General features: G+C 63.5%; 113 protein-coding genes and 1 tRNA gene (1 of these 114 running past the window's edge). 68 read left to right on the top strand and 46 right to left on the bottom strand.

Annotation, left to right across the window (positions count from 1 at the left end; translation table 11 throughout):
• Positions 1-900 (top strand): tyrosine-type recombinase/integrase, encoded by a 900-nt coding sequence (locus AC1L34_RS09370; protein ID WP_480034699.1) that lies wholly within the window; start codon positions 1-3, stop codon positions 898-900.
• Here the strand turns inward: AC1L34_RS09370 and AC1L34_RS09365 are convergent.
• From AC1L34_RS09365 to AC1L34_RS09355, 3 genes are all read right to left on the bottom strand, one after another.
• Positions 886-1,380: a hypothetical protein gene (locus AC1L34_RS09365; protein WP_480034698.1), complete on the bottom strand. Its 495-nt coding sequence runs from the start codon at positions 1,378-1,380 to the stop codon at positions 886-888. The two genes, AC1L34_RS09370 and AC1L34_RS09365, sit on opposite strands and share 15 nt — an antisense overlap.
• Positions 1,381-1,898: 518 nt before the next feature.
• Positions 1,899-2,384: a hypothetical protein gene (locus AC1L34_RS09360; RefSeq protein ID WP_480034697.1), complete on the bottom strand. Its 486-nt coding sequence runs from the start codon at positions 2,382-2,384 to the stop codon at positions 1,899-1,901.
• Positions 2,385-2,484: 100 nt separating this feature from the next.
• Positions 2,485-2,558, bottom strand: a tRNA-Leu gene (locus AC1L34_RS09355).
• Positions 2,559-2,713: 155 nt separating this feature from the next.
• On the opposite strand from AC1L34_RS09355, the gene AC1L34_RS09350 reads away from it, so the two are divergent.
• Both AC1L34_RS09350 and AC1L34_RS09345 read left to right on the top strand, forming a co-directional pair.
• Positions 2,714-3,568, top strand: a complete 855-nt coding sequence (locus AC1L34_RS09350; RefSeq protein ID WP_480034696.1) for a 3-hydroxyacyl-CoA dehydrogenase — start codon at positions 2,714-2,716, stop codon at positions 3,566-3,568.
• A gap of 81 nt (positions 3,569-3,649) precedes the next feature.
• On the top strand, positions 3,650-4,357 hold the full coding sequence (locus AC1L34_RS09345) for a DsbA family oxidoreductase (protein ID WP_424294500.1): 708 nt from the start codon (positions 3,650-3,652) through the stop codon (positions 4,355-4,357).
• A 69-nt stretch (positions 4,358-4,426) separates the two neighbouring features.
• Here the strand turns inward: AC1L34_RS09345 and AC1L34_RS09340 are convergent, their stop codons facing one another.
• On the bottom strand, positions 4,427-5,551 hold the full coding sequence (locus AC1L34_RS09340; RefSeq protein WP_424294501.1) for an Rv3169 family protein: 1,125 nt from the start codon (positions 5,549-5,551) through the stop codon (positions 4,427-4,429).
• Positions 5,551-6,669 (bottom strand): phosphotransferase family protein, encoded by a 1,119-nt coding sequence (locus AC1L34_RS09335; RefSeq protein ID WP_424294502.1) that lies wholly within the window; start codon positions 6,667-6,669, stop codon positions 5,551-5,553. The genes AC1L34_RS09340 and AC1L34_RS09335 overlap by 1 nt, the downstream gene beginning before the upstream one ends.
• 128 nt (positions 6,670-6,797) lie before the next feature.
• Between AC1L34_RS09335 and AC1L34_RS09330 the strand changes: the two genes are divergently transcribed.
• The 3 genes from AC1L34_RS09330 (at position 6,798) to AC1L34_RS09320 (ending at position 10,617) form a co-directional block, all read left to right on the top strand.
• Positions 6,798-9,026, top strand: coding sequence for an MMPL family transporter (locus AC1L34_RS09330; RefSeq protein WP_424322635.1), 2,229 nt, complete (start codon positions 6,798-6,800; stop codon positions 9,024-9,026).
• Positions 9,027-9,035: 9 nt separating this feature from the next.
• Entirely contained in the window at positions 9,036-9,659 is a 624-nt protein-coding gene (locus AC1L34_RS09325) for a TetR/AcrR family transcriptional regulator (protein ID WP_424294504.1), read from the top strand.
• 88 nt (positions 9,660-9,747) lie between these two features.
• Entirely contained in the window at positions 9,748-10,617 is an 870-nt protein-coding gene (locus AC1L34_RS09320; RefSeq protein WP_424322636.1) for a Bax inhibitor-1/YccA family protein, read from the top strand.
• Between the two features lie 277 nt (positions 10,618-10,894).
• Here the strand turns inward: AC1L34_RS09320 and AC1L34_RS09315 are convergent, their stop codons facing one another.
• On the bottom strand, positions 10,895-12,115 hold the full coding sequence (locus AC1L34_RS09315) for an acetyl-CoA C-acetyltransferase (RefSeq protein WP_424294484.1): 1,221 nt from the start codon (positions 12,113-12,115) through the stop codon (positions 10,895-10,897).
• Positions 12,116-12,214: 99 nt separating this feature from the next.
• Between AC1L34_RS09315 and AC1L34_RS09310 the strand changes: the two genes are divergently transcribed.
• Together AC1L34_RS09310 and AC1L34_RS09305 are read left to right on the top strand one after the other, a co-directional pair.
• Positions 12,215-13,630, top strand: coding sequence for a cystathionine beta-synthase (locus AC1L34_RS09310; RefSeq protein WP_424323049.1), 1,416 nt, complete (start codon positions 12,215-12,217; stop codon positions 13,628-13,630).
• The gene (locus AC1L34_RS09305) at positions 13,630-14,772 is read left to right on the top strand and encodes a cystathionine gamma-synthase (RefSeq protein WP_424323048.1); all 1,143 of its coding nucleotides are present in this window, start codon (positions 13,630-13,632) and stop codon (positions 14,770-14,772) included. The genes AC1L34_RS09310 and AC1L34_RS09305 overlap by 1 nt, the downstream gene beginning before the upstream one ends.
• Before the next feature lie 13 nt (positions 14,773-14,785).
• Here AC1L34_RS09305 and AC1L34_RS09300 read toward each other — a convergent pair whose 3' ends face one another.
• Positions 14,786-14,908, bottom strand: coding sequence for a hypothetical protein (locus AC1L34_RS09300; protein WP_424296995.1), 123 nt, complete (start codon positions 14,906-14,908; stop codon positions 14,786-14,788).
• A 153-nt stretch (positions 14,909-15,061) separates the two neighbouring features.
• The gene (locus tag AC1L34_RS09295; protein WP_424325938.1) at positions 15,062-15,559 is read right to left on the bottom strand and encodes an SRPBCC family protein; all 498 of its coding nucleotides are present in this window, start codon (positions 15,557-15,559) and stop codon (positions 15,062-15,064) included.
• A 251-nt stretch (positions 15,560-15,810) separates the two neighbouring features.
• Between AC1L34_RS09295 and AC1L34_RS09290 the strand changes: the two genes are divergently transcribed.
• From AC1L34_RS09290 to AC1L34_RS09280, 3 genes are all read left to right on the top strand, one after another.
• Positions 15,811-16,101 carry a hypothetical protein gene (locus AC1L34_RS09290; protein WP_424296998.1) on the top strand — a complete coding sequence of 97 codons (291 nt, stop codon included), beginning with the start codon at positions 15,811-15,813 and terminating at the stop codon, positions 16,099-16,101.
• Positions 16,082-16,738 (top strand): DUF3558 family protein, encoded by a 657-nt coding sequence (locus AC1L34_RS09285; RefSeq protein ID WP_424297000.1) that lies wholly within the window; start codon positions 16,082-16,084, stop codon positions 16,736-16,738. The genes AC1L34_RS09290 and AC1L34_RS09285 overlap by 20 nt, the downstream gene beginning before the upstream one ends.
• Positions 16,739-16,924: 186 nt before the next feature.
• Positions 16,925-17,308, top strand: coding sequence for a helix-turn-helix domain-containing protein (locus tag AC1L34_RS09280; RefSeq protein ID WP_424325666.1), 384 nt, complete (start codon positions 16,925-16,927; stop codon positions 17,306-17,308).
• A gap of 63 nt (positions 17,309-17,371) precedes the next feature.
• Here AC1L34_RS09280 and greA read toward each other — a convergent pair whose 3' ends face one another.
• The 3 genes from greA to AC1L34_RS09265 form a co-directional block, all read right to left on the bottom strand.
• The gene (gene greA, locus AC1L34_RS09275) at positions 17,372-17,860 is read right to left on the bottom strand and encodes a transcription elongation factor GreA (protein WP_424296329.1); all 489 of its coding nucleotides are present in this window, start codon (positions 17,858-17,860) and stop codon (positions 17,372-17,374) included.
• A gap of 98 nt (positions 17,861-17,958) precedes the next feature.
• Positions 17,959-18,705, bottom strand: a complete 747-nt coding sequence (locus AC1L34_RS09270; protein WP_424323458.1) for a queuosine precursor transporter — start codon at positions 18,703-18,705, stop codon at positions 17,959-17,961.
• The gene (locus AC1L34_RS09265) at positions 18,702-19,160 is read right to left on the bottom strand and encodes a DUF4307 domain-containing protein (RefSeq protein WP_424296331.1); all 459 of its coding nucleotides are present in this window, start codon (positions 19,158-19,160) and stop codon (positions 18,702-18,704) included. The genes AC1L34_RS09270 and AC1L34_RS09265 overlap by 4 nt, the downstream gene beginning before the upstream one ends.
• A 78-nt stretch (positions 19,161-19,238) precedes the next feature.
• On the opposite strand from AC1L34_RS09265, the gene mca reads away from it, so the two are divergent.
• The 5 genes from mca (at position 19,239) to AC1L34_RS09240 (ending at position 25,586) form a co-directional block, all read left to right on the top strand.
• Positions 19,239-20,087, top strand: coding sequence for a mycothiol conjugate amidase Mca (gene mca, locus AC1L34_RS09260; protein ID WP_424296338.1), 849 nt, complete (start codon positions 19,239-19,241; stop codon positions 20,085-20,087).
• Entirely contained in the window at positions 20,088-20,417 is a 330-nt protein-coding gene (locus AC1L34_RS09255; RefSeq protein ID WP_424296333.1) for a hypothetical protein, read from the top strand.
• A 35-nt stretch (positions 20,418-20,452) separates the two neighbouring features.
• The gene (locus AC1L34_RS09250) at positions 20,453-22,444 is read left to right on the top strand and encodes a thioredoxin domain-containing protein (RefSeq protein WP_424325667.1); all 1,992 of its coding nucleotides are present in this window, start codon (positions 20,453-20,455) and stop codon (positions 22,442-22,444) included.
• Positions 22,445-22,628: 184 nt separating this feature from the next.
• Positions 22,629-24,101 carry an HNH endonuclease signature motif containing protein gene (locus AC1L34_RS09245; protein ID WP_480034695.1) on the top strand — a complete coding sequence of 491 codons (1,473 nt, stop codon included), beginning with the start codon at positions 22,629-22,631 and terminating at the stop codon, positions 24,099-24,101.
• Positions 24,102-24,497: 396 nt separating this feature from the next.
• Positions 24,498-25,586 (top strand): 3-deoxy-7-phosphoheptulonate synthase, encoded by a 1,089-nt coding sequence (locus AC1L34_RS09240; RefSeq protein ID WP_424293643.1) that lies wholly within the window; start codon positions 24,498-24,500, stop codon positions 25,584-25,586.
• A gap of 61 nt (positions 25,587-25,647) precedes the next feature.
• On the opposite strand, the gene AC1L34_RS09235 is transcribed toward AC1L34_RS09240, so the two are convergent.
• Genes AC1L34_RS09235 through trhA form a run of 3 tightly spaced genes read right to left on the bottom strand, consistent with a single transcriptional unit; the run spans position 25,648 to position 28,372 of the window.
• Entirely contained in the window at positions 25,648-27,117 is a 1,470-nt protein-coding gene (locus tag AC1L34_RS09235; RefSeq protein ID WP_424295633.1) for a PepSY-associated TM helix domain-containing protein, read from the bottom strand.
• Between the two features lie 30 nt (positions 27,118-27,147).
• Positions 27,148-27,648: a hypothetical protein gene (locus AC1L34_RS09230; RefSeq protein ID WP_424323848.1), complete on the bottom strand. Its 501-nt coding sequence runs from the start codon at positions 27,646-27,648 to the stop codon at positions 27,148-27,150.
• Positions 27,649-27,685: 37 nt separating this feature from the next.
• The gene (gene trhA / locus AC1L34_RS09225) at positions 27,686-28,372 is read right to left on the bottom strand and encodes a PAQR family membrane homeostasis protein TrhA (protein ID WP_424295637.1); all 687 of its coding nucleotides are present in this window, start codon (positions 28,370-28,372) and stop codon (positions 27,686-27,688) included.
• 127 nt (positions 28,373-28,499) lie between these two features.
• Here trhA and AC1L34_RS09220 point away from each other — a divergent pair, with 127 nt between their 5' ends.
• From AC1L34_RS09220 to AC1L34_RS09210, 3 genes are read left to right on the top strand one after another with little or no spacing between them, the layout of a single operon-like run.
• Entirely contained in the window at positions 28,500-29,282 is a 783-nt protein-coding gene (locus tag AC1L34_RS09220) for an isoprenyl transferase (protein WP_424295639.1), read from the top strand.
• 16 nt (positions 29,283-29,298) lie between these two features.
• On the top strand, positions 29,299-30,039 hold the full coding sequence (locus AC1L34_RS09215; RefSeq protein ID WP_424295640.1) for an SDR family oxidoreductase: 741 nt from the start codon (positions 29,299-29,301) through the stop codon (positions 30,037-30,039).
• A 13-nt stretch (positions 30,040-30,052) separates the two neighbouring features.
• Positions 30,053-30,541, top strand: coding sequence for a YbaK/EbsC family protein (locus tag AC1L34_RS09210; protein WP_424295642.1), 489 nt, complete (start codon positions 30,053-30,055; stop codon positions 30,539-30,541).
• A 36-nt stretch (positions 30,542-30,577) separates the two neighbouring features.
• On the opposite strand, the gene coaA is transcribed toward AC1L34_RS09210, so the two are convergent.
• The gene (coaA, locus tag AC1L34_RS09205; protein ID WP_424295644.1) at positions 30,578-31,519 is read right to left on the bottom strand and encodes a type I pantothenate kinase; all 942 of its coding nucleotides are present in this window, start codon (positions 31,517-31,519) and stop codon (positions 30,578-30,580) included.
• A gap of 54 nt (positions 31,520-31,573) precedes the next feature.
• Between coaA and AC1L34_RS09200 the strand changes: the two genes are divergently transcribed.
• From AC1L34_RS09200 to AC1L34_RS09185, 4 genes are all read left to right on the top strand, one after another.
• On the top strand, positions 31,574-32,803 hold the full coding sequence (locus AC1L34_RS09200; RefSeq protein WP_424295646.1) for a DUF885 domain-containing protein: 1,230 nt from the start codon (positions 31,574-31,576) through the stop codon (positions 32,801-32,803).
• A gap of 11 nt (positions 32,804-32,814) precedes the next feature.
• Entirely contained in the window at positions 32,815-34,107 is a 1,293-nt protein-coding gene (gene glyA, locus AC1L34_RS09195; RefSeq protein WP_424295648.1) for a serine hydroxymethyltransferase, read from the top strand.
• An 80-nt stretch (positions 34,108-34,187) separates the two neighbouring features.
• Positions 34,188-35,054 (top strand): acyl-ACP desaturase, encoded by an 867-nt coding sequence (locus AC1L34_RS09190; protein WP_424295650.1) that lies wholly within the window; start codon positions 34,188-34,190, stop codon positions 35,052-35,054.
• A 361-nt stretch (positions 35,055-35,415) separates the two neighbouring features.
• Complete coding sequence (locus tag AC1L34_RS09185) at positions 35,416-36,717, top strand: PhoH family protein (RefSeq protein WP_424295652.1); 1,302 nt, start codon at positions 35,416-35,418, stop codon at positions 36,715-36,717.
• 78 nt (positions 36,718-36,795) lie between these two features.
• Here the strand turns inward: AC1L34_RS09185 and AC1L34_RS09180 are convergent, their stop codons facing one another.
• Together AC1L34_RS09180 and AC1L34_RS09175 are read right to left on the bottom strand one after the other, a co-directional pair.
• Entirely contained in the window at positions 36,796-37,620 is an 825-nt protein-coding gene (locus AC1L34_RS09180) for an endonuclease domain-containing protein (RefSeq protein WP_424323846.1), read from the bottom strand.
• Between the two features lie 100 nt (positions 37,621-37,720).
• The gene (locus AC1L34_RS09175; RefSeq protein WP_480034694.1) at positions 37,721-38,320 is read right to left on the bottom strand and encodes a class I SAM-dependent methyltransferase; all 600 of its coding nucleotides are present in this window, start codon (positions 38,318-38,320) and stop codon (positions 37,721-37,723) included.
• A gap of 119 nt (positions 38,321-38,439) precedes the next feature.
• On the opposite strand from AC1L34_RS09175, the gene AC1L34_RS09170 reads away from it, so the two are divergent.
• The gene (locus AC1L34_RS09170) at positions 38,440-39,291 is read left to right on the top strand and encodes a L,D-transpeptidase family protein (RefSeq protein ID WP_424295674.1); all 852 of its coding nucleotides are present in this window, start codon (positions 38,440-38,442) and stop codon (positions 39,289-39,291) included.
• Positions 39,292-39,376: 85 nt separating this feature from the next.
• Here the strand turns inward: AC1L34_RS09170 and AC1L34_RS09165 are convergent, their stop codons facing one another.
• From AC1L34_RS09165 to AC1L34_RS09155, 3 genes are all read right to left on the bottom strand, one after another.
• Positions 39,377-40,057: a PIG-L deacetylase family protein gene (locus AC1L34_RS09165; RefSeq protein ID WP_424295657.1), complete on the bottom strand. Its 681-nt coding sequence runs from the start codon at positions 40,055-40,057 to the stop codon at positions 39,377-39,379.
• Positions 40,058-40,170: 113 nt separating this feature from the next.
• Entirely contained in the window at positions 40,171-40,803 is a 633-nt protein-coding gene (locus AC1L34_RS09160; protein ID WP_480034693.1) for a response regulator, read from the bottom strand.
• Positions 40,800-41,984 carry a sensor histidine kinase gene (locus AC1L34_RS09155; protein WP_480034692.1) on the bottom strand — a complete coding sequence of 395 codons (1,185 nt, stop codon included), beginning with the start codon at positions 41,982-41,984 and terminating at the stop codon, positions 40,800-40,802. Before AC1L34_RS09155 ends, AC1L34_RS09160 begins: the two co-directional genes overlap by 4 nt.
• A 136-nt stretch (positions 41,985-42,120) precedes the next feature.
• On the opposite strand from AC1L34_RS09155, the gene AC1L34_RS09150 reads away from it, so the two are divergent.
• Both AC1L34_RS09150 and AC1L34_RS09145 read left to right on the top strand, forming a co-directional pair.
• Positions 42,121-43,104: an ABC transporter permease gene (locus tag AC1L34_RS09150; protein ID WP_424323843.1), complete on the top strand. Its 984-nt coding sequence runs from the start codon at positions 42,121-42,123 to the stop codon at positions 43,102-43,104.
• 29 nt (positions 43,105-43,133) lie between these two features.
• On the top strand, positions 43,134-43,850 hold the full coding sequence (locus AC1L34_RS09145; protein WP_424322547.1) for an ABC transporter ATP-binding protein: 717 nt from the start codon (positions 43,134-43,136) through the stop codon (positions 43,848-43,850).
• Positions 43,851-43,935: 85 nt separating this feature from the next.
• Here AC1L34_RS09145 and glpX read toward each other — a convergent pair whose 3' ends face one another.
• Positions 43,936-44,922, bottom strand: coding sequence for a class II fructose-bisphosphatase (gene glpX, locus AC1L34_RS09140; protein WP_424295667.1), 987 nt, complete (start codon positions 44,920-44,922; stop codon positions 43,936-43,938).
• A gap of 105 nt (positions 44,923-45,027) precedes the next feature.
• Here glpX and AC1L34_RS09135 point away from each other — a divergent pair, with 105 nt between their 5' ends.
• Positions 45,028-45,606: a DUF4245 domain-containing protein gene (locus AC1L34_RS09135; protein WP_424295669.1), complete on the top strand. Its 579-nt coding sequence runs from the start codon at positions 45,028-45,030 to the stop codon at positions 45,604-45,606.
• Positions 45,607-45,615: 9 nt separating this feature from the next.
• Here AC1L34_RS09135 and AC1L34_RS09130 read toward each other — a convergent pair whose 3' ends face one another.
• The 3 genes from AC1L34_RS09130 to AC1L34_RS09120 are packed head-to-tail and all read right to left on the bottom strand — an operon-like array spanning position 45,616 to position 47,821.
• Positions 45,616-45,858 (bottom strand): exodeoxyribonuclease VII small subunit, encoded by a 243-nt coding sequence (locus AC1L34_RS09130; RefSeq protein WP_424295670.1) that lies wholly within the window; start codon positions 45,856-45,858, stop codon positions 45,616-45,618.
• The gene (gene xseA, locus AC1L34_RS09125; RefSeq protein ID WP_480034691.1) at positions 45,855-47,111 is read right to left on the bottom strand and encodes an exodeoxyribonuclease VII large subunit; all 1,257 of its coding nucleotides are present in this window, start codon (positions 47,109-47,111) and stop codon (positions 45,855-45,857) included. The genes AC1L34_RS09130 and xseA overlap by 4 nt, the downstream gene beginning before the upstream one ends.
• Complete coding sequence (locus AC1L34_RS09120) at positions 47,108-47,821, bottom strand: lipid droplet-associated protein (RefSeq protein ID WP_424293687.1); 714 nt, start codon at positions 47,819-47,821, stop codon at positions 47,108-47,110. Before AC1L34_RS09120 ends, xseA begins: the two co-directional genes overlap by 4 nt.
• A gap of 34 nt (positions 47,822-47,855) precedes the next feature.
• Here AC1L34_RS09120 and AC1L34_RS09115 point away from each other — a divergent pair, with 34 nt between their 5' ends.
• Both AC1L34_RS09115 and AC1L34_RS09110 read left to right on the top strand, forming a co-directional pair.
• A complete protein-coding gene (locus AC1L34_RS09115; protein ID WP_424293688.1) occupies positions 47,856-48,809 on the top strand; it encodes a 4-hydroxy-3-methylbut-2-enyl diphosphate reductase in 954 nt (317 codons plus the stop codon).
• Positions 48,810-48,907: 98 nt separating this feature from the next.
• Positions 48,908-49,588 carry a hypothetical protein gene (locus AC1L34_RS09110; protein WP_480034690.1) on the top strand — a complete coding sequence of 227 codons (681 nt, stop codon included), beginning with the start codon at positions 48,908-48,910 and terminating at the stop codon, positions 49,586-49,588.
• A gap of 13 nt (positions 49,589-49,601) precedes the next feature.
• On the opposite strand, the gene mycP is transcribed toward AC1L34_RS09110, so the two are convergent.
• The 3 genes from mycP to AC1L34_RS09095 all read right to left on the bottom strand — a co-directional run bounded on the left by mycP (position 49,602) and on the right by AC1L34_RS09095 (position 53,095).
• Entirely contained in the window at positions 49,602-50,918 is a 1,317-nt protein-coding gene (gene mycP / locus AC1L34_RS09105) for a type VII secretion-associated serine protease mycosin (RefSeq protein WP_480034689.1), read from the bottom strand.
• Complete coding sequence (gene eccD, locus AC1L34_RS09100) at positions 50,915-52,375, bottom strand: type VII secretion integral membrane protein EccD (protein ID WP_480035293.1); 1,461 nt, start codon at positions 52,373-52,375, stop codon at positions 50,915-50,917. Before eccD ends, mycP begins: the two co-directional genes overlap by 4 nt.
• Positions 52,376-52,525: 150 nt before the next feature.
• Positions 52,526-53,095, bottom strand: coding sequence for a TetR/AcrR family transcriptional regulator (locus tag AC1L34_RS09095; protein ID WP_480035292.1), 570 nt, complete (start codon positions 53,093-53,095; stop codon positions 52,526-52,528).
• Positions 53,096-53,322: 227 nt separating this feature from the next.
• On the opposite strand from AC1L34_RS09095, the gene eccCa reads away from it, so the two are divergent.
• Complete coding sequence (gene eccCa / locus AC1L34_RS09090; RefSeq protein WP_480035291.1) at positions 53,323-57,273, top strand: type VII secretion protein EccCa; 3,951 nt, start codon at positions 53,323-53,325, stop codon at positions 57,271-57,273.
• On the top strand, positions 57,270-58,451 hold the full coding sequence (locus tag AC1L34_RS09085; RefSeq protein ID WP_424322540.1) for a type VII secretion-associated protein: 1,182 nt from the start codon (positions 57,270-57,272) through the stop codon (positions 58,449-58,451). The genes eccCa and AC1L34_RS09085 overlap by 4 nt, the downstream gene beginning before the upstream one ends.
• A gap of 61 nt (positions 58,452-58,512) precedes the next feature.
• On the opposite strand, the gene AC1L34_RS09080 is transcribed toward AC1L34_RS09085, so the two are convergent.
• Entirely contained in the window at positions 58,513-59,340 is an 828-nt protein-coding gene (locus AC1L34_RS09080; RefSeq protein WP_480035290.1) for an SDR family NAD(P)-dependent oxidoreductase, read from the bottom strand.
• Positions 59,341-59,360: 20 nt separating this feature from the next.
• On the bottom strand, positions 59,361-59,897 hold the full coding sequence (locus AC1L34_RS09075) for a YceI family protein (RefSeq protein ID WP_424323908.1): 537 nt from the start codon (positions 59,895-59,897) through the stop codon (positions 59,361-59,363).
• 194 nt (positions 59,898-60,091) lie between these two features.
• Here AC1L34_RS09075 and rplM point away from each other — a divergent pair, with 194 nt between their 5' ends.
• From rplM to groES, 16 genes are all read left to right on the top strand, one after another.
• Positions 60,092-60,535: a 50S ribosomal protein L13 gene (gene rplM, locus AC1L34_RS09070; RefSeq protein WP_424293757.1), complete on the top strand. Its 444-nt coding sequence runs from the start codon at positions 60,092-60,094 to the stop codon at positions 60,533-60,535.
• On the top strand, positions 60,532-61,059 hold the full coding sequence (gene rpsI / locus AC1L34_RS09065; protein ID WP_424293758.1) for a 30S ribosomal protein S9: 528 nt from the start codon (positions 60,532-60,534) through the stop codon (positions 61,057-61,059). Before rplM ends, rpsI begins: the two co-directional genes overlap by 4 nt.
• Position 61,060: 1 nt before the next feature.
• Positions 61,061-62,419 carry a phosphoglucosamine mutase gene (gene glmM, locus AC1L34_RS09060; RefSeq protein ID WP_424323909.1) on the top strand — a complete coding sequence of 453 codons (1,359 nt, stop codon included), beginning with the start codon at positions 61,061-61,063 and terminating at the stop codon, positions 62,417-62,419.
• 72 nt (positions 62,420-62,491) lie between these two features.
• Entirely contained in the window at positions 62,492-62,869 is a 378-nt protein-coding gene (locus AC1L34_RS09055) for a hypothetical protein (protein ID WP_480035289.1), read from the top strand.
• Positions 62,866-63,483: a hypothetical protein gene (locus AC1L34_RS09050; RefSeq protein WP_424293761.1), complete on the top strand. Its 618-nt coding sequence runs from the start codon at positions 62,866-62,868 to the stop codon at positions 63,481-63,483. The genes AC1L34_RS09055 and AC1L34_RS09050 overlap by 4 nt, the downstream gene beginning before the upstream one ends.
• Positions 63,480-63,734 carry a hypothetical protein gene (locus tag AC1L34_RS09045; protein ID WP_424293762.1) on the top strand — a complete coding sequence of 85 codons (255 nt, stop codon included), beginning with the start codon at positions 63,480-63,482 and terminating at the stop codon, positions 63,732-63,734. The genes AC1L34_RS09050 and AC1L34_RS09045 overlap by 4 nt, the downstream gene beginning before the upstream one ends.
• Before the next feature lie 112 nt (positions 63,735-63,846).
• On the top strand, positions 63,847-64,704 hold the full coding sequence (locus tag AC1L34_RS09040) for a dienelactone hydrolase family protein (RefSeq protein ID WP_424293772.1): 858 nt from the start codon (positions 63,847-63,849) through the stop codon (positions 64,702-64,704).
• A gap of 18 nt (positions 64,705-64,722) precedes the next feature.
• On the top strand, positions 64,723-66,585 hold the full coding sequence (gene glmS / locus AC1L34_RS09035) for a glutamine--fructose-6-phosphate transaminase (isomerizing) (protein WP_424293763.1): 1,863 nt from the start codon (positions 64,723-64,725) through the stop codon (positions 66,583-66,585).
• 80 nt (positions 66,586-66,665) lie between these two features.
• Positions 66,666-68,108 (top strand): NAD(P)H-hydrate dehydratase, encoded by a 1,443-nt coding sequence (locus AC1L34_RS09030; protein ID WP_424293764.1) that lies wholly within the window; start codon positions 66,666-66,668, stop codon positions 68,106-68,108.
• A 6-nt stretch (positions 68,109-68,114) separates the two neighbouring features.
• Positions 68,115-69,338: an alanine racemase gene (gene alr / locus AC1L34_RS09025; protein ID WP_480035288.1), complete on the top strand. Its 1,224-nt coding sequence runs from the start codon at positions 68,115-68,117 to the stop codon at positions 69,336-69,338.
• Positions 69,331-70,512 carry an alpha/beta fold hydrolase gene (locus AC1L34_RS09020; protein WP_424293766.1) on the top strand — a complete coding sequence of 394 codons (1,182 nt, stop codon included), beginning with the start codon at positions 69,331-69,333 and terminating at the stop codon, positions 70,510-70,512. Before alr ends, AC1L34_RS09020 begins: the two co-directional genes overlap by 8 nt.
• Positions 70,505-70,987 (top strand): tRNA (adenosine(37)-N6)-threonylcarbamoyltransferase complex ATPase subunit type 1 TsaE, encoded by a 483-nt coding sequence (tsaE, locus tag AC1L34_RS09015; RefSeq protein ID WP_424293767.1) that lies wholly within the window; start codon positions 70,505-70,507, stop codon positions 70,985-70,987. The genes AC1L34_RS09020 and tsaE overlap by 8 nt, the downstream gene beginning before the upstream one ends.
• Positions 70,984-71,691 carry a tRNA (adenosine(37)-N6)-threonylcarbamoyltransferase complex dimerization subunit type 1 TsaB gene (tsaB, locus tag AC1L34_RS09010; protein WP_424325556.1) on the top strand — a complete coding sequence of 236 codons (708 nt, stop codon included), beginning with the start codon at positions 70,984-70,986 and terminating at the stop codon, positions 71,689-71,691. The genes tsaE and tsaB overlap by 4 nt, the downstream gene beginning before the upstream one ends.
• Complete coding sequence (rimI, locus tag AC1L34_RS09005) at positions 71,684-72,220, top strand: ribosomal protein S18-alanine N-acetyltransferase (protein WP_424293769.1); 537 nt, start codon at positions 71,684-71,686, stop codon at positions 72,218-72,220. The genes tsaB and rimI overlap by 8 nt, the downstream gene beginning before the upstream one ends.
• On the top strand, positions 72,217-73,245 hold the full coding sequence (gene tsaD, locus AC1L34_RS09000) for a tRNA (adenosine(37)-N6)-threonylcarbamoyltransferase complex transferase subunit TsaD (protein ID WP_424322539.1): 1,029 nt from the start codon (positions 72,217-72,219) through the stop codon (positions 73,243-73,245). Before rimI ends, tsaD begins: the two co-directional genes overlap by 4 nt.
• 169 nt (positions 73,246-73,414) lie before the next feature.
• Entirely contained in the window at positions 73,415-73,705 is a 291-nt protein-coding gene (gene groES, locus AC1L34_RS08995; protein ID WP_424293771.1) for a co-chaperone GroES, read from the top strand.
• Between the two features lie 87 nt (positions 73,706-73,792).
• On the opposite strand, the gene AC1L34_RS08990 is transcribed toward groES, so the two are convergent.
• Entirely contained in the window at positions 73,793-74,089 is a 297-nt protein-coding gene (locus tag AC1L34_RS08990; protein WP_424322538.1) for a WhiB family transcriptional regulator, read from the bottom strand.
• Positions 74,090-74,248: 159 nt separating this feature from the next.
• Here AC1L34_RS08990 and AC1L34_RS08985 point away from each other — a divergent pair, with 159 nt between their 5' ends.
• The 4 genes from AC1L34_RS08985 (at position 74,249) to AC1L34_RS08970 (ending at position 76,816) form a co-directional block, all read left to right on the top strand.
• Positions 74,249-74,425 (top strand): hypothetical protein, encoded by a 177-nt coding sequence (locus tag AC1L34_RS08985; RefSeq protein WP_424325557.1) that lies wholly within the window; start codon positions 74,249-74,251, stop codon positions 74,423-74,425.
• A gap of 119 nt (positions 74,426-74,544) precedes the next feature.
• On the top strand, positions 74,545-75,345 hold the full coding sequence (locus tag AC1L34_RS08980; protein ID WP_424322537.1) for a hypothetical protein: 801 nt from the start codon (positions 74,545-74,547) through the stop codon (positions 75,343-75,345).
• Positions 75,346-75,416: 71 nt separating this feature from the next.
• The gene (locus AC1L34_RS08975; RefSeq protein ID WP_424322536.1) at positions 75,417-75,989 is read left to right on the top strand and encodes a sigma-70 family RNA polymerase sigma factor; all 573 of its coding nucleotides are present in this window, start codon (positions 75,417-75,419) and stop codon (positions 75,987-75,989) included.
• Positions 75,989-76,816, top strand: a complete 828-nt coding sequence (locus AC1L34_RS08970; protein ID WP_424293066.1) for an anti-sigma-D factor RsdA — start codon at positions 75,989-75,991, stop codon at positions 76,814-76,816. The genes AC1L34_RS08975 and AC1L34_RS08970 overlap by 1 nt, the downstream gene beginning before the upstream one ends.
• A gap of 96 nt (positions 76,817-76,912) precedes the next feature.
• Here AC1L34_RS08970 and AC1L34_RS08965 read toward each other — a convergent pair whose 3' ends face one another.
• A complete protein-coding gene (locus AC1L34_RS08965) occupies positions 76,913-77,299 on the bottom strand; it encodes a DUF5319 domain-containing protein (protein ID WP_424293065.1) in 387 nt (128 codons plus the stop codon).
• A 65-nt stretch (positions 77,300-77,364) separates the two neighbouring features.
• Between AC1L34_RS08965 and guaB the strand changes: the two genes are divergently transcribed.
• The 5 genes from guaB (at position 77,365) to AC1L34_RS08940 (ending at position 83,818) form a co-directional block, all read left to right on the top strand.
• On the top strand, positions 77,365-78,876 hold the full coding sequence (guaB, locus tag AC1L34_RS08960) for an IMP dehydrogenase (RefSeq protein WP_424293064.1): 1,512 nt from the start codon (positions 77,365-77,367) through the stop codon (positions 78,874-78,876).
• 61 nt (positions 78,877-78,937) lie between these two features.
• Complete coding sequence (locus AC1L34_RS08955) at positions 78,938-80,104, top strand: GuaB3 family IMP dehydrogenase-related protein (RefSeq protein WP_424293063.1); 1,167 nt, start codon at positions 78,938-78,940, stop codon at positions 80,102-80,104.
• A 111-nt stretch (positions 80,105-80,215) separates the two neighbouring features.
• Positions 80,216-81,436, top strand: coding sequence for a cytochrome P450 (locus AC1L34_RS08950; protein WP_424322535.1), 1,221 nt, complete (start codon positions 80,216-80,218; stop codon positions 81,434-81,436).
• Positions 81,433-82,020, top strand: a complete 588-nt coding sequence (locus tag AC1L34_RS08945; protein ID WP_424293061.1) for a TetR/AcrR family transcriptional regulator — start codon at positions 81,433-81,435, stop codon at positions 82,018-82,020. Before AC1L34_RS08950 ends, AC1L34_RS08945 begins: the two co-directional genes overlap by 4 nt.
• Positions 82,021-82,069: 49 nt before the next feature.
• Positions 82,070-83,818, top strand: a complete 1,749-nt coding sequence (locus AC1L34_RS08940) for a GMC family oxidoreductase N-terminal domain-containing protein (RefSeq protein ID WP_424293060.1) — start codon at positions 82,070-82,072, stop codon at positions 83,816-83,818.
• Between the two features lie 41 nt (positions 83,819-83,859).
• Here AC1L34_RS08940 and cysE read toward each other — a convergent pair whose 3' ends face one another.
• The 7 genes from cysE to AC1L34_RS08905 all read right to left on the bottom strand — a co-directional run bounded on the left by cysE (position 83,860) and on the right by AC1L34_RS08905 (position 90,088).
• The gene (gene cysE / locus AC1L34_RS08935) at positions 83,860-84,438 is read right to left on the bottom strand and encodes a serine O-acetyltransferase (protein WP_424293059.1); all 579 of its coding nucleotides are present in this window, start codon (positions 84,436-84,438) and stop codon (positions 83,860-83,862) included.
• Entirely contained in the window at positions 84,438-85,376 is a 939-nt protein-coding gene (gene cysK / locus AC1L34_RS08930; RefSeq protein WP_424293058.1) for a cysteine synthase A, read from the bottom strand. The genes cysE and cysK overlap by 1 nt, the downstream gene beginning before the upstream one ends.
• A 331-nt stretch (positions 85,377-85,707) precedes the next feature.
• On the bottom strand, positions 85,708-86,304 hold the full coding sequence (locus AC1L34_RS08925) for a CbiQ family ECF transporter T component (RefSeq protein WP_480035287.1): 597 nt from the start codon (positions 86,302-86,304) through the stop codon (positions 85,708-85,710).
• A complete protein-coding gene (locus AC1L34_RS08920) occupies positions 86,301-86,996 on the bottom strand; it encodes an energy-coupling factor ABC transporter ATP-binding protein (RefSeq protein WP_480035286.1) in 696 nt (231 codons plus the stop codon). The genes AC1L34_RS08925 and AC1L34_RS08920 overlap by 4 nt, the downstream gene beginning before the upstream one ends.
• Positions 86,989-87,603, bottom strand: a complete 615-nt coding sequence (locus AC1L34_RS08915) for a biotin transporter BioY (protein ID WP_424293055.1) — start codon at positions 87,601-87,603, stop codon at positions 86,989-86,991. The genes AC1L34_RS08920 and AC1L34_RS08915 overlap by 8 nt, the downstream gene beginning before the upstream one ends.
• Positions 87,604-87,898: 295 nt before the next feature.
• Positions 87,899-89,371, bottom strand: a complete 1,473-nt coding sequence (locus AC1L34_RS08910; RefSeq protein ID WP_480035285.1) for an HNH endonuclease signature motif containing protein — start codon at positions 89,369-89,371, stop codon at positions 87,899-87,901.
• 117 nt (positions 89,372-89,488) lie between these two features.
• Positions 89,489-90,088 carry a hypothetical protein gene (locus AC1L34_RS08905; protein WP_424293331.1) on the bottom strand — a complete coding sequence of 200 codons (600 nt, stop codon included), beginning with the start codon at positions 90,086-90,088 and terminating at the stop codon, positions 89,489-89,491.
• 94 nt (positions 90,089-90,182) lie between these two features.
• Between AC1L34_RS08905 and guaA the strand changes: the two genes are divergently transcribed.
• Positions 90,183-91,769, top strand: a complete 1,587-nt coding sequence (guaA, locus tag AC1L34_RS08900; RefSeq protein WP_424293330.1) for a glutamine-hydrolyzing GMP synthase — start codon at positions 90,183-90,185, stop codon at positions 91,767-91,769.
• Between the two features lie 30 nt (positions 91,770-91,799).
• Entirely contained in the window at positions 91,800-91,970 is a 171-nt protein-coding gene (locus AC1L34_RS08895) for a hypothetical protein (protein WP_424293329.1), read from the top strand.
• Positions 91,971-91,981: 11 nt separating this feature from the next.
• On the opposite strand, the gene AC1L34_RS08890 is transcribed toward AC1L34_RS08895, so the two are convergent.
• Both AC1L34_RS08890 and AC1L34_RS08885 read right to left on the bottom strand, forming a co-directional pair.
• Positions 91,982-92,227, bottom strand: a complete 246-nt coding sequence (locus tag AC1L34_RS08890; RefSeq protein WP_424293328.1) for a hypothetical protein — start codon at positions 92,225-92,227, stop codon at positions 91,982-91,984.
• Positions 92,224-93,519: a PspC domain-containing protein gene (locus AC1L34_RS08885; protein ID WP_480035284.1), complete on the bottom strand. Its 1,296-nt coding sequence runs from the start codon at positions 93,517-93,519 to the stop codon at positions 92,224-92,226. Before AC1L34_RS08885 ends, AC1L34_RS08890 begins: the two co-directional genes overlap by 4 nt.
• Positions 93,520-93,617: 98 nt before the next feature.
• Here AC1L34_RS08885 and AC1L34_RS08880 point away from each other — a divergent pair, with 98 nt between their 5' ends.
• The gene (locus tag AC1L34_RS08880) at positions 93,618-94,862 is read left to right on the top strand and encodes a PspC domain-containing protein (protein WP_424321936.1); all 1,245 of its coding nucleotides are present in this window, start codon (positions 93,618-93,620) and stop codon (positions 94,860-94,862) included.
• Entirely contained in the window at positions 94,859-95,527 is a 669-nt protein-coding gene (locus AC1L34_RS08875) for a response regulator (protein WP_424295008.1), read from the top strand. The genes AC1L34_RS08880 and AC1L34_RS08875 overlap by 4 nt, the downstream gene beginning before the upstream one ends.
• Before the next feature lie 25 nt (positions 95,528-95,552).
• Here the strand turns inward: AC1L34_RS08875 and AC1L34_RS08870 are convergent, their stop codons facing one another.
• Positions 95,553-96,773: a serine/threonine-protein kinase gene (locus tag AC1L34_RS08870; protein WP_424295007.1), complete on the bottom strand. Its 1,221-nt coding sequence runs from the start codon at positions 96,771-96,773 to the stop codon at positions 95,553-95,555.
• A gap of 69 nt (positions 96,774-96,842) precedes the next feature.
• Here AC1L34_RS08870 and AC1L34_RS08865 point away from each other — a divergent pair, with 69 nt between their 5' ends.
• Both AC1L34_RS08865 and AC1L34_RS08860 read left to right on the top strand, forming a co-directional pair.
• Positions 96,843-97,772: a radical SAM family protein gene (locus AC1L34_RS08865; RefSeq protein ID WP_424295006.1), complete on the top strand. Its 930-nt coding sequence runs from the start codon at positions 96,843-96,845 to the stop codon at positions 97,770-97,772.
• A 36-nt stretch (positions 97,773-97,808) separates the two neighbouring features.
• Entirely contained in the window at positions 97,809-98,567 is a 759-nt protein-coding gene (locus AC1L34_RS08860) for an ABC transporter permease (protein WP_424295005.1), read from the top strand.
• Positions 98,568-98,577: 10 nt separating this feature from the next.
• Here AC1L34_RS08860 and AC1L34_RS08855 read toward each other — a convergent pair whose 3' ends face one another.
• Positions 98,578-99,099, bottom strand: a complete 522-nt coding sequence (locus AC1L34_RS08855) for a hypothetical protein (RefSeq protein WP_424321935.1) — start codon at positions 99,097-99,099, stop codon at positions 98,578-98,580.
• Positions 99,100-99,304: 205 nt separating this feature from the next.
• On the opposite strand from AC1L34_RS08855, the gene AC1L34_RS08850 reads away from it, so the two are divergent.
• Both AC1L34_RS08850 and AC1L34_RS08845 read left to right on the top strand, forming a co-directional pair.
• Positions 99,305-100,108, top strand: coding sequence for a hypothetical protein (locus AC1L34_RS08850; protein ID WP_424321934.1), 804 nt, complete (start codon positions 99,305-99,307; stop codon positions 100,106-100,108).
• 67 nt (positions 100,109-100,175) lie between these two features.
• Positions 100,176-101,810 (top strand): DNA polymerase Y family protein, encoded by a 1,635-nt coding sequence (locus AC1L34_RS08845; RefSeq protein WP_424295012.1) that lies wholly within the window; start codon positions 100,176-100,178, stop codon positions 101,808-101,810.
• Positions 101,811-101,817: 7 nt separating this feature from the next.
• Here the strand turns inward: AC1L34_RS08845 and AC1L34_RS08840 are convergent, their stop codons facing one another.
• Positions 101,818-102,930 carry an alanine racemase gene (locus AC1L34_RS08840; RefSeq protein WP_480035283.1) on the bottom strand — a complete coding sequence of 371 codons (1,113 nt, stop codon included), beginning with the start codon at positions 102,928-102,930 and terminating at the stop codon, positions 101,818-101,820.
• Positions 102,931-102,964: 34 nt separating this feature from the next.
• On the bottom strand, positions 102,965-104,893 hold the full coding sequence (locus AC1L34_RS08835; protein ID WP_424294999.1) for an SDR family oxidoreductase: 1,929 nt from the start codon (positions 104,891-104,893) through the stop codon (positions 102,965-102,967).
• A 137-nt stretch (positions 104,894-105,030) separates the two neighbouring features.
• On the opposite strand from AC1L34_RS08835, the gene AC1L34_RS08830 reads away from it, so the two are divergent.
• Positions 105,031-108,294, top strand: a complete 3,264-nt coding sequence (locus tag AC1L34_RS08830; RefSeq protein WP_424321932.1) for an error-prone DNA polymerase — start codon at positions 105,031-105,033, stop codon at positions 108,292-108,294.
• A 79-nt stretch (positions 108,295-108,373) separates the two neighbouring features.
• Entirely contained in the window at positions 108,374-109,126 is a 753-nt protein-coding gene (gene nagB, locus AC1L34_RS08825; protein WP_424294202.1) for a glucosamine-6-phosphate deaminase, read from the top strand.
• Positions 109,127-109,141: 15 nt separating this feature from the next.
• Here nagB and AC1L34_RS08820 read toward each other — a convergent pair whose 3' ends face one another.
• Complete coding sequence (locus AC1L34_RS08820) at positions 109,142-110,293, bottom strand: citrate/2-methylcitrate synthase (protein ID WP_480035282.1); 1,152 nt, start codon at positions 110,291-110,293, stop codon at positions 109,142-109,144.
• A 53-nt stretch (positions 110,294-110,346) separates the two neighbouring features.
• On the opposite strand from AC1L34_RS08820, the gene AC1L34_RS08815 reads away from it, so the two are divergent.
• Entirely contained in the window at positions 110,347-111,429 is a 1,083-nt protein-coding gene (locus tag AC1L34_RS08815; protein ID WP_424321931.1) for a citrate synthase, read from the top strand.
• On the opposite strand, the gene AC1L34_RS08810 is transcribed toward AC1L34_RS08815, so the two are convergent.
• Positions 111,430-111,894, bottom strand: a complete 465-nt coding sequence (locus tag AC1L34_RS08810) for a tRNA (cytidine(34)-2'-O)-methyltransferase (RefSeq protein ID WP_424321930.1) — start codon at positions 111,892-111,894, stop codon at positions 111,430-111,432.
• A gap of 330 nt (positions 111,895-112,224) precedes the next feature.
• Between AC1L34_RS08810 and AC1L34_RS08805 the strand changes: the two genes are divergently transcribed.
• On the top strand, positions 112,225-112,307 hold the 5' end (the start) of the coding sequence (locus AC1L34_RS08805; protein WP_424294198.1) for a hypothetical protein. 91 nt of this gene lie beyond the right edge of the window; only the first 83 of its 174 coding nucleotides appear in the window; its start codon is at positions 112,225-112,227; its stop codon lies beyond the right edge, outside the window.

Raw genomic sequence — 112,307 nt, 5'->3', positions numbered from 1 at the left:
ATGAAGTACGCGATGCAGCAAGGCGCGCTCACGGTGAATCCCTGCGACCGCGTGGACTTTGCCACCGGCAAGGCCAGCCGGACAGTGGAGAAGTTCGAGCATCACCCGCTGAGCGCGCAGCAAGTGGCGCAGGTGTCGGCGGCTATCGCTGGCGAGCTCGGCGATCTGCCCGCGTATCCGGTATACGCGCTGATGGTGGACTTCCTGGCGTACAGCGGCCTCCGCGCTGCCGAGAATGCCGGACTGGAAGTGCGCGACTTGGTCTTCACCACCCGCCCCGGCACCGACTCCAAGCCGACGATTCGATGCTCGGTCAAGGTGGAGCGGACCAAAGAGCGCCGCAACCGTGAGTGGATCACCGGCGCACCCAAGTCGAAGAAGTCGCGCCGTACGGTGCCGCTGCCGTCTTGGCTCGCCGAGCGACTGCACGCCTACCTACGCGACACGCACCCGCACGCGGACGATCCCACCGCGCCGCTGTGGCCTACTCGCCGTAACGGCGGCTACCGGGCGAGAGGGGAGCGCATCGCGCTGACGCTGGACTGGTCGCACCCGATAGCGATGGCGACGTTCTACGACACCATCTTCAAGCCAGCGCTGGAGGTAGTCGGGCTGCCAGTGAGTCGGCCAGCTACAGACGGCCAACTCGCGAGGCAAGGCATCCGTCTGCACGATCTGCGGCATACCTTCGCCACGATGCAGCTCATGTCGGGCGTTCACTTCATGCAGGTATCTAAGTGGCTCGGTCACAGCACTTTTGTGCTGACGCTGGACACCTACGGCGATTGGATTCCGGAGGAAGACGGCGGCGCTCAGAATCAGTTGCCGGAACCGTCAGTCTCGGCCCAACGTGCCGAATCTGCGGTATTGGACAACGTAGTCCAACTATTCGGCCGTTAGGTCGGGGACAAGACCAAGGCGCGGCGTCGCTTGTTCGCATAGATCAACTGCGATTGCGACTGCCTTTTCGGCGACTTCTCTAGACGGCGGCTGCCCCTTGTGTGCGGCGCTATTCCTTGGGACCTTGAGGTCCTTTGTGAATCCAACTGGCTCGACACCGGCCTGGAGTTCCTTCATTAAATTCGATCGACCCTCGAGTGCGCGAGCACGTTTCAGTAGGGCCTCACTCAACTGAGCGTCCTCGGTCGCGAGACGCTGATCAAGCAGTTCGGTGATTGCAAGCTCAGCGGCAGTTCCCGCATCAATCACTGCACGACGGAAGTCTCCGGCGAGCGTAGCTGATCGCGCATCACGGATGAAGAGCCATTCGGCTGGAGGGCGGGCACCTTCGCCAGCTAGGACCATGCAGGCCGCCAACGTGTCCGCGTCTACGGCTGTTGTCTCACGCGACTGGTCCGAGGCGGTTTCAATGATCTGCACTCCATGTCGGGCATTCTCCCGGTCGACCCAGGTCCACACTGGCTCCCGCCTTGTGTCGCCAACTGCGCGTAGCTGGTCTCGGGGGTCTTGCTCACTAAGGATGGCGATCCACGAGGACAACAGGTCCCACCATATATCTAATTCATCCTGGACGGAGAGTCTAAGATTACTAATCGCCGCAGATTTCTGGACTGCGCCGAGCAAACTAAACCCGACACGGAAAACCCTCACAGAGGTCGGTAACTGTGCGCCGTTTAGAACATTCCAATTGATCGCGATTCCCCACCGCAATGCCGGTTCACGTTCGTCGTGCAGCAGGTCCCCTTCTGGTGGGCGCATTGCCATAGGTGGCAATAGGAACACGTCGTGAATGGGGACTGGTAGAGATGGGATATGGATTTCAAGGTTGTCGGATCCCAATTTCGAGGTGAAGATCCTGCCGCAGCAATCGGTGCTCAAATGCAGACCGACTCCGCAAGCGAAGTGACCCAGCAGAGTTGTGGGTGGGTCAAATTCAGTCAACGTGCTCCCGCGAAACTAATAGTAGCGGTCGGTGTCATATGAACCGTAAGCAACTTGTTCCGGTTGCTTTGCGACAACATTTTCACCTCAATTGCTGGTTCGCCGCTGACGGGGTCGGTGATGTGCGCGAAGGTTCGGATCGTGTACTTCTCCCCAGTTCCGTGAGGGTCGTTCATTGTTTCGCCGATCCACTTCCACAAGTCGGCTCCTTTGACCATCACGGACTCCGAACCAGGTATTGGATCACCGGGCTGGATCAATCGCTGTGTTAGTTCGCTCGGCGCGGCCTGGTGGTAGAACAGGCCATCCCCGTCGTCCACTTCGCCGTTGATTGTTATCAGTCGGTCCGGCTCGTTCTCCACGAGGTCTGAAATCACCCCGTGGAGGCCTGTACCAGGTTCGCCAGTGGGAACGATAATGTGGTCTCCGGGCCGCAGGCACCGCACTGGTGTCGGACGGATCGGAAAGAACGGAACTGGCATAGCTGTGATTCTGCCAGCGGGCGCTGACATAACCACGTAGACGCGCCGGGGCAAAGCCGGGGTGGCGGGGCGTCGATGAAGCTCAAAACGCTGCTACCAGTGCCCCCAGTCGGATTCGAACCGACACTTTGCAGATTTTAAGTCTGCTGCCTCTGCCAGTTGGGCTATGGGGGCGCGGTGACAAGCATGCCAGGTCGGGGTTGGTGGGTGATCAATTGGGCCGGGTCGGAGGCGGCCGGGCGAACCGGGCGGAAGTCGTCTGCGAAATGAGTAGGGTCGGAAGTGGTTCGTCTTGGGGGTTCTGGCCAGTAACGATGAGAGGAAATTTCATGTCCGACATCAAGCAGGTTCTCGTCCTGGGGACCGGAGTTCTCGGCTCCCAGATCGCATTCCAAGCCGCTTACACCGGCTTCCACGTTATCGCCTACGACATCAACGACGATGCCGTCGCCGCCGCACAACCGCGGATCGCCGGACTGATGAAGACATATCTCGCCGAAGTCCCGGATGCGACGCAAGCAACGGTCGACGCCGCACAGGCACGACTGTCGCACTCGACCGACCTCGCCGAAGCCGTCGCCGACGCAGACCTGGTGATTGAGGCGATCCCAGAAATCCTCGAGTTGAAACGCGAAACATTCCGAGCCCTCGGCGACGTCGCACCGGCGAAAACGATCTTCGCGACCAACTCGTCGACCCTGCTCCCCAGCGACATTGTCGACGCCACCGGTCGTCCCGACCGATTCCTCGCGATCCACTTCGCCAACCGCATCTGGACGTCGAACACCGCGGAGATCATGGGAACAGTCCTCACGTCACCGGAAGTGTTCGACAGAGTCGTCGAATTCGCGGGGGACATGGGCATGGTCGCGGTGCCCATTCGCAAGGAGAAGGCGGGCTACGTTCTGAACTCGCTGCTGGTGCCGTTCCTCGACGCGGCGCTTGACCTGGCCGCTGGCGGCTACGCGGAACCGAAGGACGTCGACAACACCTGGCGGATCGCCACCGGCGCACCCCTCGGGCCGTTCCAGATCTACGACATCGTCGGCATGAACACGCCATACAACATCATGGTCAACGGTGATGAGAGGGCGCGAGCACACGCGGCCTGGCTCAAAGAGAATTACATCGACCAGGGCAAGCTTGGTATTGCCAGCGGTGAAGGGTTCTACAAGTACTCGTAGATCCGCCACCAGATTGGGAACATCACGGACTCGATCCGTGTTGGTCCTTGACGACTACTTACGCTTTGGAGGCCCATCAACATGCAGGTCGAAATTTGGACCGACGTCAACTGCCCGTTCTGCTATCTCGGGAAGAAGCGGTTCAACGATGCCCTCGAGAAATTTGAGCATGCCGATCAGGTCAGCGTGGTGCACCGCTCATTCGAACTTGATCCCACGGTCCCGACGGGCATTTCCCGCAGCATCTTCGAGCACCAGTCGCGTAAGCGTGGCTGGTCGGAAGTAGAAGTCGACGCCAGCGAACGTCAGCTAGGGGCGGCAGCCAATGAGGCTGGCTTGGAGTACTCGGTGAGCGGCCGCGACGTCGGTAACTCGTTCGACATGCACCGACTTTTGCACTGGGCAGCTGAACTCGGCCGCCAGGAGGACATGCTCGACGCCCTCTACCTCGCCAATTTTGCCGATGCGACGCCGCTGTTCGGCAGCGCCGACCGGCTCGTCGAAGTGGCCGCCGGAGCCGGATTCGACGCCGACGAAGTTCGCGCTGTGCTTGATGACCCGGAACGCTATGCCGCAGCGGTCCGCGCCGACGAACGGCAGGCGCAAGAGTTCGGGGTCAACGGCGTCCCGTTCTACGTCTTCGACCGCAAGTACGCCGTCTCCGGCGCGCAGGCACCCGAAACGTTCACTCAGGCCCTGACTCAAGCATGGGGTGACCGTCCTGCAGCACCGACACTGATCGCCGACGGCGACGCCTGTGGACCAGATGGGTGCGAGGTGCCGCAGTAACACGGCAGAACCACAAGCGATCGCGTTGAGTTTGCTACCGAGAAGGTGGCAAACTCAACGCGATCGTTGCTACTTGACGTCCGTGTACTCGGTGAAACCGTATTGGTCGTGCGGGCCGATCACCGAGAACTCGAACAGACCCTGACCGGATGCAGTGGATCCATCCACGTCAGTCAGTTCGAATGTCGCGAGGTAGTCGGCCGGGCAGAACAACTTCATGGTGGCGTCCAGCTCGGAAACCTTGTGCCGCAACGACTCCACCTTCTCGTCGCCCTGCCACATGCCGTGACGCCAGTCCTGCTCAAGTCCGTAACCGGTGCCAAAGCCAATGAAATTCCCCAACTGTGGTGAGCACTCGACGCGGATCTCGTCGCCGTTCGGCTTCACAAAACGCAGCGTCGCCGAGGCTGGTTCACGACCACCGGGGACAAACGTCACCTCGTGCTCCACGCGCCCCAACCATTCGGCTTCCCGCTCGGGGTCGTTCCAAATGCGGCGAGCATCGCCCATGATGCGCTCGCCGGTCCGCAGTTCCTGCACGATCACGCTGACCGCATAGTCCTCGAACCGCATCACCGAGTAGATCCAAAAGAACGACGTCGCGTCGGTATTCGCCGCACGACGACCGGCTGGCTCCGCCTCGCCAACGGGACGCACACCCCACGACCGGTCGCGGTTGCCCCGCCAGGTATCCGGTTCGACAACGAAGTCGTTGCCGTCGACGGTCAAAGCGCCGGTCCAACGGCCCGTCTGGACAAACCGCATGGTGTCGAACGTGACCCGCTCCAACTGTCGCTGGAAATGGCGTGGCTCCAGCGCGGCGGGACTATCGGCGTCGAAGATCAAGTCGAACGACAGGTCACCGTGACCAGGCTCCAATTGCACGCGGATGCGCTGCAGTCCGTCAAGGATCTCGACGAGGAACGGGCCAACCTGCAGGTCGTTGCGGTTGTCGCCGAGCGCCTTCGATCCGCGTACGACGATGTGCTCATCCCCATGCCGGACCACGGCGAAGCAGTCGGTGACCCCGAGGTTCGGGTACACGCCGAGGCCCACGATTAGCCAGGGATCATCGGGGTTCCCGTGGTGACAGTTGAAGTAATACCGGTCGTAGAAGTTCCGATCGGAGGTGCCGACATGTCGGACTACTTCGGCGACCTGGTGAATCGGATAGTCGTCCATCTCTGACAGCATCACTTCACCTGTCCCCAGTAGGTGCCATTGAGCATGGCTTCGAGCGTTGGTCGGTGCAAGATCATCTCATCCGGATCGGCGGGTTCCTGCGCCTGGCCGAAGTGGATTGCGCGGCACTGAATTCGGAACATGATTACGGCGTGGATGAGTGCCGCGTAAGTGGTGTAGAAATCCAGGTCGGTTGGCCGGTATCCGGTCTGCTGGAGGTATTCGGTGGCGACGTCGTCGCGGCGAAGGAAGTCGGGCAGGCCGTCCATGCCTGCCATGGCGGCGAGGTCCTGGAAGAAGCGATGCAAAAAAATCATCCACGCAATGTCGAGTTCGCGTGGTCCGACCGTTGCCATCTCCCAGTCGAGAACAGCGACGGGAGTGAAGTCTCGGTACATGATGTTGCCGATGCGCGCATCGCCCCATGTGAGGACCGCGTCCTCGGTGGCGGGGAGGTTTTCCTCTGCCCACGCGAAGGCTCGTTCGATCAGTGGTGAACCCGCACGACCTTCGGCGGCCCAATCGTAGAACTCTCGCAGTCGACGCAGGTGCGCGGCGAGGGCCGTTTCGCCTGGTTCGGGATGGCTCACCAGGTCGGCGGGTGCGGGTGCAGCGTGGATTTGGGCGAGCACGCGAACTGAATCGCGCATCATCTGATTGCGCTGCTCGGGGGTAGCTTCAGAGACCCACGAACCGAAGTTGTATGGCATCACGTCCGGCGGTACTTCACCGTTCACGCGGTCCATCACGAAAAATGGTGCGCCCAGGGCCGCGTCGCTCGGCTCGGACCACCACAGTGTGGGCAGGGGGATGTCGCAGTTGGCGCGGACATATTCGATGAGCCGGAACTGACCGTCGAGGTTGTAGCTGGGGAAGACCGGGTCGCTGTCGGCTTGCGGGGCCACGCGCACGACGATGTCGCGCTCCACGCCACCCCATCGGGCCTTCGCGAGAATTGTCTCGCTCGACATCCCGTTCGATTCCGGGATGGTCACTTCGGTCACTGCAGCGTCTTCGCCCTCGTGCTGCTTGATCCACTCACTGAGCCGATCGCGGAGCCACTCGGGATCGCGTCGGGATTCACTCGGGCGCGCTACTTCGGCCTTGCCGGCATCGTCGATGTCCACCATGTGAGCATTGAAACACGTTCTAAAAAGTGTGTGTGGTGAATCACTAGTGGATGGCACGACCTTCCTGTCCTTGAGATATCGTTGTTAACTTAACTGCGGTAAGTGATGTCTAGTCCGGGAGATTCCCCATGCTCACTCGTCTCACCGAGCGCGTTGTTGCCGCGCCAAAGCTGGTGCTGGGACTCGCCGTAGTCCTGCTCGCCCTGTGTGGTCTCTACGGATTGGGGGCCGCGGACAAAATGCTGGCTGGCGGGTACGAAGACCCGGGCGCCGAGTCGTCGCAGGCCCGCGGCATTCTCGATCAGCAGTTCAACCGGGGTGGCCCGAGTCTCGTGGTCAAGATCGACGGCCCAGCGGGGGTGGACATCTCCACCGACCCCAAAGCCAAGCAACTCGGCGAGTCGATCATCGCCGACCTGAGCAAGACCGGCTATGTCCAGGAGCCGATCCTCAACGTCTGGGCCCACCCCGGGCTCGCGGGGGAACTGTTGAGCACCGACCGCACGTCGACGCAGATTCTCGCCGGCCTCGAAGGTGGCGACGAGAAGGCACCCGGCCGTGCCACCGACCTCGCGGATCAACTCACCGGCACGGTCGACGGTTTCCGCGTGCAAGTGGGCGGCCAGGCGCTGATGTACGGGCAGGTCAACAAGCAAACATCCAAAGACCTCGCCAAGGCTGAAGCCATCGCCATCCCCATTAGCTTCTTGCTGCTGATCATGGTGTTCGGTGGGCTGGTCGCGGCCTCGCTTCCGATTGCCGTTGGCATTGCCGCGATCGTCGGAACCCTCGGATTGCTCCGCGTGGTCGCCAGCTTTGCCGACGTCTCGATTTTTGCGCTCAACCTCACCACCGCGATGGGTTTGGCGCTCGCAATCGACTACACCCTGCTCATCGTGACGCGCTATCGCGAAGAGGTTGAACGGACCGTCAAAAATGGTCGGCTCGACCGTCGTGCCGCCATCATCCGCACCATGGACACCGCCGGTCGGACCGTGTTCTTCTCCGGCATCGTCGTCGGCTTGTCGCTTGCCTCGCTGGCGATCTTCCCGATGTACTTCCTGCGATCGTTCGCCTATGCCGGCGTCGGCGTGGTGATCGTTGCGGTCGCGGCCGCGCTGATCCTGACGCCCGCGCTACTGATGGTGCTCGGTGATCGGGTCGACGCCCTCGACGTGCGTGCGTGGATTCGGAAGAAGCGAGGCCTGCCTGCACCGGTGCCCGGCCCCGTTGAAAGCACCGGTTGGTACCGAGCGTCCATGTGGGTTCTCAAGCGAGCGGTGCCCGTCGCGATCGTCGTGCCTGCGGTCTTACTGCTGCTCGGCGCACCGTTCCTGGGGATCAAGTTCGGCTTCCCCGACGACCGCGTTCTCCCGGCGAATGCCTCCGCGCACTCGGTGCAGCAGGAAATTCGCGAACAGTATGGGCAAGACTCCGGTGGCACGTCGACGGCCATCGTCTCAGGCACCATCTCCGACGACGCGCTGACCCAATATGCGACTGCCTTGTCGAACGTTGAAAATGTTGGAACGGTCTCAACCCCGGTCGGGGTATTCGCCGATGGCAAGCCCGTCGCGCCGGGTAATCCTGCCGACCGCCACGGCGACATCGCGCTGCTGACAGTATCGAGCAGTGTCGAACCGCTCGGCAACGACGGTCAGGCGCAGGTGCACGCCCTCCGCGACGTACCCGTCCCGACCGGGGCGACGGTCCAACTGACCGGTCTAGCCGCCCTCAACGTCGACGTCGTCAACTCCCTATACAAGTATCTGCCGTGGGTACTCGGGGTAATTGCGATCCTGACCTACGTGCTGTTGTTCCTGTTTACCGGGAGCGTGGTGTTGCCGTTGAAAGCACTGGTCATGAACGTTCTGTCGCTGTCAGCCACCTTTGGCGCAATGGTATGGATTTTTCAAGACGGGCATCTCGGGGGCCTCGGCACTACGTCGACCGGCTACCTGGTGGCCACCATGCCCATCCTGATGTTCTGTATCGCGTTCGGTCTGTCGATGGACTACGAGGTCTTCCTCCTGGGGCGAATACGCGAAGAGTGGAGCAAGTCCGACCGGACGCACGCGGCCAACGACCACGCCGTCGCTGTCGGCCTGGCCCGCACCGGTCGTGTCGTAACGGCGGCCGCGTTGCTGATGAGCATCGTATTCCTGGGCATCGCGGCTTCCGAAGTGTCCTTTATGCGTATGTTCGGTGTGGGGCTCGCGATAGCCGTCCTAATGGATGCATCGTTTATTCGCATGCTGCTAGTGCCAGCCTTCATGCGACTCATGGGAGTGGGAAACTGGTGGGCACCGACACCGTTGCGGAAACTGCACGACCGAATCGGCTTCAAGGAGGAGTGATCTGCGGACATGACTGATCAGGTGGCACCGCGGCCGCGTTCACCGCGCGGAACGGGTGAACAGTTGGCGGAGGAGATCATCCGGGCAACAACGGACCTCCTCATCGAACGTGGAACCGAAGAGGCCGTGTCGATTCGGGCCGTCGCCGGACGCGTCGGAGTGACGCCACCATCGATCTACCTCCATTTCGCGGACAAAGAAGCACTGCTCGACGTGGTGTGCGCGCGGTTTTTTGAAGACTTTGACGATGTGATGATGAAGGCCTCCGACGGCGTCGACGACCTGTTCGACCGGGCCCTCGCGCAGGGGATGGCGTACGTGCAGTTCGCCATCGACAGCGCTGCCATGTACCGGGTGACCTTCGCCCGAATCTCGCCTCCCGGCGAACCGACACTCACCGACCAGGTGCTGCTGTCGTCGGCCTTCGTCCATTTCTCCGACACCGTCGAAGAAATGATGAAGCAAGGACTGATTCCGCAAGGCGACGTTGTGCAAACCGTGCTGAAGTTGTGGGCGACCGCCCACGGTTTGGCCTCCTTGATGATCGCCAAACCAGGACTGCCGTGGGGGTCGGACGGCGAGCTAGCCGAGTCGACCTTGCGGGCTGTATGCGAAGGATTGTCTCGCGAGTAGGTAGGCTCGGGAACACAACACGCTCGACGCACGTTATCTACGTGAAGCAGTCATTTAACTGATGCGCACACTTTTCAAAGGAGCACCGGTGCGAGAAAGCAATAACCCGATCATGCGAGGCGTGGTCCGTGACAACAAGAAGGACGCTGGCGGCTACGCCACCTTCGGTCAGGGACTTGCTGGCGCGGGTCAGGCATCGATGGCTGGCGGCCAGCAGCAATATGTAAACCAGTACACGCAGCCCGGCTACGCGCCGCAGGTCGGTACTCGGCCGCTGACGATCGACGATGTCGTGACCAAGACGGCGATGACGCTTGGCGTCCTCGTTCTCGCGGCTGGTGCCGCGTACTTCGCCATCGCGCAGAATGAGGCGCTCGCCACCCCGCTGATGCTGGTCGGTGCCATCGTTGGCCTGATCCTGGTGCTGGTTGCGAGCTTTGGCCGCAAGCAAGACAACCCGGCAATCGTCCTGACCTACGCGGCGTTTGAAGGGCTCTTCGTTGGGTCCATCTCGTACGTGTTCGGTAACTGGGTGATCACCGGTGATACCTCGGCAGGGGCACTGATCGGGCAGGCCGTTCTCGGTACCTTCGGTGTGTTCTTCGGAATGCTGGTGGTCTACAAGGTTGGCGCGATCCGCGTGACGCCGCGCTTCACTCGCATGCTCATGGCTGGCATGGTTGGCGTGCTGTTCCTGATGGTCGGCAACCTGGTTCTGGGTCTCTTCGGCGTCGAATCGGGTCTCCGCAACGGTGGGCCGATCGCGATCATCTTCTCGCTCGTCTGCATCGCACTTGCCGCGTTCTCATTCCTGCTCGACTTCGACCAGGCCGACGAACTGATCCGCGCAGGTGCACCGTCGAAGGCCGCCTGGGGCGTCGCCCTCGGTCTGACAGTCACCCTCGTGTGGCTGTACGTCGAGATTCTGCGCCTGCTGAGCTACTTCAACAGCGACTAGTCTTTCTCGAACCCAGCTCCATCCGACACCCGGTCGGCACCGCCTCGCGGTCGCCCGCCGGGTGTCGTTTTTCGTGTGGGGCACACCCGCCCGCTGCTGTTCTCGCATGATGCGTCGATTCCCGCACTATGTCAGACATAGTGCGGGAATCGACGCATCATGCGGGAACGGGAAGGCGGGACGCCGACCGCTCGGGGAAGGGCGACACAACAAAAGCGGACGGCCCCGGAAGTGACTTCCGGGGCCGTCCGCTTATTGCTTAGAGCAGGTCTAAACCTTAGAGACGCTCGAGGATCATGGCCATGCCCTGGCCGCCACCGACACACATGGTCTCGATGCCGAACTGACCGTCGTAGGTGTTCAGGTTGTTCATCAGGGTGGTGGTGATGCGGGCACCGGTCATACCGAACGGGTGGCCGAGGGCGATAGCGCCACCGGAGACGTTCAGCTTGTCGTGGTCGATACCCAGCTCAGCGGCCGAACCCAGCACCTGGACAGCGAAGGCTTCGTTGATCTCGAACAGGTCGATGTCGGAGATCGACATGCCAGCCACGCGCAGCACCTTGCGGACAGCTTCGATCGGGCCCAAGCCCATGATCTCCGGCGACAGACCGGTCGCCGCGGTGGCGACGATGCGAGCCAGCGGCTTGAGGCCAAGGGCCTTGGCCTTGGTGTCGCTCATGATGACGAGCGCCGCAGCACCGTCGTTCAGCGGGCAAGCATTACCGGCGGTGATGGTGCCATCGGGACGGAAGACTGGCTTCAGCTGCGACAGCTTCTCGTAGGTGGTGCCGGCGCGGGGGCCGTCGTCGGTGCTGACGGTGGAGCCGTCAGGCAGGGTGACGGGGGTGATCTCGCGGGCGAAGAAGCCTTCGTTGATGGCCTTCTCTGCACGGTTCTGGCTCAGGACGCCCCAGCGGTCCTGATCTTCGCGGGAGATGCCGGTCATGGAGGCGACGTTCTCGGCGGTCTGGCCCATCGGGATGTAAACGTCCGGGATGATGCCGTTTTCGCGGGGATCGATCCACGCGCCTGCGCCACCCTCGGCGGCCTTAGCGCTGCGCTCCATGGCGTCGTCGAAACGCGGGTTCTTGGAATTCGGGGCACCGTCTGCGCCGCCGGAAACGCCGAAGCTCGAGACGCTTTCGACACCGCCAGAAATAAAGACATCGCCTTCACCGGACTTGATGGCATGCATTGCCATACGGGTGGTCTGCAGCGACGAGGAGCAGTAGCGGTTCACGGTCACGCCGGGAACGTGGTCGAGGCCGAGTTCGACGGCGACGACGCGGGCGATGTTGTATGCGCCCTGGCCGCCGGGCTGACCAATGCCGAGGTGGATGTCCTCGATATCGGCGGTGTTCAGTTCGGGCACCTTGGCGAGTGCGGCGGCGACCATCTGACGGGCGAGGTCGTCGGGACGCATGTCCTTCAACGAGCCTTTACCGGCGCGGCCGATCGGGGAACGGGCAGTGGAAACAATGACAGCTTCAGACATGAGATCGAGATTACTCTAGGTGTCCGACATGCCAGCTACCTGACATCGGAAAACCGCCCGATCGGGCGGCATTTCGACGCAGATGGGACGATGGTCAGTATGCGCATCGCCAATCACGTCGTAGACCTGGTCGGAAACACTCCGCTCGTCAAACTCAACAAAGTCGTCAAACCCGGTTCGGGGCTGGTGGCAGCCAAGGTTGAGTACATGAACCCCGGTGGTAGTTCCAAGGACCGCATCGCCACTCGCATGATCGACGCCGCCGAGGCGTCCGGTGAACTGAAGCCTGGCGGAACCATCGTCGAACCGACCTCCGGCAACACCGGTGTCGGACTGGCGCTGGTCGCCCAGCAGCGCGGTTACAAGTGCGTCTTCGTGTGCCCGGACAAGGTCGCTGAAGACAAACGAAACGTGTTGCGCGCCTATGGCGCAGAGGTTGTCGTCTGCCCCACGTCGGTCCCGCCAGAGCATCCGGACAGCTACTACAACGTGTCCGACCGCCTCGCGGCTGAGCGCCCGGGAGGCTGGAAGCCCAACCAGTATTCGAACCAGAACGGACCGCTGAGCCACTACGAGACCACCGGTCCGGAGATTTGGCGCGATACCGACGGTAAGGTCACCCACTTCGTGGCTGGCGTCGGCACGGGCGGCACCATCACCGGCACCGGCCGCTACCTGAAGGAAGTTTCCGAAGGCCGTGTCAAGGTCGTCGGTGTCGACCCCGAAGGCTCCGTGTATTCCGGCGGCTCCGGACGGCCCTACCTCGTCGAGGGCGTTGGTGAAGACTTCTGGCCCGAAGCCTACGATCCGACGGTGCCCGACGAGATCATCGCCGTCTCCGACGCCGACTCGTTCGAGATGACTCGCCGACTGGCTCGCGAAGAAGGTCTCCTGGTCGGCGGCTCGTGCGGCATGGCTGTTGTTGCGGCACTACAGGTGGCCGAACGTGAAGGCCCCGACGCGGTAGTCGTAGTTCTGCTGCCCGACGGCGGTCGCGGCTACATGTCGAAGATTTTCAACGACGACTGGATGAGCAGTTACGGCTTCCTCCGTACCCCGCTCGATGGCGTCGCCTCGCCCGAATCGATCGTCGGTGACGTCTTGCGCGGCAAGGGTGGTTCGCTGCCCGACCTCGTCCACACCCACCCGCAAGAAACCCTGCGCGACGCCATCGAAATTCTCCGCGAATTCGGTGTCTCGCAAATGCCCGTCGTCGGCGCGGAACCGCCCATCACCGCCGGGGAAGTGGCCGGTGCCGTCTCCGAACGGGACCTGCTCAGCGCTGTTTTTGAAGGTCGTGCCAACTTGGCCGATCCGGTCTCCGCGCACATGGGTGAACCGTTCCGTCTCATCGGTGCTGGCGAGCCCGTTTCGACCGCGATGGAAGCTTTGAGCACCGTCGATGCGTTGATGGTGGTGGAAGACGGCAAGCCGATCGGTGTCATCACTCGTCACGATCTGCTCGCATTTGCGAGCACGCACCCCATCGCCGTCCGTGAGCAAGGAGAGAAGTAGTGGCTGAACAGGGATTTTCGACCAAGGCGATCCACGCAGGTTGGGATCCTGACAGTCGTACAGGTGCGGTCAACGTCCCGATTTATGCGAGCTCAACCTTCGCGCAGGACGGCGTCGGTAACATGCGTGACGGGTTCGAGTACGCGCGCACCGGCAACCCGACCAGGCGTGCGCTCGAAGCCAACATCGCGGCGATTGAGGAAGGCCAGTTTGGTCGCGGTTTCGCGTCCGGCATGGCCGCCACCGATGCGCTGCTGCGGGCCATTTTGCGCCCCGGCGATCACATCGTGATCCCGAACGATGCTTACGGGGGCACCTTCCGTCTTATCGACAAGGTGTTCTCCGAATGGGGCATCACATACTCGGTGGCGCCCGTCGTGGACACCGACGCGATTGCGCAGGCAATTACCCCGCAGACCAAGCTGGTGTGGGTCGAAACGCCGACCAACCCGTTGCTCAACGTTGGCGACATCGCGGCGATCGCCGAAGTAGCGCACGCTGCTGGTGCCAAGCTGGTTGTCGACAACACCTTCGCGACCCCGTATCTGCAGCAGCCGCTCACCCAGGGGGCCGACGTGGTTGTTCATTCGACGACGAAGTACCTGGGCGGGCACTCGGATGTTGTTGGTGGAGCGATCATTACCAACGACGAGAAGCTCGACGCCGATATCGCCTTCCTGCAGAACGGTGCCGGCGCTGTTCCCGGCCCATTCGATTCGTACCTGACATTGCGTGGCATCAAGACGCTCGCGGTTCGCATGGAGCGTCACTGCGACAATGCCGAGGCCCTCGTCGAATACCTCAGCTCGCACCCGAAGATCGAGAAAGTCCTGTACCCGGGTCTTGCCGATCACCCGGGGCACGAGGCGGCCGCGAAGCAGATGCGTCGCTTTGGCGGCATGATTTCGGTGCAGTTGGCCGGTGGCCGGGAAGCCGCACTCGATTTCTGCGCCAAGACGAAGGTGTTCACCCTCGCGGAGTCGCTTGGCGGGATCGAATCGCTGATTGAGCACCCCGGTGCCATGACCCACGCTTCCACCGCGGGTTCATTGCTCGAAGTGCCCGACAATCTTGTCCGACTGTCGGTCGGCATCGAAGACGCCGCAGACCTGCTCGAGGACGTACGACAAGCACTCGGCTAGACGCACCACCTGCTCATGCAGCAGCGTCGCTCACGACCTGGCAGTCGTGGGCGACGCTGTTTTTTGCGCGAGTCGTCGGTCCAAGTGATTTGCGGTTGCCGGAGTCGTCGTAGACGTAGGCGACATAGGTGCTCATGGTTTCGCACTGCGAACCGGTAACCCCGGTGCCACGCTGATAAGCAGTTCCGACAAGCCGGTTTGCATTAATGGTTTGCCATACGATCTTGCGCCTTTCTCAACTGCGAGAATGGTTGACGCTGAACAGTATTCGAGGTGGCCGGCCGGATGGTTAAAGCGATGCGAAGTGCTTGATTGTGTCGTTCTTGACGGTGCCGAAAGCACCCGCCGAAATGGGGCCCGACAGGAACGACGGCAGGCTGGCGTCGCTGAGTTCCATCGCGAACTTCCACACCAGTCGTGAACCATGCGCGGCGGGGGACACCTCGGTGTACTCGCCGAACTTCGCGAGCCCGGGAATGTTTGCCTCCACTCCGTGGAACGCGTGACGGTACGTGGAGTTCTCGGCATCTTCGTCCCAAATGAAGAAGAGTTCGTTCATCTTCACGAAGCCAGGTGCCAGGGCAACCGAACGTGTGGTGCCGATGGCGTACGGTTCGGCCGAGGTGTAGGTGACGGACTTGAGCGCACGGCACCAGTCAAGCGTGTTCTGCCGGGTGAACTCTGCCCATGCGGTTTCCGGTGCGACGGGGATGTTCACGTCAATCGCGTACTTCATGGGTGCGGTGTCGAAGTACGACTCGTCGAAGGGCTGCAGTTCGAATGCCATGGGCCCGAAGTGTAGCGGTCACGCCGTGCTCTCACTGTCGCCAGCTTCGAGCGACCTGCGGAAACCAAAAAAGTTTTTACCAATTTCGGACAAAGTGGAACCGATCGGCCTTCCGCTGCGTCTAATTCATAAGCATACGAACAGACTTTCCTGGCGATGGGGAATGCTGTGGCGGAGACCGTCCAGGTTTGGGGGGTGACGGTCTCCGCTCACGGAACGCTCGACGCCAGCGCCGCCCCCGAGAGGACGCCATGAGTGAGCTCAGGTACTTGCGCGAGGTGTGGCTGAAGCGCGCGGAGGTCGCGAAGGAGTGCGCGGGGGAGTTGAGGGGGCTTCGGAATCGGCTCGAAGCGACCGTGACGCGAAACTACTTTGGCGCCGGATGCATTGAAGGCGCGGCAATGTTCATTGGCTTGCAGGCCTTAATCAAAGAAGGAGCTGAGGAACTAGGCGCGGCGCGGGATTCGGCACAGCACCTGTCGGCGACATCGGAACTGGCAGCGACAGCAATCGAGAGCGCAGATGCTGATTCCAGTCGCTAAGAAATTGACCATCGTAATCACGGTGGTGATCGCCGCGACACTGGTTGCTAGCTGTTCAACGGGATCGGCAGCGAATAGGCCGTCATCGCGGCCGTCTGGCCCTGAAACCTCGTCAATAGGAATTAGGCAGCAGGATGATCAAGGGCGTTACCTGCCGTTCCAGACGGTTCATCCTCATCGATGGAATCGTGCGAACGGTGGTACGTCGTATGAGCCTTGCACGGCAATCGGAGATCCTGGACTTTTTGCGATTGGGATCGACGCACGAAGTGTCGAAGATGCTGCGGGTACGGACGGGCAGACTCTTCGTGGTTGTATTTGGACTTACATGACCCAGAGGGAATTCCCCGAATGGCAGCTAACTCAGATCGTTGGAAACTCACCGAACTTGGTGTCCGAGAAGGAATTGAAGTCGTCGAGACTCAACACGTGGCTGCCGGATCGTGTGATTGGCGGGCGCCAGGTCGGGGTCCACTTTCTAAACGGTCTCCAGAGTTGTGACACGTACGTGCAATCGGGTGGGGCGGCGGTCTCTACGATCGCGGCCTACAGCGGCCGCGGTACAGTCCCGCAAACCGAGATCTGCGACCGTGCTCTAGCGTTCACGGCGGCAACGATTTCAAAGATGCCTCTCTGAGGCTGGACACCTACTTTCTGGCGCGGGGATTCTGCGGCGGGGACCGTCGGGTACGGGGCCGACGGTCTCCGCAGTGGAAGTGAGTTAGGTTTTGCAACAACAGATTTCGGGGACTCGGCGCAGTCCAGCCATTTTGCACAATGCTGTGTGCGGACATTCCAGTGTGCAACCGACACATTGGTTGTTGTGCTGCCGAACCAACATGGGTCCCTCGAATGGGACACCTATGCGTTCGCATTCGGGCACCGGTTAGTGACCGTGAGGAAAGCTCGCGGGCTATCGCAGGAGCAGCTCGCCGAACGGTGCGGGTTGCACCGGAATGCGGTGTCGAATCTGGAGCGGGCGGCGAGCAACGGGGCGTCGGGCATCGCGGACCCGCTGATGTCGACCATCTACCGGCTCGCAGAGGCGCTGAGAGTGCCACCGATATACCTGATGCCGGGTGCATCAGATCGGTTGGAGGGGCGGGCCGTCGAACAAGAAACAAACGCGGCGCTCTCAGACGTCGAAGCTGAACTTCTGCAACTCCTCGCGGCTGAAAACGAACACTCCACTAACGGCGACACCTAGCCGACTGCAAGCATGCAAAAGGACCGGAACGCCTTCGCGGTCCGGTCCTATGCATTTGCGCTCTTACGGCTGGTAGGGCTCTGCGCTGACGAGAGTGACTTCCACGGTCGATCCATTGGGAACCGTGTAGGTGCGGGTCTCGCCGACCTTGGCCTCAATCAATGCGCCACCGAGGGGTGAACTCGGGGAGTAGATCTCGATCTCGCCTGAACCCTCTTCGCGGGTAGCGATCAGGAAGGTTTCCTTGTCGGACTCGTCGCCGTCGTAGTAGACGGTGACGACGGAACCCGGCAGGGCCACGCCCGACTGCTTCGGAGCTTCGCCGACCTGCGCCTTGTTCAACAAGTCCTGCAACTGGCGGATACGCGCCTCCTGCTGGCCCTGCTCTTCACGCGCCGCGTGATAGCCGCCGTTTTCTTTGAGGTCGCCTTCTTCGCGGCGCTCGTTGATCTCGGCGGCAATGACCGGCCGATTCGTGATGAGTGAGTCGAGCTCACCCTTCAAGCGCTCAAACGACTCCGGCGTCAACCAAGTCACGTTTGGATCGGTCATCGTGGTCTCCTTTGCTGTCCGCTAAGTGGACTGCTTTAAATGCAGCAACACGGCCCCTTTCGGAGCCGTGCAGCACCCAGCGTACCAGCGCGTGTGGCCTATGGCACTTTTGGGGTGACCTGGCTTACACCCGCGAGGCCTGACCGATAGGTCGGTTCGGCACGCTTCAAGTGACGCACCACCGCGTAAGTGATCGGCATGACGAGGACTTCGACGAGCGTCTTCCAGACAAAACCGATCACCAGATAGTTGATGAAGTCCGACCACGTGCTGATGCCGATGGCTGTCGCGGCGATCGAGCAGAAGACCAGTGTGTCGAAGAACTCGCCAACAACGGTCGACCCGATGAGGCGTGCCCACAGGTGGGATTCGCCAGCGCGTTCCTTCATCTTCACGAGCACATACGAGTTGAGTGTCTCGCCGACCACGTAGCCAGCCAGGCCCGCCAACACGATCCGGGGAACCGTGCCGAGCACCGATTCGAAGCCTGCCTGGCCCTCGTAGAAACTGGCGGCAGGGAGTTCGATTGCAATCCAAAAGCACAGGGACGCAAGAACAATCACAACGAACCCGGACATGATGGTTCGTCGCATTGCGCGGAAGCCGTAGACCTCGCTAATTACGTCCCCGATCACGTAACTGAGGGGGAACAGGAAGAAGGCCCCGTCGGTCACCAATCCGTTGACGTGGAGGGGGCCGAGGTCGAATTGCAGCCAGTCGAACAGGACGACAGCTTTCGTCGCCGCGATATTGCTGATTAGCATCACGCCGACGAAGAGGGCTGTCAGAGCCGGGTAGTACGGGCTCGACAGCTTCGCGAAAACAGCTTTTCCGCTAGCGGTCACGACTTCGAATCGAGGTAAGGCGGAATGCTGAGGCCGCAGCCGAAGACCTCACCAATGACGGGAGGCGCGGACGTGGTCAACTCGGCACGAGCGCCCACCTGGATGTCGGTTCCGGCGGGAATCAGAACCTCGCGGCGACCCACTTCTGAACCGTCCTTGGCGCGTGCGCGCACGATGCAGACGACTGCATCGCCCGGGTTGGCGCGGTTGACGGTGTACTGGACGGCAACACGGTCCGACGACAGCAGTTCGTAGCCGGTGGCCTGTCCAGAAACTTCCGGATCACCAAACTGGTTAAAGCCCAAGACGGCGAGCGCCAGACCTGCGGCAACAACAACGGAAGCCAAGACGACGAACCAGGTGCGTTTACTTCCAGCGGACTGTTCTGCCGGATATGTCGCGCGTGGACCGCTGCGCGGCTTCTGCTGGTCGCCGCCCCCGTCTGATGTAGTCACGCGTCAATACCTACCATGTTGAGTAGAAGCTAGCGAAGGTGAGGAAGCGTGACTGAACGCGCGAACGGGCTGCGATTGATGGCGATACACGCCCATCCAGACGATGAGTCGAGTAAAGCCGCGGCAACCCTGGCTAAATACGCTGATGAGGGGCATGAGGTGATGGTTGCCACGCTCACCGGCGGCGAGCGCGGCGACATCCTGAATCCGGCGATGGACAAGCCGGGCGTGATGGAAAACATTGAGGAAGTTCGACGCGAAGAGATGGCTGCCGCCGCGGCGGCGCTCGGTGTGCAGCACCGTTGGCTCGGCTTCGTCGACTCCGGTTTGCCTGAAGGCGACCCGCTGCCGCCGCTCCCCGAGGGGTGCTTTGCGCTGGTGCCACTCGACGAGGCAACTGAGCCCTTGGTGAAGGCGATCCGCGACTTCCGGCCACACGTCATCATCACGTACGACGAAAACGGCGGCTATCCGCATCCCGATCACATCAAGACGCACGAGGTGTCGATGGCGGCGTGGACCGCTGCTGGCGACCCCGCCGCGTACCCCGAGGCTGGCGAACCCTGGACGCCGTTGAAGATGTACTACACGCACGGATTTATCCGCGACCGCATCTTGTCGTTTTCCGAGGAGTTCGAAAAGGCCGGCCAGGAGAGCCCATTCAAAGAATGGCTCGCCAAGTGGCAGCGCAACCAGGGCGACATGATGGGCCGCGTCACCACGCAGGTGGAATGTGCCGAGTACTTCCCGCAGCGCGACGATGCCCTGCGGGCGCATGCCACTCAGATCGATCCGAATGGATTCTTCTTCGCAGTTCCGCTGGAATGGCAGCAGCGACTGTGGCCGACCGAAGAGTTTGAGTTGGCGCAGACTCGGGTCCAGACCGACCTTCCCGAGAACGACCTCTTTAGCGGAATCGAGCAGTAAATGAATGTCCTGTCCCTGACGTCGGACGCCGTGCAGTTTTTGGCCGAGGAACCCGCGCGCGGACCTGAGTTCGGCAAGGCATCACCGTGGGGCCTGTTGATCATCATCGTCCTGCTGATCGCAGTCTTCTTGCTGATCCGTTCGATGAACAAGCAACTGAAGAAGCTGCCGGAGACCTTCGACGCCGACCAACCCCAAGCCGATCAGGCGTTCGACGAAGGCACTGACCGCGTTGACGGCGCGACAAGGCGCAATCCGAAGACCTCGGACCAATCGCCGAACCCGGCTTCCGACGGGCCGGACGACGGGGGACCAGCCGAACGCGGTTAGATCGCAGCCGCGCGGCTGGGGGGATGATGGAAATCATGAACCGTCTCGCGGAATCCTCAAGCCCGTACCTGCGTCAGCATGCGGCCAACCCGGTGCATTGGCAGGAATGGGGCGACGATGCGTTCGCTGAGGCGCGACGTCGCGATGTTCCGATCCTGCTGAGCGTCGGTTACGCGGCTTGTCACTGGTGTCATGTGATGGCCCACGAGACGTTCGAGGATCCCACCCTCGCGGAGCAGATGAATAGCAACTTCGTCTGCATCAAGGTCGATCGCGAAGAGCGGCCCGACATTGACTCGATTTACATGGCGGCGACGGTCGCGATGACCGGGCAGGGTGGATGGCCGATGACCTGCTTTCTCACCGCCGAGGGTGACCCATTCTATTGCGGGACGTACTACCCGCCGACAGCTCGCGGCGGGATGCCCGGCTTCGACGATGTGATGGATGCGATTACGCGCACATGGGACGAGCGCCGCAGCGAAGTGATGGTCGCGGGATTGAAGATTGCTGATCATCTCCGAGCAAATGCTGAGTCGTTGCCCGAGGGCCCGCAGTTGGACTCGCAACTGCTTGCCGATGCCGTCCGCGCGGTGATTGCCGATGAAGACCCGCGGTCGTCGGGGTTCGGCGGCGCGCCGAAGTTCCCGCCAACAGCGCTGCTCGAAGCCCTACTCCGCGCGAGTGAACTCGCAGACATTGAGGGTGCGGCGGAGGTTGCCACTCGGACCGCGCATGCGATGGCTCGCGGTGGCATCTATGACCAGCTCGCTGGGGGCTTCTCCCGCTACACGGTCGACCCCGACTGGGTGATTCCGCACTTCGAGAAGATGCTGTACGACAACGCGCTCCTGCTGCGCGCCTACGCACACCTCGCTCGGCGCGGCGACGACTTGGCTCTCCGAGTAGCCGACGAGACGGCGGAGTTCCTCAATCAGCAACTGTGGACCGGAGTGGGGTTCGCGTCGTCCCTCGATGCAGATACCGAAGGCGTGGAGGGGCTTACCTACGTGTGGCGACCGGACGAACTGGTTGCCGCACTAGGCGAAGACGATGCTGGGTGGGCGGCGAAACTGTTCACCGTCACGGATGCGGGCACGTTTGAGGCGGGCAACTCGACGCTGCAGTTGCTCGCCGACCCGGACGACGAGTCGCGGTACAAGGCTGTCCGTGCGCGACTGCTCGCCGTCCGCGACGAACGCCCGCAACCTGATCGTGACGACAAAGTGGTGACCGGGTGGAACGGCCTGACCATCACCGCGCTCGCGGAGGGGGGTGCCGCCCTTGGCAAGCCTGAATGGATAGGGCGTGCCGCTCAATGCGCACGGAACATCGTCGATGTGCACCTGGTGGATGGTGAAATCCACCGGTCGTCGCTTGACGGTCGCGTCGCGGTTCCGCTTGGCGGGCTGGAAGACTATGCCGCGCTCGCCACCGGGTTGCTCACACTCCATCAGGTGACGGGCGAGACCGACTGGCGGACAACGGCCCTAGAAATTGTCGAATTGATGATCGCCGATTTCGCCGACCCGGAGGCCGAGGGTGCCTGGTACGACGCCCACGGTCACGGACTTCTGTTGCGTCCACGGGACCCGGCCGACGGCGCAACTCCGGCTGGCGCTTCATTGGCGGCCGAAGCCCTACAACTCGCGTCAATGTTGGCACCCACATACGAGGATGGTGCGCGGTACGGCGAACTCCTCGATGCGACCCTGCGCAGGGCTGGCCTCCTGTTTGCAAAGGCGCCGAGGTCGGCAGGGCATTGGTTGTCGGTTGCCTTGGCTCAGGGGGCCGGACCCGTTCAGGTTGCCATCGCGGAAGCTGCTGGCAGTGCTGGGCACATGGCATCAGCAGTTCGACGAGGTGTGCCAGGCGGCGTAATTGTGGTTGCCGGACAACGTGATTCATTACCGCTCCTAGACGGACGCGGACCAGTCGACGGACTGGACGCTGCCTACATCTGCCGCGGTACGCGGTGTGACCTTCCCATCACGGAACTTGCCGGGGTCCTTGCGGCCATTCCATAGGTTCCGGTCAAGACTTGCTCGCAGCATTTCGGCCGCACCTTCACCTTCGGTGACGAAAATTGTCAGACCCTCGCGATAGTGTTCACACAAATAAACGAACACAGAGTGAAGTGCTTCACTACAACTTCTTTAGCGCAGCTACGTCAGTGCAGCTACTTCACTAACGCCGCGAGGAGGTGGACCGATGGACCTAACCCAGGCAATTGCCGAGATGGCCGATCCGGCCGAACTCGCGGTCGTTATCGACGCGGCGATGACCCAGCTCGCCGGCGCGGTGTTCGCCGGCTCCACCGAGGGGCAGCTCTTGGAGACAGCGGAGGTCCTTGAGCGGGCCAACCGCCGCTTCGACGGCGCGAACTCGGCGCTGCTGGCCGAGATCTCCGACCGTGGTGCCTACCGCAAGGCCGGGTTCCTCTCGGTCCATGCGTTCCTCGCCGGAGGCCTGCGCCTCGGTGATGGAGAGGCGCGGCGGCGCCGGATCGCCACCGAGGGTATCGCCTGCTTGTCGAACTTGCAGGGTGAAACTCTTGCGCCGGCGTTCCCGGCGACGGCCGAGGCGGTGGCCGACGGCGCGATCGGTGCCGAGCATGTGGTCGAGATTGATGCGGTGATGCGGAAAATCCCGGGCGCGGTCGACCCGGTCACTCGGGCCGGGGCTGAGGGACAGTTGGCCGAGGTCGCTCGCGACCTCACCCCGGCCGGGGTCCGCACGGCCGGGCACCGATTGTTGGCTCATTTGGACCCTGACGGGGCGCTCACCGATGAGCGGGACCGCAAACGGCTCCGCCAGTTCGGGCTCGGCGGGCAAGACCAGCGCCTGATGAGCAAGGTCCGGGGCTATCTCACCCCGCAGCTGCGGGCCCGACTCGAAGTCACGCTCGAGTCGTGGGCCAAGCCCGGGATGAACAACCCCGCCGACCCGGCCTCCCCACGCGGGGCGGCTGAGGCCGCTGATCCGGCCACCCTCGCTGCGGCGGCCGAACGCGATGACCGTTCGCTCGGCCAACGCCAGCACGACGCCCTCCTGGCGCTGCTGGAGGCTGAGCAGGCCCTGCGGCCCGGGGCCGGGCGGGCGCTCTCCAGCGAGTTAGTCATCACGGTGACCGACCGGGAGTTGGCCGAACAGGCCGGAGTCGCCCTGACCGCGACCGGCACGCGGGTTCCGGTCGGGGAACTGGTCGAGCTTGCTGCCGATGCGACCCCGCATTTGGCGGTGTTCTCTCAGGCGACGGGTCAGCCGTTGTATTTGGGGCGGGGGTCGCGGTTGGCGAACAAGCCGCAGCGGCTGATGCTGTTTGCCCGCGACCGCGGGTGCACCGCCCACCACTGCAATGCCCCGTTCGCCCGGACCGAGGCGCACCATTTCCCGGATTGGGCCGACGGTGGGCCCACCGATGTGGACCATTTGGGTGCCGCGTGCGGACGCCACAACCGTTCGGTCGGCAAGAACGTCGGCGAGTGGGAAACCCAACTCGTTATTGATGGTCCCGCCCGGGGCCGGGTCGCCTGGCGGCCCCGCACCCCCGGCAGGCGTGCCGCGTGGCGGGTCAACCAAACCCACCACGCCGAACTCCTGCCCATTCAGGGTCCGCACGCCCCACCGGCTCCGGGGGAGTCGAGGGTCGAGGCCCACCTCGAACACTTGCTAGGGGCTTAACCACCCGACCAGCGGAAATCACCGCCGGTCGGGGTTCAGTCATGCTCGGAGTCGTCGCCGGAGGGGCTTCATACTCCGGATGCTGGTGATGCGTGATTGCGATGGCAACCCAGCGCGTTGGCCTTTAGCCAGCCTGCTCCGTTGCGCGAAGCAGTAACAACCTGTGCTAACCTCGGCGACGTGATGCAGGCAGCGAACTATTGGCGTTTTATCAAGGCTCCGGGTGGGGCCGAGATGAAGCGATAACGCACGCGCATCAACCCTCACCGGAGCCTGAGCAGTGACCAATCGGTCGCTGCTCTTGTCGTATCCGGGAACAAATCTCGCCACTCAGGCGTCATCCGGATGCGGACTTAGCCCCGACTTCGCGGATACAGACCCTGAAAGGCTTTCCCCATGACGACCACCGCCGACCTCAGCGCCACCGGACAGAACACATCGACGTCCGATCGTCGGGTAACCGCGTTCTCGCATATTCCCTCGCCAGAAGACCTTCGTAACGAGCTACCGCTAACCCAAGCCCGGGCCGAGCGCGTGCAGCGCGATCGCGATGAGGTTGCTGCGATCCTCGCAGGCCGGGACGATCGCATGATCGTCGTAGTGGGTCCGTGCTCGGTTCACGATCCCGTGGCTGCGCTCGACTACGCCCAGCGTCTAGCTCCGCTGGCTAAGGAATACGAAGACTCGCTGAAGATCGTGATGCGCGTCTACTTCGAGAAGCCCCGCACCACCATCGGCTGGAAGGGCCTCATCAACGATCCGGGAATGGACAACACCTTCGACGTGGAGCGTGGCCTGCGCACGGCACGCTCGCTGCTCCTCGACATCATCGATCTCGGGCTGCCGGTCGGATGCGAGTTCTTGGAGCCCACCAGCCCCCAGTACATTGCCGATACTGTCGCTTGGGGTGCCATCGGCGCGCGCACCACGGAGTCGCAGGTGCATCGCCAACTGGTGTCCGGCCTGTCGATGCCCGTCGGATTCAAGAACGGCACCGACGGCAACATCCAGGTCGCTATCGATGGCGTCCAGGCCGCAGCGGCCGAGCACGTCTTCTTCGGAGTCGACGACCTCGGACGCGGGGCGGTAGTGCACACCGCCGGCAACGACGACTGCCACATCATTCTGCGCGGTGGAACGCCGGGCCCCAACTACGACGCACAGTCGGTCGTTGACTCGGCCGCCAAGCTTGCCTCGGCAGGTCTGTCACCGAAGGTCATGATCGACTGCTCGCACGCCAACTCGGGCAAGGACCACGTGCAGCAGGCAAACGTCGCCGTTGAAATCGCGGAGATGTTCGCCGAGAACCGTCGCGCAGGCAATGGCCCGGTCCTGTCGGGCGTGATGCTCGAGAGCTTCCTCGTTCCCGGCGCACAGTCGTTGGGCGGCGAACTCGTCTACGGCCAGTCGGTCACCGACAAGTGCATGGGATGGGACGCGTCGACGTCAGTTTTGGCAGCGCTTGCGACCGCAGCTCGCAGCTAACAGGAGATAGCGCCGCCGATCGTGACCGCAATTAAGGGGTCACGATCGGCGGCGCTAATTCTTACGCGGGGTTGCGGACAGTACCGATGATCGTGTCGACGATGAGGAACGCCAACAGCGGCCAACCGAGGAGAGGGATAAACCAGCCGACGGCCGCCGCCACGACGAGAACACCCACAGCGACGGGCAACGGAAGCTCACGCAAGGCCCCGCGTGCAGGCGGGGCACCCACCGGGGTTGACGATGTGCGACGTCGCCACCACGAGCGGTAGCCCAACACGATCAGTGAAATCAGCGCGACCATTGCCGCGACCAGGGCCAACTGGTTAATCCAGCCGAACAGGATGCCCATGTGCATGCTGATGCCCCACGCGGAGAGCTTGGCGGCCAGCGGCCAGTCGGCGAAACGACTGATGTCGACGACAGCGTCGCGTGCGGGGTCGACGGCAATCGAACTGGACGACGTCTGCCACGGCACCCGACGCTGTGACACGACATAGGCGGTCTTGCTGTCGGACGGAATCTTGACCTCCACCGCGCCGTCGACACCGTTGGCCTTCGCGATCGCGACTGCTCCATCGATACTGGCGACAGGGCTATCACCGACGGGGCTATCAGCGGGCGCGCCGGACGCAGGCGCAGCACCGTGGTCGGCGTGCTCGCCGGCGGGTGCCGAAGGTGTGTCGCTCAGCGAGGCGTCGACCGACGGCGTCGTCCAACTCAGTGCCGACCGGAGTTCCGAGACATGCTCGCCCGCGTACGTAGACCAAGTGAGCCCAGTCGCGGACAGGAACAACAACACCACCAGCACCCAGGTACCGATGACACCATGTTTGTTGATGGTTGTCGCACGGCCGCGCGAGTTGGGAAGTCCGCGCAGCATGGAACCGGTACCCGTGGCACGTCGTCGCTGACGGACCGTGACGGCCCACAGGATGATTCCACCGAGCGCCACCAGCCACAGCCACGACGCCGCCAACTCCGAATACAGTCGGCCGGGCTCACCCAGGTGCAGGTCTCGGTGTAAATGGTCGATCCACGTGCGCAACGGCAGCGCTGCCGACGAACCGTAACTCACCAATTCGCCGCGCAGTTCGAGCGTGACCGGATCGATGAACACCGCCAGTCGCTCAGAGTCGCCGAGCGCGGGGTCGTCGAACAGGACGCGGGTGGTGTCCCCGGCGTTGGCGGCCGGTTGGACGGCAGTCAACTTGAGGTCGGGGCGAAAGTCTTGCGCCGTGCGGACCTGCTCGGCGATCGATTTGGCTGTTCCCGGGGAATCTGAATGCAACTGGTGGCGATAAACCACCTGTTCGGCAGTGGGTGCGAGCGCATACAGCGCCCCGGTGACCGCTGCGATCAGGAGAAACGGGGCAATCAATACGCCAGCGTAGAAGTGCAGACGCCGAACCAGCCTGACAACGCCGACGCGGGTCGACGGGTCTGGCGGCGTACTTTTTGGGGTCGTCGAAGAGACAGAAGTAGACAAGTTTAGGTGCCTTTCGGTCAAGCAGTAATAGCGCGAGCCCATGGCGGGCACGCGAGTGTCAGAAGTTGGCTGCTAAACCGAAATGGGCGGGCCTCGGCGGCCGATAGCGCCGAGGAAGAGGAGTGCGACTGGAGCAGTCGCCGGAGCAACTGAAACGGGAAAACTCGACGGTGGTGTCTGCGGTCGGAACTGCGGGACTGCCACCCGGAGCGCAAGTGCCGATGCCGCGCGTAGCAGCAGTCCAGCACCGGTCAGGAGTAGAACAGCGGCGATTGTCCCTAGCGTGTGCATCACCGCCATGGGCGTGGAAACCAGGTCGTGGTGATGGCCCGAAGTGAGGACCAGGAGCACGTGGACCAGGGCTTGTCCGGCAATGAGCGCCGGGAGCGCGTGTAGGCGCGGTGCGGCAGTAACGGCGAGTCCCAACGCGGTCGATGCTGCGGCAATCAGCAGTAAGACTGACGTTTCCGGAAGCATGCCCTGGGCGGCCGCGTGTGCAGCGATACCGGTTAATGCTGACGTGGCACCAACGACGCCGCCGCGCATGCGCGGGAGCGGTGTCGGTGGAATCACTCGGTCAGAGTAACCGTGCGGCGTCGAAGAGTCGGAGTTACCCCAGGACAACGAGCCAGACGGCGATGTAGTGCAACAAGGCGGCGATAGCCGTGCAGGCGTGGAAAACCTCGTGATGCCCGAACACTCCCGGCCACGGGTCAGGCCAGCGGAGCCCGAACAGCACTCCGCCCAACGTGTAGAACAGGCCTCCGGCAACGAGCAGCGCCATCACCGCGATGCTGGTGTTCTGAAGCAGCATCGGCGAAACGACGACGATGACCCACCCGAGCAAGATGTAAAGGGCCACGCCCAACCAGCGCGGCGATGTCGGCCAAATAACCTTCAATGCGACGCCCGCGGCGGCTCCCGCCCAGACGATTCCGAGCACCCACCAGCGGGTTGGCGTATCCAATCCCATCACGCAAAACGGGGTGTACGTGCCAGCGATAAAGACGAAGATCATCGAATGATCGGCCCGTTTCATCGCGATACGTGCCCTGGGGGTTCGCCAGTTGATGCGGTGATACACACTGCTGGTTCCGAACAGTGCGCAGATGGTGACGACGTACACCGTCACCGCCGCGACTGCGGCTGCGCTTTGCAGCATCGCGGTGCCAACGATCAGAACAATGCCCACCGAGCCGGCGATGAATGCCGAGTACTTGTGAATCACGCCGCGCAGGGTGGGCTTGAGTTCGACTTCGCCAATGGCTGGGTTCGCGGCAGAAAGGGCCTCGGGCATACAACCTACGGTACCGTAACTACGGCGAGTGATGTACGGCGAAGTTACGCCGCTGCGGTGGCACCATCGTTGTTGGCCTGCCTAGAGTTTCGCGGCCGCAACTACGGCTCAGCGTAGGATTGCACCTGTGAAACTGCTTCCAGATCGGCTTCGCGGCGGCATGCTGCACATCTACGAACGCCGGATCACGCAGCTATTGGATCCCGACCGCATTCCAGGCCATGTCGCGATCATCTGCGACGGCAACCGCCGATGGGCCCGCGAGGCCGGATTCGAAGACGTTAGCCACGGGCATCGGGTCGGTGCCCAGCGCATCGCCGACATGCTCGGCTGGTGCGCCGACCTCGGCATCGGGGCCGTCACGATCTACCTCCTGTCGACGGAAAACCTGTCGCGAGAATCCGACGAACTCGATGCACTGATGGAGATCGTTCCCGACATCGTCGACGAGATCTCCGATGTGGATGCGCAGTGGCGCGTGCGGATTGTGGGCAACCTTGATCCGCTCCCGAATGCCGTCGCCAATCGGTTGCGGGAGGCATCCAAGCGCACCGAGGGTGCCGCCGACATGATCGTCAACGTCGCGGTCGGTTACGGCGGACGGCAAGAAATTGTCGACGGCGTGCAAACACTGCTCCGCGAAGCGCTCGAACGAGGTGCCTCTCGCGAAGAGATGATCGAGGAAGTCACTGTTGAAGGCATCGACTCGCACCTCTACACCAGCGGTACGCCGGATCCCGACCTGGTGATTCGTACGTCTGGTGAGCAGCGACTGAGCGGCTTCCTGCTGTGGCAGTCGGCGTACTCGGAGATCTGGTTCACCGACGCCTACTGGCCCGAGTTCCGACGCGTGGACTTCCTCCGCGCGTTGCGCGATTACACGGCCAGGAATCGTCGTTTCGGCAAATAGGGAAGAAGGCTCAACAATGCGCGTCACGGTGGTGGGAGCGAGCGGACAGTTCGGTTCGCTGGTTTGCGATGGACTGGAAAAGGCTGGCGTCGAAGTGACTCGCGCACATCGGGGGACCGGCGTCGACGCCGTTACCGGTGATGGGCTTGCCGCCGCGTGCGACGGTGCCGACATCATCGTCGACGCCACGAGCACGATGGAACGCAGTGCCGCCAAATCCCGAGCTTTCTTCGGCACTGTCGCACGTCATATCTCGAAGGTGGCGCGCGAATCAGGATCCCAGGTGGTGTACCTGACCATCTACGGTGCCAGTGATCCTGTGGTCAACGAAAAAATGGGTCACTACCAGGGTAAAGCTGAGCAAGAACGGGTTTACGCCGAGCAACTGGGCGACAACGCCACCGCGATCGCTTCGGTGCAGTGGTACTCGCTTGCCGAAGCGTTCATGTCGATGATGCGCGTCGGCCCGTTCGCGGCCGCACCGCACATGGTGGCGCGACCGGCCGCAGTTGAAGACGTCGCGAAGGCGACGGTCGAATTGATTCTGGCACCGGTCAAGCCACAGCGACTCGTGGTAGCCGGGCCGGAGGTGATGGACATGGCCGACGTGGCGAAAGCGATCGCAAAGCACCGCGGTTCCCCAAAGAAGGTGTTTGCGATCACCATCGCAAAGGGTGTGAAAACTGGCGGCTTAGTGCCGCAGCAACCGGACGTCATTACCGCGACGACCCTCGAAGATTGGTTGGCCACTCGATGATCGGTACCAACTGATGGCGGCCGCAACGCCAGCGATCGCCGCGCTCGAAGCTGCCGGGCTGCCCTTTTCCGTGCACAAGTACAAGCACGACCGTCGCCGTGATGACTACGGGGACGAAGCCGTCGCCATCACCGCCTCGACGCTCGGTGTCGAGGCCGCCCAGATCTTCAAGACGTTGGTTATCGATCTCGGCGACGGTGCGCTGGGCGTCGCCGTGATTCCGGTGCCCGAAAAATTGTCGTTGAAGGCGGCGGCAAAAGCGCTCGGTGCGGCGAAAGCTCAGATGGCGCAGGCCGCGGCCGTCACCCGGTCAACGGGCTACGTGCTGGGTGGGGTCTCCCCGCTTGGGCAGCGCAGCAAGCTGCCAACGGTCGTGGATTCGTCTGCGCTGCACTGGGACTCAGTTTTGTGCAGCGGCGGTCGTCGTGGGCTTGAACTGCAATTGGCGCCCGCAGATCTGGTGTCTGGGACCGGCGCAGTGGTCGCCGATGTAACGGCCTAAACCTGCCCCAGAAACCTGTCCGACAAAACCTGCCGTCTACAGCTTGCGGAGTCGCACTCGATTGATGGCGTGATTGCCGTCCTTGCGGAGGACCAGAGTGGCGCGGGGACGTGTCGGCAGAATGTTTTCAATCAGGTTGGGTCGGTTAATCGACGTCCAGATGTCGCGGGCCGCGATCGTCGCCTGCTCATCGGTCAACGACGAATAAAAGTGGAAGTGCGACTCCGGGTTCGCAAACGAACCGGTGCGCATCTGTAGGAAACGCGAGATGTACCACTTCTCAATGTCGGATGTTTTCGCGTCGACGTACACGGAGAAGTCGAACAGGTCCGACACCGTCAGCGTGGGGCCCGTCTGGAGCACGTTGAGGCCCTCGACAATCAAAATGTCGGGCTGTCGGACTGAATGGACCATGCCCGGAACGATGTCGTAGCTGACGTGTGAATACACCGGCGCGGTCACTTCCGGTGTCCCGGACTTCACCTCGGTTACGAAACGAAGAAGTGCGCGGCGGTCGTAAGATTCGGGAAATCCTTTGCGGTGCATGATGCCGCGTTTTTGCAGTTCCGCCGTCGGCAGCAGGAAACCGTCGGTGGTGATCAGATCGACCTTGGGGTGAGTTTCCCAGCGCGACAGCAGCGTTGCGAGCACGCGTGCAGTGGTCGACTTACCAACCGCGACCGAACCGGCAATGCCGATCACGAACGGCACCTGACGATTTCGTTGCCGTTCGCCGAGGAACGTCGATGTGGCCGCGAACAATCGCTGCCTGGCCTCGACCTGCAGGTGGATGAGTCGCGACAGCGGCAGATACACCTCAGCGACCTCATTGAGGTCGATCTGTTCACCGAGACCCACCAGTTGGTCGAGTTCGGTTTCGTTCAGCACCATCGGCATTTTTTGCCGCAGGTCGCGCCACTGCTTGCGGTCGAGCTCGAGATACAGGCCGGGGTCGCGGTCATAGGGAAGACGCGCCATGGAGGCTAAGGCTACAGGGACCGCCACAAGTGGGTCGCCGGTAGCGTCTAACGCATGAGTGATCGTCGTAACATTGCCGATCCGGTAGTCGAATACTTGCGCCTTGGTTTGGCATTCGACCGGATCGAAGAAGGATTTGTTGACGCGTACACCGGTGACCCCGCTTTGCGGGCCGAGGTGGAGAACGCGGCGACACCCGATCCTGCCGAGTTGGCGCGCCGCGCACGGTCCCTTCGCGACGAGCTTCCCGCCGGCCTACCCGCCGACCGTGCCGAGTTCGTCAGCGCGCACCTGCGGGCGCTGGAGTGCTCCGGCCGCAAGTTCGCCGGGGAAGCGATCGGCTTCGTCGACGAGGTGGAAGCCTACTTTGACGTCCGTATTGGGCCCGGCGATGAAGCGGTCTATCGCGATGCGCATGCGGCGATGGCCGACGCGCTCGGGGTGCCCGGAGCGACGGGCGATCAGTTGCGTGGGGCGTACGCCGACTACCGGCGAGCCGACGAGATTCCTGCGGACAAGGTGGCCGCACTTATCAACGAGTTCGCGGGAAGTCTGCGGGAACGTGTCCGGCGGGAGTTCCCGCTGCCAGATGCGGAGGTCGTGGAGTTCGAGATCGTCAGCGATAAGCCGTGGTCGGGTTTCAACTACTATCTGGGCGACTACCGGTCGAAGGTGGCGGTCAACACGGATGTGCCCCAGTACATGTCGTCGTTGCCCGGGCTCATCGCTCACGAGGCTTACCCCGGTCACCACACCGAACATTGCCGTAAGGAACAGCGGCTCGTCGGTTCGGGCCAGCTCGAACACACCATTTTCCTGGTCAACACCCCGCAATGCTTGATGGCTGAAGGGCTCGCCGACCATGCACTAGCCGCCGCGATGGGCACGTCGTGGCAGGAGTGGGCCGCAGAAATTTATGGTGATTTCGGCCTCAGATTCGATGCGGAGCGCGCCCGAGCTATCTCGAACGCCGCGGCAGGCCTGATCCGGGTCCGTCAAGATGCCGCGTTGGCGCTGCACGACCGCGGTGCGGACATCGACGACGTTGCCGCATTCCTGCAGCGCTGGCTGCTTGTCGCCCCCGATCGGGCGCGCCAAATGCTGCGGTTCCTGACCGATCCGCTGTGGCGTGCGTACATCTCCACCTATGTGGAGGGATACGCGCTGCTGGGGCAGTGGCTCGACGAAGCAGGCCCCGTCGGCCCGGCCCGTCTAGCCCGGTTCGGTCGCTTACTTGACGAACCCCTCACCCCGAGCGTGCTTCGCGCCGAACTGACGAATTAGACTTAGGTCTCATGAGCCAGTTTTCCCAGTCCCTTGCCGACCTGGATCCCGATGTCGCCGCCGCGATGAACGGCGAGCTGTCGCGTCAGCGCGACACGCTCGAGATGATTGCGTCGGAGAACTTTGTTCCCCGAGCCGTCCTGCAGGCGCAGGGCAGCGTGCTCACTAACAAGTACGCCGAGGGATACCCCGGCCGCCGGTACTACGGCGGTTGCGAACATGTTGACGTCGTTGAAGACATTGCCCGTGACCGTGCCAAGGCGCTATTTGGTGCCGAGTTCGCCAACGTGCAACCGCACGCTGGCGCTCAGGCCAACGCCGCCGTCCTGCAGGCGCTGATGGAGCCGGGTGAGACGCTCCTCGGTCTCGACCTGGCGCACGGCGGTCACCTCACGCACGGTATGCGCCTGAACTTTTCCGGCAAGCTGTACGAGAACGCTTTCTACGGCGTCAGCAAAGAAGACTTCCGCGTCGACATGGACGAGGTTCGCAAGATTGCCCTCGACACCAAGCCGAAGGTGATCGTCGCCGGCTGGTCGGCGTACCCGCGCACTCTTGATTTCGCGGCCTTCCGCGAGATTGCCGACGAAGTTGGCGCACACCTGTGGGTCGACATGGCGCACTTCGCCGGTCTCGTTGCCGCAGGCCTCCACCCGAGTCCGGTACCGCACGCCGACGTCGTCTCCACCACTGTCCACAAGACCCTCGGCGGTCCGCGTTCGGGTCTGATCCTCGCCAAGAAGGAATGGGCCAAGAAGCTGAACTCGGCGGTTTTCCCCGGTCAGCAGGGTGGGCCGCTGATGCATGTGATCGCAGCCAAGGCGGTCGCATTGAAGATCGCCGCGAGCGAAGAGTTCGCCGAGCGTCAGGCGCGCACGCTTTCCGGTGCCAAGATTCTGGCTGAGCGACTGATGGCCGACGACGTCGCCAAGGCCGGTGTCTCGGTCCTGACCGGTGGCACTGACGTCCACCTGGTGCTTGTCGACCTTCGTAATTCGGAACTCGACGGCCAGCAGGCCGAAGACCTCCTCCACGAGGTTGGCATCACCGTTAACCGCAACGCGGTGCCCTTCGACCCGCGTCCGCCGATGGTCACCTCCGGCCTGCGCATTGGCACGCCGGCCCTGGCTACCCGCGGATTCGGCGACGCCGAGTTCACGGAGGTCGCCGACATCATCGGTACCGCTCTCGCCGCAGGCAAGGGTGCGGATCTGTCGTCGCTACGCGCTCGCGTCAGCAAGCTGGCCCTCGACCTTCCGCTGTACGAAGGCCTCGAAGACTGGGGATTGATGAGCGGCAAGTAGCCCTCACAACGACCTCAACGTCGTGCACGCGGCCCCGATCGGTTACCGGTCGGGGCCGTAACTCGATTAGGGTGTACCACGTGGCGAAATTGAGCAATGAGGACTTAGTCAACGCACTCGAGAAGGCGCTCCCGGAAATCGCGGAAGAGCACGCCGAGGGTGCCGTTTCGTGGAACCCGTCTGAGTGGGTGCCGTGGGACCTCGGTCGCAACTTCGCGTTCCTTGGGGGCGAAGACTACGTGCCGGGTGACTCCAAGTTGTCCGAGACCGCGATCGCTGGCCTGCAGGCGCTGCTCCTCACCAAGGACAACCTGCCGTCGTTCCACCGTGTGCTCGCCATGCACTTCCCGGTGTTCTCCGACTGGCGTCAGCTGGTTGGCGTGTGGACTGCCGAGGACAATCGTCACTCGATCGTCCTGCGCAACTACTTGGTCGTCACGCGTGCAACAGACCCGGTCGAGGCGGAGAACCGTCGCCGCATCCACGTTGTTGCTGGCTGGCGCCAGAACCCCGAGGCCATCGAGAACCTCGGCCCGATGGATGTGCTGGCACTCCTCGCCGTGCACGAGAACCAGAGCGTCATCTTCGCCGACAAGCTGATTGGCTACGCCGAAGATGAGAACCTGAAGCAGATTCTCGCCAAGGTCCGCACCGACGATGCCGTCCAGGCCGCGACATTCCAGGCGTTCCTGATGGCAGGGATGGTGGCCGACCAAGAGGCCACCATCATCGCTGTTGACAAGGCACTCGCCGAGATCGAGCACATCGGTTCCGACATCGCCGATTTCGATGCCGAGATGGACTTCATCTCCGACTTCGAAGACGCCTCGACCGATGCGTCGATCGCACGCAAGCTCGTCGACGAACTGAAGCTCGAGAACGTTCACGGGCTGAGCGGCGAAGCCGAAGAAGCCCGCCAGCGGATTCTGGCACTCGCACAGGGATAGTCTTTCTCCAGAAGCACCGGGCAGTCACTCGTTGAATGCCCGGTGCTTTTGCGTTCGCTTTCCGTGCGAGTTGCCCGCTAGGCGGTGAGCTTTCAGTCATTGAACGTTAACCGACACGAGGCCCTGGCTTCCCCGAGTCGTCGGGTTGCGCGGCGTAGGTTGAGCCGTAACGGGCCGCGGGGAAGCGGTTCGTGCGGGAGGTTCGAATCGTGAAACCCATCAGTGTCACGAGGGAGCCGGCCCTGGCTCTCGCCGTTTGGTTGACCGCCGCAAGTGTGGACAACCGTTAGGCCCGAGCTGACCGGCTACCGAAAGACAACGTGGTTCCGTGCGGGGCCGCACGGGCGCCTAGGAGTCCGACGTGACCGTTCGCACCTACGTCCTCGATACCTCCGTCTTGCTGTCCGATCCTTGGGCTGTGAGTCGTTTCGCTGAACACCAGGTGGTTTTGCCTCTGGTCGTCATCAGCGAACTCGAGGGCAAACGTCACCACAGTGAACTCGGTTGGTTCGCCCGAGAAGCACTGCGGTTGCTCGACGATCTTCGAATCGAGCATCAACGCCTCGACCTGCCAATCCCTATTGGCACGGAGGGCGGCACCCTTCAGGTGGAGCTCAACCACACCGATCCGGCTGTGCTTCCCGCGGGTTTCCGCAACGACACCAACGATTCGCGGATCCTCGCGTGCGCACTCAACCTGCGTGCCGAAGGCCGCGATGTGACGCTGGTATCGAAGGACACGCCGCTCCGGGTCAAAGCCGGGGCGGTCGGTCTCGCGGCCGACGAATACCATGCGCAAGACGTCGTGGTGTCCGGCTGGACCGGGATGGATGAGGTTGACGTCGCAGACACGGCGATCGACGCACTGTTCGCCGACGGGCTCATCGATCTGGATGAGGCCCGCGACCTACCGTGCCACACCGGCCTACGGATGCTGGGCAACGGTCACAGTGCACTCGGTCGCGTCACCGAGACCAAACAGGTGCAACTCGTCCGCGGCGACCGCGAAGCCTTCGGTCTGCGCGGGCGTTCCGCCGAGCAGCGGGTCGCACTTGATCTGCTGCTCGACGAGTCCGTCGGCATCGTTTCGCTCGGTGGCAAGGCGGGTACCGGCAAGTCGGCGCTGGCACTTTGCGCTGGTCTGGAGGCTGTGCTGGAACGTCGGACGCAGCGGAAGGTCGTGGTGTTCCGGCCGCTATACGCGGTGGGTGGCCAGCAACTGGGTTACCTGCCCGGCAGCGAGTCGGACAAGATGGGGCCCTGGGCACAGGCTGTTTTTGACACCCTTGAGGGACTCGTTTCGACCGAGGTTATCGACGAGGTCCTCTCCCGAGGGATGTTGGAGGTATTGCCGCTGACGCACATCCGCGGGCGGTCGTTGCACGACTCATTCGTGATCGTTGACGAAGCGCAGTCGTTGGAACGCAATGTTCTCTTGACGGTGCTCTCCCGACTCGGTTCCGGATCGCGCGTCGTGTTGACCCACGACGTGGCACAGCGCGACAACCTCCGCGTCGGTCGCCACGATGGTGTGGCCGCGGTCATCGAGAAGCTCAAGGGGCACCCACTGTTCGCCCACATCACGTTGAGTCGCAGCGAGCGATCGCCGATCGCGGCGTTGGTGACGGAAATGCTGGAAGAGTTCGCACCGGGCGCGGTGTAGCGCGGAGACTGCGCATAGAAGTTCCCGCTCACGGGAGATGAAGGCAGAAGTGTCTTCATCGACCGTGAGCGGGAACTTTTATGCACGCTGCGAGGGACGACGATGAACCCCGTTGCGGACCGCGTTCAGGATGGTCGCGAAGACGACGTCCCAGTTCTCCATGATGTCGATGTAGGTAAACCGCAGAACGTGATAGCCGAGGCTGAAGAGCCTGGTGTCGCGTTCCCTGTCACTTTGAAAGTGCTGGCGGTCGCCGTGGTACTCCCAGCCGTCGATTTCAATAATCAGATAATTGCCAACTAAGAGATCAACCCGCCCCACATCGCCAATCTGCACTTGGATCTGCACTGGGATTCGTTTGCTTCGCAGCCGCAATCGCGTGATGGACTCGGTGCCGGATTCGGCGCGTCCGTCACAGCGTTCCAGGAGGTTCTGCGTCGATTTGGGGGCATCTCGAAACTGGTAGGCGAGTTGATCGAAGGTCAGCAGTCGCTTATTGAGAATCGAATCGCAGACCACAATGAAGCTTTCATCGTCCAGGCATCGGGCCGCGTGACGGAGTGCGGTCTCGATGTCATCGATGGCACTGTACTCGGGCTCGGGACGGCGAAACTGCCTGCAAAAGGGGCCTTTCCGTGTTCGGACGGCGGTGACATTTCCGCGTACGTGGATGCCAGCACTGGCCGGAACCCAGACCTTGTAATGTCGCAGCGCCGACACACAGCTGAGAACTCCACCGCGCTGAACAGCCGTGACGACCTCGGCGGGCGGGTCGCCGAGGCGATACCAACCCCGCCGCAATTGCGTGGCATGCCCGTCGCGGACCAGTCGCTTCAGCCCGGCCCTTCCGAATTCCTTGGAGAGAAGGTCGTATCGGTACACACCGGATGGAATCGATTGCATGATTCCGATGGTCGGAAACCGCGCCAGCGGGCGCTAGATGCGGCGTCAATCGTGAATTGATTCAGCATCTCTCCACAGATTTACCTGCGCCAATGCTCGACTATTTGTGGCGTAGGACCGAGACGGCGAAGTCGGCGTCGTCGTGCCAGGGCTTGATGTCCCAGGTTGATAGGCGGAGATCGAGCGTGAGGTCGGTTTTGGCCAGAGCAGCGTCGAAGTCGGCGAGTGCAATTTTCGCGACGTGGAAGCCGAGTGTCAGTCTGCCGCCGGGCGCGAGATGCTCCGACAAACGCTGTAGGACGAGTGCTTCGGTTTCCGGGGCAACGAACGCGATGACGTTGCCAGCGCAGACAATCGCGTCGAAGGTTTTTCGGGTGCCGTCCGATTCTCGGAGGTCGAGTTGCGACAGGTCCCCGAGCATCCAGTCGGGGCCCGGGTAGTCGGTTTCTGCGGCCTCGATGAGAATCGGGTCGACGTCCACTCCGGTTACCGTGTGGCCGACCGCGTGGAGGTAGCCGCCGACGCGTCCGGGGCCGCAACCCGCGTCCAAGATTCGCGACTTCCGAGGAACCATCGCATCGATGAATCGGGCTTCTCCGAAGAGATCGTCGCCGTTCGCGGCCATTTCACGAAAGCGCTGAACGTACCAGTTGCTGTGGCCGGGGTCCGTGTCGGTAATCCATCGCGGTTGGGGAGTCATACCTCCAGGGTAGGTGCCTAACGGACGCGTTGCGGAAAGGTGACGATGGTCTCTGACGGTGGCGAGCGGGCGCATTTGGCTGGCACACTGATGTGGTGCTGAAGTTACTGATGAGGCGAATGTTACAAGTGGGGTTCACGCTCACGGCTCTGATTGGCGCGCTTGTTGTGGGTGCCGGTCATGCCACTGCAGCGCCCCAAACGCCGCTCCCGACTGGGGTGGATTCCGTTACGACGCTGATCGAGAACCTGCTCAAGGGCTTGACTCAACCGGGTACCCCCGCCGTGCCCGGCGCGTCCGACACCAGCCAGATGATCATGGTGACCGCACCCGTCGCGTCGTCGACCACGGCAACCCTCACCGCATTCGAAAAGGATGCGGCAGGCAAGTGGTCGCCGGTCATCGGTCCGACCAAGGCATTCCTTGGTGAAAAGGGCATGGGGAAGGCGCAGGACAACGTCTACCGCACGCCGGAGGGCACGTTCCCACTCGATCAAGCTTTCGGTCGTCAGGATGCGCCCGAAGGCACCAAGATGCCGTACTTCAAGACCACCACGCGTGACTGGTGGGACTCCAACGAAAAGTCTCCGACGTACAACACCCACGTACAGTCGGACACGAGCCCCGGTGGCGACAGCGAAAACCTGTACAACACGGGACCGATGTACGACTACGCGGTCAACATCAGCCACAATCCGAGCCGGACGCCCGGCGACGCCTCGGCGATCTTCTTGCACGTCACCGACGGCAATCCGACCATGGGTTGCGTGGCCATTGAGCGCGAGAAGATGATCGAGATCCTCAAGTGGCTCGACCCCGCGAAGAGCCCGAAGATCACGATCGGCGTCAATGTCGATGCGCCGAAGGAAGCGCCAGCGACGCCAGCGTTGCCCGGTGCGGATCTACTCGGTGGGATTCTCGGCAACCTGGCCGGTCTCATCCCGAGCATTCTGGCCCCTCCCACGCCCTGATACCCAGGCACACAAGCCACATTGGTAAACCCGAGGCCGTACGCGATAACGCGTACGGCCTCGGTGTTTGTGGCTTATTAGTCAGCTAGCTCTTGGGGCGCATGAGGGTAAAGCTGGTCGCGTGCGCGGCGTCGAAACCGTCGATCGGCTTGGTGAACGTGGCCACCTGATTGCGGGCCTGCTCAATGACCGGGGTCGTCGGATCGAGCACTTCCAAGTACTTGCTGTGGCAGGCGAGAGATTCGACGGCCGCTTCTACGAACCCGTCAACGTCGACCGCGTGGGTGCCGCCGGGACCATTCCAGTACAGCTGCGACGGTGGGCTGGTCATCTCGTCGTAGGCGTCGAGGAGTGCGGCGGCGAACTCGATGTGGTCGCTCTGGTTGGGGAACCCGGGCGCAAACTCGGCACCACCGTAGGTGCACAGAACGATATCGGGGGATACCCGCTCGATGACCTCGGTGATCTTGGCGCGGAGTTCCGGGGAGTTGCGCACTTGGCTGTCAGGGAACCCCCAGAACTCGACTTCGGTGACGCCAACGACGGCGGCCGACGCGATCTGCTCGGCTTCGCGTGCCGGGCCGGCAACTTCGGCCGGCATGCCCTCGATGCCGACCTCGCCGCTGGTTGCGAGGCCGTAGACAACGCGTTTGCCCTCGGATGTCCAACGGGCGATACCGGCGGACATCCCGTATTCGGGATCGTCCGGGTGGGCAACCAGGACTAGGGCAGTGGACCAATCACTCGGGAAAGTATCAAGGCTCATGCCTGTCACGGTACGCGGACTGCACGGGACGCGGGTCAACCAAACGGGGTAGAACTAACCAGAACGGGGCCGAACCAACCAGAACAGGGCCGAACCAACAGAACAGGGCCGAACTAACCAATTAGTCCGCGCTGCCTTGCCGTCGCAACCACTTTGCTGCGGTTGGTGACTTCGAGTTTGTCGAAGATGTGAACGAGGTGCGATTTCACGGTTGCTTCGGAGATGACGAGGCGACGCGCGATCTCGCGGTTGGTGAGCCCGAGGTCGAGGTGCTCGACGATTTCCAACTCGCGAGGCGTCAAAGCGGTTTGGGAGTTGGTGACACGATTCAACAGGCGTGCGGCGACAGCGGGGCCGAGAACGGTTTCGCCTGCGGCAGCGGATCGGATGGCACCGATCAAGACGTCGGGAGCAGCGTCTTTTAGCAGGTAGCCAACGGCGCCGGCGCTGACGGAGCGGATGATGTCTGCATCGGATTCGTAGGTCGTTAGGATCAAGACCTGCGGTGGATCGGCAAGCTTGCGAATGGTGCTGGTGGCGTAGACGCCGTCGGCGTCGTTTTGCTCCGAGCCGTGCAAGCGCAAATCCATGAGGACGACATCGATCGAGAGTTCGCTGGCGAGTTTGATCGCTTCGGCCGCGGTGCCTGCCTCGGCAATCACGTCCAGGTCGGGTGCGGCGGACAGGACAGCGCGCAGTCCGGCGCGGACGATGGGGTGGTCGTCGACGAGCATTACCCGAATCATGTGGCACTTCCGATCGGTAACTGCGCGTGAACGGTGGTGCCTCCACCGTCGCTAGATTCAATTGACACGCTACCGCCCGCCTCTGACACGCGGTTTTTCATCGCCCGCAGCCCGAAGCCGGACCGGCCGGAACTTGACGGTCGACTGGGGTCGAGCCCAATGCCGTTGTCGACCACGTCCACGTGCACTTCGTCCGGCAGATAGGTGATCGTTACCCGGACCTGGGTAGCGCGAGAATGCTTGACCGCGTTGGTGAGTGCTTCCTGGGCGGCGCGGAGCAGCGCGTTGGCGGTGTCGGGTCCGAGGGCGACGGCGGTGCCGTGGACCTGGACCTCCGCCGGAACCCCGAGCTCAGTTGCCCGCACCGCATGCGCTTCGACAGCCTCGGTGAGCTGGGCGGGTGCCAACGTGGGGGCGTCTAGCCCCAGCAAAAACCGACGGGATTCGGCGAGCGCGGCCTGTGCGGTAGCGAGGGCCGTCTGCACCTGGACCTCACGCTGGTTCTCGGACGTATCGGGACTCGTGGCCGATCTCAGGAGCAAAATGATGCTCGCCAAACTCTGGCCGGTTCCGTCGTGGATTTCTCCGCCCAAGCGCTCTCGCTCGGCGAGCACACCGGCCTGACGTTCCTTCTGCGCGAGGAGTTCTCGCGTCGTGATGAGATCGTCGACCAAGGCATCGCGTTCATCGACCATCTGCGAAATCCGATGATAGATCCCGGTCACGGCGACGGCCGTCGCAATGCCAATCGTCGGGCCGATGATCCCGCCCACCGCCACCGACGGATTGTGGAGCAGCGTGGCACCAATGGACGTCCCCGCGATCACCAATTCAGCGATCACTGATGCGGGTGCGCGCAGGAAGTGCCAGCACAGCATCGCGAGGACAAAGGCGATCCACACGAATGCCGGGCACAGGAAGGCCAACATCACCCACAGGGCGGTGAGGATCGAGACCCAAACGGCGGGGCTAACCCGAAGGTCGCCGCGGGCTTTCGCAATGGCCCCGTAGGCGTACCAACCAGCTACGACCGCCACGCCGACGAAGACGGCGGCCTTGCCTCCGACGGCGATGGGCACAGTGCCCGCCATCGTCTGGGCGAGCCCGACGAGGAGCAGCGCCAGAAATAAAACGTGGCCGCCTCCTTCGGCGTAGCGGTCCGCGTGTCGTTCAAGAGTCATGCCTCCAGTATCACCACAGTTGGCCAGAACCCCGGCCGTCTACACCTTTCGATGGATACGGAGATGGGGTGGTGAGGCGATGTATCAGCGGCCGATTCCAGGAAGGCTAGGTGTATCGACTTCAAGGAGTTTGTTCATGTATTTGGGATTGCGCGAAATTCGCGCTGCGGCAGGACGTTTCGGTCTCATTGTCGGTGTCGTGGCACTGGTGGCATTCATGGTGATCACGCTGTCGGCGCTGACTGCCGGTCTGCGCTCGCAATCAGTTTCCGCCATTGAAGCGCTCCCGGGCTCGGGCCTGGTGGTGCAGCAAGACAGCGGTGGCGCCCCGGCGACCCTGTCCGACAGTGCCATCGAATCCTCGACCGCGTCGGAGATTGACGGCACCCAACTCGGTATCGCTACCTTGCGTGCCGGGCACAATTCGGTGAACGCCACCGTCGCCGCCTTCGGCCGCACCGACGTACATGACGTGACGCTTAATCCTGAGGTCGCCAAGACTCTTGGTGTGCAGGCCGGTGACTTGCTGAAACTCGGCAACGAAGAAATCCGCATCGATTCGATCAGCGATGTCGGCTTATACGCGCATCAGCCTGTCATCGAACTTCCGATGAAGGAATGGCACAACGTGTCCGGTCGCGATGCGGTGAACGCGGTGATCGTCGACAGTAGCGTCAACGTGCCTGCCGGTCTGACGGAGGTTGACCGCGCCGGTTCGCTGAATATCATTCCGGGATTCAAGTCAGAGCATTCGTCGCTGCTCCTCATTCAGGGGCTGCTGCTGGTGATTTCGGCTGTTGTCGTCGCAGGCTTTTTCGCCGTCTGGACCGGACAGCGCATCCCGTCACTCGCAGTAGTGCGGGCCATGGGTGCCGGCCGCTGGTACCTCCTTCGCGATGGACTCGCCCAGGCCACCTTGGTCCTGCTGTCGGGCCTGATCATCGGTGCTGCACTCGGGTTCACCGCAGCCTCCCTGCTGTCGGGCATCGCCCCGATCGCCGTCGACTTGGGTAGCGGTTTCGCGATGCTCGCAGGCATGGGCGTCCTCGGCTTGATCGGTGCTGGCCTCGCTCTGCGGCCGCTGACGACTGTCGACCCACTTGTCGCCCTCAACCGTTAACCCACCCCTACTTGTTGATTGGAACCGCAATGAGCTTGATCGTGAAGAACATCAACCTGACCTACCCCGATGGTGATGGTGCCGTCGTCCACGCCGTCCGCGATGCTTCGCTGCACGTGGAGGCCGGTCGGACCGTAGCGTTGACGGGTCCGTCGGGCTGCGGAAAGTCGAGCCTGCTGGCAGTTGCCGGTGCCCTCATCCGCCCCGACTCGGGCTCCATCAAGATCGCCGGTCAAGAACTGGCTGGGCTGCGCGATGAGGAACTCGCGAAGGTGCGCCGCGAGCGCATCGGCTTGGTCTTCCAGAACGACAATCTCATTCCTGGACTCACCGCCGAAGAACAATTGTTGCTGGCCGTGCATGTGGCTGGGCGACGTCCCTCGCGTCATCGCAAGCAGGCGCACGAACTGCTGTCGGCTGTCGGCTTGGACGGTGCATTCGACCGCAAGCCGGGTCAGCTGTCCGGCGGCATGCGTCAACGGGTCAACATTGCGCGCGCGCTGATCAACGGCCCGGAAGTATTGCTGATTGACGAGCCGACCTCGGCACTGGATTCGACGCGCGGGGCGGCGATTGTCGAACTGCTGATCAATCTCGCCCGTGAACGCAACATCGCGTCTCTGCTGGTGAGCCACGACCTGGAAACGCTCAGCGACGTTGACGGGATCTTGCACATGCTCGATGGGTCGATCGTCGACGAAACGCACTCCGGACATGCCTTTAGTGCGCTGGGTGCGGCCGTCTAACACCCAGAGACACATGAGGCCACGATCCCCGCTCCTTTAGTTAGACAAGGAGCGGGGATCGTGGCATATGCGACGAGAATCGAGACTAGATGTCGAATCGCGCGTATTCGCGGAGCTTCGACGTCTGGTGCACACCTTCGATGGTTCGGATGGTGCCCGACTTGGAGCGCATCACCAGTGAACGGGTGGTCGCGCCGTTGGGACGGTAGGTGACTCCGCGAAGCATGTCGCCGTTGGTGACGCCGGTGGCGCAGAAGAACGAGTTCTCGCCACGGACCAGGATGTCGTTGGTCAGGACTTCGTCGACGTCGAGGCCAGCATCAATCGCCTTCTGTCGCTCAGCCTCGTCCTGCGGCCACAGCTTGCCCTGGATCTCGCCACCCATGCACTTCATGGCGACAGCGGTGATGATGCCCTCGGGAGTGCCACCGACGCCCATCAGCATGTCGACGGTGCTGTACTCGCCAGCAGCGGCGATCGCACCGGCGACGTCACCGTCGGAAATCAGACGAATCTTGGCACCAGCTTCGCGGATCTCGCTGATGAGACCGGCGTGACGGGGACGATCGAGCACGACCACGGTCAGGTCTGCGACGTCGATGCCCTTGGCCGCGGCGACCGAGTTGATGTTCCACTCAACGGACTGCTCGATGTCGATGGCACCCTTCGCCGCCGGGCCCACCGCAATCTTGTTCATGTAGAACACGGCCGACGGGTCGTACATGGTGCCGCGCTCGGAGACGGCGATGACGGCGATCGAGTTGGGACGACCCTCCGCCATCAGCGTGGTGCCGTCGATCGGGTCCACCGCGACGTCGACCTCGGGTCCTTCACCATTGCCGACGACCTCGCCGTTGAACAGCATGGGCGCTTCGTCCTTCTCGCCCTCGCCGATCACGACGGTGCCGCGCATCGAAACGGTCGACAGCAGATCACGCATGGCATCGACTGCCGCACCGTCGCCAGCGTTCTTGTCACCTCGGCCAACCCAGCGTCCGGCGGCGAGCGCAGCCGCCTCGGTGACGCGGACCAGTTCCATGGCCAGGTTGCGATCGGGCGCTTGCTTCGTCATAGGTGAAACCACTTTCGTTGCGAAAAGAAGGTTGGATACCTCGATTATTTCATGGTCGCCGCTCGCGATTAGCTGGGGGCAGCACCAGACTGCGATAATTGCCCCATGGCAGAGAAACCAAGGATCCTCCAGGATGGCCGTGATCTAGTCTGGACGTTGATCCCACTGCTTCTGATCGCGCTCGTTGTCGCCGGAGTCAGCGGTAGTTGCTCGTGGGGCTTTGGTAGTTCTGCGACCAACCAGAACATTCCGGATTTTAATGTTTCCGCAGGTCTGCGGGCGGACGCCGACACCATGCCGTTCCCGATTCGGAATCCGGCAGTCCCGGCCGATTGGAAACCCAACTCCGGTTCGACGCAAGAAGTGGGTGCATCGGTCGCCAGCAACGTCGGCTGGATTACTCCCGACGGCATCTATGTGCAGCTGACTCAATCCGGTGCCACCGAAGAGCAGTTGGTTCGTAAGACGCTCGGCGACACCGCCAACGGCGAAGGCGTGCGACAGATCGCCGACCACCAGTGGGTGATGTACGCGGGTGACGAGAAGCGTCGGACGTGGATCGCCGATATGGGTGACGTCCGCCTGGCTGTGGTGAGCCGCGGCAACGACGCCGACATGGAGACGCTGGCTGCAGCTGTCACGAAGGCACAACCGCTGGCAGTCGAGCGCCCGGCACCGCGGTAGAGCGCGTTACTACTCGTCTTCGGCGTCTTCGGCGTCTTCGGCGTTGAGTGCGGCCTCGATGCGGCCGCGGGCACCTTCGAGGTGTTCGGTGCATCGTTTGGCGAGGAGTTCGCCGCGTTCCCACAGGGCGAGCGATTCGTCGAGGCCCAATCCGCCGCGCTCAAGCTGAGCCACCACGTCGGCTAGCTCGTCGCGGGCCTGCTCGTAGTCGAGTTCGGCGACGGGAATCAGGTCGTCAGCGGGTGACGTCACGGCTGTTCTCCTTCGGTAGTGATGGTGCCTGGCCCGATGATCGCCTGCTTAGATCCGTCGGCAACTCGAATCCGGACATGCGCCCCGGCCGGTAATTCATCGACGGACCGGACTGCGTGCGGGGCAGCGGAGTCGGTTCGCTGCACCACGGCGTAGCCGCGAGCCAAGGTTTGTGCCGGGCCCAGCGTCGAAAGTTGCGCAGCGAGACGCCCGGCGCGGTGCTCTTCCAAACTCAGCAAATGCCTCACGGTCCGGCGAACGTCGCGAATCGCGCCGTCGACGCGGTCTTGTCGGTCGTCGACCATGCGGAGGGGATTGGCCAGGACCGGCCGGGCTCGCAGGCCCTCGATGACGCGTTCCTCGCGGTGGACCCAATTGCGGAGGGCGTGCGCGCTGCGACGGCGCAGCGTAGCGATGCCGTGAAGTTCAGCAACGACGTCGGGGACGGCACGCTTCGCCGCATCGGTGGGGGTGGCGGCACGCACGTCGGCGACAAAATCGAGGAGCGGATTGTCGGGCTCGTGGCCGATCGCGCTGATGACCGGGGTCGTGCACTTTGCCACGGCGCGCAGGAGCGTCTCGTCAGAGAATGGCAGGAGGTCTTCGACGCTGCCGCCACCGCGGGCAATGATGATGACCTGCACGTGCGGGTCGGCGTCCAAGGCAGCGAGGTGCTCGACGATTGCCGGGACAGCCGTTGGTCCCTGGACCGGTGAATCTCGAACGTCGAACTGCACGGCCTCCCAGCGGGCCGAAGCTACCGCGATGACGTCGTGCTGAGCCGCACTGGCTCGACCGCTGATGAGGCCGATGGTGTGGGGCAGGAAGGGCAGGGGCTTTTTGCGGCGGACGTCGAACAGGCCCTCCGCGGCGAGCAAACTCTTGATGCGCTCGATCCGGGCCAAGAGTTCGCCGATCCCGACCGGACGGATGTCGGTGATCCGCAACGACAGCGTTCCGCGACCGGAATAGAAGCTCGGCCGACCGTAAACAACAACCCGCGCCCCCTCGGTCAACGGGACAGGGCTGCGTTCAAGCAAACCCGGATCGCACGTCACCGACAGCGACATGTCGGCGGCCGGATCGCGCAGCGTCAGAAATGCCGTCCGCGTTCCGCGCCGGTGATTGATCTGCGTGAGCTGTCCTTCCACCCACACCTGACCCAGCCGGTGGATCCAGTCAGCGATCTTGAAGCTGAGGGTCCGGACCGGCCACGGGTTGTCGGCAGAATTCGCTGGCGCCGGAGTCGTCACTTGGTGGGTTCGGACTTCTTCTGCTGGCTGGAGATGCGGTTGTCGATCATCGTGACGAACGGGGTCCGGTTGCGATTCTCGGCTTCGAACGCGCGCAGTTCGGTCAGTTCGTCGACGCCGAGGCCGCGAACCTTGGCGCGCAACTGAGCCAGAGTCAGGTTCGGGTAGTCGAGTTCGGCAACGGTCGGAGGCAGCGGCTGCGTCGAGTCCGTGGTGCGGTTCGTCGCACCATTTGTCACCTCGGTCGGCGCGGAACTGTACAAAGCGAAGCGACCCGAGTTGGTCTTGCCGTTTGCGGCTGTGCCGTTGGTCTCAGGTGCCGACGCCGAACCGGTCTCGGCAGGCTTTGCCTTGGCAGCAGTCGGGGAGGGGGTCGACGGGGTCTTCTTGGCTACCGGTTTGTCGACCTCTGGGATAGAGCGCGGGGCGTCCGTAACGAGCGGAGCCGACGCCGAATTGGTGTCGTCATCCTCGTCGAAACGGGCCCATTCTGGCTGCTCCTCCGTCTTATCGAAGTACGGCGCAAGCACCTCGTCACCCTTGATGGCGAGTTCGGCGATGTTCTGCTGCATCCGCATGCCAGCCTGCAGGCCGTGACTGATCGCGGTCATCGGGAAAGTGATGAGGCGGGTCGGGAATTTGCGGGTTTCCTCGATCGTGATGACTACCAAACCGGCGATCACTCGAGCGGGGTACGGAGGACGGCTCATGTAATTACTGTCTCACAGCCGTACCCTGGAGGTCATGGCTGATAGTAAGCGCGTCCTACTCGCGTCGCCCCGTGGATATTGTGCAGGCGTCGACCGGGCCGTGGAAACAGTCGAGCGAACCCTCGACAAGCACGGTGCCCCGGTGTACGTCCGTAAGGAGATTGTGCATAACCGGCACGTGGTCGACACCCTCATCGAACGTGGTGCGATCTTTGTTGATGAAACCGACGAGGTCCCGGAAGGTGCAATCGTCGTGTTTTCGGCGCACGGTGTGTCACCGGAGGTGCACCGGACTGCCGAAGCGCGGCAGTTGAAGACCATCGACGCGACATGCCCACTGGTGACGAAGGTGCACCAGGAGGCCAAGCGTTTCGCCCGCGACGACTTCGATATCATTCTGATTGGCCACGAGGGTCACGAGGAAGTGGAAGGCACCGCCGGTGAAGCGCCCGAGCACATCCAGGTGGTGGACGGTCCCGACGCTGTCGACAACGTTGTGGTTCGGGACCCCGAGCGCGTGATTTGGCTGTCGCAGACCACCCTGTCGGTGGACGAGACGATGGAGACCGTTGGCCGACTCCGCGAGAAGTTCCCGCTGCTCAACGATCCGCCGTCGGACGACATCTGCTACGCCACCCAGAACCGTCAGGTTGCGGTGAAGGCGATGGCCCCCGAGTGCGATCTGGTGATTGTTGTGGGGTCGCAGAACTCGTCGAACTCGCAGCGCCTAGTTGAGGTGGCGCTCCAGAACGGCGCGCAGGCGTCGTACTTGGTCGACTACGCCCGCGACATCGACCTCGCCTGGCTCGACGGCGTGCAGACCGTGGGCGTCACCTCCGGCGCGTCGGTGCCCGAGGTTCTGGTCCGGGGCGTCCTCGACCTGCTCGCCGAGCACGGCTACGAAGATGTCGAGACCGTGACGACCGCACAGGAAACTCTGGTCTTCGCGTTGCCGCGTGAACTGCGCCCGGCACGCAACCCGCGCTAGCGGTATCTTTCGTTTCGGCCGTACTTTGGGCCCCCGCCGTGGGCCCAAAGTACGGACGAATGCTTTGCAGACCTGGTCGTGGGGAAACGCGGGGGCGTATGGAAAAGGCACGGTTGGTGGCGCGCGTTGTCGCGTTACTCATTCTGGTGACGGGGTTTGCCGCGACCGTGGTGGCAGCACAACCGCGCACTGCCGACTACCCGGAGTTTGCTCGAGCTCTGGACAGCGGTTCAGTCGACTCAGTGGTGTTCGACGAATCCGACGGGACGGTTTCCGATACCTGGATTGGTGCCTGGTCGACGGGCCTGTTCCAGTGGCGGCGCGGCCCTATTGTTGCCGACCCCGTGTCGAAGTCCCAAGCGATGCAAAGCCTTCGAAATCGTGGCGTTGAGATCAGCGAAAATAGCGACCAGGTACCGAACAATTGGGCGTTTCGCTCTTCGGCCTGGTTCGGTATGGTTCTGACTTTGGCGTGGCTTGGGACGTTCGTTGCGATGTTGGCTTCGCGCCCGAGGTGGGGAAACCGGTGGGCCTGGTTCTGGATGTTCACCGTCGGTCAGGTTGGGGTCTTGCTCTACCTGCTCATTGAACCCGCGTCACTTTGGAAGAAGTCGGCGGTGTCTCCGTGCGTCGACGCGGCAACCGTTTCGGGTGGTGAGTCGACGCCGGATACCCGCGTGCACGGTTGGCGTGGATTGCTGTACGCGGTGTTCCTTGCCTTGGGTACCGCATTTTTCGTCGGGGCTGTCGGGTGGCTGAGGACCAACCTGTCCGGCTGATCTTCGCCGAGGGTCAACGCCGCTTCAGTAGCCAGCGCGCCAGCAGGACACAGCACCCAATACCGACCCCGGCCAGGATTACTCCTGTTCCGGGGTCTGTTTTGTTGGGCGAGGCATCGGACGTCAGGGCACGCGGGAGCACCGCGGTGCGGTCGTCAGCCGTCGTGGTGAGGGCGGCGACGGGGTCGACGAGGCCGCTGCCAACCGTGAGGTCATGGCCGCCACCGTGGGCCGTGCGAACAATCCGGTCGACAACTTCCGGGGCGGTCAGGCGGGGGAAGCGGCTACGGATCAAAGCGGCCACGCCCGCGACATAAGGTGCGGCATAGCTGGTTCCCGCCAAGGACGAGAGGCCGTCGTCAGTGCGGAGGGAATCGACGAGACGAGGTCCTGCCGAACCCGGCGCCAAGCTCACCACCTGCGTTCCCGGCGCGGCAACACCAACCCACGGGCCACGCAGGCTGAACTCCGCAGGTGCGCCGTTGGTGGCGTCGACCGCCGCGACCGTCAAGACCAGAGGCGAAAATCTGGCCGGGGTCACCGCAGTCCGAACCTGTGCCCACGCGAGTTCGGGTGATCCCGCACCGGCGGGATTCTGCTCGCGGCACCCCGTCGTCTCGGTGAGATTGCCTGCGGCAACCACGACAACTACGTCTCGCGCCCGAGCCTGGGCGAGGGCCGCACCGAGCAGACCGTCGCCGATATCCGCACCGGCCGGGAGGCAGGCGACCTCCGAAATGTTGATCACCCGGGCACCGAGGTCGATGGCGCGAATCACGGCGCGCGCGAGCGTTTCGATCGGTCCGAAACCTGCGCCGACCACGGCACCGTCGGCACCTCGGTTTTTGGCCGAGTATGCGCCAGAGGATTGGCGAATCGAAATGATCGTCGAATCGGGTGCGACCCCGACGAACCCATCGGCAATTGATCCCTGCCCGGCAATGATGCCGGCGACGAGGGTGCCGTGCGTGTCGCAGTCGGACAGGCCATCGCCGGTGCCGACGTAATCGCCGCCCGCGACCAACCGCGGCAGTCGTGCATGGGGGCTGACTCCGGTGTCGATAACGGCGACCTTGACGCCCCCGCCGCGACTGAAGTCGTGGGCGGCCGACACATTGAGCAGTCGGTGGCCAGGCGGCTGGTCTGAAGCTACCGCGTCGACGACGCTGGCGCAGTTTGCGCGCTGCTCTGTGGGTTCCGGTGGTCCGAGCGGTGTCGCGACCACCGCGGCCGGGATGACGGCTGGTCGGGGAGAGGCTGCGGCGGGCCACGCCGACGCGATCGCCAAGACTGCCGCGACGCCGGTCGCGGCGCAGAGACGGCGGATCACAGCTGACGGACGGTCCGGTAGACGTCTAGGACCCAGAAAAGCAGTGGGACCACCGCGATCAGCGCGGCGTACTCCAGGATCTCGGCGAGCCGGACGGCCGGCGGCGTGTACTCGGCACCGGCTGCGACGCATCCCAGCAGGAGCGCGGCGACCGCAAACCCAAGGAGCGCCACGAACACCGACAGTGGGCTCGGACCACCATCGGTGAACAGGACTGCGACGGCGGTGGACACCGCGGTGATGCCCGCGGCAGCAACGAGAAGTCCGGACTGCCACTGGTCGGTATGCGTACGTCCACGAGCGGCCACGGCGGCAACGATTGATCCGCAATAGGCCAGGGTGACGGTTGACGTGCCGCCGTTGGCGGCGACGATGACCGTGGCAATTCCCGTGACGACGACCGACCCCGCCAGGATGCCCGTCAAGAACGACGCGGCAATCCCGGCTCGCCGGGCGAGCGCCGACAGGTCGCCGAGCGCGAGGTCGGCGATCGCCCCGAGGGGGTCGTGCCCGGACAGTCGGAGTGCTTCGACGCCGTCGACCGATGCCGTTTCGGGGAATGCTGACGGGTCCGGAGTTGTCATGGGGACTGCGGGCAGCGGCAGTCGTGCGAGGACGATCGCTAGCCGGGGAGCCATCAGTACCACCGCAACACCGACAGCAGCGCTCACTGCGGCGACGTCGGCCAGCGGCATCGAGGAGACGGCAGCCAGTGTTCCCCCGAGTGCGATGAGGATTGCAGCGGTGGTGATCCCGGTATGCATCGCGGTGGCTGTTGCCTCCATGCCGGGGCGGTAGCCGATGACGGCGCAGAGTCCGGCCGCGATGGCAGCGACGGCCGTCTGGGCGCCGCCCGAGAAGTGGGACGCGGCCACGGCCGCCGCAAGCCCCGCCATGGCGCAGGCTCCCCAGGTCAGCACCGTTCCTGTTTGGGGGTCCACGCCCAAGCGTGCGCCTGCGACCGCGATCGTCAGCGCGATGGCCGCGCCCACCGCCGCGATCGTTCCGATCACAACGTGTCCGCCGCCAGCAGAAGCTGCTAGACCAACCGGGATCGCCGCCGTAGCCGCAAGTACAAACAGCACGTAGCCGATGGTGCGCGAAGCCGAGGCCGTCCAGCCGGTTCGCTCTTCGGTAAGGCTTATGGCTACTCCGTCGGCGACGTCGTCGACCAATGCGGACCGCTCCCGGGGGCGATCTGCGCGGACCATCAGCAAGTCGCCATCGAGGATCCCGGCTTGAGCCAGCGTTTCCGTCGGGGCCAGCCGCGCGCCGTCGACGCAAGCGAGCGTCCAACTAGGTGAATCAGAGCCGGAGGAATCTGGAACCTTCAGTGCAACAAGCAAATCCGGTAGGAGCGTCGCGATTGGAACCTCGGTGGGCAGGCCGACGTCGAGCTGTTTGCGGCCACCAAGAATGGAGATTCGAACTAAATCCGGTTCGACAAATACGGTCATTTTGGTAACCCCCCGAGGTTTTCTGACCACTCCCACACTCGCTTCCGCGAGGCGATGGCGTCGAGATAACCACGCCGACAACCTCGGCGGGGCGGATTTTAAAAATCGGGCAAATCGGCGCAGTCGCGGTGTTTGGCGACAGGTCGTTTGCTACGGCCCGACGACGAGGTCGGTTGCGGCTCTGATGAGAGTTTTGAGTTCGCGGGCATCGCCGTCAAACCATCGGCGGTAGGCGTATGCGGCCGCTGACAACACGCTGTGGACGCGCACGCCAGGTTCGAGGGAGTCGGGCGATGATCCCATTCGCTCGGCGGCGAGCAGCACTAATTCTCGGGCGTCTTCGTGGCGGATCAGGGTAATGCGATCGACGAGGTCTGGTGCGCTGGCGAGGGCTGTTCGCCAAAGTTCCAACTCGACGTCGGGGGATGCCTCGGTGCGTTCGACGATGGCGTCGGCGAGCGCGCGAGTAGCCGAGATACCTGTCGGCTGGGCGGCGAAAGCGGTGACGATTGCCGCGCTGCTGGCCTCGAGTGGGTAGAGGAGAAGGTCGTCTTTGCTGTTCACGTGTCGAAAGTAGGTGCTCTCGGAAACCCCTGCGGCCTCGGCGATCTGCTTGGTTGTCACCGACCCGAAGCCCAATTCGCTAAACAAACGCCAGGCGGCCGACTGGATGTCCTGTCGGACGCGGGCCCGCTGTCGCGAGCGCAATGGGTGACTCATGCTCCCTACGGTGCCCTCTTGAACGTTCACGTGCAAGATGATCGAAACTATCTATCTGGAACAAACTGTCAAGGCGGTCGCAGTAGGCGTGGGTGCGGGCTGGTGTGGGTAACAACCTGTTGGGCGACAACTCGGACAAAGCGGAGATTTCTACCGGGGGTCTTTGATACAAATCTCCCCAACGCATGCGGGGGGTGTGCGGGTCAGTTCAAGGGCTGGGGGCTCGCATGGCTGGTGCAACGATTGGTTTCGCACGTCGTCCGCGATTGGTACCGCCGGAGGTGGCCGTCGGCGAAATAGAACTGACAGCACCACCGGAACTGTCCCGTTCGGTCCCACCCAGCCTGCTGGTCCGACTGTTGCCCGTGGTCATGGTGGTGGCGGTGGTCGGAATGGTCGCGATGATGATCGTGACCGGGGGATCCGGGGCCCTCGCGAACCCGCTGTTCTTGATGTTTCCACTCATGATGGTGATGTCGATGGTCGGAATGTTTGCTTCTGGCGGTCGTGGGGGACCGGAGCGGGCGGCGGAATTGAACGAGAGTCGCAAAGACTACCTGCGACACCTCGGTCAATTGCGGGCGAGCGTCTCCGAAACAGCTGCCGCACAATATGAGTCGGCGGTTTGGCATCATCCGGAACCGACCTCACTGGGTGGATACGTCGGCGGGCGCCGGATGTGGGAGCGTCGACCGCTCGACGATGACTTCGTCCAAGTCCGGGTCGGACGAGGAACGCATCGGCTCGCGACGGCATTGATTCCGCCCGAAACGCCGCCGGGAGACGACCTCGAACCGGTGTCAGCCGTCGCCCTGCGCCGATTTGCGGTGGCGCACACCGCCGTCGACGACCTCCCGACAGCCATCGCCCTCGACAGTTTTCCCGCCGTCAGCATTAACGGTGATTCCGCCCAAGTGGATGGGCTTCTGCGGTCTATGTTGTGTGAACTTGCGGTGTTCCACGGACCCGACCATTTGCGGCTAGCCGTCGTCAGTGACGACCACCTTCCCGCCAAGTGGGATTGGCTTAAGTGGCTGCCACACGCGGGGCATCCGACGCGGGTGGATGCGCTCGGCGCGGTCCGGATGGTCTATCCAACGCTGGCGAAACTCGAGGCTGATCTGGCCGAAGATCTGGATGCCCGCGCGGGATTCTCGCGGACCGCTGACTCGCTCGCGTCGTCACACCTGGTGGTGGTTGTCGACACCGATGCCATGAACGTCGATGACGAACTCATCGGAGGTGCCGGATTAGATGGCGTCACCGTCATCGGGCTGGGGAGCGCACCGAGTCCACTGGCAGCGCAACGCGGACTGCAACTGGTGGTGACCGGGGGAAGGATCTCGGCGCGCACCGCTGCCGGGCTGGAAGAGTTCGCCATCGTTGACTTCCTCGATCGAGTCTCCGCAGAGGCGGTGGCACGCAGGTTGGCCCGATATCGCCCGGGGGGCCACGACATTCTCCTCGACCTCGACAGCCCGTTGGCCGCGAGCGACCCGGGGTTGCCTGCACTGCTGGGTATCCAGGATGCAGGCAGCTTTAGTCCGACTTCCGGTTGGGCAGGCCGCTCCGGCCCAAGTCGGTTACGGGTCCCGATCGGATACACGCCCAACGGCGCACCGGTTCACCTGGATCTCAAGGAGAGCGCGCACGGCGGGATGGGGCCGCACGGATTGTGCATCGGAGCGACGGGCAGTGGCAAGAGCGAACTGTTGCGCACCCTGGTGCTCGCGTTGATTGCCACGCACTCACCCGATGAACTCAACCTCGTCCTGGTCGACTTCAAAGGTGGTGCAACGTTTTTGGGTTTGGAGAAGGCCCGGCATACGGCGGCAGTCATCACCAACCTTGAGCAGGAACTCTCCATGGTCGACCGGATGGGTGACGCTTTGTCCGGCGAACTCAACCGGCGACAGGAACTGTTGCGTGCGGCGGGAAACTTCGCCAACGTCACCGACTACGAGGCTGCTCGCGCTGCCGGGGCTTCCCTCGACCCGCTTCCAGCGCTATTCATTGTCGTCGACGAGTTCTCCGAACTCCTCGCGCAGAAGCCCGAGTTCGCCGACCTCTTCGTCGCGATAGGCAGGCTGGGACGGTCGTTGCACATCCATCTGCTGCTCGCATCTCAGCGGCTGGAAGAAGGTCGGCTCCGCGGACTCGATAGTCACCTGTCATATCGGATCGGCTTAAAAACCTTCTCCGCCAACGAATCTCGCACGGTTTTGGGAGTCCCCGATGCCTATCACCTGCCGAATTCGCCGGGCGCGGCCTACCTGAAGTGTGACTCGTCGACGCCAACCCGCTTCGACACCTGCTTCGTCTCCGGACCATATCGTCCGCACCCAATCCCGGGAGTCGGCGCTGGAGATGGACCAGTCGCCGGGCTGGTGCCGCTGGCATTCACCACCGCGGAGGTTCCTCTCGAGGCAGTGCCGGTGATCGACGATGACTTTGCCGCCGGCCCGTCGGCGACGGTGCTTGAGACCATGGTGCAGGCGTTGGCAGGGCAGGGGCGTCGACCGCATCAGGTGTGGCTGCCGCCGCTCGAACCGGCGGTCACGCTCGATGCACTCGTCCTGGGAAAGGCCGAGCAAGTTCGACAACTATCATTCCCGTTCGGAATCATCGACCTGCCGTACGAGCAGCGCCGTGACATCGCCCGGCTCGACGTCTCCGGTGCCGGTGGCCACATCGCGGTGGTCGGTGGTCCACAAGCCGGCAAGTCGACGGCTTTGCGGACGCTGATCTGCGGTGCCGCAATAACACACACGCCCGAACAGGTGCAGTTCTATTGCATCGACTTCGGCGGTGGTTCGTTGGCGGCACTTGGCGGGCTGCCGCACGTTGGCTCCGTTGCGACCAAATCGAGCCGAGATACGTTGCGACGGACTCTCGCCGAAGTCGAGGGCGTCCGCTCGTATCGGGAGAAGGTGTTTGCCGAACACGGTATCGAGTCGATGCGGCAGTATCGCGAGGCCCGAGCTGCGGGCGCATTCCCCGATGACCGACACGGCGACGTCTTCCTCGTCATCGACGGAATCGGGTTGCTGCGCGCCGACTTTGAACTGCTCGAAGACCAGGTGAACACGCTGGTATCTGGCGGCCTCGCGTATGGGATTCACGTGATCGTGACGGCGACCCGCTGGGGCGAGATCCGGCCCGCGATGAAGGACCTCATGGGCGGGCGCATTGAATTGAAGCTCGGCGACGCGCTCGATTCGGAGATGGGTCGCCGAGCCGCCGCTGGAGTTCCGGAAGGACGCCCCGGTCGTGGCCTCACCGCGCAGGAGAAGCACCTGCTGGTGGCACTGCCGAGGATCGACGGTGTGGCCGATGCTGCGAGTGTTTCGGCAGGTACCGCAAGTCTTGTGGAACAGGTGACGGCGACTTTCGGCGGGCGGGCAGCACCGCCCGTGCGGATGCTTGCCCGACATGTTGGCAGCGAAGCCCTCGCGGCGGCAGTCGACGGTGTGCCGGTGGCGGCGGGACAGGTGGCGCTGGGCCTGTCGGAAGCAGATTTGGGGCCTTACCTCCTCGATTTCAACAGTCAACCGCACCTGCTGGTGTTCGCCGACGTGGAATCGGGGAAGACCGAAACACTCCGCACACTGGTTCGCGGTTTGGTCGCCTCAGCGACCCCCGAGGAGGCAAAGGTGGTGCTCGTCGACTACCGCCGTGGGCTCCTCGGTGAAATTCCCGAAGGGCATCTGGCCGGGTATGCGAGTTCGGAGCGGACCGCCCGTCCGATGATGGCGCAACTCGCCGAATTCTTCGCGGCACGACTACCGGGTGACGACGTAACCGCGCAGCAACTCCGCGACCGATCGTGGTGGTCGGGGCCCGCCGTGTACCTGGTCGTGGACGACTATGACCTCGTCGCCACCGCGTCCGGGAATCCATTGCTCCCACTCATCGAGATGGCGGGCCATGGCCGCGACATTGGGTTCCGCATGATCGTCGCCAGACGTTCGGGAGGGCTCGGTCGCGCACTATTCGATCCGGTCATCGCGTGCCTGCGCGACCTCTCGTGCGATGTCCTGCTGATGGACGGGGATCCGGACGAGGGCTACGTGGTTGGCAGACACCGGATGCAGCGACTTCCGGTCGGGCGCGGGGAACTGATTTCGCGCAATCGGGGCGCGCAGATCGTGCAGGTCGCGGTGGGTGAACACGCATGACCACTCCGACGATCGACCTCGCCTACGGACACGTGGACGATGGCGACCGGCGCCGTGACGTCTCAGCCTTGCTCGAGGACATCGACAGCGTGGCGCGCCGGGCCATCGCACGACCGGCGCTTGCCGAATGGGTGGCTCATGCGGGTCACATCGACTCGGTGTTGGTCCCAACGGTGTGGGGTCCGGTCCGGACAGCTTCGCTCCTCGCTGAGTTCACTGCGGTCGGTGCTCGCCCGAAACCGATTCCGCGCGCGGTAGCGATTGCCGCCTCCCATGCGGAGGCCACGGCGCAGCGATGCGTCGTCGTTGAAACGAGCCTGCTGCCGACCACCGGCGGGCATTGGAGTGCGCATGCGGTGACACGGCACAACGGGCAATGGGAACTGGGTGCGGGGGAGGTGACGCTGCCGCAGCGGATCCCCGTCGATCCGGGTTGGGCGCGCCTGCTCGAGACTGCTGACGCGGTGTTTGTCGATGGGCCCCATGCGGCGGTCGTGCAGGAGGCGCGGACGCTCTTGGCCACCTCGTTCGGGGTTGACGCGGTGCCCGTGGAACGGGACACCCTGGTGCTGCACGGTAGTCGTACCGGTGTGATGACGGGAGCGGACCTGCTTGCCGGACTTCCGCTTCCGCCGGTGCCCGCGCGACAACGGTTAAGTCGTGCGCCAGCGGTGGTCGTCGGATTGCTCGTGACGGCGACGGTCGCGACAGCGGCGTGGGTGCATTGGCCGCGGGCAATTCCGCCAGACCGAACCACGGCGGCTGTAGGCGCAGCCCAATTCGAGGTCCCGGGTTCGTGGCGGCGCACAGATCAGGACGCGCAGGCTGGCGGGCACCGCGCGGTATTTGTGTCACCAGACGACGGTCGGCGACTGATCGTCGTGGTGTCGCGATTGCGTGCCGGTTCCACTGCGGAGTCGGTGGCCTCCAGCCTGCGGAACCGAATCGCGCAGCGTGGAGATGACGCCGTTGCCGAGTTCACCCCTGATCTCACCTATGCGGGCAGGCACGTGATCGGTTACCGCGAGACGCCCGTTTCGGGCGCTCCGGTGGCTTGGTACGTGACCGTCGAAGACCCACTGCAAGTCAGCGTCGGCTGCCAGGCAGGAACCGGGGAGCACTCGGTTGATGGGCCTTGCCGGGCGACTGTCGGATCGCTGCGGGTGGCCGCCGGTTAGCGGTTCGGCGCGGCACGCGGTGATTGTCGTCGGTCATGACCATTGACGGCAGGCAGCGGTGTCAGCTCTTTGGTGCCGGGGCTTTCCGGTACGCGAAACTCCCAACCTGAAGGTAGGAGATGCGCTCGGCAAGGGGTGCGCTGATGCGTCCGAGGGCTCGGTAGACGTGCGCGTCCTTGCCGATGACCGAGGAGGTGCGGCCCTTCATCGTCACCGCGATCATCTTTTTCGCGGCCTTGCGTGGCGACATGGCGAAGCCCTTGGCAACGGCGATCGGGATGCCCATGCTTTCGGCGGTGTTGCGAACGATGTCGGTCCAGATGGTGCCCGGAGTCACCGTCGTCGCGGTGACGGAGGGGGCGAGGTGTCGCAGATCTTGGGACAGGCCGTAGCCGTAGTAGGCGACAGCGGCTTTTGATGCGCCGTAGACGGCCGCGCCGGGGACCGGCACGATCGCCGACAGGCTTGACGTCAGCATGATTCGTCCGCCGTCTGGCCGTTCGGCCAGGTGCGGGACGAACGCCTGCGTCATCTCGACGGTGCCGCGGAAGTTCACGGTCATCAGCTGGTCAATGCGTTCGGGTTCAATGTCGAGGGTGGTTCCGACCGATTGCGCGATACCGGCAATGTTGAACAATCCGTCGACGACGCCGTGGGCATCGAGGACTACCTGCGGAAAAGCCGCGACGGCATCGCTGTCGGAGATGTCGAGAACGTGCGTCGAAATCCGCGCGCCGGCAGCATCGGCCGTCTGCTGGAGGCCATCGGCATTGATGTCGACCGCGGCGACGGTGGCACCCTGCTCGACGAGCTCGAGGGCGACCTGCTGGCCGATCCCATTGCCTGCGCCCGTTACGACGAACACTTTTCCTTCGGTGGACAGGGCCATCTTGTGTAATTCTCCCGGGTCTAAGTGGGGATCGTCGCCTCAAGTGCGACGGTCACTTCGTCGGCCACCTTTAGCGCGCCCATCATTAACGAATACTGTTTAACGCCGAAATCAGTTTGCTTCAACGACGATTCGCCGCTCACTTGGGTGCCATCGACGACGACGGTAACGGAATGCGGACGGGTCTTGCCGCAAATGCTCAGATCACCGGTCAGTGAATATCCGTCGTCGGTGGCCGTGATCGCGGAGGCACGGAAGGTGATGTCGCCGAACCTGGTGACTTTCAACGATTTCAAGGCATTCACTCGTGCCAGGGCGCGTTCGGGTGGCGTCATCGGGGTGATGCCGCCTTCGCCGCTGCGCACCTGCAACGATTCGACGTTCACCGCGAGCACCGCCGCCGTTGGCACGTTGCCGTCGAGATCAACGGTGGCCTGCCAGCGCTCGAATTCGATCGTCAGGTTGTGCCCGGTCCGGGCCGCTGGCCCAACCACCCCGGTCCGCAGGGTGAATGTGCCTTGCTCCGGACCCAACAAGATCTGCGACGGACTGCTCATGGGCCCACGATACGGTGAGGTAAGCGTCTTCGGTGGCAGGGAGACGGCCTTCGTTTTGACCAGCGACACCCGGCGCGCGTAATCTGGATCGCTGGTGCCCTGCGTATACAGAGCTCCCGGGTCCCCACTGGTCGCCGGGAGAGCACTCTGCAGGATTACTTGACCAGCAGCAATCGAGTTCAGAGGACATACACGTGTCTACCTATTCACCGAAGGCCGGTGACATCACTCACGAGTGGTTCGTCATCGACGCCACCGACGTGGTGCTCGGCCGCCTCGCCGTCGCGAGCGCCAACCTGCTCCGCGGCAAGGGCAAGCCCACCTACGCCCCCAACATGGATGGTGGCGACTACGTCATCATCATCAATGCCGAGAAGGTCGCAGTCACCGGCAACAAGCTGAATGACAAGCGCCTCTACCGCCACTCGGGTCACCCGGGCGGTCTGAGCTCGCAGAGCATCGGTGAGCTGCTGGCCACCAAGCCTGAGCGCGTCGTCGAGAGTGCCGTCAAGGGCATGCTCCCCAAGAACAAGCTGGGCAGCGCCATCGCTGGCAAGCTCAAGGTCTACGCGGGCCCCAACCACCCGCACGGCGCTCAGAAGCCGGTTAATTACGAGATCAAGCAGGTGGCCCAGTGAGCAACGAAAACGAAAACCTGAACGACGTCGACGTCGAGGTCATCGAGGAAGAGACCCTGTCGGAAGACGGCTCGTACACCACCGAAACCGTCGAGGTTGTTGAGACCCAGGTTTCCTCGCGTGGCCCCGTCGTCCTCGACGCCCCGGTCCAGACCGTTGGTCGCCGCAAGGAAGCCATCGTGCGCGTTCGCCTGACCCCGGGCACCGGTGAGTTCAACCTCAACGGCCGCAGCATCGAGAACTACTTCCCGAACAAGGTGCACCAGCAGCTGATCAAGGCTCCGCTGGTCCTCGTCGACCGCACGGATGCTTTCGACATCCACGCTCGCCTCGTCGGTGGCGGCCCCTCGGGCCAGGCAGGCGCCCTGCGTCTGGCTATCGCCCGCGGCCTCATCGAGGTCAGCCCCGAGGACCGTCCGGCCCTCAAGAAGGCTGGCTTCCTCACTCGCGACGCACGTGCAGTTGAGCGTAAGAAGTACGGCTTGAAGAAGGCCCGTAAGGCTTCGCAGTACAGCAAGCGCTAAATTGGCTCGTCTTTTTGGCACCGACGGCGTCCGAGGCCGGGCCAACGACCAACTCACACCCGAGTTGGCGTTGGACCTGGCCTCGGCCGCCGTTCGCGTTCTTGGTGCAGATACTTTCGACCGCCCAAACCAGGGAGAAGCAGTAGGCCTTCGTCCCCGGGTTGTTGTCGGCCGCGACCCCCGCGCCTCCGGCGAACTCCTCGAAGCCGCAGTCTGTGCAGGCCTCGCAGCAGCCGGAGCCGACGCAGTGCGAGTCGGTGTGGTTCCGACCCCCGCGGTCGCGTTCCTCACCGCCGACTACAAAGCAAACTTTGGTGTGATGATCTCCGCATCGCACAATCCGATGCCCGACAACGGCATCAAATTCTTCGCCGAAGGCGGCCACAAGCTCAGCGACGCCATCGAAGACGCCATCGAAGACGCGATGCGCGCCGATCATCCGCGACCGACGGGCGCAGAAGTCGGCCGGATCGTCGACGCCGCCGACGCCGAAGACCGCTACCTCGCGCACCTGGCACAAACTGTCACTACTCGACTCGACGGACTGACCATCGTCGTTGACTGTGCACACGGCGCGGCATCACAGGTTGGTCCGGCCGCATACGAGGCCGCTGGTGCCAACGTCATTGCGATCTATGCCGAGCCCGACGGTCTCAACATCAACGATGGCTGCGGTTCGACGCACCTGGAGAAGTTGCAGGCTGCTGTCCTCGAGCACGGTGCCGACCTCGGCTTGGCACACGACGGCGATGCTGACCGTTGCCTGGCTGTGGACTCGACCGGCGCCATCGTCGACGGTGACAAAATCATGGCAGTCCTGGCACTCGCCATGCATGAGGCTGGCGAACTTACCGACAACGTTCTCGTCGCCACCGTGATGAGTAATCTCGGTCTCCACATCGCGATGGATCAAGCGGGCATCGACCTGAAGGTCACCGGTGTCGGCGATCGCTACGTGCTCGAAGAACTCCGTGCGGGCGGCTATGCCCTCGGCGGCGAGCAATCGGGTCACATCGTGATCCCCGCGGCCGGTACCACCGGCGACGGTGTCCTCACCGGACTCATGCTGGCCGCACGGATGGCATCGACGGGTTCTCGGCTCGCCGACCTGGCTTCGGTGATGATGGTGCTCCCGCAGGAACTGATTAACGTGAAGGTCTCCGACAAGCACGCCGTTGCGGTCGCTGACTCGGTCCTAGATGCCGTCAAGGTTGCCGAGGCCGAACTCGACGGATACGGACGAATCCTGTTGCGTCCTTCCGGAACCGAACAGTTGGTTCGCGTGATGGTGGAAGCCCCGACCGCAGAATCTGCGCGCGGCATCGCCGAGCGTGTCGCCAAGGTTGTCGCGTCCGTCTAGTTCCCCAGAACCGCATTCTCGGAAGCTCGGCGTGTCGTGGAACCGAACCGGGACCGTGCGCGTCTAAGTCATGTGCGAAGTGACGGCGAGGACCAACGTGACAGCGGAGATGCGGCGTACACCAGCGATGGCTATGGGACGGGCAGCGACGGAATGCGCGTCGATCTCGATACCCTCGCCAAGCTGACAGCAGCACAGCACGTCATCTCGACAACCCTGGCCACGAGTGCGGCCGACCTCAGCGGCGGCGGGCTATGCGACTGGGCAGACACCGGGCCCGCCCACCGGGCCGCAATCGCGACCGCCGAGCGACTCCGGGAACTAGGGTCGCAGTTGCGTGCCTGCGGCAGTTCCGTGGACGCGCTGGCCACCGACCTGTCTCGTGCCGGTCGAGCCTTCGCCGCTACCGAAGACGCGGCAGTCGTAGCCGTCACCAGGTGGTCGCGATGACATCGTGCGTTGACCCATTCGTGTCGCTGATCGCCGCGTGCCGAGAACTAGGCCTCACCAGTGCGGACGACGCCACAGTCCGACGCCCCCACCATGGCGTTGATGAATTCCGCTTCAGCAACTTCGTCGACGACGCCCGACGGTTAACGGCGCTCGCGGGGGACATCGCGCACGCTATTGGGATGTCAAGCGTGCTTGATGATCAGTCGCCCGCGGATTGGTCCGGCAGATCGGGGCGCGCGGCAGGCGGCGTCCTGCGCAGCGTCGGTGCCGGCCTTGCGGACCTCAGCCGCAACCTCAACGACGGTGCCGCGGCAACCGCACAGGCAGCTATCGTGCTCGACGGCATCCTGGGGCGTCATCGAGGAGTCCTCGACTTGGTCAGTACGCCACGGCTAAGCGGCTTCGATCTCGACGCATTGCCCGCTGCCCTCAACTCCGGGACATTGAGTCCGCACGCCCTGCGCGGTGAAATTCAGGCTCGACTCGAGTACGCCGAGACTGCCGGGGTCACAGCCAGCGACAGTATCCGTGAGGTACTCACCGAGGTCGCCACCGCCTGGGCCGCGCAGGTCGGGTCCGACGGCGAACTCGCGCTGGCGGATATGCAATGACTACCGCGATGTTCGCCCGTCTCGATGAACTGGGCACCGCCGCCGCCGCTGCTTTCGACGTCGCCGATCGGCGTTATCGGGACCGTCTTAACGCGCTAACCGCAACGGTGCCGCAACGGCAGGAACCGGCACGCATCCGTCGGTTGCGGGCCCGCCTCGAAGCAGACTCCGACGCCGCCAGCACCGTGGTGCCCCAACTGCTACTGCCTGCAAACCTCGACGCGGCGCGACCGAGGATCCGCCGACGGTGAGGAGTTGACCGGTGGAGCGCGCGCCAGACATGCGGTGTCATAGGGTTAGGGCGTGTTCGGGAACAGGAAAATCGGGAAGAAGAAGGTTGAGCCGTTAGCGGCCGACCTGGCGATGGCAACTCTCGCCCGCCGCGGGCCCTACAAGGTCGACCGCGGCGACCTGGGCATCGTCGGGATGTCGGGCCAAATCTTTGCCCCGCGCACCGGCAAGGACCTACCGGCCGTCGCCTTCGGGCACGGATGGCTGGTCAGCAGCACCCGGTACCGAGACCTGCTATTCCACCTCGCCTCGTGGGGCATCGTGGTTGCCGCACCTGACGGTAGCCGCGGACCGTTCGCCTCCGACATTGACCTCGGCACCGATCTGCGCGCCGCAGCGACCGTCGTCAAGAGCGTCCAACTCGGCGATGGCAGCGTGACGGTCGACCCGTCGCGCGTCGGCGTCGTTGGACACGGATTCGGGGCGGCCGCCGCGATCCGCGCGGCATCGGACCAGATTCTCCTGGGACGCCCGCCGATGTCGTTTGCGGCAACGGCGGCCCTGTTCCCGGCGCCAACGACCGCCGACCTGCACGAGGCAGTGAAGACTGTGGCGGCGCCGTCGTTGATTGTCGCAGGCTCCGCGCACCTTGCGTCGATGACCGGGAATGCACTCGCGATCGCGGAAGGTTTGCCCGGAGATGTGGTGTTGCGCACATTGGCCGGGGCCACCGATAAGGACTTGATTGAGCGACCCTCGGTCAAGTCTTTGATCGGCGGAAACGGTGCCGACTCCAAGGTCCACAAAGCGGTTCGAGCCCAGCTCACCGGGTTTTTCCTGCATCGACTCGCAGGCGATGGTCGGTATGCGGCCTTCTCTGACCCCGAGGCAACAATGGGCGATGTGCTGGCTGTCGACATCGAGACCGCCGAGCGCAGCGAACTCGACCACGTCTCGGCATTGCTCGGGTCCAAGCCCCGCTCGCGCTGACCGCTATTCTTGGTACCCATGTGTGGAATCGTGGGTTATGTGGGCAAGCGCGAAGCGCTCGATATCGTCGTGGACGCCCTCCGCAGGATGGAGTACCGCGGCTATGACTCGGCTGGCGTTGCCATTTTGGACGGTAAAGGTTCCCTCGCGGTCGAGAAAAAGGCTGGTCGGCTGGAGAACCTCGACAAACAAATCGCGACCGTCGGCACCGAAACGCTGACCGGCGCCACCGGCATGGGGCACACCCGGTGGGCTACTCACGGGCAGCCGACCGACCGCAATGCTCACCCGCATGTCAGTACTGACAGCAAGATCGCGGTGGTGCACAACGGCATCATCGAAAACTATGCGCCATTGCGTGCCGAGTTGGAGGACTCGGGCGTCGAGTTTTTGTCCGATACCGACACCGAGACCGCCGTCCACCTGATGGAACGCGAGTATGCATCGGGCGCGAATGCCGGCGACTTCGTGGCCTCGGCCTACAACGCCCTGCGACGTCTAGAGGGCGCCTTCACGCTCGTCTTCACGCACGCCGACCACTCCGACGTGATCGTGGCTGCGCGCCGGTCCACCCCGCTGGTGGTCGGCGTGGGCGACGGCGAAATGTTTGTCGCGTCCGACGTCACCGCGTTCATCGAACACACCCGCAATGCGGTGGAACTCGGGCAAGACGAGGTCGTCGTCATCACCAGCGACACCTACGACATCACCGACTTTGACGGCAACCCAACCGGCGGCACGCCCTTCCACATCGATTGGGACCTGGCAGCCGCAGAGAAGGGCGGCTACGACTACTTCATGCTCAAGGAGATCGCCGAGCAGCCCGAAGCCCTCGCGAATACGCTGTTGGGGCACCTGGATAATGGCCGCATCGTGCTCGACGAACAGCGGCTCACTGATCAGGATCTGCGGGATGTCGACAAGGTTTTCGTCGTGGCCTGTGGCACCGCGTACCACGCGGGCATGATCGCCAAGTACGCGATCGAGCACTGGACACGTCTGCCCGTCGAGGTCGAACTCGCCAGCGAATTCCGCTACCGCGACCCCGTTCTGGACCGTTCGACGCTCGTTGTCGCCATCAGTCAGTCGGGCGAAACCGCAGACACCCTGGAAGCTGTCCGGCACGCCAAAGACCAGAAGGCCCGAGTCCTCGCGATCTGCAACACCAACGGCGCGCAGATTCCCCGTGAATCCGATGCGGTCCTCTACACGCACGCCGGACCCGAAATTGGTGTCGCATCGACGAAGTGCTTCCTCGCGCAGATCGCCGCCGCCTACATGGTGGGATTGGCCCTCGCTCAGGCCGTCGGAACCAAATACGCGGACGAAGTGACCCGCGAATTTGAAGCACTCGAACGTATCCCGGCGGTGTTGGAAAAGGTTCTCGAGCAGATGGAGCCGGTTCGAGACTTGGCGCGCGACCTGGCTTCGAACGACACCATCTTGTTCCTGGGTCGCCACGTCGGCTACCCGGTGGCGCTCGAGGGCGCACTCAAGCTCAAGGAGCTGGCCTACATCCACGCTGAGGGCTTTGCCGCTGGCGAACTCAAGCACGGTCCGATCGCACTCATCGAGGACGGGCTGCCGGTCATTATTGTGATGCCGTCACCCGAGGGTCGTGCGCTGCTGCACTCGAAGATGATCAGCAACATCCGCGAGATCCAAGCGCGCGGTGCCAAGACCATCGTGATCGCCGAGCCCACCGACAAGGCGGCCGCGGAGGTTGCCGATCATCTGATCCCGATCCCACACACGCCGACGCTCCTGCAACCGCTGGTTTCCACGGTGCCGCTGCAGGTATTTGCGGCGACGGTCGCACAGGAACGTGGGTATGACGTCGATAAGCCCCGCAACCTCGCCAAGTCCGTCACCGTCGAATAGGCACGGCGAATATCCCGGTTCGTTGGCGTACGACGCTTGTCACAACCCCGTTTGTCACACGACCGTGATTAGGTAGAACGGTGATCGGCTACTACACCGCTGAGGCAATCCGCGACGCTGAGGTGGCCACCGGCTCCCTGTTGACAGGCGGGGTATTGATGGCGCGTGCCGCCAACGCGGTCGCCGGGGTGGTGCTCGATCAACTGCGCCAGCGGACCGGTGCTGTCTACGGCAGACAGGTGCTGCTGGTGGTTGGGGCAGGAAATAACGGCGGTGATGCGCTGTACGCCGGAGCTATCCTTGCCCGTCGTGGGGTAGCGGTGAGCGCTTTGCTGCTCGATTCCGATCGCGTCCACCGCGAAGGCCTCGGCGCGCTGCGTCGGGCCGGAGGCCGCGTCGTCGCCCAGGTGCCGGGCCAAGTAGACGTAGCGGTCGACGCCATTGTCGGCCTCGGCGGTCGTGGACCACTGCGCCCGGCCGCGGCGGAAATCTTTACCCGCCTCGCCAGGGCCTCGGCCGACAACACGGCTGCCACCGTCGTATCCGTGGATCTGCCGTCCGGTATCGACCCCGATACCGGGGTCATCCATGAACCGTCCGTTCGTGCCGACGTGTGCGTGACGTTTGGTGTCCAGCGGTACGCGCACCTACTGGCCGGCCCGAATTGCGGGGCTACGGTGGTCGCCGACATCGGCCTTGATCTGCCCGCGCCAATGCTGACGAGCCTCACCGACGCCGACATTGCTGCCGTGTGGCCGCTACCGGGACCGACCGACGACAAATACACCCAGGGCGTGGTCGGCATCATCGCCGGATCCAGCACCTACCCGGGGGCGGCGGTCCTGGCGACATCCGCCGCGGTCGCGGCGACGTCCGGCATGACCCGCTACGTTGGTCCGGCGGTGGCCGAAGTGCTCGCGGTCTCGCCGGAAGTGGTTGCCACGCGGGCCCTCGCGCAGGCTGGACGAGTCCAAGCGTGGGTGGTCGGCCCCGGATTTGGGACGGGTGACCAGGCACACGAACTGCTCGCCGATGTGCTGGCCGCCGACATTCCCACCCTCGTCGACGCCGACGCCCTGACCGTTCTGGCCCGCAGCCCCGACTTGTTAGCCGGCCGCACCGCACCCACGCTCTTGACCCCGCACGCGGGCGAGTTCGCGAGGTTCACCGGCCAGCAAGTCGGACCCGACCGGCTTGCCGCGGTCCGCGGCCTCGCCGCAGACCTCAACGCAACGGTGCTGCTCAAGGGGCGAATTACGTTGGTTGCCGATCCAGATGGGCACGTCACCGGTAATGACGCCGGGTCGTCGTGGGCGGCGACCGCCGGGGCGGGCGACGTGCTCTCCGGGGTTGCCGGATCACTCCTGGCAGCCGGACTTTCACCTCGAATCGCCGGGGCCGCCGCCGCACGCGTCCACGCTCGGGCGGCAGCGCGCGCCAGCGGGGGAGCACCCACCAACGCGGTCGCACTGCGCGATCAGGTCGCACCGGTGCTGCGGGAACTTTTGGATTTGCGACAATAGAAGGTGATGGAACCACGCGCACAGGGCAAGCCCCCGAACAGTGAACCCGTTGATCTTCACGCCGCAAACCTCTACGCGACGGTCGATCTCGGGGCGATCGCGCACAACGTGGGAGTGCTGCGGGACCGCTCGGGCACCGACGTGATCGCCGTTGTGAAAGCTGACGGATACGCCCATGGTGCATTGCGCGTCGGTCGGACCGCCCTCGCCGCCGGTGCGATTGCACTTGGCGTGGCGCAGATCGAAGAAGCGCGCGCGTTACGGGCCGGCGGCATTAACGGACACTTGATCGCTTGGCTGCACACGCCGCAGGCAGACTTTGCTGGCGGCGTCGCCGACAATATCGATATTGCTGTCTCCTCACCACGCCAACTCGCTCGGGTGATCGATGCCGCCCGCACTCTCGGGCAGAGTGCCACGGTGTCGTTGAAGGTCGATACCGGCCTTGCTCGAAGTGGCATCAGCCTCGACGAATGGGATCGAACCGCAGATCTGCTGGCGTCCGCGGTCGCCGAAGGTGCCGTCGAACTCAGCACGGTGATGTGCCACCTCGCGTTCGGCGACGTGCCCGACCATCCGTTGAACTCGGTGCAGTCGCAGCGACTCGACGAGGCCGTTGCCGACCTCCGGCGCCGCGGCCTGACACCCAAACTGGTGCATATCGCGAACTCGCCAGCTGCGCTGACTCGCCCGGATCTGGCACACGACGCGGTCCGGCCCGGCCTGTCGATTTACGGGTATTCGCCGATTCCCGAGCTCGGCGACTTCGGCCTGATTCCCGCGATGACCTTCGAGTCCCGGATTTCGTTGATCAAGGCAGTGTCTGCCGGACAAGGAGTCTCGTACTCACACACCTGGGAGGCTCCGGAAGACACGATGCTCGCGGTGGTACCCGCTGGATATGCTGACGGTGTCCCACGGCTCCTTTCCGGGTCGATCACCGTCCACGTGAACGGACGGCTATTCCCCGGCGTTGGGCGCATCTGCATGGACCAATTGGTGATCGACCTTGGTCCAGACGGTGGCGGTGTAGCCGAAGGGGACCGTGCGGTCCTGTTCGGTCCGGCCGCCGCGGCGACCTCCTCGATCACACCCGCTGTAGATCCAGTCCCGACAGCTACCGACTGGGCCGATGCCACCGGCACCATCGACTACGAGATCATTTCGCGCATCGGCTCCCGCGCTGTTCGCCGGTACGTGAACGACCCGTTGGGAGATTCCGATGGCTAGATCTCAAGGCATGCGCGGCGAGCCAAGCGCTCAGGGCGCATGGCGATCGGGTTTGCAGCAGGTCACCTCGTTAGGTGCTCAGACCGCGACCGGGGCCATGCGACGACGCCGCGGAGGAAAGTCGTCTACGCGCATCGATCCCCACGCTGGCGTGGACTTCAAATCCATCTATCGCGACGACGTGGCGACCGTGGTTGCCGATGACGGGGTGGCATTGGCGGTCCGGACCGTCATGACGGGTAGTCCCGACCCGGCGGCGAATGCGTCGTGGGGGCGCACGGCGACCCCCGAACTGACCGTGATCTTTGTGCATGGCTTCACCCTCCGCATGGCGGCGTGGCACTTTCAGCGGTACGCCCTGGCACAGAAGTGGGCCGACCGGCGCATCCAAATGGTCTTCTACGACCAGCGTGGCCACGGTGCCAGCGACCCCGCATCCGCGGAGTCAAGCACCATGGCGCAATTGGGCGACGACCTCGCCGCCGTCATCCGGACCATGGCACCGACCGGACCGGTAGTCCTGGTTGGTCATTCGATGGGCGGCATGTCGATCATGTCGCTGGCACGCCGACACTCCGGACTGTTTGCCCATTCCGGGCGCATCGCGGGCGTCGCCCTGGTGTCGACGGCGGCGCGGGGGCTTACCGAAGCCGGCCTCGGGGAAGGGCTGCGCAATCCGGTGATGGATGCCCTGCGGGTGTCGGTCCGGCTGATCCCACGGGCGGTCGAGGCTGGTCGCGGCATCACGCGGCGCGCATTGCAACCGGTGCTCATCGCCGCGAGCTTCGGCCCCGATTACTACAGTCCGGCCTGCGGCCGGGCGGTGGAGGCGATGATTCAGAACACCCCAATTGCCACCATGGTGAACTTTCTGGCCGTGCTCGAAAGTCACGACGAGACCACCGCCATCCCGGTAATCGCACAGGTCCCGACTGTTGTCATGGCCGGGGACGAGGACCTGCTGACGCCGCTGCCGAACTCGCTGAGCATTTACGCGCAGCTGGGAACGGACTCGCGGCTCGTCATTGGCGAAGGCTGCGGTCACATGCTGCCGTTGGAAGCGCCCGAGTTGGTCACCGAAGGTATTGACGACCTTGTTTCACGGTCGCGCCTGGCGCTCGGCCGCCCGATGATGCCGTGGCGTCGCAGGCGGAAGGCAAACGCGCATGAGTGACCGCGATGGCACGGGAGTCGGAGAAATGAAGCGAGGCGAATCCGGGGCCCGGGACTTGCCCGACGTCATCGACACCGAGTCGCTCGGCAAAGACTTGGCAGCGATGCTGGTGCCCGGTGACTTGGTGATCCTTGACGGCCCGCTCGGAGCCGGAAAAACTGCCCTCACCAGGGGGATAGGTGCCGGGCTTGGGGTTTCGGGGCGGATTTCTTCGCCAACTTTCATCATCGCGCGCGAACATCGGCCCGGGCCAGCCGGCGGGCCGGGCTTGGTCCACGTCGACGCCTACCGGCTCGGCGGCCTCGATGATCTCGACGCGCTCGACCTCGACACCGACTTGGAAAGCAGTGTCATTGTTGTGGAATGGGGCGAAGGTGTCGTCGAACGCCTCGTCGAGGAGTACTTGATGGTGCGGCTGCGTCGCGATGACGACACCGAGACCCGACATGTGACTTGGGAGTGGGTAAACCGATGACCGAACCGGTACGAGTACTGGTGCTCGACACCGCGACGTCGGCAGTGGTCACCGGGGTGGTGGAACTGCGTGCTGACGGCTCGGCACGAGCCGTCGCTGAACGGATCGTCACCGAACAGCGCAGGCACGCCGAGGTGCTCACCACCCTTATGCGCGAGGTACTCGCCGAAGCTGGCATCGCCGGTTCCGACCTCACCGCGGTGGTCGTAGGGTGTGGTCCCGGCCCGTTCACTGGGCTGCGCGTTGGCATGGCTACCGGATCGGCTTACGCCGATGCGCTCGGCCTTCCCGCCTATGGGGTCGGAACGCTCGACGCCATTAACCTCGCGGCCCCGCCGCTGGATGGCGGAACGCGACTAATCCTGACCGATGCCCGACGTCGGGAGGTGTACTGGGCTCTCTATGCGGAGGGAGAGCGCATCGCCGGGCCCGATGTGCAGGCACCCGACAATCTCGTCGAACAGTTCGGCGAGCAACCGCCCGCCGAACTGCTGGCCGAGCCACGCTTTGCCGAGCGATTCGGATTCGCGGGCACCGAGTCGGTTGCGCCGACCGCTGCATCATTAGCTGCCGCGGCCGCCGAACGTGTTTTGACGAGTGCTCCCAACGAAATGCTGACACCGTTGTACCTGCGCCGACCGGACGCGGTGGAACTCAAAGACCAGAAGCGCAAGTCGTTGCTGCCCCCAGTCGCCGATGCCTGATCGCCAGGGCCCACTGATCGACCCGCTCGCGCCGTCGGACCTGGTCCGGTGCGCCGAGATTGAGCAGATCCTTTTCGCTGGCGATTCGCCGTGGCCACTCGAAGGCTTCGTCGCCGAATTGCGCGCCAACTACAACACCTATTTTGCGGCCCGAACGGAACCGGGCGCGCTCATCGTTGGTTACGCGGGAATCAGTATGCTTGGGCCGGCGGGGGACCACGAATGCGAGGTCCACACGATCGGCGTTGACCCCGCATTCCAGGGTTTCGGATACGGTCGGGCGTTGCTCGAAGCGATGCTGGAAGTTGCCGACGCTGCCTATGCGCCGGTATTCCTGGAGGTACGCACCGACAACGACCCAGCTATTACGCTCTATCGGCGATATGGCTTCGAGACCGCGGGCGTGCGAAAGAACTACTATCAACCGTCGGGTGCCGACGCGTACACGATGGTGCGTCCTGCACGGGTACGAGAAGAAGCATCGGGCCGCGAGCAGGCAAAACCGTTAGAAGGGCCAGCGAACTCATGATCGTGATGGGCATTGAAAGCTCGTGCGACGAGACCGGCGTAGGCATTGTGGAGTGGGACGGTCACGCCGCCACGCTCCTGGCCGACGAAGTCGCTTCGAGTGTCGACGAGCACGCTCGCTATGGCGGCGTGGTTCCCGAAGTGGCCTCACGCGCTCATCTGCAGGCGATGGTCCCAACGATGACTCGGGCTCGCGAAGCGGCCAAAATCGACCGTCCCGATGCGATCGCCGTCACCATCGGACCCGGCTTGGCTGGCGCGCTCCTGGTGGGTGTCGCAGCAGCGAAAGCCTATGCACTCGCCTGGGACGTTCCCCTTTACGCGGTCAATCACCTCGGTGGGCACGTTGCCGTTGACACCCTTGAGCACGGGCCGATGGAATCGGCGGTCGCGCTGCTCGTTTCGGGCGGACACACCCACCTGCTCGGGGTAGAGGACCTTTCCCGACCGATTGTCGAGCTCGGGACCACGGTCGACGACGCCGCTGGCGAAGCATTCGACAAGGTTGCCCGACTCCTTGACCTCGGTTACCCGGGCGGTCCAGCCCTCGACGAGGCTGCCCGCGACGGTGATCCGAACGCGATCGCCTTCCCGCGCGGCATGACCGGACCGCGTGATGCGCCGTACGACTTTTCGTTCAGTGGGCTGAAGACGGCCGTCGCGCGCTATGTGGAGAGCGCAGTGCGCGCCGGTCGATCGGTGTCAGTGCCCGACGTTGCGGCATCGTTCCAGGAAGCCGTCGCGGATGTGCTGACGGCCAAAGCAATCCGTGCGGTCCGCGACCGCGGGGTCGACACGTTGGTCCTCGGCGGGGGTGCAACGGCCAATTCTCGGATTAGGTCCCTCGCCGAGGAACGTACGACTGCCGCGGGTATTGACCTGCGGGTCCCCAAGCCGCGGCTGTGCACGGACAACGGTGTCATGGTCGCGACGCTCGGTGCGCATGTCATCGGTGGGGGTGCCGATCCGTCGCCGTTGACGGTCGCCACGGATCCGGGGATGAGCGTGCAGGTCAGTAAGCTCTAAGCGATCAAGTTCGAGATTCGTCACCCTAGCTGTTGAGAGCTGGCACTCGCATGGGTAGAGTGCTAGTTGGCTCCTAAACGGCGACACTGCGGCACCCGCGACGACGCGGTGAAGCGAACTGGGGGCCAAAAACTTTCCCATCAGTTACACGAAGAGAAGGACTGACATCGTGGCGAACATTAAGCCGCTTGAGGACAAGATCCTCGTTCAGGCCGTCGAGGCTGAGACCACTACCGCCTCCGGTCTGGTCATCCCGGACTCGGCGAAGGAGAAGCCCCAGGAGGGCAAGGTCATCGCCGTTGGCGCAGGCCGCGTCACCGACCAGGGCACCCGGATCCCGGTCGACGTCAAGGAAGGCGACGTCGTTATCTACAGCAAGTACGGCGGAACCGAGGTTAAGTACGACGGTCAGGAATACCTGATCCTGTCGGCTCGCGACATCCTCGCCGTTGTTGGCTGATATAGCCTGCAGCAAACTAAAGAAGCCCCGGTTGAATATCAACCGGGGCTTCTTTGTATTTGAAAGCTTTTGTACCTGGAAGTTGACCTAACTGGCGATGCGACCCGGGTTGCGGCGGCGCATCTGGTTTCGTTCGGACTCGGTGAGGCCACCCCAGATACCGTATGGCTCGTCGACGCTCAAGGCGTGCGATCGGCATTGGGTCAAGACGGGGCACGCTGCGCAGACCTGCTTGGCCTGGCGTTCACGTCGCATCCGGGCTTGGCCGCGCTCTCCTTCGGGATGGAAGAAGACTGCTGATTCGAGGCCGCGGCATTTACCGTTCATCTGCCAATCCCAGAAATCCGAGTTGGGGCCGGGCAGTCGGTCAAGTGTGGTCGTCAAAATTCGCTCCTGAATGGGAAACGCCTATTACCTACGAGTGTCACGGTATGTGTGTTCAGAAAAGAGAGTCAAACCCGCTCACGGGGCCTTTTTGTCGGACTTTTCGATTCGCTAGATGAACGGCAAGTGACGTGATGAAGGCCACTATATGCTGATAGTGTGGCCCGCAGTGGTCCGACCTTGTTCGCCCTGACCTGCGGATATTCGCCAGAAGCTGGCTGCTTGCAGGCGATTCCCGATGGTCCGGGCGTCAATGAGAAGATGGAGCGCAAGCTTACGAAAGTAACGGCAGCGCTAACGGGAGTTTTCGGTTGGGGCAAATGTGCCGCCGTTTGATCATCGTTTGTTAGTCGAAATGCAATCTGTATTCCTCATCGGAGCGCGATTGACGAAAGGCGTGTTGGGAAATGTTGGACCAGTGGTGGGCTGATCCTCGGGAAGTTTTTCAGACGGAAATGGCCTTGAGTGGTGATGTCGCCAGCCTGATGCGATGGGTCGACGCCGTGGAACTCGGCGCTCGCGGGCGCGCGGCTGCCGCACGGACCGTGGTGGCCGACCTGCTCCGCGACCCGCGAGTCGACGCAGCCGTGAAGTCTCTGTCGTTGTCGACGAGGGCTTCGCTGACCCGCCAGGCCGGTCGGCACGCCGACGCGCAGATAGACGACGGGGCGGCGCTGCTGGTGGCGGCGCAGGCGCGCACTGCCAGCCCCTGGGCGCGTGCAGCCCAGATTGACGCTTTGGTGGGACTGGCAGCAGACAGTCTGGGGATTTGGGATTTCGACGGCTCTCGTCGACTTCTCGATCGTGCCGCAGCACAACTGTGGTCGGCCCAAACGGACTATGAGCCGCAATGGGCTTGTGATGGCAGGCTCCAGCTGCGCCTTGCATGGGTACGCACCGAATTGGCTCTCTACTCGGGTGCTCCCGCAGCCAGCCTCGCCGCGCGGGCCGTTGAGTTGGCGGCCGACGCGCCGTCGATCCGGCATCGGCTCAAGACTGCGCTCATCGCCACCGCGGCAAGTAACGGCGACACTGCCGCCGACGATGCTGAACGGATCGCCAACGACTGCGCCGCGGCCGGCCTCGCGCCCTTGGAATGGGCGGCGCGCACCATGCTCGCCGGATTGCGCCCGGATGGAGGCGAAGCCGCCGCTCGAGCTGCCGAGTTGCAAGCGGTGTTGATCGACTGGGGCATGCCCTTTGTGCCCGTTGCGGAACCGGACAATCGTGGATCGGTAGGCTTGATCAATGACTGACGGAAGACGGCACAAAGAAGAGCTTCAGTCATTTCTTCTCGAATGCGTAACACTTGGGCACCGAAGCGACGATGAAACTGACAGGTGAGGCGTTGGGTCAAGCGGTCCGTGCAGCAGCTGGCGGCGACCGTCAAGCGCTGAACTCAGTTCTCGAATCAGTACGTGAGCCAGTCTTGCGGTACTGCCGGGGACGCATCGGTGTTGGTGAACGGCACTTGTTCTCGGCCGACGACGTAGCGCAGGAGGTGTTGATGGCGGTAATGACAGCTTTGCCCAGGTACGAAGACCAAGGGCGGCCTTTCATGGCATTCGTCTACGGCATCGCCTCGCACAAGGTTGCCGACGCGATGCGGTCGGCTGCGCGAGTCAAAGCCGATCCTGTCGACGAAGTTCCCGACTACGTGGATTTCGCGAACGGACCCGAACAGTCCGCTCTCGAATCGGACGCCTCGCGGCAGATGCGAGAACTGCTGACGATCCTGCCAGAGAAGCAGCGCGAGATCTTGGTGCTGCGACTGGTCGTGGGGCTGTCTGCGGAAGAAACCGCAGAAATGGTCGGCAGCAGTCCCGGAGCAGTCCGTGTTGCCCAGCATCGGGCACTCGCCAAACTGAAGAAAACTATTGATCCAAGGGGTGAGCGTTGATGACCGAAGACAACATGTCCTCAGACGACATGTCGAGCGGCCCAATCGACGTGTCTGCGGTTCGCCGTGACGATGCATTCATTGACGACCTCGCTGCCGGACGCGCGGCCATCATCAACGATGAGACCGAATACCAACTCGCAGGTCTGATCGCTGGCTGGCGCGCAGATACGCTGGCGACGCCGATGCCCACCGCACCGACGATCAACGCCGTCGAAGAAGCGATCGTTCGCGTGAATGAACGCGAAAGTCGCGGCGGCCTCTCGCGCAGGCTACGCATCATCTCGGGTGCGGCGGCGATCCTCGCAATTGCCGGAGCCGGTCTCCTGGTGTTGTCGGAGGGCTCGCAACCGGGTGATCCGCTGTGGAACGTGAAACAGGTCGTGTTCTCCGAACAGGCCCAGCAGACCCAGGCCCGGATGGATGCCCAAGGCAACATCAACGAGGCCCGCAAGGCGCTGGCCGCGGGCGACACCGTCAAAGCCAAGAAGTTGATTGCCAAGGCGGAAGACGATCTTGGCCCCATCCGCGACAAGGACGAGGTCAACCAACTCCGGGAAATGATTGACGAGATCAAGCAGCAGGATCCCGGCGCGTTGATTCCCTCGCTGCCAGCCTTGCCGTCTACTTCTTCAGTGCCCACGGTAACCGACACGACGGTGCCTGAGGAACCGACGACTGATCCGACCACGCCGTCGGAGACCAGTACGCCGCCGAGTACTCAGTCGAGTACCAAGACCCCGACGCCGACCAAGTCTGAAACCCCGAAGCCTTCGTCGTCAACGCCTGCTTCAAGCCTGGTGACGAGTACTTCACCAGCTGAGTAGTTAACAAGAGCAATAAACAACGCCGCCGATTGTTACCAGTCCAGGTAACGATCGGCGGCGCTGTTTGATTTGCGTCTGCTACAGGTCTGCTGGCAGCTAGTAGCGCTCGTGATAGTGCAGCGAGGCGTCGGCGTAGCCACGGCAGTAGTCCCACGTGACGTAGTCCTCGGGCTGCGGATCGACGGCCGGTTCGTGTGGCCGCACGGAACCATCAATGAGCAACTGCTTCAGATTTGAACGAAGCATGTCCCAGTCGTGGTAGTGATCTTCACGACAGTCCTCGCACATCACCACCAACCCGCGAACACCCCGGGGGTGGAGCAGGCGTTGGTACACGTCGAGGTCAGCGAGATCCTCCTCGACAGCGGTGCGTTCTCCCTCGTCAAGGGGGATTCCGGGGTCGAGGGCCTCGAGTGCCGAAGCGGGGTCGTCAGGGTCTCCGGCGAACGGATCTGGCGGGAGCCCAGGGAACTGGTCATGCACGCTTCCACCGTAGCTGAAACCGGACGCCAACGGCGCACTCGTTTCGCAGTGGATACGATGTATAGATGACGCAGGTACGTACTGGTGGAGATGATCCAAACAAGGTCCAAATGCTCGGACTCACCTTCGATGACGTGCTGCTGTTGCCGGCAGCCTCCGAGGTGGTCCCCAACGCGGTGGATACCTCATCGAAATTGACTCGCGGAATCACCCTCAAGGTGCCTCTCGTGAGTTCGGCTATGGACACAGTCACTGAAGCGCGCATGGCGATCGCCATGGCCCGCGCCGGTGGCATGGGCGTCCTGCATCGCAACCTGTCGGTCGAGGCGCAGGTCGCCGCTGTTGACACCGTGAAGCGCTCCGAGGCCGGAATGGTTACCGATCCGGTGACCTGCCTCCCGACCGACACCCTCGCCGAGGTTGACGCGATCTGTGGGCGTTACCGGATTTCTGGCCTGCCCGTCGTCGACAAGGGCGGCGACCTTGTGGGCATCATCACCAACCGCGACATGCTCTTCGAAGCCGACAGTTCTCGTCAGGTGTCCGAGGTAATGACCCCGGCACCGCTGATCACCGTCGCCGAAGGCGTGTCCGCGGAAGCCGCGCTCGGGCTGTTGCGTCGTCACAAAATTGAGAAGCTGCCGATCGTCGACGGAGCAGGCAAGCTGACCGGCCTCATCACGGTCAAGGACTTCGTGAAGACCGAGCAGCACCCGCTCGCCACCAAGGATGCCGATGGTCGACTGCTCGTCGGTGCGGCGGTCGGTGCGGGCGACGAAGCCTGGACGCGCGCGCTCGCACTCGCCGAGGTTGGCGTTGATGTGCTGGTTGTCGACAGTGCGCACGGCCACTCGCGCGGCGTGCTGGAGATGATCGCCAAGCTCAAGGCTGAGATCGGTGATCGCGTACAGCTCATCGGCGGCAACGTCGCCACCCGCGAAGGTGCTCAGGCGCTGATCGATGCCGGTGTTGACGCGGTCAAGGTCGGTGTCGGTCCCGGTTCCATCTGCACCACGCGCGTCGTCGCCGGTGTTGGTGCGCCGCAGATCACCGCGATCCTCGAGGCCAGCGCAGCCTGTGCGCCCGCTGGGATCCCCGTCATCGCCGACGGTGGTCTCCAGTACTCGGGCGATGTCGCCAAGGCGTTGGCCGCCGGCGCGTCGACCGCAATGCTGGGCTCGCTGTTGGCGGGTACCGCTGAGTCGCCCGGTGAGTTGGTGCTGGTGAACGGCAAGCAGTTCAAGAGCTACCGTGGCATGGGGTCGCTGGGTGCCATGCAGGGACGCGGCCAGGGCAAGTCGTACTCCAAGGACCGCTACTTCCAGGACGACGTCCTCGCTGAAGACAAGCTCGTTCCCGAAGGTATCGAAGGCCGGGTTCCGTTCCGCGGTCCGCTGTCGCAGGTGATCCACCAGTTGACCGGTGGACTGCGTGCCGCGATGGGGTACACGGGTTCGCAAACGATCGACGACCTGCAGCAAGCGCGCTTCGTTCAGATCACCGCGGCGGGTCTGAAAGAGTCCCACCCTCACGACATCACCCTCACCGCTGAGGCGCCCAACTACTATTCACGCTGAGCCGGTTTGCGGCGGCCTTCGCCGTAGCTGTTCATCGGAAGTCCACTAGAAAGGCGCAATAGTGCGTGACCTCGTCGAATTCGGTATGGGACGGACGGCCCGCCGGACGTACGAATTGGAAGACATTTCGATTGTCCCCTCTCGTCGGACACGGTCGTCGAAGAACGTTTCGACTTCCTGGCAGATCGATGCTTACCGCTTCGATTCACCCATCCTGAACCACCCGACGGACGCCCTCGGTTCGCCCGCTGCGGCGATTGCCATGGGCCAGGCCGGAGCCTTGGGCCTCCTCAACGGCGAAGGCCTGTGGGCCCGCCACGAGCAGGTCGAGGAAAAGATCGCCGAATTGGTCGAGATTGCGGAAAACAATCCCGACCCGTCGGCAGCCATTCGTCGCCTGCAGGAACTACATCGGGCACCAATCAACCCTGACCTCCTGTCGAAAGCGGTCGCTGAGATTCGGGCGGCCGGTGTCACCACCGCCGTGCGCGTGAGCCCGCAGCACGCACCCGAGTTGACGCCGACGCTGATCGCGGCGGGCGCGGAAGTCCTGGTGGTTCACGGCACCATCATTTCCGCAGAGCACGTGACCCTGGTTGACCGCACCGACGACGATGAGTCGGAGGTGAAGCCGCTGAACCTGAAGACGTTCATCGCCGACCTCGACATCCCGGTGATCGCCGGTGGCGTCCACGACCACCGCACGGCACTGCACCTGATGCGGACCGGTGCGGCAGGCGTGATCGTCGGCTACGGCTCTACCGAGGGGTCCACCACGACCAACGAGGTGCTGGGTATCGGTGTTCCGATGGCCACGGCCATTGCCGACGCTGCCGCAGCACGCCGCGACTACCTGGACGAGACCGGTGGGCGGTACGTTCACGTGATCGCCGATGGTGACATCCACACCTCGGGCGACCTCGCCAAGGCCATCGCCTGCGGTGCGGATGCAGCAGTTCTGGGTACCCCGCTCGCAGCAGCTGCGTCGGCTCCCGGCCACGGCTGGTTCTGGCCGTCGGCTGCGGCACACCCGGATACCCCGCGCGGTGCCCTGCTGCAGGTGGCACTCGACGAAGGACGACCTTCGCTCGATACGGTGCTGAACGGTCCGTCCGACGACCCTGACGGCCTGCTGAACTTGGTCGGCGGTCTGCGCCGTTCCATGGCCAAGGCTGGCTATTCCGACCTGAAGGAATTCCAGAAGGTGGGACTGTCGGTCCGCGCCTGACGTCTCCCTGCTCTTCACCGCTGCCGCTCGCTGGTTTAACCAACGGGCGGCAGCGGTCTTTTCGGGCCCCAACCTATTGACAGTATTGTAAATTTGTCTCAGTCTTAAGACATGACCGAGACTTTGTCGTACACGCTCCGATCTGGCGACTCCTGGCGCAATCCGTTCGACATGTACGCCGCACTGCGGGACAACGACCCGGTGCATCACGTAGTGCCGGAGAAGCATCCGGAGTCGGACTTCTACGTGCTCACGCGTCACGAAGACGTGATGGCGGCGGCCCGCGACTGGGAGACGTTCTCCTCCGCACAGGGTCTCACCGTGACTTACGGCGAGCTGGAAAAGATTGGGCTGCAAGATAACCCGCCGATGGTGATGCAAGATCCGCCGGGGCACACAGACTTTCGCAAGCTCGTGGCTCGCGGATTTACGCCCAAGCAGGTCACCACGCTGGAACCAATTGTCCGCCAGTTTGTTTCCGAGCGACTCGAAGACCTGTCGGCCCGCGGCGGCGGCGACATCGCAGTCGACCTGTTCAAACCGTTACCGAGCATGGTGGTTGCGCACTACTTGGGCGTACCAGAAGCGGACCGCAGCCAGTTCGATGAGTGGACCGACGCCATCGTCGCCGCCAACCCCGGTGCCGACATGGGAGCGGCCGCGCAGGGGGCAGCAGGCGCGGTGATGGGATTGATGGCGTACTTCACCGACCTCATCGACTTTCGTCGCAATCATCCCGGTGATGACACGGTGTCGCATTTGGTGGCGGCTGGCCTAGCTGACGATCCGGAGGGAAACCCCGGCGGCCTGCTGTCGGTATTGGCGTTCGCGTTCACGATGGTCTCCGGTGGCAACGACACGACTACCGGCATGCTCGGCGGTTCCTCAGCGCTCCTCACCCTGCATCGCGACCAGCGCGAGGTGCTGCTGAGGGAACCGGATATCTTACCGATTGCCGTCAACGAACTTCTACGGCTCACCTCGCCGGTGCAGGGGCTGTGTCGCACCACCACCGCCGACGTCGAGATCGAAGGTGTGCCAATTCCGGCGGGCCGCAAGGTGCTGCTCTGTTACGGGTCGGCCAACCGCGACGAGCGCATGTACGGACCCAACGCGGGGGAACTCGACGTGCATCGCGACCCGTCGAACATCCTGACCTTCAGTCACGGGGCGCATCACTGCCTCGGTGCTTCGGCGGCGCGGATGCAAGCGCGAATTGCGTTGGAAGAGTTGCTGAAACGCTGCCCTGATTTCGCGGTCGACGTCGACGGAATCGAGTGGGCAACCGGAAACTATGTCCGACGACCGGTGTCGGTACCGTTCACGGCATGAGCGATCAACCTCGAGGCACCGAGTGGATGCGCGGTGCGCGTCGCGAAGTGGTGCAGGACGGAATCCTGGCGATCGCCGAGCAGGTCTTTGAAGAGCTCGGCGCGGAAGCATCCATGTCGGACATTGCCGCGGCAGTCGGATGTTCGCGCGCCACGCTTTACCGCTACTTCGACGGTCGCACCCAACTGCAGTTGGCCTACGTGGAGCGGGTAGCGCGGCGTATCGGGGCCGAAGTGGCGGCGGGGGTGGCGCACCTTGCTGACCCGGGTGAGCGACTGACCTCGTCGATTCTGGCGGCACTGCACCGGGTTCGCCGAGATCGGGCCTTGGCCGTGTGGTTTGTGCCGCGCGGCGCGGGGGTCACCACGGAGCTGGCGTTGTCGTCGGAGCTGATCGAGAAGGCGGCGGGAGCCTTCCTGGGGCCGGGCACGCCGGACAACCAGTTGGCCGCACGGTGGGTGATACGGGTGATCGTCTCGCTGTTGACGGTTCCCGGCGAATCGGATGAGCAGGAACGCGCCATGATTTCGCAGTTCGTCACCCCCGGGGTGATCTCCACCGGGGTACCGGCGGGTAACTACTGAGCCTGCGCTTACTTTGATACCTCGCCAATGATCATTAGCATGATCACTTATGGCGCAGACTGACTTCGACGTTCTCATCATTGGTTCCGGATTCGGGGGCAGCGTCAGCGCGCTCCGCCTCGTAGAAAAGGGCTATCGGGTCGGGGTAATCGAAGCCGGTCGACGCTTCGAAGACGACCAGTTTGCCAAGACCAGTTGGCGCCTTCACAAATGGCTCTGGGCTCCCAAACTCGGCCTCTACGGCATCCAGCGCATGCACCTGCTGAAGGACGTCATGATCTTGGCTGGTGCAGGTGTCGGCGGTGGCTCCCTGAACTACGCGAACACCCTCTACAAGCCGGGGAAGCCGTTCTTCACCGATCCGCAGTGGAATCACATCACCGACTGGGAAGCCGAACTGACACCCCACTACGAGCAGGCGCGTCGCATGCTCGGAGTCGTCACAAACCCGACCTTCACCAACTCTGACCGCGTCATGAAGGAAGTCGCCGAGGACATGGGAGTCGGCGAAACCTTTGGCCCAACCCCGGTCGGTGTCTTCTTCGGCGCCAAGACGGGCGGCGAAGGTGCCCCCGGCGAAAAGGTCGCCGACCCGTACTTCGGCGGCGCGGGCCCCGACCGCACCGCCTGCACCGAGTGCGGTGCCTGCATGACCGGTTGCCGCGTCGGTGCCAAGAACACCCTGATGAAAAACTACCTGGGTCTCGCCGAACGCAACGGCGCGAAGATCATCGACCGCACTACCGTCGACGGCCTCGTCGAGAATGCTGACGGGTCGTGGACGGTGTCGACGCACGGATCGTCGTCGTGGGGTCCGTTCGGCGCACGGCGTCGTACCTTCCGTGCCGGACAGGTGATCGTGGCGGCAGGAACTTTCAATACCCAAAAGTTGATGCACGCGGCCAAAGGCTCGACCCTGCCGAAGCTGTCGGACTCGCTTGGGGTCCTGACCCGGACCAACTCGGAGTCGATCCTCGGGGCAATGGCCCGCAAGTACGACCCCGCCAGCGACTACTCCGAGGGCGTCGCGATCACGTCGTCGTTCTATCCGGAGAGCACCACGCACATCGAACCGGTGCGTTACGGCAAGGGCAGCAACGCCATCGCCTACCTGCAGACCATCCTGACCGACGGTGGCAGTGTCCCCAACCGGCTCGGGCAGGCGCTGAAAGAGATCATCAAGAACCCGCTGCTGCTGATCCGCCTCCTCTGGGTGCGGCAGTGGAGCCAGCGGACCGTTATTGCGCTCGTGATGCAAACCAGCAACAACTCGCTGACCACCTTTGTTCGCAAGCGCGGCCCGTTCCGCTACGTGACCAGCAAGCAGGGACATGGCGAACCGAACCCCACGTGGATCCCGAAGGGGAATGAGGCGACGCGCCGCATGGCACGCAAACTGCCCGGCGGTCTCGCGGGGGGTACCTGGGGCGACGTCGCGAACATGCCGCTCACCGCGCACTACCTCGGTGGCTGCGTGATCTCCGACGAACCAACCTCCGGCGTCATCGATCCCTACCACCGCGTGTGGAACTACCCGACGCTGCACATCACCGACGGCGCATCCATCACCGCAAACCTGGGTGTGAACCCGTCGCTGTCGATCTGTGCGCAAGCAGAACGCGCAGCGTCACTCTGGCCCAACAAGGGCGAAGCCGATACGCGCCCAGCACAGGGGGAGGCGTACACCCGTTTGGATCCGGTGGCACCCAACGCGCCGGTCGTGCCAGCCAGCGCGCCGGGTGCGCTCCGCTTGTCGATCACGCCGGTGAACAAGCCGAAGTCGGTCGAGACGGCCTGACCGTCACCGGCTTTGGTGTTACCTGATCGGTAGTCCGGCCCTTAGATGTAGAGCGCGGGGTCAGCGTAGGGGTCCGCTTGGGTGACGCGTCCGCGGGTGGTCGCCACGGGTCCGACAGCTACGCTGCCAGCCGGAATGTCGTGCACGACAACCGCATTGGCGCCGACCTTCGCGTCGTCGCCAATGCTGATCGGCCCCAGGACCTTGGCGCCCGCGCCAATGAGGACGCGGTTGCCGACAGTCGGATGGCGCTTGCCCTTCGACATGCTCACACCGCCAAGGGTGGTGCCGTGGAACATGAGGACGTCGTCGCCGATGACGGTCGTCTCACCGATCACGACGCCCATGCCATGGTCGATGAATAGTCGTCGACCGATCACCGCGCCCGGATGAATCTCAATGCCGGTGACGAAGCGCCCGAGTTGCGACAGAAGTCGCGCGGGCAGCTTCGCCACCATGCCGGAATTCCAGAGCCGATGCGAGAGTCGATGAATCCAGACGGCATGCACCCCGGGGTAGGCGAGGGCAATCTCGAATGCCGATCGAGCTGCCGGATCCCGTTCTTGAGCGACTCGCAGGTCCTCGAGCAACTCTTCGCGCAATCGCGACAGCTTGGACATCAGTCCACCAATCCTTCAAATAGCAGGGTTGACAGGTAGCGCTCACCGAAATCGGGGAGCACAACAACGATCGTCTTGCCGGCAAACTCCGGGCGCTTTGCGACCTGGACGGCGGCGGCAATAGCGGCACCGGACGAGATCCCCACGAGAAGCCCCTCTTCGGTGGCCGCACGACGAGCCCACTCGACCGAGGTAGTGGCATCAATGTCGATGACTTCGTCCAGCACGGTCTGGTCGAGTACCTCGGGGATGAAGTTGGCGCCGAGACCCTGGATCTTGTGCGGGCCGGGTGCACCACCGTTGAGGATGGCCGACTCGGCCGGCTCGACAGCGTAAATCTTGACGTCTGGCTTGCGGTCCTTCAGCACCTGGCCGATGCCGGTAACGGTGCCGCCGGTGCCGATTCCGGCCACGATCGCATCGACATCGCCGGCGGTATCGGCCCAGATCTCTTCCGCGGTGGTGCGACGGTGGATGTCAGCGTTAGCGGGGTTGGCGAACTGGCGAGCCAGCACCGCTCCGGGACGCTCGGCGGCGACCTTTTCCGCAGCGGACACTGCGCCAGCCATGCCTTCACCGGCCGGGGTCAGGAGCAGCTCGGCACCGAAGGCGCGCAGCAGCGCGCGACGTTCCTTCGACATCGACTCGGGCATCGCGAGTACCACCTTGTAGCCGCGAGCTGCGCCGACCATCGCCAACGCGATGCCGGTGTTGCCGCTGGTGGCCTCAATGATGGTGCCGCCCGGAGGTAGTTCGCCCGAGGCCTCGGCAGCGTCGACGATGGCGACGCCGATGCGATCCTTCACCGAGTTGGTCGGGTTGTAGTACTCGAGCTTCGCCAAGACGGTAGCCCCGGCACCGTCGGTGATGCGGTTGAGGCGCACCAGCGGGGTGCGTCCGATAAGAGCGGTGGCGTCGTCGAAAACGTTGGGCGACATGTCAATTCCTCAGAGTGTTTTGGGTGGACGCGCGCGGGCGTCCGTACAGGGTGGATCGGGGGCGGTGAAAAGCGTTCGATGCGAATGCATCGGAACGCGGGCTGAGGGGTGAGCGCCGGAAAACGAGTGCCGAACAGGCTCGGCACACGGAAATCGGGCGCTCTACAGACAGTGATCGGTCAGCAGATACGCGGAATGAGCGAACAGAGCGCGCGACAAGTGCGGGAAGATCTCCACCGCGTTCTCCTCATCGTCGTAGGCCGTCACTATTGAGATTAACAAGTCGGCGACAGCAGTTGTTCCGCGCAATGCGGAAGTGGCACCGAACCGGTCAATCCATGCCGCGCGCGGCCAGGGTTTCGGCGAACCCGTCCGCCGTCTGCAGGGCCGCAAGAACGGTGGGCGCCAGCAGAACTCGCGGGCCAGCGCGGAGGCCCCGCGCACGCCGTGCCTGGTCTACCTGCGAGAGAACATCGGCGATGAGCGGGATACTGCGGATGGTCAGGGCGAACGTCATGGCGATGAGGTCGGTGCGGACACCGAAACGCTCCACGGGGCGCAGTGCGCCGATGATCGCGTCGAGCATATCGGTGGTGCGAGTGGTGAGCGTGACGACTGCCGCCAGCCCAGCAGAGGCAAGCAGAATCGCAGTCACGACGAACGCACGCGAAAGGTCGGTGACGATCCACTGAAACAGGAACAGCACACCAAGCAGCCACAGCAGGCCACGGATCTGCGACCACGCGGCACGGAACGGAATCATCGCGATGAGAAACACCGCGGCCGTAGCCGCGAGAGCGATCCACGCAGCCATCGGCGTCCGGACCACCACCGCAACGGTGATGATCGCCGCCATCAGGGCGAGCATTTTGAAAGCCGCCGGCAGTCGATGCAGCAGCGAATTTCCGGGAACGTAGACGCCGATCATCGACTCATCAACGTCCGGTAAAAAGCAATCGCCGGAGCCGGGGCGTCGTCGGCAATCACCCGTCCGTCATCGAGGACGATAACGCGATCGAACTCATCGAGCATGGGGAGGTCGTGGGTCAGGACCACCAACTGCTCGGAGAGTTCGGTAAAAGTCTCTCGCAGCATGAGCGAATTCCGGAGGTCGAGCATCGTGGTCGGCTCATCGGCTACCAGAATGCTGGGGCCCACCACCATGACGGCCGCGAGTGCCAGCAACTGTTTCTGCCCTCCCGAGAGTTGATGCGTCGGCTGGTCGGCGTGTCCGGCAAGACCGAAATCTGCGAGAACCTCATGGGCGCGGGCCTTTCGTTGCGCCTTATCCGAGATGATTCGCGACAGGGACAATTCGATGTCCTCGACGACGGTCGGCATGATGATCTGCCGGTCCGGGTCGGAGAAAATGAAGCCGACGTCGCGGCGCACCTTGCGCTTATTTTTGCGGACGTCGAGCCCGTTCACCGTGACCGATCCGCGGTCGGGGAGGACAAGTCCATTAATCATTCGGGCAAGGGTGGACTTGCCACTGCCATTAGCGCCGACGATCCCGACACGATGCTCGCGGATTTCGAGGTTGATGCCGCGCAACACAACTCGATCTCCGAAGGCATGCTCAACGCCCTCGAAGAGGATGGAGCCATCCTGGTCAGACACTCTTACGCTTCGACCGCAGCGGAGTGATGAGACCGGGACGGCCACGATGGACCGGCGCAGCGACCAGGGCGGCGATAACCGCCTTAATCGTGTCACCAATCAAGAACGGAGCATTCAAGGTAATGAGCTTCCACAGACCCAGGTCCGTGCGAATCATCTGATAGGTGATGCCAAAAATGTAGATAACAATGGCGCCGCCAATGAAGTTGATGATGATGCCGAGAATGATGTTGTAGCGGGGCATCATGTAGGCGGTGAGCAGGCCGACGACCAGGGCGCCGGGCAGGAACCCGAGGAAATAGCCGCCGGTCGGGGAGTTCAATGCCACCCATCCGGTACGGCCGCCAGCCAAAATCGGTAGGCCCGCAATCGCTAGAACCATAAAGATGGCGACGGCGAGAGTGCCCTTCTTCGGTCCGAGGACAGCACCCGCCAGCATTACGCCGAGGGTCTGCAGCGTAATCGGCACACCTGCCGAGAGATTGATCGCCGGGGCGAGGCCGAGGACTGCGATCAGCGCGGCGAAGACCGCGGCTTGCGCGAGGTCGACGGTGGTCAGCGACCACCAGCGTCGAGTGTCCGCGATCTCTGGGGAGGGATTCGTCATGTGAACATCGTATTCGCCCCGGATATCGGTACGTCACCGGGCCTGTACGTTGTACAGGTTGTCTGGGTTTGGCGGGGCGACTTCTGCTTCGGCAGTCCTCGCTCCTTCGCTAGCGCTTCGTCGCTGCGGAGGGCTCTTCAGAAGTCGCCCCGCCCAACCCTCGTATCGATGTCAACCCTCGTATCGATGTCAACCCTCGTATCGATGGACTCGCTGTCCAATCTGCGTTTGTTGGGTTGTTTCTGTGGGCGTGACTGAACCCCCCCGACCTGCCGATTTCTGGCTGGTCGGGTGGTTAAGCCCCTAGTAGTTGTTCGAGGTGGGCCTCGAGCCGAGAATCTTCCGGAGCCGGCGGCCCGTGCGGGCCGTTCACGGGAAGCAACTCTGCGTGGTGGGTCGGGTTGACCCGCCACGCGGCACGCCTGCCGGGGGTGCGGGGTCGCCAGGCGACCCGGCCCCGGGCGGGGCCGTCCACAACGAGTTTGGTTTCCCACGCCCCGACGTTCTTGCCGACCGAGCGGTTGTGGCGTCCGCACGCGGCGCCCAAATGGTCTACATCGGTGGGACCACCATCGGCCCAGTCCGGGAAATGGTGGGCCTCGGTCCGGGCGAACGGGGCATTGCAGTGGTGGGCGGTGCACCCGCGGTCGCGGGCGAAAAGCATGAGGCGTTGGGGTTTGTTGGCCAACCGCGACCCCCGCCCCAAGTAGAGGGGCTGGCCGGTGGAGTTGGCGAAGACCGCCAAATGCGGGGTGGCATTCGCGGCGAGGTCGACGAGCTCGCCGACTGGAACGCGGGTGCCGGTCGCAGTGAGGGCGACTCCGGCCTGTTCGGCCAACTCCCGGTCGGTCACCGTGATGACCAACTCCGAGGACAGGGCCCGGCCGGTGCCGGGCCGCAGGGCTTGCTCGGCCTCCAGCAGAGCCAGCAGGGCGTCGTGCTGGCGTTGGCCGAGCGAACGGTCATCGCGTTCGGCCGCCGCGGCGAGGGCGGCCGGATCAGCGGCCTCAGCCGCCCCGCGTGGGGAGGCTGGGTCGGCGGGGTTGTTCATTCCGGGCTTGGCCCAGAAGTCGAACATGACCTCGAACCGGGCCCGAAGTTCGGGGGTGAGGTAGCCCCGAACTTTGCTCATCAGGCGTTGGTCTTGCCCGCCGAGCCCGAACTGGCGGAGCCGTTTGCGGTCCCGCTCATCGGTGAGCGCCCCGTCAGGGTCCAAATGGGCCAACAGTCGGTGCCCGGCGGTGCGGACCCCGGCCGGGGTGAGGTCGCGGGCGACCTCGGCCAACTGGGCCTCAGCCCCGGCCCGCACCTGCGGGTCGACCGCACTGGGGATCTTGCGCATCACCTCGTCGATCACCACCACGTGGTCGGCGCCGATAGCGCCGTCGGCGACCGCCTGCGCGGTGGCCGGAAACACCGGCGGAAGAGTCTCACCCTGCAAATTGGCCAGGCGGGCGATGCCTGCGCCGGTGATCCGGCGGCGCTTGGCCTCCCCATCCCCGAGACGCAAACCCCCAGCAAGATAAGCATGCAAGGACAGGAACCCGGCCTTGCGGTAGGCGCTGCGGTCGGAGATCTCGGCCAGCAAAGCCGAGGTGGCGCCGTCGAAGCGGCGGTTGGCCCGCTCGAGGATCTCGGCGGTTTCGAGGAGCTGGCCCTCGGTGGAGGCGGTAAACGCCGCGGTGGCGAGCTTGGCGATCACCGCCTCGCTAAGTGCGGCGAGCTCGGCCGGATCGTCGGGCAGCGCAACTGCTTGGTTTGCGGCCATCGGGGTCACCTCCTCGCGTGCTGGTCGTGAACTATCAAAGTGAGCTAATTCACTCTGTGTTCGTTTGTCTGTCTGAACACTATCGCGAGGGTCTGACAATTCGGTTGTGACCGTAGATCAAGCATTGCCTTTCGATCTTCGATCCTTTGCCGCCCTCATCGCCGCATCCAGTGCCTCGCGGAGCGCGAATGTCGCCTGGCGTTGCCGTTCGATGCCCGCACGAATTTCTGGACCGTGGACGGGGCAGTTTTCGGTTTCATTCCACTTGGCCTCGCATGCGGCGTGCACGCGAAGCCACGCGCTTTCCTGACGGCGAATCTCGTCGAGTTCAGGGTCGAAGGTGAAAGTAACCGCGGCAGCTTGCGAGTTGTTCACGAAGGCAAGGGCCTCGGCCGCTTGGCTCGCGTCGCGTGACCAGGCTCGGGCTTCGCTCAGATTCACCGTTGCGGTTTCGGGATCGGAATCGCGAGCCTCCAGCGCACTTCTGCTCCACGCTTGGCCCTGATCGCCACTGATATCTGCCGACTCGATGATCGCCTCGGGGCTATTACCGAGTAAGAAGGCCCGCTCGGCCGCCGTGACCGGAACGTCGAGAGTCTCCAGATGAAGGATGCACAGCATCCCGGGCGTGAGGCCGTGAATGCGACGCGAATGAGAGGACGAGCGGGAACTGTCCGAGCGTCGACCAGCGTGTGACGGGTCCGAGGAGGTCATCATGGTGGCACCGTATCGGTCGGGTACGACAGAAACGGTGGTCGTGGGAGGCTGACCAGCGATAACCGTTGTGCACCGTTACCGATACACTTATCCGGTGACGAATTCTTCCGCGGACCACCCGCGTCCCGTACTCGTTGTCGACTTTGGTGCCCAGTACGCGCAGTTGATTGCTCGGCGCGTGCGCGAGGCCCGCATCTACTCCGAGGTGATCGCGCACGATGCGACGATCGAAGAGGTCAAGGCCAAGAACCCAGCAGCCCTCATCCTGTCGGGCGGACCGTCGTCGGTGTACGCCGACGACGCGCCGACCATCGACGATGCCTTCTTTGAACTGGGTATTCCAGTGTTTGGCATCTGCTATGGCTTCCAGAAAATGACCGCCGCGCTCGGCGGAACCGTCGCCAATACCGGTGGTCGCGAGTTCGGTCGAACCATGCTGACCATCAGCGACGAGGCAGGCAAACTGCACCGGGACCTGTCGGAAACCCACCCCGTCTGGATGAGTCACAACGACGCCGTGCAGGTGGCTCCCGAAGGGTTCGCAGTGACCGCTTCGACGCCCGGTGCGCCCGTCGCGGCTTTCGAGAACGTTGAGCGTCGGATGGCGGGTGTGCAGTACCACCCCGAGGTGATGCACAGCCCGCACGGGCAGGAAGTGCTGACGCGTTTCCTGTACGACGTCGCAGGCCTCAAGCCGACATGGACTGCCGCTAACATCGCCGAATCGCTGATCGCCGACGTTCGCGAGCAGGTCGGCGACGATGGGCTGGCGATTTGTGGCCTGTCGGGCGGTGTCGATTCCGCCGTTGCGGCAGCCCTCGTTCAACGCGCGATTGGCGACCGACTGACCTGTGTTTTCGTCGATCACGGACTGCTGCGCGCTGGCGAACGCGAGCAAGTCCAGACGGACTTCGTCGCCGCGACCGGTGCACGCCTGGTGACCGTCGACGCGCAAGAGACGTTCCTCGGCTTCCTCGACGGCGTCTCCGACCCGGAAACCAAGCGCAAGATCATCGGCCGCGAGTTCATCCGGTCCTTTGAAGGCGCTGTCTCCGAGGTCCTTGGCGATCAAGCCGCCGCAGGCAAGAAGGTTGAATTCCTCGTTCAGGGCACCCTTTACCCGGACGTCGTCGAATCCGGCGGCGGCAGTGGCACGTCGAACATCAAGAGCCACCACAACGTTGGCGGACTGCCCGAAGACCTCGAGTTCAAGCTCGTCGAACCACTCCGACTCCTGTTCAAGGACGAGGTCCGGGCCGTCGGTCGAGAACTAGGTCTCCCCGAGGAAATCGTTGCGCGCCAACCCTTCCCAGGCCCGGGCCTGGCGATCCGCATCGTCGGCAGCGTCACCAAGGACCGTCTGGACCTGCTTCGCAAAGCCGACTTGATCGCTCGCGAGGAACTCACCGCCGCGGGCCTCGACGGCCAAATCTGGCAGTGCCCCGTCGTGCTCCTTGCCGACGTGCGCAGCGTCGGCGTGCAGGGCGACGGTCGTACCTACGGACATCCGATCGTGCTGCGTCCGGTGTCGAGCGAAGACGCCATGACTGCGGACTGGACACGCGTGCCCTACGAGGTCCTCGAGACGATCTCCACCCGCATCACCAATGAGGTCCCCGACGTGAACCGCGTAGTTCTCGACGTCACGAGCAAGCCGCCAGGCACCATCGAGTGGGAGTAGCGGCGAACCGACGCTGACGAGAGGTGCGCGATGAGTAAGAACTTCATCGCCATTGCCTATGTACTGGTGATGGTCGCACTGATCGTCGGCGTCGATTTTGCCTACTTGCGCGATCACCTGTGGCTGCGTCTCGCGGTCAACGTGGGGATCGTGCTGCTCTTTGCGTGCGGGTACTTCCTGTTCATTCGACCGCGGGCCTAACCTGACGGCCGCTATTTCCGGGCGAATCCGCTCACGATCATCCCGACACCGACCGCAACCCCGACAGCCAGCAGGATCCACGGGAGATGCTGCGATTCGGATGTCTCAGGCCCGCCCGCCAGGCACCATGCCGCCACCAGGAGGGCGGCGAGTCCGGCGAACCCCATCCCCCCAGAACGATGACGGTCGACGGTGGTGGAGTCGCCTACCGTGTTGTTTCCTTCTGCGCTGTTTCCGACTGCGTTGTACTCGGTCATTTCTTCATCTCCATCGATCCCATGTTGAGGTTGGCCTTCACCGTCAGCGTGGGAGTTTTGGCGTCGGGGTTCACGATGCCTTCGGGGCAGGTTTGATCGCCGACAACGGTGTGGCAGTCGGTCTTGACGCGCACGTCGTCCGGAAGGGTCACCTTCACTTCGCCGATGCCCTGCTTGATGGTGACGGTGCGGTCGCGGTCAAGCGGACCGACGTCACGCAGGTCGAGGACCGTGTTGCCAATTCCTAGCTCGTAGGTGTCGGCCAGTTGCTCGACGCCCTGCGGATGGTACGACCGTTCGCCGATCCCATCGTTGACAAAGGTGGGTCGTCCCGTCGTCGAGAGCGTTGCCACGACCGCGATAATGCCGGCAATGATGGCCAGCCACACCAGGCCGGTTGCCCTGGTGTTGGCCTGTCGTCGCTGTACTGCGTCGAGGAGCATGCCGACGCCGAGGACTGCCAAGGCCAGGGCGGCAATTCGTCCCACGGTGAACCACTCAAGGCCCACCAGATGACCGCCGGTGCCGCCGGCCGCGACGATCACCGCAAGTCCGGCGAAAATGGGCGTCAACGGTGACTTCGGGGGTTTGGGTGCTGGCGGTTGCGGCGGTGCGGCTGGCTCCGGCAGGTCCCATGCAAAGCGCGCGGTGCCCAATGGATCCCACGCCGGCGGCGCGTCGACACCGTCGGTCCCAGTTGCGGCCGGAACGTCAACCGGGGTCTCGAATGGAGCCGGAATCGCTTCGCCCTCAATCGGATTGGCAACTAGCGGACTTTCTACCAGCGGATTGGTCATCGCGGAAGCGGTGGGCACAAGCGGCGCTGAGCCGTCTGCGGGATGCAGTTGGTCCGCGCTGGTCCCCGCGGGGGCGACGGGCGTGCGCTGATAGAGCAACCACCATCCGAGGAGCATTAGCACCAGGCCGAGAAGTCCGCCACTGCTCCAAAACGGTGCCGATGAACCCATGTTGCTGATGGAGATCACCGCGATCACGCCGATGACGATGGCGTACCAGGGCACCCCGTGCGGTCCGCGGCGCGCCGGACGAGGCCGCATCCGAACTGGACGCGGCGCGGTCTCGTTGTCGGCGGGGAACGCGATGAGTCCGACGACGTACAGCAGGACGCCAGCGCCGCCGAAGAACGCAGCAACGAGGAACGCGATCTTCACGAGGGTGGCATCGATGCGGTAGCGGCGGGCGATGCCCGTGCAGACGCCAGCCAACGTCTTGCCGGATCGAGGACGGACCGGCCGGGTGTTCCAGAGGTCTAGCAGCGTCTTGGTGTCCATGCGTTCCATCATGGTCGTGGCGGTGGCAGAGGAAATCGGGTGAAACCCTGAGATGCTCCCTGATGTGTCGGTGCGGTGTTCGTGACACGATCAAACCAATGACCAGGACTGTCGAAATGCCACCCGTCGACCGCTTGCGCAGGCGCAGCGGTGGCAAAATCGTGGCCGGAGTGTGCGGCGGCATTGCCGATCATCTCGGCGTTGATGTTTTCCGCGTGCGCGTGGTTTTTGTCGCGTTGGCAGCGCTGGCGGGTGCCGGGGTGGCCGCCTATGCGCTTCTCTGGTTCTTCTGCCCGACCGGCACCGACGCGCAGGCACCATCCCGTCGAGAGCGGCGGCAAGCGCAGGGCCTGCTTGTGATCGGCGTGGTGGTATTGCTGCTCAATGGCTTTGTCGCCGCCAGTACGCCGGCGTCGACGCTGCTGGCGTTGATCGTGGTGCTTGGCGGCGCGGCGCTGGTGTGGCGCGAAGTGGACGTCACCGGGTTTTCAAACCGCAGCGGCGTCGTCACCTGGTTGCGTCTTGCGGCAGGTGCCTTTCTCGTCGTCGGTGGGCTGGTGGTTTTGGTCGCCGCTCCGGACACCGCGTTTGCGGGTTTGAACCCGACACTGTTGGCGGTGCTCGGCACCCTCGTTGGCACCCTGCTGCTGACTATCCCGCTGTGGATGCGGATGTGGCGAACCCTCAACACCGAACGTGCCGCGCGCATCCGCAACGAGGAACGCGAAGTCATCGCTTCCCACCTGCACGACTCCGTGCTGCAAACGTTGGCGCTGATTCAAAAGCGTGCAGACCAACCCGACGTCGTTGCGCAACTGGCACGACGGCAAGAGCGTGAACTGCGTCAGTGGCTCCTGGGAGACGAAGCACGACGCCGCGAATCCCTCGCCGCCGCGATCGCCGCGATCTCCGCCGAGGTGGAAGACACCTACGGGGTGGAAGTGGAGACGGTGACAGTCGGTGACGTGACATTGGAAGAATTGCGTGACAAGACCGTCGCCGATGGCCTGCAAGCATTGGTGGCCGCTGCCCGCGAAGCGATGGTTAACGCCGCCAAACATTCCGGCGTGGACAAGATTGACGTGTACTGCGAGACCGACGCCGATCGCGTCGAAGTATTCGTCCGCGACCGAGGTAAAGGCTTCGACCCCGACGCCGTTGACGATGACCGACAGGGCATTTCGAAGTCGATCACGGCGCGCATGGAACGCGTTGGTGGCTCGGCGCGGATCACCGCCAAACCCGGCCGCGGTACCAACGTCGCGCTTGAACTCCCGCGCGGACCGCACCGCGCGACAGCGGGCCCCGAAGCCGATTCCCAACCGACGAAGGAAGATTCATGACCCCCGAGAAGACCTACCGGGTGTTTCTGGTCGACGATCACGGCGTCTTCCGCTCCGGCGTGCGCGTCGAACTCGCGGGCGTTGCTGGCCTGGAAGTGGTCGGCGACGCAGGGACCGTGGCTGAGGCCGTCGCACGCATCTCGCAATTGCGACCCGATGTGGTGCTACTTGATGTCCACATGCCCGGCGGCGGGGGCGTTGCCGTACTGCGCGGCGTCACCGATGCCCTCGGCTCCGACGCTCCGGTGTTTCTCGCATTGAGCGTTTCGGATGCGGCGACTGATGTAATCGCCACCATTCGCGCCGGTGCTCGCGGCTACGTTACGAAGACCATCGACGGAGCCGAACTTGCCGATGCTGTGCGGCGAGTGGCAGAGGGGGACGCCGTCTTCAGTCCACGCCTCGCCGGGTTTGTGCTCGACTCATTTACCGGCCGATCGCCCGTGCCGGAACCTGCTCTGGACCCGGAACTGGACTCCCTAACCCGACGCGAAATGGAAGTGCTGCGCCTGTTGGCGCGCGGATACACCTACCGAGAGATTGCGGAGGAACTATTTATCTCCGTGAAGACGGTGGAGACGCACGCTTCCAATGTGCTGCGAAAAACCCAGCAGTCGAATCGCAATGCGTTGACTCGGTGGGCGGTGAACCGACAGATCGGCTAACCGACAGATCGGCTAACCGTCGGGGCTACATCGTGAGGATGATGATGCCCGCCGCGATCGCAGTCAGAAGCGCAAAGACGGCGAACACGGCCGCAGCGAGGCCAGCGGTACTGCTCTGCTTCTGCTGGTATTGCCGCTGGTAGGGCGTGGGCGGCGGGGTGTACTGGCCGGGTTGTGGTGCCGGGTAACCGGGGAACGAGTCGGGATTGCTGCGCGCATCGTAGAAACCGCTGGCCGCGACCTGCGTCTGGTTTGGTAGTGCCGCTCCCGATCCGGAGATAGCAGTGCGGGCTGTGGTCGGTCGGCTCGTTTCCGGTGGCAGCGTGGTCCCCGCGCCAGCTGAGACCGGCGCAGTGCTGATCAACCCGGTAAGCACGTTGTCGGTGGTGCCAAGAGTATTGGCGGCAAAAGCGGCCAGTTGGTCGCGGGATTGCGCCATGGTTGGCCGGTTGGCGGCACTCGGCTCCAACAGCGACAGCAGGATCGGTGACAGCGCGCCAGCGCGAGTGATCGGATTGATCTGACCGCTGGCCGCGCGGTGCAATGTCGCAATGTAGTTGTCGTTGTTTCCGAACGGCGGCTGGCCTTCCACCATGGTGAAGAGGGTGGCGCCCAGTGAGTACACGTCGGACGACTCGTCGGGTTCCTCGCCGCGAGCCACCTCAGGCGAAAAGTACGCGGGGGTTCCGGTCACGATGCCGGTTGCCGTGATGTTGGCATCACCCTTGGCTCGCGAGATCCCGAAGTCGGTGATTTTGACGAGGCCGACATTGCGACCCTGATTGGCAATGAGAATGTTCGCCGGCTTGATATCTCGGTGAATGATGCCGGACTCGTGCGCTTCGGCAATCGCGTCGGCGACCTGCGCGCAAATCTGCGCGGCCTCAATAGGATCAATGGTTCCGTTGCTGCGTAAAACGTCGGCGACGCTGTGGCTCGGCAGGTACTCCATCACCAGCCACGGCTCGTCGCGGTCGAGTGCGACATCGTGCATGGAGATGGCATTGCGGTGCGATAGGCGGGCGGCGAGTCGGCCCTCGCGGAGCGCACGGGCGCGGGAGGTTTCGGCGACCGACTCGTCCATTCCGGTGGTGGTCAGGACCTGTTTGACGGCGACCTCGCGGTCGAGCAGTTGGTCGTGGGCCAACCAGACCGCGCCCATGCCGCCGTGACCAATTTTGCGGATCAGTCGGTAGCGTCCGGCAACAAGATACGAGGGGCCGGGAGCATCGGTGGGGTGGGTCATATGTCGATGGTATCTGGCGAGGGGGACATCCCTTGACTCGGATATCGCACGTATGTTCGTATAGATGGCATGGCGGCGCTGACCGAACTGGTGTGCGGTGACCTCGTGAGATCTGTGATGATCCCCGAGGCGCCGGGTATTCGGGTGCACGAGATTCTGGCGCGCACAATGCTCGAGTCTGTCACCGGCGATCGGAGCCACCGGTACAGCTTTGCCACCTCGACGCTTCAACGGTTGGGTGGGGAGCTTCAAGTCAAGATGAATGCGGCCGGCGTGCTGCGACGGGAAGTGCATCGGCGGTCCTGGCGGCGCGAGACCGTGGCGTTTGGCACCGTCGATGATCCCTATCAGCCGGTAGAAGAGCGCTATCGGCTGATGCCCCAGGTGTTGGCAGTGCTGGCGGAATCGCAGACCCCAATTGCACTGTTCACGTCGTCTCCGCTTCTTTCCCGCGACCTTCCACTGCTGCGGCTAATAGCGCGTTCGGTGCCAGTTACGGTGTCGATCGCGGTGCCAACGCTCGATCCCGCGTTGTCGTCGCGGCTTGAGCCGGGGGCCTCAACGCCGCAGGCCCGGGTGGCCTTGGTGGAAGGGTTGGCATCGGCAGGCTTGGCGCCGCACGTCCGCATTGCTCCGCTGGCCCCGCTGCTGGCCGACGGCACATCCCAACTATCCGAGCTCTTGTCTGTGCTGGCCGACGCCGGTGCGGCGCGAGTGTCGGTGTCGCCACTGCAGCTCGACGGGGATCTCGGCACCGAATTTCTAGACTGGCTGGGCGTTGAGCATCCGGCACTGGTCCGGCGTTATCGGTCGCTCTATGGCAAGCGAAGTTTCGTATCCGCGGAGTATTCGATGAAGTTGCGCTCCCGGATGGGGCCGTTGGTGGAGCGATATGGACTCGGGGGCGATGCGGTATCGGATTTGCCGCCGACGCTGGCACCCGCCGCTCGACTGCCCCGTGACGACTTCTCGACAACTTCGGCGCTGACCCTGTTCTGACCGGCGATCGTGCCGGTGTCAGTGCTTTCATTGGTTATGCCCCAAGTGCACGCGCCGCTGAACACGCTCATCGGGGTAGTGCTGTTAGCGGTCATGTCGACCGGGGTGCTGTGGTGGTATGGAGTGCCGCAGCGTTGGGCGCCGCTATGGGCAATTGCTCGCGGGCTGGTGCAGTTGAGCGTGCTTAGTCTGATTCTGAGCGGTGTCATCGAGAACGGATTATTGGTGGCACTCGGGGTCGCGGCAATGTTCGCGGTCGCCGTGTTAACTGCGGCGCGACGGTTGGGCGCCGGACGTCGCCGGTGGTCGGTGATGCTGACGGTGGCCGGGGCGATGGGTGCCGGTGTCGGAGCGGTGCTGCTCATCGTGTTTGGCACGGGCACGTTGGAACTGTCGTCGCGGTATGTGCTGGCGCTGGCCGGAATTATTGTTGGAAACGCCATGAATTCGGTGACCTTGACTGGTCGTCGGCTCAATGAGGCGATCAGAGATCGCTGGAGCGAGGTGGAGGGCTGGCTGGCGCTCGGTGCAACGCCACGGCAGGCCACCGTCTCGATGGCGAGGCAGGCGGTACATCACGCGATGATCCCGGCTACGGACCAAGCGAAGACAACCGGTCTGGTGACGTTGCCAGGGGCTTTCGTTGGCGCGATCTTCGGTGGACTCTCACCCGTTGAGGCTGGACGATTTCAAATCATCGTGCTGGCGTCGATCTTGGCAGCGGGCGCGATGGCCTCGGTGGCCACGGCCTATGCGATGTCGCCGGTCAAGACCAAGCCGCTGCCTGCTGGTTGATGCCCCGACGCTAGATTTTGCTGGGCCTGGCGGGGCGTTCGCCGATCGGATGGTCTTCGGTGCGTTCGACGAAGAGTGCCGCACAGAGAACTGCCAAGACGAGCAGGATCACAATGAGTGCGACCAGGATGACGTTGCTGACTTCGAGCGGGATGTTCGTCATTCCGAGGTCTTGCTGGAAACTGCCGAAGTACCACGACGGCCAGATCATGATGGCGATCGGAACCAGGGATGCGGCGGTGGCGCCAATTGCCGCCATCCCGGCCATTAGCCGAGCGATTGGACGGGCCGACGGCGCGGTTAGGAAGGCGGCCAATGCGGCCAGGATGGCGAATGCCGATGCGCCCACAATTAGCCATCCGCGGCCATTGGGGGCAACGTCGAGTTCGTCGTGGCTGATGTTGCCCAATCCGAGTCCGTTCCAATGCGCCTGCAGTCCAAAGCTATTCAAGTTGAACCAGGGCAGTGCGGTCACGGCGATGGCGGTGACGGCGGTAATGATGACGGCAAATCCAAGCGCGCGTGACTGCATGGATCCAACGGTAAAGCATGGCGTTGAGTGGCCGGTGGTTCTGTTGGTTTTGAATGTGGCTTGCGGGGCAAAAAAGCACCTCTGATGTGGGTGTTTATCGGCTCGTTGACGATTGTCAGAGGGCCGTTCTAGTATCGAACAAAAGTTCGATGAAGGGCATCTTCCCTGCCTCTTCGGACAGTCCGATACGACGAGGGGAAGGGCTATGGGCGCGGTACGGAAAGCCGGTGAGTTGGAGGACTTGCGGCGGCGGTTGAGCAAGCTCTCCGGAGAAAACGGAGCCTTGGCCGGAACGGCATCGGGGGTTAAATCACAAGGTGTCATCGCAGTGCCGGAGTCGCTAGCGTCGCTGTTTCCTAAGGGAGGATTGCCGCGCAGTGCCGTCACCGCAGTGTCCGGGGCATCGGTGATTCCGATGTCGATCATCGCGGAGGCGAGTCGAACCGGAAACACAGTGGCGTTGGTGGGGCTGCCTCGTCTCAACCTTGCCTCGGCAGTAGAGATGGGAGCGGATCTGAGTCGGATCGCGGTGATTGCCGACCCCGGAGTCGATCGACTCGAAGTGGCGGCCGTGCTGCTCGATGGTATCGACCTGGTGGTGCTGGGGTTTGAGGACAGACTCGGGCACACCGGGATGTCGGTACCGCCAGCCAGAGCACGTGTCTTGGGTGGGCGGGCGCGGAAGCAGTCGTCCACGCTGATGGTGCTTGGTGATTGGTCCGGCACCGCTACGCGGGTACGTGGTGAAGTGCAGAGCTACCGTCACCTCCCGCTGCGGCGAAGTGGATACGGCCGGATCGGTGGTTTTCGCGTGGACGTGCAGATTACCGCGCCCGGTGCGCGGCCAGTCAGCGACACCTTCGACCTCGTTGTCCCCGGACTGGGCGAGGAAGGGGTCATGCGATTGGTGAAACCGGAATCTCAGTGGGAAAGCGGATTCGGTCCCGAAACCTCAGGGGCAGCCAATCCGGTTTCCGGACGGTCTCGCGGGCTGGCCGTAGCGAATTGAGCGCGGCGAAATGAGTACCGGCGGGATGAACGGGGAAGTGGTCGGCAGGGAAGTGGTTGGCGGGAAAATGGTTGGCGGGGAATCGGTCACGTCGTCGGGGCTACGGATCTTGGCACTGTGGTGTCCAGACTGGCCGACCACTGCCGCGGCAGCAGTTGCCGGCGTACCGCCGAGCGCGCCGGTGGCAGTGCTGCACGCGGGGCAGGTTCAGGCGTGCTCGCATGCTGCGCGGGCTGATGGGGTCCGTCGCGGCATGCGCAAGCGACAAGCACAGTCGCTGTGTCCGGAACTTATCGTGAGTGACGCCGACCCCGCGCGCGACGGAAGGGTCTTTGAGCCAGTCGTCGCTGCGGTCACCGGCATCGTTCCGATGACCGAAGTGCTCCGGCCCGGACTGCTGGTGATTGCCGCTGACCGCGCGGCACGGTTCTTCGGGGGAGAAGACCGGTTGGCAGAACAGTTGGCCGATGTGGTCGCGGCCGTGGGGCAGGGCGCGGGACGCGAATCACGTGCGGGGGCGGCACTGGAACCGCTGATGGTGGGAGGCGTCGAGGCTCGAGTGGGGATCGCTGACGAACTCTTCACTGCAGTCCTTGCTGCCAGGTCTGGGCAGACAGTGCCACCGGGGCAAGACGCCGACTACCTTGCCCCGAGACCCATCGCCGATCTCGTGGTGGAACCTGCATTAACCGGGCCTGGCCGTATTGATCTTGTCAATCTCTTGTGGCGCTTGGGGATTCGCACACTTGGGTCGTTTGCCTCGTTGGATGCCGCCGATGTGGCGTCACGGTTTTCTAGCGATGCGATCACCGCGCATCGACTGGTCCGCGGACTGCCCGGTCGCCGCCCCATACGGGCACCCATCGCCTCAGCGCTGGAAGTGGAGCACGTCTGCGATCCGCCAGTCGAGCGCATCGATGCCGCAGCCTTCCTGGGGCGGCGTTTGGCGGAGCAACTGCATCAACGACTGTCCGCATCGGCATTGGCCTGCACTCGACTGACCATTCATGCCTTCACTGAACGAGGACAGCAGTATTCGCGGACCTGGCGATGCGCCGAACCGTTAACCCCCGAAGCGACTGCCGATCGCGTGCGTTGGCAACTGGAAGGCTGGCTGACCGGCCGGGCTTCAGGTGGTGATGCGCCCGATTCGCCGATCGCCCGACTGGCATTAGAACCGGTGGAACTGGTGAACCCGGGATCGATGCAGCATGCGCTTTCAGGGGAGGGACTACCTGGGGAAGTTGGTGACGGATTAGGAGATCAGGCCCGCCGCGCATTAGTCCGCGTCCAAGGACTCCTCGGTGGCGAATCGGTTCGAGTCCCAGTGCGCAGCGGCGGTCGTGGACCGACCGAACAAGTAGCCCTGGTGGCTTTCGGTGACGAACTGCGATCCCCGCGCGACCCCGAAGCCGCTTGGCCAGACCGATTGGCACGACCGGCACCGTCGTTGTTGACGCAGACCGGGGCCGAAGTCTTTGACGCCACCGAACGGCCAGTCACGCTCGATGCTCGCGGTGCCTTCAGTGCCGACCCGGCGGTGGTGCGGATGAGCGGTCGGTTCTATCCGCTGCGCTGGTGGGCTGGGCCCTGGCCGTTTGGCCCCGGAAAAGCCCGGGCGCAAGTGCTACTGGCCGATTCGCGAGCCCTTCTCCTCTGCTGCCGCGACGCGGAGTGGACCGTCGAAGGGATCTACGAATGAGCGCAGATTACGAGTTCGCACCGCGGGCAATGACCGGCCAGGTTTGTAGTCGCTCGTCACCGGACACCTGGGCGTACAGGGCGTCAACCAGGTTCACCGCGGAGCACACATGATTGGGGATCACTCGTACGCGGTCGCCCAGTTCGGGTGCGCTATTGTCAGCCGGGAAGTCAACAACCGCGTGATGCTCGGACAAGGACACGATTCGGGCGGCTAGAAAGTCGGCGAGTCGACCGAAACCCGTTGTCCAAGTTGGCCGATCGGCACCCAGGATCTTGCTACCGGCGTCGAGCACAATGCGCTCACCCTTACCGCCCGGAGTTGTCGCCTTGCTGACGACGGTCGCGACTGCAGTCAGTGCGACGTCGTCAATGGTGCAGCTTTCGAGTTCGAGTTGTTGAGCGTCATAAAACGGGTACACGCCGGGCCGCAGCTCCGTGACGACGCCAGCATCGGCAAAATGGATTGTCGGAGTGGACCCTCCACTTACCACGCGAATCTCAAAGTCATGTGACCGCAACAGTTCCGCAGCTTCCGCGAGCGATTGGGCTTCCTGCGAGGCGGCTTCGGACCGAGCCGTTCCCGGGCCATAGCCGTGCCCTGGGAAAGTGAACACGCCTGCCACGTCGAGTCCGCCATCGCGCGCCGCAGTTGCCACGGCGACGACCTCCGCGGGCGAGACTCCCGTGCGGTGCATGCCGGAATCCGCCTCTACCAGTACTGTCACCGGAACACCCGCCAACGCTTCGGCCAGTCGGCGAGCGCCGACCGCCGAGTCGACCCCAACGCTTATCGTGGCCCGCACGCAAAGTGCTCGCAACCGCTCAACTTTGCTCCCGGAAAGCCACAGCGGGTACGCGATGAACAGATCGTCGACGCCGATGTTGGCGAAAACTTCCGCTTCGCCAATCGTGGCGACAGTCAATCCAACCGCTCCCGCACCGAGTTGGCGGGTCGAGATCTGCGCGCACTTATGAGTTTTGGCGTGTGGACGCAACGCCACACCGTGTTCGGACGCCCACGCTGCCATCGAATTCAGGTTGCGGTCCAAACGTTCAACGTCGACAACAAGATACGGCGTGTCGACGGAGGTGAGTGATCGGGCAGACGGGGCTGACATACCCCGATCGTTGCACGAACAGGGTGATCCCTGCTCAGCTAATGCGGCCGAGCGCGGCGTCAGACTCGTCGTTGATCAGAAACTCCTGATGCAGCAGGCGGTTGGTGAGGCGCGGTGCGGCGTGATGACCGAAGCTAATGAGGTCACCGAGCATCGTATTGACCCGCTTGGGGCGAACGACGATCGCGCGCAGCACCCGATGTGCGGCCTTGTCGACGCTCCAGATGCCGCGGACCGCATCGTAGGCGTTGGTCGGAACGATCATCCTGGTGCGAGTCAACGGGATTCGGACATTGCTGAAGGTGACGTGATCGGAGAGCGTTTCGGCGCCGGTCGCATCGCTGAACGCCTCCAATGCGGCCTTCGACGCCGCGTACGCGCCGAATCGGGGTGCGCGACTCTGCACTTCAATCGACGACACATTCACCACGTGGCCCGATTGCCTGCCCGTCATATGTGGCAGCAGCGCCAGGGTCAGATAGACGGCACCGAAGTAGTTGACGGCCATCATGCGGTGGTAGTCATGCGAACGGTCGACCGCATTGGCGGTGGAACGGCGGATGGAGCGGCCCGCATTATTGACCAGCACGTCGATGTGATCATGTTCGGCCAGAACAGATTTGACGAGTGTCGCGACTGCGGATTCGTCACTGATATCGGCCGGGTAGGCGTGGGCGCGGCCAATGGGAAGGCCGGGGACGGGAACTTCGGCGTCGAGTTCGGCGGCGGTCTCCACCAACTGTTCGGCATTGCGTGCCACCAGAAACACGGTGGCACCGCGGCGCACGCACATGCGGGCCGTCGCTCGGCCGATGCCAGAGGATGCGCCGGTGATCAGGATGTGTTTGCCGACGAGGGGTCCGCGGGTATCTGTGCGACGGTGCCGTGCCGGATCCAAATGCTGGTACCAATACTCGGCGAGCTTGGGGCCGTAGGCCGCGAGGTCGGGCACTGAGATACCGAGGCCCGCCAGGGTCGCAGTGGTGGTGTCGCATCGGAAAGTGACCGGGAGTGCGGCGATGTCAAGAATCCCCGGTGGCAGCCCGGCCTGCAGTGCTACGAGATCGCGGCACGGGCGCAGTGGGCCGAGGCCGCTCATCGACAAGATGGGTCGGACCAGCGCAGAGGGAAATGCGGTAAAACTGCTGGGGCCGCCGAAGCCGGGGACGATCGCGTTGAAGAGGTCGCTGACGGAGCGCTGTTGCGGATCGCCCAGGTGAAACACCAGTCCGCTGTGCCCCGGTTGCACGCCGATCAGCGCGACGATCGCCTCCGCCACGAAATCAACCGGCACCATGTTCAGGTGACCAACGTCGGGGACCGGCAATCGCAGGAATGACGGAAGCCCACTGAGTGCCGAGAGGTGTCCGAAGAAGTAGTACGGACCATCAATTTTGTTAGTGCGGCCGGTCCTGGAATCGCCGACGACGGCCGACGGCCGGTAGATGCGCCAGTTCAGTTCTGCGGTGTCGCGGACGATGCGTTCGGCGTCGAACTTGGTGCGATGGCAACCGGAAGGAAACCCCTGGCCTAAATCGAAGTCGTTCTCGGTGAAGTCGCCGTCGTAGTCGCCGGCGACCGCGACCGATGACATGTGATGGAGCATCGCGCCCCGCGACCGTGCGAACTCCACGACGCGGCGAGTGCCCTCGACGTTAACCGCGCGTTGTGCTTCTTCGGTTGCGGTCACGTCGTACAGGGCCGCGAGGTGGATGACATGGTCGATGGCGTCGAGCGCGGTGTTCGTTGCGGCGTCGATGCCCAGGCCGTCGGAGGTGAGTTCGCCTACGACGGTGGTGACGCGGTCGTTACCGTCAACACGGTCCATTGCCTCGGAGAAACGTTGCAGTGACCCGGTGCGCACCAAGGCATAAACCTGGGCCTCTGGGTCGCTGGCCAAGAGTTTTTGGACCACTTGGTGGCCGATGAAGCCGCTGCCACCGGTCACAAAATAACTCGTCACGGCCCCAGGGTCTCACAACTGGGTGCGGGGATGATGGATTTGCCGGGTCGGCTGGCTCGGAACGATTGCTGATTTGGCACGGCATCGATGCAGATTGCCGGTTGATTGGTATCGAACAGATGTTCTATATTTGGAGAGTGGGTTGGAACAACGGTCCTCCGACCTGGTCGGAGATGGAACGGGTGCTGTCGGGGCGCCCGGCTGGCCCTGCGGACCGACCGGGCACCACATTTTCACCAACGGGTGACGGCAACGACTCGCCTGCCTGGTCGCGGAAACGTGACTCCTATCAGGCCGCCGACATCGAGTTTGGTTCATCGACGGTCCCGTATGCGGAACTACACGCGCACAGCGCCTATAGCTTCCTCGATGGTGCCTCCATGCCTGAATCGATGGTCGAAGAAGGTCAGCGGCTGGGATTGAGAGGGCTCGCGTTGACCGATCATGACGGCTTTTACGGCGTCGTACGGTTTGCTGAAGCCGCTCGCGAATTTGGCATGCCGACCGTTTTTGGTGCCGAGCTGTCGCTGCAGCGCGACGCCGCTCGAGCCGGTGCCGTCGATCCGCCGGGGGAGCACCTGCTGGTACTTGCCCGCCGGGACGAGGGATACCGCAGGCTCTCCCGGGTGATTGCCGATGCCCATATGAGCGGTGGAGAGAAGGGGCTACTGCGCTACGACCTCACCGTCATCGCCGAACACGCGGCCACCGGGCATTGGCAAATCCTCACTGGCTGTCGCAAGGGGTCGGTGCGGCGCGCCCTCGATCGCGGTGGTCGGAGGGCGGCCGATACCGCGCTCGGCGAACTTATCGACCGCTTTGGTGCGAGCAATGTCGCCGTCGAATTGAGCCCCGGAACCGGCTCCGACGACGACGAACGCACCGCGATCTTGGCCTCCCTGGCTGCGCTGCATCGGGTGCCAACCGTCGCGACTACCGGCGCACACTTTGCTGCGCCACAGAACGGTCGCCTGGCCACGGCGATGGCGGCAGTGCGGGCGCGCACCGACATGGCCACCATCGACGGTTGGCTTCCCGGCGTGGGCGGCGCACACCTGCGCAGCGGTGACGAAATGCTCCGATTGATGCCCGCCCACCGCGAGGCCATCGACAATGCGGTCGCTATCGCCGACGAGTGCACATTTTCGCTCGGGCTGATTGCCCCAAACCTGCCGCCCTTCGACGTCCCGGCCGGTCACACCGAAGCGAGTTGGCTCCGCGAACTCACCGAGCGCGGTGCCCGGGATCGGTTTGGGACCCGCGAGCAACGGCCCGATGCCTACCGGCAGATCGACCATGAGCTCGCCATCATTGAGACCCTCACTTTTCCCGGATACTTCCTCGTCGTCCACGACATCGTCAGCTTTTGTAAACGCAACGGGATCCTCTGTCAGGGGCGGGGGAGCGCCGCCAACTCGGCGGTCTGCTTCGCCCTCGGGATCACCAACGTCGATCCGGTTGCCAACCACCTGCTGTTTGAACGGTTCCTGTCGGTGGAGCGCGACGGGCCTCCCGACATCGACGTCGACATCGAATCCGATCGTCGTGAAGAAGCCATCCAGCACGTCTATGCCAAGCACGGGCGCAAACACAGTGCACAGGTTGCCAATGTGATCACCTACCGCGGGCGGTCGGCGATCCGGGATATGGCGCGGGCGCTCGGCTACGCCAGCGGGCAGCAGGACGCATGGAGCAAGATGCCGGAGTCGGCCCCCGCCGATGTCCGCGAGTTGGCGTCCCAGATTTCCTCGTTGCCAAGGCATTTGGGAATCCACTCGGGCGGCATGGTGATTTGCGACCGGCCGATCGCTGACGTCTGCCCGACGGAATGGGCGCGGATGCCCGGGCGCAGCGTGCTGCAGTGGGACAAGGACGACTGCGCGGTGATCGGGTTGGTGAAGTTCGACTTGCTTGGCCTGGGCATGCTGTCGGCGCTGCACTACATGATCGACCTGGTATCCGAGCACCATGGGGTTGACGTCGACCTGGCGAAGATCGATCTGTCGGAGAAAGCCGTCTACGACATGCTGTGCCGGGCCGATTCGGTTGGTGTCTTTCAGGTGGAGTCGCGGGCGCAGATGGCGACGTTGCCACGACTGAAGCCGCAAAACTTCTACGATCTCGTCGTTGAGGTGGCGCTGATCCGGCCCGGTCCCATTCAGGGTGGATCGGTGCACCCGTACCTGCGGCGTCGCAACGGACTGGAAGAAGCCAAATCCGACCATCCGTCCATGGATGCGGCGCTCGGCAGGACACTCGGCATACCGCTGTTTCAGGAGCAACTGATGCAGGTGGCGCGCGATGTCGCCGGGTTTACCGCGGGAGAAGCCGACCAACTGCGCCGGGCGATGGGGTCCAAGCGGTCGCCGGAAAAGATGCAGCGCCTCAAGAAACGGTTCTACGACGGCATGCGCGAAACGCACGGCATCACCGGCGAGCTCGCGGACCGCATTTACGAGAAAATGGCGGCGTTCGCCAATTTTGGTTTCCCTGAAAGCCATTCGCAGAGTTTCGCGTCCCTCGTCTTCTATTCGGCGTGGTTCAAGCTGCATTACCCGGCGGCCTTCTGCGCGGGACTGTTGCGGGCGCAGCCGATGGGGTTCTATTCGCCGCAGTCGTTGGTCGCCGATGCCCGCCGACACGGCGTGCAAGTGCATCGGCCCGATGTGAACTGGTCCCTGCCGCATGCGGGACTGGAGAACAACGGACTCGACATCCGAATTGGGTTGGGCGCCATTCGCGGACTGTCCGACGAAGCCGCAGAGGCAATTATCAGCGCGCGCGCCGATGGGCCATTCACGTCGGTCACGGACCTGTCGCGGCGGGCCGGACTCACTACTTCGCAGTTGGAGTCGCTGGCCACCGCCGATGCGTTCGCCAGTTTAGGGTTGGATCGTCGCGCAGCGCTGTGGGAAACCGGGGTCATCGCTGGCCGCAGTGACCAACTCGATGTCGAAGCCCCGCGTTCGGCTCCCGTCCTCCCCGGCATGTCTGAGGTGGAATTGACGACCGTCGACGCGTTGTCGACGGGGATCTCGCCGCGGTCGTACCCGACGGAATACTTGCGGCCGCGACTCGATGCGATGGGCGTGGTCCCGGCCGACCGATTGTTGTCAGTCGAAGACGGGACGCGGGTGCTCGTCGGTGGCGCGGTGACGCATCGGCAACGGCCCGCGACCGCCTCCGGCGTCACGTTCGTCAATCTTGAGGACGAGACCGGCATGGTGAATGTGGTGTGCTCGGTCGGTTTGTGGTCGCGGTACCGAAAGCTTGCGCAAACGTCGTCGGCGCTGTTGATCCGCGGCACCGTGCAGAACGCGGAAGGCGCGGTGACCGTCGTCGCTGACCGATTGCAGAAGCTAGATTTGAAGGTCGGGACTCGATCGCGCGACTGGTGTTGATCATCCTCATCGGTAGGTGCGATCCACGATAAGGTCGCGAGCAGGTTCGGATTTGGCAACGAACGAAAGCAGGGAACGCATGGAGATCGTGATCGTGGATCATCCGGAACAGGTGATGGCCGACATCATTGCCAATGCGGTACGCGGCGGTGCATCAGTTCTGGGGTTAGCAACCGGCTCGTCGCCGCTGCGCACCTACACCGAACTGATTCGCAGGCACCGGGAGGAGGGTCTCTCGTTTGCCGGCGTCGATGCGGTCCTGCTCGACGAGTACGTGGGCCTGCCAACCACGCACCCGGAATCGTACGCGCGGTTTATTCGAGATAAGTTCACCGATCACGTCGATATCGGCGAGGTAAATTCGCCCGACGGGATGACCGACGACAGCATCGCCGCTGCAGATGCCTACGACGACCTGATCAAGGGCATCGGACCGGTTGACGTCCAGATCCTGGGAATCGGCAGCAACGGGCACATCGGTTTCAACGAACCGTCGTCGTCGCTGACCTCGCGTACCCGTATCAAAACGCTGACGGCAGAGACCCGCAACGACAACGCCCGCTTCTTCGACAGCTTCGACGAAGTGCCCCAGCACGTCATCACTCAGGGGCTTGGAACCATCTGCGACGCAAAGCATCTCGCGCTTGTTGCGACCGGTGAGGGCAAAGCTGACGCGATCGCTAGAGCTGTCGAAGGCCCGCTGTCGGCATCGTGCCCGGCGTCGATCCTGCAGTGGCATCCGCGCGCCACCGTTGTTATCGACAATGCCGCCGCCAGCAAACTGAAGGACGCCGAATACTACAAGTACGTGTACGCGAACAAGCCGCGCTGAGCTGAACCCGGCGTGCTACGCGCCGCGTTTGGGCTCCGGACCCACGTAGCGGGAGACGGGACGAATGATCTTTCCCTCGGCCGCCTGCTCCAGGATGTTGGCGGTCCATCCGACGATGCGCGCAACCCCGAACGTGGGGGTGAACATCGCAGGCGGCAAGCCGACTTCACTCATCAGGACGCCCGCGTAGTACTCGACATTCGCGTACAGCTTGCGGCCAGGCTTGAGCTCGTTGATAGCGGTCTCGATTTCCCCTTCAACGGCGACTGCGTGTTGGACCAGCGGGCTGTCGTAGCGGGCTTGGACGACCTCTTTGAGAAGTTGAGCACGGGGGTCGTGTGTCCGGTAGACGGCGTGGCCGAAACCCATGATGACGTCGCCGGACTCAATTTTCCCGCGCACCCAGTCGCGGGTGTTGGCGGGATCTCCGATGTCGTCGAGGGCGGCGAGAGCACGTCCCGGGGCACCGCCGTGCAACGGCCCGAGGAAGGCACCGAGCGCGCCGAGGATCGACGACGTCATATCTGATCCCGAGGACGCGACGACGCGACCGGCGAACGTCGAGGCATTGAATCCGTGGTCGATGGTCGTGATTAGGTAGGTCTGCAGAGCACTGATGGCCTGCTCGTCGGTTTTGCCCGTCGACATCCGCAGGTAGTCGGCAACGTGTCCCATACTCGGGTCGGCATCAATGACGTCGAGGCCCTGCGCGAGTCGGAAAGCCGCTGCGACCACCGTCGGTGCGATCGCCGCATACCGCAGGGCAGCGCGAGTGCGTGCCGCTTCGTCGAGGTCGAACAGTGGCTGTTCCAGGATGCCCGCCGACGCGAGAGCCAACCGTAGGGCGGCGAGGGGCTCAACGCCGGGAGTCACGGCCCGCCGCAGCAGATCGATCGTTGCGGCGTCGAGCGCCCGCAGTTCGCCGACCTGCTGAGTGAAAGCGGTCGACTGGGCTTGGTCGGGGAGGCTCCCGTGGATCATCAGATGCCAGACGTCTTCGAACTTCTCTGTCCGGGCAAGTTGAGTTGCGTCGTACTGGCGGTAGTGGTAGAAACCTTCGTCGCCGCGGACATCGCCGATGGTCGTATCGGTGACAATCACATTCTTGAGGCCGCGAGGCACGCTGATGAGTGCGCTGCCGGGGGCCGTTTCCGTTGCGTTGGTCATGGACCGAGTCTCCACCTGTTGATCAACATCTGCAATGTTGATTCAATCAATGGATGGACGAGTGGATTGGCACGTCAGAGGCCGCAGCTCGACTGGGCGTCAAGCGCGGGACGCTGTATTCGTACGTTAGCCGCGGGGTGCTCGAATCGCGTCGGATATCGGGGAAGGCGGAGTCGCAGTTCAATCGGACCCAGATCGACTCGCTTGCTGCCGGGAAGGCTGACGGTCGACGGGCCGGAGATCGCCTCTTGAAGTTTCGCGCGGTCACCAGCAGCGTTTCGGTGATTCGTGACAATCGACTGTTCTTACGCGGCCGCGACCTTGAGCAGTTGTGCGCCGAACTGGGATTCGACGGGGCCGCCCGTCTTGTGCTCGATGCTGATGTACTTGACGCCACGACGGTTCCGTCGCCGATGCCAGAGGTTAACTGGGACATCGTCGCGGGGTTGCCGATCGAAAGGCGAATCCCGTTGGCAGTGGCGCTGATGGCTGCTGCTGATCCGCTGCGCGCCGACCTGTCTGATCTCGCCGGGCGAACGCTGAGTTTACTCCCGAAACTCGCGGCCGCGGTCCCCGAAATTGATTTCACACACCCATGGATCGACGTGCTTGCCACAGTCCTGATTGACAACGGTTTGGCCGCTTCAACGACGGCGGCTCGCGTTGCCGCGTCGGCCAGAGCCGGGCTCCTCGACGTATTGCTTGCCGGATATGCGGCGCTGTCGGGGCCGTTGCACGGCGGCGTTACCGTGTCGGCGCGTGGACTGCTCGACGCGGTGCTTTCGGGTGTTGACGTCGACCGGGCGCTCGCGGATGCAGTGGTGGCAGGTGGCGTGCCAGGTTTCGGGCACGTCATCTATACGGGTTCGGATCCGCGAGCGCGGATCGTTGTCGATCGAGTCATTGCCGATCGTCCGGAATCGTCGGCTGTAGCGGCGGCCCGGGCCATTGAAGAGCGGGTCGGGCGGCCCATGAACATCGACTTGGCCGGCGCGATTGTCACCAGCGAGATCGGCTTGCCGCCACGGTCTGCCGAGGTGGTGTTTCAGTACGGCAGAACGGTGGGCATGGTGGCGCATGCTGCGGAGGAGTACCAGGAGGCTCCGCTGCGGTGGCGCGGTAGTCGGACCAGCTGACTACACCGCACCGCTGAAGTCGTGCTGTCGCCACGCTTCGTACAGTGCGACGCTGGTGGCGTTCGCCAGATTCATCGAACGGCGGTCGGGCAGCATCGGGATCCGGAGTTGATCGGTGATATGTGAATCGGCGAGCACCTCATCGGGGAGTCCGGTGGGCTCGGGGCCAAAGAGAAGGACGTCACCCGCCTCGTACGAGACATCGGTGTAGAACCGCGTCGCGTGCGATGAGAAGGCGAAGACTCTCGTGGGCTGTAGTTTGTCCCATGCCGTCGGCAGATCTGGATGCACGGTCACGTTCGCCATCTCGTGGTAGTCGAGGCCAGCGCGCCGGACCTGAGTGTCGGTCATGGTGAAACCAAGCGGCTCAACCAAGTGCAGCTCACAGCCGGTATTGGCCGCGATCCGGATGGCATTTCCGGTATTGGGTGGGATGCAGGGTTCGTAGTACATGATCCGAAACACCAGGTAATCCTATAGCTGCGCCGAGAGCACTCGAGTGGTCGGCCTGGGCGTCGGCACGACGGCCGCGCATCATAAACCCTTGACGGGATCGAACGACCGTGCGATGATAGCTGTTCAGCAACGCGATGGCGTCGATCATCTCACGATCCGCCGGTACAGTTGCCGATCTCCTGAGGACCTCTGGGTCTAGGTCGCGCGCCGAGTGGCGCAGGCGACTAGATGAGAACCTCAACGCAGACCGTCATTGGGCTGATTATCGGAGCCCTAGACCCACCACGTTTCGCAGCGACGCGAGTCGCTGCCACCTACTCATGCCAGGAGGCATACACAATGCGTACGAAGACCATTAATAAGCACAGTCCAATCATCAACAACAACACTGCCGATCCGGCCGACCTCGATCCCAAGCAGAC

The organism is Gordonia sp. 34D (assembly GCF_056682775.1).
The sequence above is the reverse complement of the archived record's forward strand: the minus strand, read 5'-3'. Positions and strand labels throughout refer to the sequence as shown.

Bases quoted from the DNA above. Each gene is read 5' to 3' on its own strand.
- AC1L34_RS09210 (WP_424295642.1), top strand. From the start codon at position 30,053: ATGGCGGCCGCAACGCCAGCGATCGCCGCGCTCGAAGCTGCCGGGCTG.
- AC1L34_RS09370 (WP_480034699.1), top strand. From the start codon at position 1: ATGAAGTACGCGATGCAGCAAGGCGCGCTCACGGTGAATCCCTGCGAC.
- AC1L34_RS08970 (WP_424293066.1), top strand. From the start codon at position 75,989: ATGACCGAAGACAACATGTCCTCAGACGACATGTCGAGCGGCCCAATC.
- eccD (WP_480035293.1), bottom strand. From the start codon at position 52,375: ATGACCGTATTTGTCGAACCGGATTTAGTTCGAATCTCCATTCTTGGT.
- AC1L34_RS09290 (WP_424296998.1), top strand. From the start codon at position 15,811: ATGAGTGAGCTCAGGTACTTGCGCGAGGTGTGGCTGAAGCGCGCGGAG.
- AC1L34_RS08850 (WP_424321934.1), top strand. From the start codon at position 99,305: ATGGGCGCGGTACGGAAAGCCGGTGAGTTGGAGGACTTGCGGCGGCGG.
- tsaD (WP_424322539.1), top strand. From the start codon at position 72,217: ATGATCGTGATGGGCATTGAAAGCTCGTGCGACGAGACCGGCGTAGGC.
- AC1L34_RS09295 (WP_424325938.1), bottom strand. From the start codon at position 15,559: ATGGCATTCGAACTGCAGCCCTTCGACGAGTCGTACTTCGACACCGCA.
- AC1L34_RS08885 (WP_480035284.1), bottom strand. From the start codon at position 93,519: ATGGACACCAAGACGCTGCTAGACCTCTGGAACACCCGGCCGGTCCGT.
- AC1L34_RS09315 (WP_424294484.1), bottom strand. From the start codon at position 12,115: ATGTCTGAAGCTGTCATTGTTTCCACTGCCCGTTCCCCGATCGGCCGC.
- AC1L34_RS08910 (WP_480035285.1), bottom strand. From the start codon at position 89,371: ATGGCCGCAAACCAAGCAGTTGCGCTGCCCGACGATCCGGCCGAGCTC.
- AC1L34_RS08815 (WP_424321931.1), top strand. From the start codon at position 110,347: ATGGACGAGTGGATTGGCACGTCAGAGGCCGCAGCTCGACTGGGCGTC.
- AC1L34_RS09085 (WP_424322540.1), top strand. From the start codon at position 57,270: ATGACCACTCCGACGATCGACCTCGCCTACGGACACGTGGACGATGGC.
- glpX (WP_424295667.1), bottom strand. From the start codon at position 44,922: ATGACGAAGCAAGCGCCCGATCGCAACCTGGCCATGGAACTGGTCCGC.
- AC1L34_RS09310 (WP_424323049.1), top strand. From the start codon at position 12,215: ATGCGCATCGCCAATCACGTCGTAGACCTGGTCGGAAACACTCCGCTC.
- AC1L34_RS08915 (WP_424293055.1), bottom strand. From the start codon at position 87,603: ATGACGAATCCCTCCCCAGAGATCGCGGACACTCGACGCTGGTGGTCG.
- AC1L34_RS09150 (WP_424323843.1), top strand. From the start codon at position 42,121: ATGTATTTGGGATTGCGCGAAATTCGCGCTGCGGCAGGACGTTTCGGT.
- AC1L34_RS09165 (WP_424295657.1), bottom strand. From the start codon at position 40,057: ATGAGCCTTGATACTTTCCCGAGTGATTGGTCCACTGCCCTAGTCCTG.
- AC1L34_RS08855 (WP_424321935.1), bottom strand. From the start codon at position 99,099: ATGCAGTCACGCGCGCTTGGATTTGCCGTCATCATTACCGCCGTCACC.
- AC1L34_RS08880 (WP_424321936.1), top strand. From the start codon at position 93,618: ATGACCAGGACTGTCGAAATGCCACCCGTCGACCGCTTGCGCAGGCGC.
- AC1L34_RS09135 (WP_424295669.1), top strand. From the start codon at position 45,028: ATGGCAGAGAAACCAAGGATCCTCCAGGATGGCCGTGATCTAGTCTGG.
- coaA (WP_424295644.1), bottom strand. From the start codon at position 31,519: ATGGCGCGTCTTCCCTATGACCGCGACCCCGGCCTGTATCTCGAGCTC.
- AC1L34_RS09020 (WP_424293766.1), top strand. From the start codon at position 69,331: ATGGCTAGATCTCAAGGCATGCGCGGCGAGCCAAGCGCTCAGGGCGCA.
- AC1L34_RS09300 (WP_424296995.1), bottom strand. From the start codon at position 14,908: ATGAGCACCTATGTCGCCTACGTCTACGACGACTCCGGCAACCGCAAA.
- alr (WP_480035288.1), top strand. From the start codon at position 68,115: ATGGAACCACGCGCACAGGGCAAGCCCCCGAACAGTGAACCCGTTGAT.
- AC1L34_RS08905 (WP_424293331.1), bottom strand. From the start codon at position 90,088: ATGATGACCTCCTCGGACCCGTCACACGCTGGTCGACGCTCGGACAGT.
- AC1L34_RS08895 (WP_424293329.1), top strand. From the start codon at position 91,800: ATGAGTAAGAACTTCATCGCCATTGCCTATGTACTGGTGATGGTCGCA.
- AC1L34_RS08980 (WP_424322537.1), top strand. From the start codon at position 74,545: ATGGCCTTGAGTGGTGATGTCGCCAGCCTGATGCGATGGGTCGACGCC.
- AC1L34_RS09345 (WP_424294500.1), top strand. From the start codon at position 3,650: ATGCAGGTCGAAATTTGGACCGACGTCAACTGCCCGTTCTGCTATCTC.
- AC1L34_RS09285 (WP_424297000.1), top strand. From the start codon at position 16,082: ATGCTGATTCCAGTCGCTAAGAAATTGACCATCGTAATCACGGTGGTG.
- guaB (WP_424293064.1), top strand. From the start codon at position 77,365: ATGACGCAGGTACGTACTGGTGGAGATGATCCAAACAAGGTCCAAATG.
- AC1L34_RS09350 (WP_480034696.1), top strand. From the start codon at position 2,714: ATGTCCGACATCAAGCAGGTTCTCGTCCTGGGGACCGGAGTTCTCGGC.
- AC1L34_RS09110 (WP_480034690.1), top strand. From the start codon at position 48,908: ATGGAAAAGGCACGGTTGGTGGCGCGCGTTGTCGCGTTACTCATTCTG.
- glmS (WP_424293763.1), top strand. From the start codon at position 64,723: ATGTGTGGAATCGTGGGTTATGTGGGCAAGCGCGAAGCGCTCGATATC.
- greA (WP_424296329.1), bottom strand. From the start codon at position 17,860: ATGACCGATCCAAACGTGACTTGGTTGACGCCGGAGTCGTTTGAGCGC.
- AC1L34_RS09145 (WP_424322547.1), top strand. From the start codon at position 43,134: ATGAGCTTGATCGTGAAGAACATCAACCTGACCTACCCCGATGGTGAT.
- nagB (WP_424294202.1), top strand. From the start codon at position 108,374: ATGGAGATCGTGATCGTGGATCATCCGGAACAGGTGATGGCCGACATC.
- mca (WP_424296338.1), top strand. From the start codon at position 19,239: ATGGCGATACACGCCCATCCAGACGATGAGTCGAGTAAAGCCGCGGCA.
- AC1L34_RS09250 (WP_424325667.1), top strand. From the start codon at position 20,453: ATGAACCGTCTCGCGGAATCCTCAAGCCCGTACCTGCGTCAGCATGCG.
- AC1L34_RS09245 (WP_480034695.1), top strand. From the start codon at position 22,629: ATGGACCTAACCCAGGCAATTGCCGAGATGGCCGATCCGGCCGAACTC.
- AC1L34_RS09120 (WP_424293687.1), bottom strand. From the start codon at position 47,821: ATGAGCCGTCCTCCGTACCCCGCTCGAGTGATCGCCGGTTTGGTAGTC.
- AC1L34_RS08975 (WP_424322536.1), top strand. From the start codon at position 75,417: ATGAAACTGACAGGTGAGGCGTTGGGTCAAGCGGTCCGTGCAGCAGCT.
- AC1L34_RS08840 (WP_480035283.1), bottom strand. From the start codon at position 102,930: ATGTCAGCCCCGTCTGCCCGATCACTCACCTCCGTCGACACGCCGTAT.
- AC1L34_RS09080 (WP_480035290.1), bottom strand. From the start codon at position 59,340: ATGGCCCTGTCCACCGAAGGAAAAGTGTTCGTCGTAACGGGCGCAGGC.
- AC1L34_RS08865 (WP_424295006.1), top strand. From the start codon at position 96,843: ATGGCGGCGCTGACCGAACTGGTGTGCGGTGACCTCGTGAGATCTGTG.
- AC1L34_RS09330 (WP_424322635.1), top strand. From the start codon at position 6,798: ATGCTCACTCGTCTCACCGAGCGCGTTGTTGCCGCGCCAAAGCTGGTG.
- AC1L34_RS09170 (WP_424295674.1), top strand. From the start codon at position 38,440: ATGTTACAAGTGGGGTTCACGCTCACGGCTCTGATTGGCGCGCTTGTT.
- AC1L34_RS09200 (WP_424295646.1), top strand. From the start codon at position 31,574: ATGAGTGATCGTCGTAACATTGCCGATCCGGTAGTCGAATACTTGCGC.
- AC1L34_RS08925 (WP_480035287.1), bottom strand. From the start codon at position 86,304: ATGATCGGCGTCTACGTTCCCGGAAATTCGCTGCTGCATCGACTGCCG.
- tsaB (WP_424325556.1), top strand. From the start codon at position 70,984: ATGACCGAACCGGTACGAGTACTGGTGCTCGACACCGCGACGTCGGCA.
- AC1L34_RS09180 (WP_424323846.1), bottom strand. From the start codon at position 37,620: ATGCAATCGATTCCATCCGGTGTGTACCGATACGACCTTCTCTCCAAG.
- AC1L34_RS09340 (WP_424294501.1), bottom strand. From the start codon at position 5,551: ATGCTGTCAGAGATGGACGACTATCCGATTCACCAGGTCGCCGAAGTA.
- AC1L34_RS09160 (WP_480034693.1), bottom strand. From the start codon at position 40,803: ATGATTCGGGTAATGCTCGTCGACGACCACCCCATCGTCCGCGCCGGA.
- AC1L34_RS09360 (WP_480034697.1), bottom strand. From the start codon at position 2,384: ATGCCAGTTCCGTTCTTTCCGATCCGTCCGACACCAGTGCGGTGCCTG.
- AC1L34_RS08845 (WP_424295012.1), top strand. From the start codon at position 100,176: ATGGTTGGCGGGGAATCGGTCACGTCGTCGGGGCTACGGATCTTGGCA.
- AC1L34_RS09235 (WP_424295633.1), bottom strand. From the start codon at position 27,117: ATGGGCTCGCGCTATTACTGCTTGACCGAAAGGCACCTAAACTTGTCT.
- cysK (WP_424293058.1), bottom strand. From the start codon at position 85,376: ATGTCGCCCAACGTTTTCGACGACGCCACCGCTCTTATCGGACGCACC.
- tsaE (WP_424293767.1), top strand. From the start codon at position 70,505: ATGAGTGACCGCGATGGCACGGGAGTCGGAGAAATGAAGCGAGGCGAA.
- AC1L34_RS08860 (WP_424295005.1), top strand. From the start codon at position 97,809: ATGCCCCAAGTGCACGCGCCGCTGAACACGCTCATCGGGGTAGTGCTG.
- AC1L34_RS09335 (WP_424294502.1), bottom strand. From the start codon at position 6,669: ATGGTGGACATCGACGATGCCGGCAAGGCCGAAGTAGCGCGCCCGAGT.
- AC1L34_RS09040 (WP_424293772.1), top strand. From the start codon at position 63,847: ATGGCAACTCTCGCCCGCCGCGGGCCCTACAAGGTCGACCGCGGCGAC.
- eccCa (WP_480035291.1), top strand. From the start codon at position 53,323: ATGGCTGGTGCAACGATTGGTTTCGCACGTCGTCCGCGATTGGTACCG.
- AC1L34_RS09325 (WP_424294504.1), top strand. From the start codon at position 9,036: ATGACTGATCAGGTGGCACCGCGGCCGCGTTCACCGCGCGGAACGGGT.
- AC1L34_RS09175 (WP_480034694.1), bottom strand. From the start codon at position 38,320: ATGACTCCCCAACCGCGATGGATTACCGACACGGACCCCGGCCACAGC.
- AC1L34_RS09255 (WP_424296333.1), top strand. From the start codon at position 20,088: ATGAATGTCCTGTCCCTGACGTCGGACGCCGTGCAGTTTTTGGCCGAG.
- AC1L34_RS08940 (WP_424293060.1), top strand. From the start codon at position 82,070: ATGGCGCAGACTGACTTCGACGTTCTCATCATTGGTTCCGGATTCGGG.
- AC1L34_RS09240 (WP_424293643.1), top strand. From the start codon at position 24,498: ATGACGACCACCGCCGACCTCAGCGCCACCGGACAGAACACATCGACG.
- AC1L34_RS08820 (WP_480035282.1), bottom strand. From the start codon at position 110,293: ATGACCAACGCAACGGAAACGGCCCCCGGCAGCGCACTCATCAGCGTG.
- cysE (WP_424293059.1), bottom strand. From the start codon at position 84,438: ATGTCCAAGCTGTCGCGATTGCGCGAAGAGTTGCTCGAGGACCTGCGA.
- AC1L34_RS08950 (WP_424322535.1), top strand. From the start codon at position 80,216: ATGACCGAGACTTTGTCGTACACGCTCCGATCTGGCGACTCCTGGCGC.
- AC1L34_RS09215 (WP_424295640.1), top strand. From the start codon at position 29,299: ATGCGCGTCACGGTGGTGGGAGCGAGCGGACAGTTCGGTTCGCTGGTT.
- AC1L34_RS09115 (WP_424293688.1), top strand. From the start codon at position 47,856: ATGGCTGATAGTAAGCGCGTCCTACTCGCGTCGCCCCGTGGATATTGT.
- AC1L34_RS08890 (WP_424293328.1), bottom strand. From the start codon at position 92,227: ATGACCGAGTACAACGCAGTCGGAAACAGCGCAGAAGGAAACAACACG.
- glyA (WP_424295648.1), top strand. From the start codon at position 32,815: ATGAGCCAGTTTTCCCAGTCCCTTGCCGACCTGGATCCCGATGTCGCC.
- AC1L34_RS08875 (WP_424295008.1), top strand. From the start codon at position 94,859: ATGACCCCCGAGAAGACCTACCGGGTGTTTCTGGTCGACGATCACGGC.
- AC1L34_RS09155 (WP_480034692.1), bottom strand. From the start codon at position 41,984: ATGACTCTTGAACGACACGCGGACCGCTACGCCGAAGGAGGCGGCCAC.
- rimI (WP_424293769.1), top strand. From the start codon at position 71,684: ATGCCTGATCGCCAGGGCCCACTGATCGACCCGCTCGCGCCGTCGGAC.
- AC1L34_RS09045 (WP_424293762.1), top strand. From the start codon at position 63,480: ATGACTACCGCGATGTTCGCCCGTCTCGATGAACTGGGCACCGCCGCC.
- trhA (WP_424295637.1), bottom strand. From the start codon at position 28,372: ATGCCCGAGGCCCTTTCTGCCGCGAACCCAGCCATTGGCGAAGTCGAA.
- AC1L34_RS09050 (WP_424293761.1), top strand. From the start codon at position 62,866: ATGACATCGTGCGTTGACCCATTCGTGTCGCTGATCGCCGCGTGCCGA.
- AC1L34_RS09095 (WP_480035292.1), bottom strand. From the start codon at position 53,095: ATGAGTCACCCATTGCGCTCGCGACAGCGGGCCCGCGTCCGACAGGAC.
- AC1L34_RS08870 (WP_424295007.1), bottom strand. From the start codon at position 96,773: ATGACCCACCCCACCGATGCTCCCGGCCCCTCGTATCTTGTTGCCGGA.
- AC1L34_RS08945 (WP_424293061.1), top strand. From the start codon at position 81,433: ATGAGCGATCAACCTCGAGGCACCGAGTGGATGCGCGGTGCGCGTCGC.
- AC1L34_RS09075 (WP_424323908.1), bottom strand. From the start codon at position 59,897: ATGAGCAGTCCGTCGCAGATCTTGTTGGGTCCGGAGCAAGGCACATTC.